General features: G+C 69.0%; 130 protein-coding genes, 1 tRNA gene and 1 pseudogene (1 of these 132 running past the window's edge). 51 read left to right on the top strand and 81 right to left on the bottom strand.

The annotated features are described in order from the left end of the window. Positions 1-311 carry the 5' portion of a TetR/AcrR family transcriptional regulator gene (locus ACFWIW_RS14490; protein WP_378368866.1) on the bottom strand. It extends 262 nt beyond the left edge of the window, so only the first 311 of its 573 coding nucleotides appear in the window; the start codon lies at positions 309-311; the stop codon falls past the left edge of the window. 71 nt (positions 312-382) lie between these two features. Here ACFWIW_RS14490 and ACFWIW_RS14485 point away from each other — a divergent pair, with 71 nt between their 5' ends. Continuing rightward, entirely contained in the window at positions 383-889 is a 507-nt protein-coding gene (locus ACFWIW_RS14485; RefSeq protein ID WP_125799995.1) for a PaaI family thioesterase, read from the top strand. On the opposite strand, the gene ACFWIW_RS14480 is transcribed toward ACFWIW_RS14485, so the two are convergent. The 3 genes from ACFWIW_RS14480 to ACFWIW_RS14470 all read right to left on the bottom strand — a co-directional run bounded on the left by ACFWIW_RS14480 (position 886) and on the right by ACFWIW_RS14470 (position 3,430). Continuing rightward, entirely contained in the window at positions 886-1,239 is a 354-nt protein-coding gene (locus ACFWIW_RS14480) for a nuclear transport factor 2 family protein (protein ID WP_378368865.1), read from the bottom strand. The genes ACFWIW_RS14485 and ACFWIW_RS14480 overlap by 4 nt on opposite strands. A gap of 51 nt (positions 1,240-1,290) precedes the next feature. Then, on the bottom strand, positions 1,291-2,493 hold the full coding sequence (locus ACFWIW_RS14475; RefSeq protein WP_378368864.1) for an ROK family protein: 1,203 nt from the start codon (positions 2,491-2,493) through the stop codon (positions 1,291-1,293). Positions 2,494-2,701: 208 nt separating this feature from the next. Then, positions 2,702-3,430 (bottom strand): zf-HC2 domain-containing protein, encoded by a 729-nt coding sequence (locus tag ACFWIW_RS14470; RefSeq protein ID WP_378368863.1) that lies wholly within the window; start codon positions 3,428-3,430, stop codon positions 2,702-2,704. A gap of 58 nt (positions 3,431-3,488) precedes the next feature. Between ACFWIW_RS14470 and sigC the strand changes: the two genes are divergently transcribed. The 4 genes from sigC (at position 3,489) to ACFWIW_RS14450 (ending at position 8,354) form a co-directional block, all read left to right on the top strand. Then, positions 3,489-4,058: an RNA polymerase sigma factor SigC gene (sigC, locus tag ACFWIW_RS14465; protein ID WP_016335903.1), complete on the top strand. Its 570-nt coding sequence runs from the start codon at positions 3,489-3,491 to the stop codon at positions 4,056-4,058. 179 nt (positions 4,059-4,237) lie between these two features. Further along, positions 4,238-6,490, top strand: a complete 2,253-nt coding sequence (locus tag ACFWIW_RS14460; RefSeq protein ID WP_378368862.1) for a molybdopterin cofactor-binding domain-containing protein — start codon at positions 4,238-4,240, stop codon at positions 6,488-6,490. Positions 6,491-6,516: 26 nt separating this feature from the next. Next, complete coding sequence (locus ACFWIW_RS14455; RefSeq protein WP_007030011.1) at positions 6,517-6,972, top strand: (2Fe-2S)-binding protein; 456 nt, start codon at positions 6,517-6,519, stop codon at positions 6,970-6,972. A 140-nt stretch (positions 6,973-7,112) separates the two neighbouring features. Continuing rightward, complete coding sequence (locus tag ACFWIW_RS14450) at positions 7,113-8,354, top strand: PucR family transcriptional regulator (RefSeq protein WP_378368861.1); 1,242 nt, start codon at positions 7,113-7,115, stop codon at positions 8,352-8,354. A gap of 34 nt (positions 8,355-8,388) precedes the next feature. Here ACFWIW_RS14450 and ACFWIW_RS14445 read toward each other — a convergent pair whose 3' ends face one another. The 3 genes from ACFWIW_RS14445 to ACFWIW_RS14435 are packed head-to-tail and all read right to left on the bottom strand — an operon-like array spanning position 8,389 to position 11,176. Then, entirely contained in the window at positions 8,389-9,141 is a 753-nt protein-coding gene (locus ACFWIW_RS14445; RefSeq protein WP_378368860.1) for a class I SAM-dependent methyltransferase, read from the bottom strand. A gap of 44 nt (positions 9,142-9,185) precedes the next feature. Further along, a complete protein-coding gene (gene mgrA / locus ACFWIW_RS14440; protein ID WP_034324539.1) occupies positions 9,186-10,220 on the bottom strand; it encodes an L-glyceraldehyde 3-phosphate reductase in 1,035 nt (344 codons plus the stop codon). After that, complete coding sequence (locus tag ACFWIW_RS14435) at positions 10,217-11,176, bottom strand: helix-turn-helix transcriptional regulator (RefSeq protein WP_378368859.1); 960 nt, start codon at positions 11,174-11,176, stop codon at positions 10,217-10,219. Before ACFWIW_RS14435 ends, mgrA begins: the two co-directional genes overlap by 4 nt. 62 nt (positions 11,177-11,238) lie before the next feature. On the opposite strand from ACFWIW_RS14435, the gene ACFWIW_RS14430 reads away from it, so the two are divergent. From ACFWIW_RS14430 to ACFWIW_RS14420, 3 genes are read left to right on the top strand one after another with little or no spacing between them, the layout of a single operon-like run. Next, positions 11,239-12,678, top strand: coding sequence for an MFS transporter (locus ACFWIW_RS14430; protein ID WP_378368858.1), 1,440 nt, complete (start codon positions 11,239-11,241; stop codon positions 12,676-12,678). A 21-nt stretch (positions 12,679-12,699) separates the two neighbouring features. Next, complete coding sequence (locus ACFWIW_RS14425; protein WP_005155088.1) at positions 12,700-13,581, top strand: MoxR family ATPase; 882 nt, start codon at positions 12,700-12,702, stop codon at positions 13,579-13,581. Next, the gene (locus ACFWIW_RS14420; RefSeq protein ID WP_378368857.1) at positions 13,578-14,927 is read left to right on the top strand and encodes a VWA domain-containing protein; all 1,350 of its coding nucleotides are present in this window, start codon (positions 13,578-13,580) and stop codon (positions 14,925-14,927) included. The genes ACFWIW_RS14425 and ACFWIW_RS14420 overlap by 4 nt, the downstream gene beginning before the upstream one ends. Here the strand turns inward: ACFWIW_RS14420 and ACFWIW_RS14415 are convergent. Continuing rightward, the gene (locus ACFWIW_RS14415) at positions 14,924-15,745 is read right to left on the bottom strand and encodes a murein transglycosylase (protein ID WP_378368856.1); all 822 of its coding nucleotides are present in this window, start codon (positions 15,743-15,745) and stop codon (positions 14,924-14,926) included. The genes ACFWIW_RS14420 and ACFWIW_RS14415 overlap by 4 nt on opposite strands. Before the next feature lie 274 nt (positions 15,746-16,019). On the opposite strand from ACFWIW_RS14415, the gene ACFWIW_RS14410 reads away from it, so the two are divergent. After that, positions 16,020-17,444, top strand: a complete 1,425-nt coding sequence (locus ACFWIW_RS14410) for a cellulase family glycosylhydrolase (protein WP_378368855.1) — start codon at positions 16,020-16,022, stop codon at positions 17,442-17,444. Positions 17,445-17,508: 64 nt separating this feature from the next. Next, positions 17,509-18,024, top strand: a complete 516-nt coding sequence (locus ACFWIW_RS14405; protein ID WP_378368854.1) for a hypothetical protein — start codon at positions 17,509-17,511, stop codon at positions 18,022-18,024. On the opposite strand, the gene add is transcribed toward ACFWIW_RS14405, so the two are convergent. After that, positions 17,981-18,955, bottom strand: coding sequence for an adenosine deaminase (add, locus tag ACFWIW_RS14400; RefSeq protein ID WP_378368853.1), 975 nt, complete (start codon positions 18,953-18,955; stop codon positions 17,981-17,983). The two genes, ACFWIW_RS14405 and add, sit on opposite strands and share 44 nt — an antisense overlap. 142 nt (positions 18,956-19,097) lie before the next feature. Here add and ACFWIW_RS14395 point away from each other — a divergent pair, with 142 nt between their 5' ends. Continuing rightward, the gene (locus ACFWIW_RS14395) at positions 19,098-19,316 is read left to right on the top strand and encodes an antitoxin (RefSeq protein ID WP_063276581.1); all 219 of its coding nucleotides are present in this window, start codon (positions 19,098-19,100) and stop codon (positions 19,314-19,316) included. Here ACFWIW_RS14395 and recQ read toward each other — a convergent pair. Next, positions 19,313-21,163: a DNA helicase RecQ gene (gene recQ, locus ACFWIW_RS14390; RefSeq protein WP_378368852.1), complete on the bottom strand. Its 1,851-nt coding sequence runs from the start codon at positions 21,161-21,163 to the stop codon at positions 19,313-19,315. The two genes, ACFWIW_RS14395 and recQ, sit on opposite strands and share 4 nt — an antisense overlap. A 41-nt stretch (positions 21,164-21,204) precedes the next feature. Beyond that, positions 21,205-21,546 (bottom strand): helix-turn-helix transcriptional regulator, encoded by a 342-nt coding sequence (locus tag ACFWIW_RS14385; RefSeq protein WP_016335887.1) that lies wholly within the window; start codon positions 21,544-21,546, stop codon positions 21,205-21,207. 99 nt (positions 21,547-21,645) lie between these two features. On the opposite strand from ACFWIW_RS14385, the gene ACFWIW_RS14380 reads away from it, so the two are divergent. Both ACFWIW_RS14380 and ACFWIW_RS14375 read left to right on the top strand, forming a co-directional pair. Beyond that, positions 21,646-22,158 carry a DinB family protein gene (locus tag ACFWIW_RS14380; RefSeq protein WP_378368851.1) on the top strand — a complete coding sequence of 171 codons (513 nt, stop codon included), beginning with the start codon at positions 21,646-21,648 and terminating at the stop codon, positions 22,156-22,158. A 57-nt stretch (positions 22,159-22,215) separates the two neighbouring features. Beyond that, positions 22,216-22,779: a hypothetical protein gene (locus ACFWIW_RS14375; protein WP_378368850.1), complete on the top strand. Its 564-nt coding sequence runs from the start codon at positions 22,216-22,218 to the stop codon at positions 22,777-22,779. Here ACFWIW_RS14375 and ACFWIW_RS14370 read toward each other — a convergent pair. Continuing rightward, positions 22,776-23,645 (bottom strand): hypothetical protein, encoded by an 870-nt coding sequence (locus ACFWIW_RS14370; RefSeq protein WP_378368849.1) that lies wholly within the window; start codon positions 23,643-23,645, stop codon positions 22,776-22,778. The genes ACFWIW_RS14375 and ACFWIW_RS14370 overlap by 4 nt on opposite strands. Before the next feature lie 190 nt (positions 23,646-23,835). On the opposite strand from ACFWIW_RS14370, the gene ACFWIW_RS14365 reads away from it, so the two are divergent. After that, positions 23,836-24,786 carry a hypothetical protein gene (locus tag ACFWIW_RS14365; RefSeq protein ID WP_378368848.1) on the top strand — a complete coding sequence of 317 codons (951 nt, stop codon included), beginning with the start codon at positions 23,836-23,838 and terminating at the stop codon, positions 24,784-24,786. Here ACFWIW_RS14365 and ACFWIW_RS14360 read toward each other — a convergent pair. The 4 genes from ACFWIW_RS14360 to ACFWIW_RS14345 all read right to left on the bottom strand — a co-directional run bounded on the left by ACFWIW_RS14360 (position 24,776) and on the right by ACFWIW_RS14345 (position 27,852). After that, positions 24,776-25,402: a TetR/AcrR family transcriptional regulator gene (locus ACFWIW_RS14360; protein ID WP_378368847.1), complete on the bottom strand. Its 627-nt coding sequence runs from the start codon at positions 25,400-25,402 to the stop codon at positions 24,776-24,778. The two genes, ACFWIW_RS14365 and ACFWIW_RS14360, sit on opposite strands and share 11 nt — an antisense overlap. Positions 25,403-25,494: 92 nt before the next feature. Further along, entirely contained in the window at positions 25,495-25,803 is a 309-nt protein-coding gene (locus ACFWIW_RS14355; RefSeq protein WP_378368846.1) for a cupin domain-containing protein, read from the bottom strand. Between the two features lie 57 nt (positions 25,804-25,860). Next, entirely contained in the window at positions 25,861-26,304 is a 444-nt protein-coding gene (locus ACFWIW_RS14350) for a single-stranded DNA-binding protein (protein WP_016335879.1), read from the bottom strand. Positions 26,305-26,430: 126 nt separating this feature from the next. Next, entirely contained in the window at positions 26,431-27,852 is a 1,422-nt protein-coding gene (locus ACFWIW_RS14345; protein ID WP_378368845.1) for a PLP-dependent aminotransferase family protein, read from the bottom strand. An 80-nt stretch (positions 27,853-27,932) separates the two neighbouring features. On the opposite strand from ACFWIW_RS14345, the gene ACFWIW_RS14340 reads away from it, so the two are divergent. Beyond that, positions 27,933-29,138, top strand: coding sequence for an MFS transporter (locus ACFWIW_RS14340; protein WP_378368844.1), 1,206 nt, complete (start codon positions 27,933-27,935; stop codon positions 29,136-29,138). On the opposite strand, the gene ACFWIW_RS14335 is transcribed toward ACFWIW_RS14340, so the two are convergent. Continuing rightward, positions 29,116-29,508 carry an NUDIX hydrolase gene (locus tag ACFWIW_RS14335; RefSeq protein WP_378368843.1) on the bottom strand — a complete coding sequence of 131 codons (393 nt, stop codon included), beginning with the start codon at positions 29,506-29,508 and terminating at the stop codon, positions 29,116-29,118. The two genes, ACFWIW_RS14340 and ACFWIW_RS14335, sit on opposite strands and share 23 nt — an antisense overlap. Positions 29,509-29,586: 78 nt before the next feature. Between ACFWIW_RS14335 and ACFWIW_RS14330 the strand changes: the two genes are divergently transcribed. Further along, on the top strand, positions 29,587-30,744 hold the full coding sequence (locus ACFWIW_RS14330) for an epoxide hydrolase family protein (protein ID WP_378368842.1): 1,158 nt from the start codon (positions 29,587-29,589) through the stop codon (positions 30,742-30,744). On the opposite strand, the gene ACFWIW_RS14325 is transcribed toward ACFWIW_RS14330, so the two are convergent. Both ACFWIW_RS14325 and ACFWIW_RS14320 read right to left on the bottom strand, forming a co-directional pair. Continuing rightward, positions 30,737-31,783 carry a winged helix DNA-binding domain-containing protein gene (locus ACFWIW_RS14325; RefSeq protein WP_378368841.1) on the bottom strand — a complete coding sequence of 349 codons (1,047 nt, stop codon included), beginning with the start codon at positions 31,781-31,783 and terminating at the stop codon, positions 30,737-30,739. The two genes, ACFWIW_RS14330 and ACFWIW_RS14325, sit on opposite strands and share 8 nt — an antisense overlap. Continuing rightward, positions 31,780-32,766 carry a cation diffusion facilitator family transporter gene (locus tag ACFWIW_RS14320; RefSeq protein WP_378368840.1) on the bottom strand — a complete coding sequence of 329 codons (987 nt, stop codon included), beginning with the start codon at positions 32,764-32,766 and terminating at the stop codon, positions 31,780-31,782. The genes ACFWIW_RS14325 and ACFWIW_RS14320 overlap by 4 nt, the downstream gene beginning before the upstream one ends. Before the next feature lie 75 nt (positions 32,767-32,841). Between ACFWIW_RS14320 and ACFWIW_RS14315 the strand changes: the two genes are divergently transcribed. The 3 genes from ACFWIW_RS14315 to ACFWIW_RS14305 are packed head-to-tail and all read left to right on the top strand — an operon-like array spanning position 32,842 to position 34,239. Continuing rightward, positions 32,842-33,213, top strand: a complete 372-nt coding sequence (locus tag ACFWIW_RS14315) for a metalloregulator ArsR/SmtB family transcription factor (protein ID WP_240593811.1) — start codon at positions 32,842-32,844, stop codon at positions 33,211-33,213. Positions 33,214-33,232: 19 nt separating this feature from the next. Then, on the top strand, positions 33,233-33,604 hold the full coding sequence (locus ACFWIW_RS14310) for a DUF6153 family protein (RefSeq protein ID WP_378368839.1): 372 nt from the start codon (positions 33,233-33,235) through the stop codon (positions 33,602-33,604). Between the two features lie 47 nt (positions 33,605-33,651). Continuing rightward, a complete protein-coding gene (locus ACFWIW_RS14305) occupies positions 33,652-34,239 on the top strand; it encodes a DUF305 domain-containing protein (RefSeq protein WP_378368838.1) in 588 nt (195 codons plus the stop codon). A gap of 25 nt (positions 34,240-34,264) precedes the next feature. Here the strand turns inward: ACFWIW_RS14305 and ACFWIW_RS14300 are convergent, their stop codons facing one another. Continuing rightward, positions 34,265-34,645, bottom strand: a complete 381-nt coding sequence (locus ACFWIW_RS14300) for a MerR family transcriptional regulator (RefSeq protein ID WP_378368837.1) — start codon at positions 34,643-34,645, stop codon at positions 34,265-34,267. 28 nt (positions 34,646-34,673) lie between these two features. On the opposite strand from ACFWIW_RS14300, the gene ACFWIW_RS14295 reads away from it, so the two are divergent. Continuing rightward, positions 34,674-35,369: a methyltransferase domain-containing protein gene (locus ACFWIW_RS14295; protein ID WP_378368836.1), complete on the top strand. Its 696-nt coding sequence runs from the start codon at positions 34,674-34,676 to the stop codon at positions 35,367-35,369. Between the two features lie 125 nt (positions 35,370-35,494). Beyond that, entirely contained in the window at positions 35,495-36,655 is a 1,161-nt protein-coding gene (locus ACFWIW_RS14290; protein ID WP_378368934.1) for a DUF222 domain-containing protein, read from the top strand. Between the two features lie 564 nt (positions 36,656-37,219). Here ACFWIW_RS14290 and ACFWIW_RS14285 read toward each other — a convergent pair. The 3 genes from ACFWIW_RS14285 to ACFWIW_RS14275 all read right to left on the bottom strand — a co-directional run bounded on the left by ACFWIW_RS14285 (position 37,220) and on the right by ACFWIW_RS14275 (position 41,463). Then, entirely contained in the window at positions 37,220-38,083 is an 864-nt protein-coding gene (locus ACFWIW_RS14285) for a SagB/ThcOx family dehydrogenase (RefSeq protein WP_378368835.1), read from the bottom strand. 263 nt (positions 38,084-38,346) lie between these two features. Beyond that, positions 38,347-38,469, bottom strand: coding sequence for a hypothetical protein (locus ACFWIW_RS14280; RefSeq protein ID WP_378368834.1), 123 nt, complete (start codon positions 38,467-38,469; stop codon positions 38,347-38,349). Between the two features lie 81 nt (positions 38,470-38,550). Then, complete coding sequence (locus ACFWIW_RS14275; protein WP_378368833.1) at positions 38,551-41,463, bottom strand: BTAD domain-containing putative transcriptional regulator; 2,913 nt, start codon at positions 41,461-41,463, stop codon at positions 38,551-38,553. A 431-nt stretch (positions 41,464-41,894) separates the two neighbouring features. On the opposite strand from ACFWIW_RS14275, the gene ACFWIW_RS14270 reads away from it, so the two are divergent. Next, on the top strand, positions 41,895-42,173 hold the full coding sequence (locus tag ACFWIW_RS14270) for a YggT family protein (protein WP_378368832.1): 279 nt from the start codon (positions 41,895-41,897) through the stop codon (positions 42,171-42,173). 59 nt (positions 42,174-42,232) lie between these two features. Beyond that, positions 42,233-43,162, top strand: a complete 930-nt coding sequence (locus ACFWIW_RS14265; protein WP_378368831.1) for a Ku protein — start codon at positions 42,233-42,235, stop codon at positions 43,160-43,162. Here ACFWIW_RS14265 and ACFWIW_RS14260 read toward each other — a convergent pair. Together ACFWIW_RS14260 and ACFWIW_RS14255 are read right to left on the bottom strand one after the other, a co-directional pair. Continuing rightward, complete coding sequence (locus ACFWIW_RS14260) at positions 43,149-43,796, bottom strand: B3/4 domain-containing protein (protein WP_378368830.1); 648 nt, start codon at positions 43,794-43,796, stop codon at positions 43,149-43,151. The two genes, ACFWIW_RS14265 and ACFWIW_RS14260, sit on opposite strands and share 14 nt — an antisense overlap. Before the next feature lie 11 nt (positions 43,797-43,807). Then, positions 43,808-44,419, bottom strand: coding sequence for a LysE family translocator (locus tag ACFWIW_RS14255; protein WP_378368829.1), 612 nt, complete (start codon positions 44,417-44,419; stop codon positions 43,808-43,810). A 139-nt stretch (positions 44,420-44,558) separates the two neighbouring features. Here ACFWIW_RS14255 and ACFWIW_RS14250 point away from each other — a divergent pair, with 139 nt between their 5' ends. The 3 genes from ACFWIW_RS14250 (at position 44,559) to ACFWIW_RS14240 (ending at position 46,235) form a co-directional block, all read left to right on the top strand. After that, on the top strand, positions 44,559-45,059 hold the full coding sequence (locus ACFWIW_RS14250; RefSeq protein ID WP_016335860.1) for a hypothetical protein: 501 nt from the start codon (positions 44,559-44,561) through the stop codon (positions 45,057-45,059). Continuing rightward, positions 45,059-45,943 (top strand): alpha/beta fold hydrolase, encoded by an 885-nt coding sequence (locus tag ACFWIW_RS14245; RefSeq protein WP_378368828.1) that lies wholly within the window; start codon positions 45,059-45,061, stop codon positions 45,941-45,943. The genes ACFWIW_RS14250 and ACFWIW_RS14245 overlap by 1 nt, the downstream gene beginning before the upstream one ends. Positions 45,944-46,028: 85 nt before the next feature. Further along, on the top strand, positions 46,029-46,235 hold the full coding sequence (locus tag ACFWIW_RS14240) for a CsbD family protein (RefSeq protein WP_034320799.1): 207 nt from the start codon (positions 46,029-46,031) through the stop codon (positions 46,233-46,235). Between the two features lie 47 nt (positions 46,236-46,282). Here ACFWIW_RS14240 and ACFWIW_RS14235 read toward each other — a convergent pair whose 3' ends face one another. After that, the gene (locus ACFWIW_RS14235) at positions 46,283-47,389 is read right to left on the bottom strand and encodes a cytochrome P450 (RefSeq protein WP_378368827.1); all 1,107 of its coding nucleotides are present in this window, start codon (positions 47,387-47,389) and stop codon (positions 46,283-46,285) included. Positions 47,390-47,475: 86 nt separating this feature from the next. Here ACFWIW_RS14235 and ACFWIW_RS14230 point away from each other — a divergent pair, with 86 nt between their 5' ends. The 3 genes from ACFWIW_RS14230 (at position 47,476) to ACFWIW_RS14220 (ending at position 49,327) form a co-directional block, all read left to right on the top strand. Continuing rightward, on the top strand, positions 47,476-47,943 hold the full coding sequence (locus ACFWIW_RS14230; RefSeq protein ID WP_378368826.1) for a MarR family winged helix-turn-helix transcriptional regulator: 468 nt from the start codon (positions 47,476-47,478) through the stop codon (positions 47,941-47,943). A 95-nt stretch (positions 47,944-48,038) separates the two neighbouring features. Continuing rightward, a complete protein-coding gene (gene sigK / locus ACFWIW_RS14225; protein ID WP_378368825.1) occupies positions 48,039-48,635 on the top strand; it encodes an ECF RNA polymerase sigma factor SigK in 597 nt (198 codons plus the stop codon). After that, complete coding sequence (locus ACFWIW_RS14220) at positions 48,632-49,327, top strand: anti-sigma factor domain-containing protein (RefSeq protein WP_378368824.1); 696 nt, start codon at positions 48,632-48,634, stop codon at positions 49,325-49,327. Before sigK ends, ACFWIW_RS14220 begins: the two co-directional genes overlap by 4 nt. Before the next feature lie 5 nt (positions 49,328-49,332). Here the strand turns inward: ACFWIW_RS14220 and ACFWIW_RS14215 are convergent, their stop codons facing one another. From ACFWIW_RS14215 to ACFWIW_RS14195, 5 genes are read right to left on the bottom strand one after another with little or no spacing between them, the layout of a single operon-like run. Next, a complete protein-coding gene (locus tag ACFWIW_RS14215; RefSeq protein WP_378368823.1) occupies positions 49,333-49,899 on the bottom strand; it encodes an alkaline shock response membrane anchor protein AmaP in 567 nt (188 codons plus the stop codon). Then, on the bottom strand, positions 49,896-50,423 hold the full coding sequence (locus tag ACFWIW_RS14210) for a DUF6286 domain-containing protein (protein ID WP_378368822.1): 528 nt from the start codon (positions 50,421-50,423) through the stop codon (positions 49,896-49,898). Before ACFWIW_RS14210 ends, ACFWIW_RS14215 begins: the two co-directional genes overlap by 4 nt. Next, positions 50,420-50,806 (bottom strand): Asp23/Gls24 family envelope stress response protein, encoded by a 387-nt coding sequence (locus ACFWIW_RS14205; RefSeq protein ID WP_378368821.1) that lies wholly within the window; start codon positions 50,804-50,806, stop codon positions 50,420-50,422. The genes ACFWIW_RS14210 and ACFWIW_RS14205 overlap by 4 nt, the downstream gene beginning before the upstream one ends. A 5-nt stretch (positions 50,807-50,811) precedes the next feature. Continuing rightward, positions 50,812-50,988: a hypothetical protein gene (locus ACFWIW_RS14200; RefSeq protein WP_016335849.1), complete on the bottom strand. Its 177-nt coding sequence runs from the start codon at positions 50,986-50,988 to the stop codon at positions 50,812-50,814. Positions 50,989-51,029: 41 nt separating this feature from the next. Beyond that, the gene (locus ACFWIW_RS14195; protein ID WP_378368820.1) at positions 51,030-51,494 is read right to left on the bottom strand and encodes an Asp23/Gls24 family envelope stress response protein; all 465 of its coding nucleotides are present in this window, start codon (positions 51,492-51,494) and stop codon (positions 51,030-51,032) included. A 245-nt stretch (positions 51,495-51,739) separates the two neighbouring features. Between ACFWIW_RS14195 and ACFWIW_RS14190 the strand changes: the two genes are divergently transcribed. The 4 genes from ACFWIW_RS14190 to ACFWIW_RS14175 are packed head-to-tail and all read left to right on the top strand — an operon-like array spanning position 51,740 to position 56,640. Further along, a complete protein-coding gene (locus tag ACFWIW_RS14190) occupies positions 51,740-53,191 on the top strand; it encodes an alpha/beta hydrolase (protein WP_378368819.1) in 1,452 nt (483 codons plus the stop codon). Between the two features lie 16 nt (positions 53,192-53,207). Then, positions 53,208-54,722, top strand: coding sequence for a histidine kinase (locus ACFWIW_RS14185; RefSeq protein ID WP_378368933.1), 1,515 nt, complete (start codon positions 53,208-53,210; stop codon positions 54,720-54,722). Beyond that, positions 54,719-55,372 (top strand): response regulator, encoded by a 654-nt coding sequence (locus ACFWIW_RS14180; RefSeq protein ID WP_378368818.1) that lies wholly within the window; start codon positions 54,719-54,721, stop codon positions 55,370-55,372. The genes ACFWIW_RS14185 and ACFWIW_RS14180 overlap by 4 nt, the downstream gene beginning before the upstream one ends. Before the next feature lie 50 nt (positions 55,373-55,422). Next, entirely contained in the window at positions 55,423-56,640 is a 1,218-nt protein-coding gene (locus ACFWIW_RS14175) for an alkaline phosphatase (protein ID WP_378368817.1), read from the top strand. A 51-nt stretch (positions 56,641-56,691) separates the two neighbouring features. Here the strand turns inward: ACFWIW_RS14175 and ACFWIW_RS14170 are convergent, their stop codons facing one another. Further along, positions 56,692-57,303: an ANTAR domain-containing response regulator gene (locus ACFWIW_RS14170; RefSeq protein WP_005157321.1), complete on the bottom strand. Its 612-nt coding sequence runs from the start codon at positions 57,301-57,303 to the stop codon at positions 56,692-56,694. 173 nt (positions 57,304-57,476) lie between these two features. On the opposite strand from ACFWIW_RS14170, the gene ACFWIW_RS14165 reads away from it, so the two are divergent. Next, a tRNA-Leu gene (locus ACFWIW_RS14165) sits at positions 57,477-57,550 on the top strand. Between the two features lie 158 nt (positions 57,551-57,708). On the opposite strand, the gene ACFWIW_RS14160 is transcribed toward ACFWIW_RS14165, so the two are convergent. From ACFWIW_RS14160 to ACFWIW_RS14000, 33 genes are all read right to left on the bottom strand, one after another. Continuing rightward, positions 57,709-59,112 (bottom strand): tyrosine-type recombinase/integrase, encoded by a 1,404-nt coding sequence (locus ACFWIW_RS14160; protein WP_378368816.1) that lies wholly within the window; start codon positions 59,110-59,112, stop codon positions 57,709-57,711. Continuing rightward, the gene (locus ACFWIW_RS14155) at positions 59,109-59,321 is read right to left on the bottom strand and encodes a helix-turn-helix transcriptional regulator (RefSeq protein WP_378368815.1); all 213 of its coding nucleotides are present in this window, start codon (positions 59,319-59,321) and stop codon (positions 59,109-59,111) included. The genes ACFWIW_RS14160 and ACFWIW_RS14155 overlap by 4 nt, the downstream gene beginning before the upstream one ends. A 279-nt stretch (positions 59,322-59,600) precedes the next feature. Further along, the gene (locus tag ACFWIW_RS14150) at positions 59,601-61,232 is read right to left on the bottom strand and encodes a hypothetical protein (protein ID WP_378368814.1); all 1,632 of its coding nucleotides are present in this window, start codon (positions 61,230-61,232) and stop codon (positions 59,601-59,603) included. 39 nt (positions 61,233-61,271) lie between these two features. Beyond that, positions 61,272-62,849 (bottom strand): DNA cytosine methyltransferase, encoded by a 1,578-nt coding sequence (locus ACFWIW_RS14145; RefSeq protein ID WP_378368813.1) that lies wholly within the window; start codon positions 62,847-62,849, stop codon positions 61,272-61,274. Continuing rightward, the gene (locus tag ACFWIW_RS14140) at positions 62,846-63,445 is read right to left on the bottom strand and encodes a DUF1643 domain-containing protein (RefSeq protein WP_378368812.1); all 600 of its coding nucleotides are present in this window, start codon (positions 63,443-63,445) and stop codon (positions 62,846-62,848) included. Before ACFWIW_RS14140 ends, ACFWIW_RS14145 begins: the two co-directional genes overlap by 4 nt. Beyond that, positions 63,442-63,738, bottom strand: a complete 297-nt coding sequence (locus ACFWIW_RS14135; RefSeq protein ID WP_378368811.1) for a hypothetical protein — start codon at positions 63,736-63,738, stop codon at positions 63,442-63,444. The genes ACFWIW_RS14140 and ACFWIW_RS14135 overlap by 4 nt, the downstream gene beginning before the upstream one ends. Before the next feature lie 33 nt (positions 63,739-63,771). Continuing rightward, positions 63,772-64,290, bottom strand: a complete 519-nt coding sequence (locus tag ACFWIW_RS14130; RefSeq protein ID WP_378368810.1) for an AAA family ATPase — start codon at positions 64,288-64,290, stop codon at positions 63,772-63,774. 78 nt (positions 64,291-64,368) lie between these two features. After that, entirely contained in the window at positions 64,369-64,596 is a 228-nt protein-coding gene (locus tag ACFWIW_RS14125) for a hypothetical protein (RefSeq protein ID WP_378368809.1), read from the bottom strand. 121 nt (positions 64,597-64,717) lie between these two features. Next, positions 64,718-64,942: a hypothetical protein gene (locus tag ACFWIW_RS14120; RefSeq protein ID WP_378368808.1), complete on the bottom strand. Its 225-nt coding sequence runs from the start codon at positions 64,940-64,942 to the stop codon at positions 64,718-64,720. 80 nt (positions 64,943-65,022) lie between these two features. Beyond that, the gene (locus tag ACFWIW_RS14115; protein ID WP_378368807.1) at positions 65,023-65,241 is read right to left on the bottom strand and encodes a hypothetical protein; all 219 of its coding nucleotides are present in this window, start codon (positions 65,239-65,241) and stop codon (positions 65,023-65,025) included. Positions 65,242-65,300: 59 nt separating this feature from the next. Further along, positions 65,301-66,209, bottom strand: a complete 909-nt coding sequence (locus ACFWIW_RS14110) for a bifunctional DNA primase/polymerase (RefSeq protein WP_378368806.1) — start codon at positions 66,207-66,209, stop codon at positions 65,301-65,303. Positions 66,210-66,331: 122 nt separating this feature from the next. After that, on the bottom strand, positions 66,332-66,637 hold the full coding sequence (locus tag ACFWIW_RS14105; protein ID WP_378368805.1) for a hypothetical protein: 306 nt from the start codon (positions 66,635-66,637) through the stop codon (positions 66,332-66,334). A gap of 165 nt (positions 66,638-66,802) precedes the next feature. After that, positions 66,803-67,111, bottom strand: a complete 309-nt coding sequence (locus ACFWIW_RS14100) for a hypothetical protein (RefSeq protein WP_378368804.1) — start codon at positions 67,109-67,111, stop codon at positions 66,803-66,805. Positions 67,112-67,118: 7 nt separating this feature from the next. Next, the gene (locus tag ACFWIW_RS14095; protein ID WP_378368803.1) at positions 67,119-67,412 is read right to left on the bottom strand and encodes a hypothetical protein; all 294 of its coding nucleotides are present in this window, start codon (positions 67,410-67,412) and stop codon (positions 67,119-67,121) included. A 12-nt stretch (positions 67,413-67,424) separates the two neighbouring features. Beyond that, a complete protein-coding gene (locus tag ACFWIW_RS14090; RefSeq protein ID WP_378368802.1) occupies positions 67,425-68,078 on the bottom strand; it encodes an HNH endonuclease family protein in 654 nt (217 codons plus the stop codon). Further along, entirely contained in the window at positions 68,075-68,446 is a 372-nt protein-coding gene (locus ACFWIW_RS14085; RefSeq protein WP_378368801.1) for a hypothetical protein, read from the bottom strand. Before ACFWIW_RS14085 ends, ACFWIW_RS14090 begins: the two co-directional genes overlap by 4 nt. Positions 68,447-68,568: 122 nt before the next feature. Next, entirely contained in the window at positions 68,569-69,012 is a 444-nt protein-coding gene (locus tag ACFWIW_RS14080) for a hypothetical protein (RefSeq protein ID WP_378368800.1), read from the bottom strand. A gap of 18 nt (positions 69,013-69,030) precedes the next feature. Next, the gene (locus ACFWIW_RS14075; protein WP_378368799.1) at positions 69,031-69,480 is read right to left on the bottom strand and encodes a hypothetical protein; all 450 of its coding nucleotides are present in this window, start codon (positions 69,478-69,480) and stop codon (positions 69,031-69,033) included. Positions 69,481-69,727: 247 nt separating this feature from the next. Next, entirely contained in the window at positions 69,728-72,034 is a 2,307-nt protein-coding gene (locus tag ACFWIW_RS14070; protein WP_378368798.1) for a DUF308 domain-containing protein, read from the bottom strand. A 107-nt stretch (positions 72,035-72,141) separates the two neighbouring features. Continuing rightward, complete coding sequence (locus ACFWIW_RS14065) at positions 72,142-73,311, bottom strand: conjugal transfer protein TraI (RefSeq protein ID WP_378368797.1); 1,170 nt, start codon at positions 73,309-73,311, stop codon at positions 72,142-72,144. After that, on the bottom strand, positions 73,308-73,634 hold the full coding sequence (locus tag ACFWIW_RS14060) for a conjugal transfer protein TraH (protein WP_378368796.1): 327 nt from the start codon (positions 73,632-73,634) through the stop codon (positions 73,308-73,310). The genes ACFWIW_RS14065 and ACFWIW_RS14060 overlap by 4 nt, the downstream gene beginning before the upstream one ends. Further along, positions 73,627-73,932, bottom strand: a complete 306-nt coding sequence (locus tag ACFWIW_RS14055; RefSeq protein WP_378368795.1) for a hypothetical protein — start codon at positions 73,930-73,932, stop codon at positions 73,627-73,629. Before ACFWIW_RS14055 ends, ACFWIW_RS14060 begins: the two co-directional genes overlap by 8 nt. Continuing rightward, positions 73,919-74,239 (bottom strand): hypothetical protein, encoded by a 321-nt coding sequence (locus ACFWIW_RS14050; RefSeq protein ID WP_378368794.1) that lies wholly within the window; start codon positions 74,237-74,239, stop codon positions 73,919-73,921. Before ACFWIW_RS14050 ends, ACFWIW_RS14055 begins: the two co-directional genes overlap by 14 nt. Continuing rightward, entirely contained in the window at positions 74,236-74,457 is a 222-nt protein-coding gene (locus ACFWIW_RS14045) for a hypothetical protein (RefSeq protein ID WP_378368793.1), read from the bottom strand. Before ACFWIW_RS14045 ends, ACFWIW_RS14050 begins: the two co-directional genes overlap by 4 nt. 2 nt (positions 74,458-74,459) lie before the next feature. Beyond that, positions 74,460-74,918, bottom strand: a complete 459-nt coding sequence (locus ACFWIW_RS14040; RefSeq protein WP_378368792.1) for a hypothetical protein — start codon at positions 74,916-74,918, stop codon at positions 74,460-74,462. Between the two features lie 8 nt (positions 74,919-74,926). Next, a complete protein-coding gene (locus ACFWIW_RS14035) occupies positions 74,927-75,742 on the bottom strand; it encodes a DUF4097 family beta strand repeat-containing protein (RefSeq protein ID WP_378368791.1) in 816 nt (271 codons plus the stop codon). A 31-nt stretch (positions 75,743-75,773) separates the two neighbouring features. Beyond that, positions 75,774-75,977, bottom strand: a complete 204-nt coding sequence (locus ACFWIW_RS14030) for a hypothetical protein (protein WP_378368790.1) — start codon at positions 75,975-75,977, stop codon at positions 75,774-75,776. A gap of 96 nt (positions 75,978-76,073) precedes the next feature. After that, positions 76,074-76,280 (bottom strand): hypothetical protein, encoded by a 207-nt coding sequence (locus ACFWIW_RS14025; RefSeq protein ID WP_378368789.1) that lies wholly within the window; start codon positions 76,278-76,280, stop codon positions 76,074-76,076. Then, positions 76,277-76,696, bottom strand: coding sequence for an SsgA family sporulation/cell division regulator (locus ACFWIW_RS14020; protein ID WP_378368788.1), 420 nt, complete (start codon positions 76,694-76,696; stop codon positions 76,277-76,279). The genes ACFWIW_RS14025 and ACFWIW_RS14020 overlap by 4 nt, the downstream gene beginning before the upstream one ends. Before the next feature lie 161 nt (positions 76,697-76,857). Beyond that, complete coding sequence (locus ACFWIW_RS14015) at positions 76,858-77,061, bottom strand: hypothetical protein (protein WP_378368787.1); 204 nt, start codon at positions 77,059-77,061, stop codon at positions 76,858-76,860. A gap of 6 nt (positions 77,062-77,067) precedes the next feature. After that, complete coding sequence (locus tag ACFWIW_RS14010; protein WP_378368786.1) at positions 77,068-77,289, bottom strand: hypothetical protein; 222 nt, start codon at positions 77,287-77,289, stop codon at positions 77,068-77,070. Between the two features lie 116 nt (positions 77,290-77,405). Continuing rightward, a complete protein-coding gene (locus ACFWIW_RS14005) occupies positions 77,406-77,561 on the bottom strand; it encodes a hypothetical protein (RefSeq protein WP_378368785.1) in 156 nt (51 codons plus the stop codon). Between the two features lie 46 nt (positions 77,562-77,607). Then, complete coding sequence (locus ACFWIW_RS14000) at positions 77,608-78,111, bottom strand: NUDIX domain-containing protein (protein ID WP_378368784.1); 504 nt, start codon at positions 78,109-78,111, stop codon at positions 77,608-77,610. A gap of 190 nt (positions 78,112-78,301) precedes the next feature. On the opposite strand from ACFWIW_RS14000, the gene ACFWIW_RS13995 reads away from it, so the two are divergent. Continuing rightward, positions 78,302-78,793, top strand: coding sequence for a hypothetical protein (locus ACFWIW_RS13995; protein ID WP_378368783.1), 492 nt, complete (start codon positions 78,302-78,304; stop codon positions 78,791-78,793). A gap of 43 nt (positions 78,794-78,836) precedes the next feature. Here ACFWIW_RS13995 and ACFWIW_RS13990 read toward each other — a convergent pair whose 3' ends face one another. From ACFWIW_RS13990 to ACFWIW_RS13980, 3 genes are all read right to left on the bottom strand, one after another. Continuing rightward, positions 78,837-79,547, bottom strand: coding sequence for a hypothetical protein (locus ACFWIW_RS13990; RefSeq protein ID WP_378368782.1), 711 nt, complete (start codon positions 79,545-79,547; stop codon positions 78,837-78,839). A 65-nt stretch (positions 79,548-79,612) separates the two neighbouring features. Next, positions 79,613-79,813, bottom strand: coding sequence for a hypothetical protein (locus tag ACFWIW_RS13985; RefSeq protein WP_378368781.1), 201 nt, complete (start codon positions 79,811-79,813; stop codon positions 79,613-79,615). Next, positions 79,813-80,109, bottom strand: a complete 297-nt coding sequence (locus ACFWIW_RS13980; protein ID WP_378368780.1) for a hypothetical protein — start codon at positions 80,107-80,109, stop codon at positions 79,813-79,815. Before ACFWIW_RS13980 ends, ACFWIW_RS13985 begins: the two co-directional genes overlap by 1 nt. A gap of 113 nt (positions 80,110-80,222) precedes the next feature. Between ACFWIW_RS13980 and ACFWIW_RS13975 the strand changes: the two genes are divergently transcribed. Continuing rightward, the gene (locus ACFWIW_RS13975; RefSeq protein ID WP_378368779.1) at positions 80,223-80,570 is read left to right on the top strand and encodes a GntR family transcriptional regulator; all 348 of its coding nucleotides are present in this window, start codon (positions 80,223-80,225) and stop codon (positions 80,568-80,570) included. Here ACFWIW_RS13975 and ACFWIW_RS13970 read toward each other — a convergent pair. Continuing rightward, on the bottom strand, positions 80,567-80,773 hold the full coding sequence (locus tag ACFWIW_RS13970; protein WP_378368778.1) for a hypothetical protein: 207 nt from the start codon (positions 80,771-80,773) through the stop codon (positions 80,567-80,569). The two genes, ACFWIW_RS13975 and ACFWIW_RS13970, sit on opposite strands and share 4 nt — an antisense overlap. 192 nt (positions 80,774-80,965) lie before the next feature. Here ACFWIW_RS13970 and ACFWIW_RS13965 point away from each other — a divergent pair, with 192 nt between their 5' ends. The 4 genes from ACFWIW_RS13965 to ACFWIW_RS13950 all read left to right on the top strand — a co-directional run bounded on the left by ACFWIW_RS13965 (position 80,966) and on the right by ACFWIW_RS13950 (position 84,136). Further along, on the top strand, positions 80,966-82,039 hold the full coding sequence (locus tag ACFWIW_RS13965; protein WP_378368777.1) for an AAA family ATPase: 1,074 nt from the start codon (positions 80,966-80,968) through the stop codon (positions 82,037-82,039). Next, a complete protein-coding gene (locus ACFWIW_RS13960) occupies positions 82,029-82,586 on the top strand; it encodes a kinase (RefSeq protein WP_378368776.1) in 558 nt (185 codons plus the stop codon). The genes ACFWIW_RS13965 and ACFWIW_RS13960 overlap by 11 nt, the downstream gene beginning before the upstream one ends. A 67-nt stretch (positions 82,587-82,653) precedes the next feature. Beyond that, positions 82,654-83,583, top strand: a complete 930-nt coding sequence (locus ACFWIW_RS13955; RefSeq protein WP_378368775.1) for an NAD(P)-dependent oxidoreductase — start codon at positions 82,654-82,656, stop codon at positions 83,581-83,583. A gap of 88 nt (positions 83,584-83,671) precedes the next feature. After that, entirely contained in the window at positions 83,672-84,136 is a 465-nt protein-coding gene (locus ACFWIW_RS13950; protein ID WP_378368774.1) for a hypothetical protein, read from the top strand. Between the two features lie 87 nt (positions 84,137-84,223). On the opposite strand, the gene ACFWIW_RS13945 is transcribed toward ACFWIW_RS13950, so the two are convergent. Beyond that, a complete protein-coding gene (locus ACFWIW_RS13945) occupies positions 84,224-84,514 on the bottom strand; it encodes a hypothetical protein (RefSeq protein ID WP_378368773.1) in 291 nt (96 codons plus the stop codon). Between the two features lie 551 nt (positions 84,515-85,065). Between ACFWIW_RS13945 and ACFWIW_RS13940 the strand changes: the two genes are divergently transcribed. Continuing rightward, complete coding sequence (locus tag ACFWIW_RS13940; RefSeq protein WP_378368772.1) at positions 85,066-85,311, top strand: hypothetical protein; 246 nt, start codon at positions 85,066-85,068, stop codon at positions 85,309-85,311. 25 nt (positions 85,312-85,336) lie between these two features. On the opposite strand, the gene ACFWIW_RS13935 is transcribed toward ACFWIW_RS13940, so the two are convergent. Further along, positions 85,337-85,873 carry a hypothetical protein gene (locus tag ACFWIW_RS13935; RefSeq protein WP_378368771.1) on the bottom strand — a complete coding sequence of 179 codons (537 nt, stop codon included), beginning with the start codon at positions 85,871-85,873 and terminating at the stop codon, positions 85,337-85,339. A gap of 656 nt (positions 85,874-86,529) precedes the next feature. On the opposite strand from ACFWIW_RS13935, the pseudogene ACFWIW_RS13930 reads away from it, so the two are divergent. Continuing rightward, positions 86,530-87,219, top strand: a pseudogene (locus ACFWIW_RS13930) (LysR substrate-binding domain-containing protein); the annotation flags it as partial. Between the two features lie 109 nt (positions 87,220-87,328). Here the strand turns inward: ACFWIW_RS13930 and ACFWIW_RS13925 are convergent. After that, positions 87,329-88,177: an SDR family NAD(P)-dependent oxidoreductase gene (locus ACFWIW_RS13925; RefSeq protein ID WP_378368770.1), complete on the bottom strand. Its 849-nt coding sequence runs from the start codon at positions 88,175-88,177 to the stop codon at positions 87,329-87,331. Between the two features lie 992 nt (positions 88,178-89,169). Here ACFWIW_RS13925 and ACFWIW_RS13920 point away from each other — a divergent pair. Beyond that, positions 89,170-89,748, top strand: a complete 579-nt coding sequence (locus ACFWIW_RS13920) for an SRPBCC family protein (protein ID WP_378368769.1) — start codon at positions 89,170-89,172, stop codon at positions 89,746-89,748. On the opposite strand, the gene ACFWIW_RS13915 is transcribed toward ACFWIW_RS13920, so the two are convergent. From ACFWIW_RS13915 to ACFWIW_RS13905, 3 genes are all read right to left on the bottom strand, one after another. Further along, on the bottom strand, positions 89,733-89,957 hold the full coding sequence (locus ACFWIW_RS13915; protein ID WP_378368768.1) for a hypothetical protein: 225 nt from the start codon (positions 89,955-89,957) through the stop codon (positions 89,733-89,735). The genes ACFWIW_RS13920 and ACFWIW_RS13915 overlap by 16 nt on opposite strands. A gap of 234 nt (positions 89,958-90,191) precedes the next feature. After that, positions 90,192-91,574 (bottom strand): sensor histidine kinase, encoded by a 1,383-nt coding sequence (locus tag ACFWIW_RS13910; protein WP_378368767.1) that lies wholly within the window; start codon positions 91,572-91,574, stop codon positions 90,192-90,194. After that, a complete protein-coding gene (locus tag ACFWIW_RS13905) occupies positions 91,574-92,263 on the bottom strand; it encodes a winged helix-turn-helix domain-containing protein (protein ID WP_378368766.1) in 690 nt (229 codons plus the stop codon). Before ACFWIW_RS13905 ends, ACFWIW_RS13910 begins: the two co-directional genes overlap by 1 nt. A 154-nt stretch (positions 92,264-92,417) precedes the next feature. Here ACFWIW_RS13905 and ACFWIW_RS13900 point away from each other — a divergent pair, with 154 nt between their 5' ends. Continuing rightward, positions 92,418-92,894 (top strand): hypothetical protein, encoded by a 477-nt coding sequence (locus tag ACFWIW_RS13900; protein ID WP_378368765.1) that lies wholly within the window; start codon positions 92,418-92,420, stop codon positions 92,892-92,894. A gap of 489 nt (positions 92,895-93,383) precedes the next feature. Here ACFWIW_RS13900 and ACFWIW_RS13895 read toward each other — a convergent pair whose 3' ends face one another. From ACFWIW_RS13895 to ACFWIW_RS13885, 3 genes are read right to left on the bottom strand one after another with little or no spacing between them, the layout of a single operon-like run. After that, positions 93,384-94,049 carry a winged helix-turn-helix transcriptional regulator gene (locus ACFWIW_RS13895; RefSeq protein WP_378368764.1) on the bottom strand — a complete coding sequence of 222 codons (666 nt, stop codon included), beginning with the start codon at positions 94,047-94,049 and terminating at the stop codon, positions 93,384-93,386. After that, complete coding sequence (locus ACFWIW_RS13890) at positions 94,049-94,264, bottom strand: hypothetical protein (RefSeq protein ID WP_378368763.1); 216 nt, start codon at positions 94,262-94,264, stop codon at positions 94,049-94,051. Before ACFWIW_RS13890 ends, ACFWIW_RS13895 begins: the two co-directional genes overlap by 1 nt. Continuing rightward, entirely contained in the window at positions 94,261-94,617 is a 357-nt protein-coding gene (locus ACFWIW_RS13885) for a hypothetical protein (RefSeq protein WP_378368762.1), read from the bottom strand. Before ACFWIW_RS13885 ends, ACFWIW_RS13890 begins: the two co-directional genes overlap by 4 nt. A gap of 351 nt (positions 94,618-94,968) precedes the next feature. On the opposite strand from ACFWIW_RS13885, the gene ACFWIW_RS13880 reads away from it, so the two are divergent. From ACFWIW_RS13880 to nhaA, 6 genes are all read left to right on the top strand, one after another. Then, entirely contained in the window at positions 94,969-95,868 is a 900-nt protein-coding gene (locus tag ACFWIW_RS13880) for an ATP-binding cassette domain-containing protein (RefSeq protein WP_378368761.1), read from the top strand. Next, positions 95,865-97,511 carry a polyketide antibiotic transporter gene (locus ACFWIW_RS13875; RefSeq protein WP_378368760.1) on the top strand — a complete coding sequence of 549 codons (1,647 nt, stop codon included), beginning with the start codon at positions 95,865-95,867 and terminating at the stop codon, positions 97,509-97,511. Before ACFWIW_RS13880 ends, ACFWIW_RS13875 begins: the two co-directional genes overlap by 4 nt. A gap of 357 nt (positions 97,512-97,868) precedes the next feature. Beyond that, positions 97,869-98,480 (top strand): TetR/AcrR family transcriptional regulator, encoded by a 612-nt coding sequence (locus ACFWIW_RS13870; RefSeq protein ID WP_378368759.1) that lies wholly within the window; start codon positions 97,869-97,871, stop codon positions 98,478-98,480. Beyond that, a complete protein-coding gene (locus ACFWIW_RS13865; protein ID WP_378368758.1) occupies positions 98,477-99,745 on the top strand; it encodes a glycosyltransferase in 1,269 nt (422 codons plus the stop codon). Before ACFWIW_RS13870 ends, ACFWIW_RS13865 begins: the two co-directional genes overlap by 4 nt. Positions 99,746-99,764: 19 nt before the next feature. Beyond that, on the top strand, positions 99,765-100,244 hold the full coding sequence (locus tag ACFWIW_RS13860; RefSeq protein WP_378368757.1) for a DUF6653 family protein: 480 nt from the start codon (positions 99,765-99,767) through the stop codon (positions 100,242-100,244). A 160-nt stretch (positions 100,245-100,404) separates the two neighbouring features. Continuing rightward, complete coding sequence (gene nhaA, locus ACFWIW_RS13855) at positions 100,405-101,709, top strand: Na+/H+ antiporter NhaA (protein ID WP_378368756.1); 1,305 nt, start codon at positions 100,405-100,407, stop codon at positions 101,707-101,709. Positions 101,710-101,843: 134 nt separating this feature from the next. Here the strand turns inward: nhaA and ACFWIW_RS13850 are convergent, their stop codons facing one another. After that, entirely contained in the window at positions 101,844-103,094 is a 1,251-nt protein-coding gene (locus ACFWIW_RS13850) for a hypothetical protein (RefSeq protein ID WP_378368755.1), read from the bottom strand. Beyond that, entirely contained in the window at positions 103,091-103,642 is a 552-nt protein-coding gene (locus ACFWIW_RS13845) for an RNA polymerase sigma factor (RefSeq protein ID WP_378368754.1), read from the bottom strand. Before ACFWIW_RS13845 ends, ACFWIW_RS13850 begins: the two co-directional genes overlap by 4 nt. A 103-nt stretch (positions 103,643-103,745) precedes the next feature. Between ACFWIW_RS13845 and ACFWIW_RS13840 the strand changes: the two genes are divergently transcribed. Continuing rightward, positions 103,746-105,203, top strand: a complete 1,458-nt coding sequence (locus ACFWIW_RS13840; RefSeq protein ID WP_378368753.1) for a hypothetical protein — start codon at positions 103,746-103,748, stop codon at positions 105,201-105,203. Positions 105,204-105,249: 46 nt separating this feature from the next. Here the strand turns inward: ACFWIW_RS13840 and ACFWIW_RS13835 are convergent, their stop codons facing one another. After that, a complete protein-coding gene (locus ACFWIW_RS13835; RefSeq protein WP_378368752.1) occupies positions 105,250-105,570 on the bottom strand; it encodes a hypothetical protein in 321 nt (106 codons plus the stop codon). Positions 105,571-105,735: the final 165 nt, after the last annotated feature.

The raw sequence follows: 105,735 nt of genomic DNA, 5'->3' as shown, positions 1-105,735 counted from the left end.
GGGCAGCCGCCGCGGTAGTCGTCGGCGGCCAGCGCTTCACCCGCCTTGCGATACCACCAGGCCACGGCGTCTTCGACCGTCTCGTTGCGCTCGAAGGCGCGGCGGACCGTCTTCGCCACGACGGCGGTGCCGAGTTCGATCGCGGCGACCGCGAGCTGCTCCTTGCCGCCGGGGAAGTGGTGATACGCCGAACCCCACGGCGTGCCGGCCTGCTCGACGAGCCGCCGCCACGACGTCGCCTGGTAGCCCTCCCGGCGGAAGAGCGTCATGGCGGTCGAGATCATCCGCTCGCGAGTCGTGGTGTCGGACACGTGGCTCAGCATAGTCCTTGACTAGGACGACCGTCTTAGGAAAGCCTAGGACGATCGTCTTAGGAGGAGCCATGACCATCGACGTCACCGGGCAGACCAGGCAGAAGACCGTGACCTGGCAGGATCCGCTGCCCACCGCCCGGCTCGGCCGGGAGCTGTCCGGGCTGGACTACCTGACCGGGATCGCCGAGGGCCGGATCCCGCCGCCGCCGATCTCGGCGCATTTCGGCATGCGCTGGGTGAGCGTGGCCGAGGGTGACGTCGTGCTCGCCGCGACGCCGGACGAGTCGCTCTACAACCCGATCGGCACCGTGCACGGCGGCGTCGCGGCGACACTGCTGGATTCGGCGGTGGCGTGCGCGGTGCACTCGACCCTGCCCGCCGGCGTCGGGTACACCTCGGTGGAGCTGAAGGTGAACTACCTGCGCGCCATCTCCGGTTCGGTGGGGGAGATCCGCGCGCACGGCTGGGTGGTGAAGGCCGGTTCGCGCGTCGCGTTCGCCGAGGGCGACATCCGCGACGGGCAGGGCAAGGTGCTCGCGACCGCGTCGAGCACCTGCCTGATCATCAAGCCCTAGAACATTTCCGCGCCCGGCGGTACCGGCTGCTTGACGTCCCAGTGCTCCACGATGAGCCCGTCCTCCACACGCACGATGTCGACGACGGCCGCGCCGGATTCCTCGCCCGGCCGGACGACGTGGAGGTGCACGACGACGTGCTCGTCGTCGGCGATCACGCGTTTCACAGCGACGTCCGCGTCCGTCATCGGTGAATTCCGCATCGCTTCGACGAAAGCGTCACGGCCGGAGGGGAAACCCGGGCTGTGGGTGACGAAATCCGGGTGCACGTTCGCGCCCGCGGCGGCGAAATCCTTGCGCACGAACAGGTTCTCGAAGCAGTCGAGGACGATCTTCTTCGCTGTGGTCATGGGAACATCGTGCCCCCGCTGTCGATTACCGCGGAGGTAATGCCGCGCGGCTCAGGCCGCACCGACCTTCCGTTCGAAGACCAGGCCCTCGGCGGCGCGCAGGCCGACGCTGATCGCGCCGGTCAGCACCCCGTCGTCGCCCAGCTCGCCCTGGACGACCGCGGGGACCAGGGGGGTGAACGAGCGCAGGGCGCGGTCGATCGGGTCGAGCAGCAGATCGGCAGCGGTGCCGATTCCGCCGCCGAGCACGATCAGTTCGGGGTCGATCACCGCCGCGACCGACGCGACGGTGTACGCGAGCCTGTCCGCCTCCGCCTCGACGGCACGCAGGGCGAGTTCGTCGCCGTCGCGGGCCAGCCGGAAGACCTCGCGGGCCGATTTCGCCGTGCCGAGGCCGAGTTCGCGCGCGCCGCGCACGACGGACTGTGCCGCCGTCGCCTCTTCGAGGTGGCCGCGGACCGGCGGGGCGTCCTCGCCCTCGGCCGCCGCGTGCGACTGGCCGTAGGGCAGGTAGCCGATCTCGCCCGCCGCGCCCGTCGCGCCGCGGAAGACCTGGCCGTCGACCATCACGCCCATCCCGACGCCGGTGCCGATGGTGATGCAGCCGAACACGGACGCGCCACGCGCGGCACCGCGTTCCCATTCGCCGACGGCGGTGAGGTTCGCGTCGTTCTCGACCATGAGATCCGGGCCGAGGACGCCTTCGAGTTCGTCGAGCAGGCCGGCCTTGCCCCAGCCGGGCAGGTTCGGCGCGTGCCGGAAGCAGCGTTTGTCCGGGTCGGCGACGCCGGGGGAGCCGAGGACCCGCACGACGATGTCCGCCTGCGACAGTCCCGCTTCGCGCACCGTCGCCGCCGCCAGTGCGCCCACGGCGCTGACGAGCGCGGTGCCCGAACGCGAGGTGTTCCGCTCGTCACGGCGGGCGACCACGGTGTGGCCGAGATCCGAGACGGCGACGCGGAGATGCTCGCGTCCGATGTCGACACCGAGGACGTAGCCCGCCGTGGGATCCGCTTCGTAGAGGACGGCGGACCGGCCGGTGCCGGTCGAGGTGTGCCCGGTCGCCCTGGCGAGACCGGCCGCTTCGAGCGCCAGTAACGCTTGGCTCACCGTCGGTTTCGAAAGACCGGTGTCCTTGGCGACTTGGGGCCGCGTCGCCGGGCCGCTGCGGCGCAGGAGGTCCAGCACGGCGCGCTGATTGATCTTCCGCATCCCGGCGGGGGTGCCGACGGGTGGGTTTTCTGCGCCAACCACGAGCTTCGCCTCCTGTCGAACCAAGGTGTTCCACCAAAGTTATCCGCCTCCGGCCCGAAATGGGCAAGAAGGTTTACATTCGGTGGTCCCAGGCGACGATAAACGTGTCCGCGCCGCTAATCGCGCACGCCGCGCGCGAAAAACCGTGATTCACCCGGTATCCGGACGCGTGCTCCCAGTGACCGGTAATGGTCTAGACCAACTGGGCTCAGGCGACGTGGCGGCTCGCCGGCCGCCGGAAACCCCTGTGCTGACGGGGCCGTTCGGGGGCTTCGCCGGTTTCGTGGTCCGTTTCCGCGCTGCGGGAATCGGGGTGATCGGCCGTCGTCGCCGGGCTGGGGCGGTTGCGCAGCCGGTGCTGCCGGTTCACCACGTACAGCAAGAACAGCCCGGCGACGACCAACCCGTGGGTGAGCACCCGTCCGGCGGTCACCTGCCCGGTGACGAGGTCGCCCGCCGACAACGCCAGGAGGAGCGCGACGAAACCGGTCAGCGCGGGCAGCTGCCCGGACGCCGCCCTCGTCCGGACGGCCGCCCAGCCGAGACCGACGCCGACGGCGAGGTTCCACGCGCTGCTTTCGTGGGAAAGGTGCCCGATCAGGGATTCCGTGCCGTGCCCGGCGGTGTGGTCTTCGACGCCCAGCAGCTGGGCGAAGGCGAGGCCGAGCTGCGCGATCGCGACCAGGGCGAGCGCGATCCTGGCGGGCCAGCCCTCGGTCGGCGGGGCGGGGGTGCGTTCGAGGATGACGGCGGTGAGGTCCGGGACTCTGGGAGCGGGCCGCAGCAGCATCGCCCGGTGCATGCGCTCGGCGCGCGAAAGCCACGAGCGGCACGCGGGGCAACCCGCCACGTGCCGGTCGACGGCCTCGGGCGGGGCGGGTTCGGTTTCGCCGTCGAGCCGGGCCGACAGGGCCTCGCGGCAGGTCTCGCACTTCACGTCTCACTTGTCGGGCGCGGGCCTGCCCCGGTTCCCGGGACGCTGCTACGTTTCTCGTATGGCCGGGGCGCGCAACCACGACGACGAGCGGGTGACCGAGCTCGCTCTCGCCGCCGCCCGCGGCGACCGGCGGGCGCTCGAAGACTGGGTGCGTGCCACCCAGGCCGACGTCTGGCGCTTCGTCGCGCACCTCGCCGACGTCGGCGCGGCCGACGATCTCACCCAGGAGACGTACCTGCGGGCGTTCGGCAGCCTGCGCCGGTTCGCCGGCCGGTCGTCCTCGCGGACCTGGCTCCTGTCGATCGCGCGCCGCGTGGTCGTCGACCGCATCCGGGCGGCTTCGGCGCGCCCGAAGCTCGCCGACGTCGACTGGGAGGCCACCGCCGAACGCCGCGGCGCCCGCCAGGCCGAGGGCGTCGCCGGGTTCGAAGACCTGGTGGAACTGCGGATGCTGCTCGACGGGCTCGACCCGGAGCGGCGTGAGGTCCTCGTCCTCACCCAGGTGCTCGGCTTGTCCTACGCCGAGGCCGCCGAGATCTGCGGCTGCCCCGTCGGCACCGTGCGTTCGCGCGTCGCGCGCGCCCGCGAAGACCTGCTCGAAGCGGGCCGGGAGCGCGACTCCATCTGACGCCGGCTGTGGCGCGTCACACATTTGAGCCCGTCCGCTGTCACCTCGTCACACAGATGGGGCGACACGACTACTCCGCGTTGACTAGGCCGAATGCCGATGCCTAGCGTGTCGCCATCCAACCCCAGGCCGCGCGAGGGTCCCCGCCTGCTCCGCGCGCTCTCGAAGGGATCTTCCCGATGGCCAGTCCCACCACCGCTGAGGGCCACGGCAGTGAGGCTCCGGACCCCGGAGGCCTCGGCCGCCGCCGGTTCCTGACCTTCCTCGTCGCCGCGCCCACCCTCACGATCGCCACGAAGATCGGTATCGACTCCGTCGCGCCCGAAGAGGCCGAAGCCGTCATCCCGACCCCGCCCGGTCCGGCCGAGATCCTCGACCTCGGCGACGTGCTGATCCTGTCGAACGCCCCCACCGCCAACCTGCTCGTCCTCGAAGTCCGCGAAGACGGCCGGGTGCGGCTGGAACTGCCGCGGACGGAGGTCGGCCAGGGCATCACCACGGCGAACGCGATGCTGGTCGCCGAAGAAATGGACCTCCCGCTCGACCAGGTCGACGTCGTCCTCTCCGACGCCCGCTCGGAGCTGCTGTTCAACCAGCTGACCGGCGGTTCCAACACGATGCGCTCGCTCTACACCCCGGTGCGGACCGCGGCGGCCGCCGCCCGTGCCCGGCTGGTCGCGACCGCCGCCCAGCAGTGGGGCGCCAAGGCCGACCGGCTGTCCACAAGGGACGGTGCGGTGATCGCCCCCGACGGCCGCCGCGCGGACTACGGCGCGCTGGCCAAACCCGCCGCCCGCGCCGACCTCGGCAAGCTCACCGCGACCCCGAAGGCGGAGTCCGCGCACAAGCTGGTCGGCACGCCGCAGTCGCGCAAGGACGCCCGCGCGATGGTCACCGGGCAGCTGAAGTACACCCTCGACCTGGAGGTCCCCGGCGCGAAGCCGGTCATGGTCCGCCGCCCGCCGACGATCAACGGCACGGTCGCGAAGGTCAACAACGAGGCCGCCGTCCGCGCGATGCCGGGCATCATCGACATCGCGGTCATCAAGACCGGGGTCGCGGTGATGGCCGAGACCTTCGGCCAGGCGCTGGACGGCAAGAACGCCCTCGACGTCAGCTGGAACGGCGGCACCGTCGACGGGGAGAACAACGCGACGATCAAGAAGAAGCTGCAGGCCGCGGCGCTCCCGTTCGTCGTGCCGCCGCTGCTGACCCAGTACGTCGACGGCGAGTTCGACTTCGCCTTCGCCAGCCACGCCCCGCTGGAGACCAACTCGGCGGTCGCCGACGTCCGGGAGGACAGCGCGACCATCTGGTCCGGGATGAAGGTGCCGATCCTCGCGAAGCAGAACATCGCGCAGGAGCTCGGGCTGCCCGAGAACAAGGTCACCGTGCACGTCCAGCAGGCGGGCGGATCGTTCGGCCGTCGGCTGTTCTCCGACGGCGCCATCGAGGCCGCGCGCGCCTCCAAGGCGTTCAAACGACCGGTCCGGCTGATGTGGAGCCGTATCGACGACATGCGCCACGGCCGCGCCCGCGCCGCGAGCCACCACAAGATCCGTGCCACCTTCGCGCTGGGCCAGGTGCTCACCTTCGAGCACCGCGTCGCCAGCGTGGAGACCGACTGGAGCCACGGGCTCGGCGAGGTCCTCACGGCGTTCGCCTCCGAGCTGCCGGTCGGCGGCAACCTGAGCTTCGCGCAGACGGTGTTCCTGCTGACGGTGAAGTCGCCGTACAACTTCGGCGTCACCACACAGCTGCTCAACGAGGTCCCGGTGGACTTCCACACCGGAGCCTGGCGGTCGGTGTACTCGGCGAGCACGCGCGGCGCGGAAGAGATCATGGTCGACGAGATCGCCGCGAAACTCGGCAAGGACCCGGTGGAGTTCCGGCGCGAGTTCATCAAGAACGACCGGCAGCGCGCCGTGCTGGACAAGGTCGCGGAACTCGGCGAGTGGGGCAAGAAGATGCCCAAGGGCTTCGCGCAGGGTGTCGCCGTGCACGGCGAGTACAAGTCGTACACCGCCTGCCTCGTCGAGATGGACGCCCGCGACCCGAAGAAGCCGCGCGTCACCAAGGCGACCATCGCGGTCGACGTCGGCAAGCCGATCAACCCGCGCGGGATCGAGGCGCAGATGCTCGGCGGGCTGACCGACGGCATCTCCACCACGCTGACCGCGGGCCTGCACATCGACAAGGGGCTTCCGCTGGAGGGCAGCTACTCGCAGTTCCACTACGCGCGGCAGAAGAACTCTCCGATGGACGTGAAGGTGTTCGTCATGCCGGAGACGGGCGAGATCGGCGGTGCCGGTGAGCTCGGCGTGCCCGCGCCGGTCGGCGCGATCGGGAACGCCTACGCGCGGGCGACCGGGATCAAACCGCGCAGCTTCCCGATCAACTTCCCCGTCGACTTTGAACCGTTCCCTCGCTGACTTTCCTTCCCCGCCAAGGAGTTCCGATGCCCAATTACACCTTCACGGTGAACGGGAAGACCGTCACCGTCGACGCGCCCGCGGATCTGCCCATGCTGTGGGCGCTGCGGGACAAGCTCGGCGTCCGCGGCCCGAAGTACGGCTGCGGGATCAACGTCTGCAAGGCCTGCACCAGTCACCTCGACGGCGAGGCGTTCAACCCGTGCGTGACGCCGGTGTCCGACTGCTCGGGCAAGGAGGTCACCACGATCGAAGGCCTCGCCGACGGTGAGGACCTGCATCCGGTGCAGGAGGCCTGGCTGGAGCAGGACGTCGCGCAATGCGGCTACTGCCAGCCGGGACAGATCATGGCCGCGGTGGCGCTGCTGAAGAAGACGAAGAACCCGACGGACGCCGAGATCGACGCGATCCAGAACGTCTGCCGGTGCGGCACCTACTTCCGGATCCGCGAAGCCATCAAGAGCGCGGCCGCGAAGATGTGAAATACCGCTGGTGCGGCGGGAATCCCGGGTTTCCGCCGCACCAGCGGAGCCTCTACGCTTCGGCAGGCCACCTCCGGGCAAGTCGTGTTAGATGACGGCCCCAGGGACTCGACGAGGAGCCCCTGCCCCGGAGGACGTCCATGCACTACGAAACTGTGCTCCGCGAAGGCTCGGCCGTCATCGTCGCCGAACTGGCCGTCGAGGTCGAAAAGCAGCTGCCCGCGCTCATCGACGGCACCGTCGAGCAGATCCGCGCCGAAATGCCGGTGTACCGCGACGCGCAGTTCGTCTCCCTCGCCGAACTGCGGACGTCGGTGCGGAACAACCTCGAGTTCGTCATGCGGACCCTGCGCGGCACGGAGAAACCCGACCTCGCGCAGGCGCGGGCGACCGGGCGCGCGCGGGCGTTGCAGGGCGCGCCGCTGCCGGAACTCCTGCGGGCCTACCGGATCGGGCTCACCGAGGTGTGGAACCGGTTCGTCGAACTGACCGCTTCGGGCGAGCATCATGACCTTCGCGGCCTCGTCGCCGCGACGTCGGCGATCTGGGCGCTGATCGACGACTACGCCGAGGCGCTGACGACGACCTACCGCGACACCACCGCCGAAGTCATGCTGGCGCACCAAAGCCGTCGATCCGCGTTGGTCGAGGCGCTGTTCGCCGGCGGCGCGGCCACCGAAGGCACGCTGTGGGACATCGCGCGCGTGCTGGAACTCTCGCTCGACGGGACCTACGTGGTCGTCGCGGCGGAAACCCCGCGCGTCGGGCACGAACCGTTGCCACAGATCGAAAACCGGCTTCGCGAACGGCATCACGCGTCCGCCTGGCGGCTCACGCCGGATCTGCAGGTCGGCGTGGTCTCGATGCGGGATCCGGCGGCGTCCCAGGTGATCATCGGGCTGCTGAGGGAAAACCAGACCGGCCGGATCGGCGTCAGCCCGGTGTTCACCGGACTCGGGAACACCTCCCGTGCCCTGCACCTCGCGCGGGTCGCGCTCTCCAGCATGATGCCGGGGACGACCGGAATGGTGCAGTTCAACGAATCCCCGCTCGCGGGTCTCGTCGCCAGCGCGCCGGAGGCGTCGGTCCAGCTCGCGCATCACGTGCTCCGGCCGATCCTCGACCTGCCCGGCGACGACCGGAACGTGCTGCTGCTGACGTTGCGGGCGTGGTTCGAATGTCAGGGCTCCACGAAGCTGACGTCGGAGCGGATGTTCTGTCACCCCAACACGATCCGGCACCGGCTGAAGCGGATCTCCGAAGAACTCGGCCGGTCGCTGACCGACCCGGCCGACATCGCCGAACTCGGCGCGGCCCTGCGCGCGCTCCACATGTTCCCGGACACCTCGCATCTGCCCTCGCCGCGGGACCCGCTGCGCTAGCCCTCGTGAGTGGTAAGGACGGTTCTAACCGTCCTTACCACTCACGAGGCTTGACGGCCTCCACGAGCACCCGCCGCGAGTGCGCGACGAACTTCCCGTCGGTCTCGATCATCCGGTGGAGCTCCGCGAGCTTGTCGCGGTACGTCTCGACCTCGAATCCCGGCACGATCCAGATCACCTTCCGGAGGAAGTGGACGACCGCGGCGAGGTCGAAGAACTCCATCCGCAGTTTCGCCGGTTCGAGCCGGTCCACCCGGAGCCCGACGGCTTCGGCCTCGACGCGCAGCACGTCGGGCGTCCAGCCGCCGTAGTCCTGCGGACCGAGGAAGAACTCCTTCAGCTCCCGCACGGTGCCGGCACCGATCTGTTGCGACAGGAACGTTCCGCCCGGACGCAGCACGCGGGCGATCTCCCGCCACGGATTCTCGATCGGATGACGGCTGGTCACCAGATCGAAGGACTCGTCGGGGAAGGGCAGCGGCGCGTCGTACTCGGCCTCGACCACCTGTCCGCCCAGCGGGGCGAGATTCTTCCGCGCGACCTCGACGTTCGGCGGCCAGCCTTCGGTGGCGGCGAGGACCGGCGGCGGTTTCGGGATGCCCGCGAGCACCTCGCCGCCGCCGGTCTGCAGGTCCAGCCCGGCGGCGGCCGTCGCCATCCGCTCGCCGAGCAACCGCGAATAGCCCCACGGTGGCCGTTCCTCCGTGGCACGGCCTTCGAACCACGAGAAATCCCAGCCTTCGACCGGGACGGCCTCTCCTTCGGCGAGCAGATCTTCGAAAGTCATGTTCGCAGTCTCGGCTCGCGCGCCGGGTGGGGCAACACGATTTGCTAGCCGGCGTCGGTGGAGCGCTTCCAGAGGTTGATGTCGGCCTCGGTGGCGTAGCGGTCGATCTCGGCCAGCTCCTCGTGCGTGAAGTGCAGGTTCTTCAGCGCGCCGACGTTGTCCTCCAGCTGGGCGACACTGCTCGCGCCGATCAGCACCGACGTCATCCGCGGGTCGCGCAGTCCCCACGCCAGTGCTAGCTGCGCCAGCGTCTGCCCGCGCCGCTGAGCGATCTCGTTCAGTGCCCGGATCTTGCCGAGGGTGTTCTCGGTGATCGTGTCCGGGTTGAGCGACTTCCCTTGCGCCGCACGGGAGTTCTCGGGGACGCCGTCGAGGTAGCGGCTGGTCAGCAGCCCTTGGGCCAGCGGCGAGAAGGCGATGCAGCCCGCGCCTTCGGCTTCGAGCGTGTCGAGCAGTTTGTCGCCTTCGAGCCAGCGGTTGAACATCGAGTACGACGGCTGGTGGATCAGCAGCGGGGTGCCCAGCTCACGCAGGAGCCGGGCGGCCTCGGCGGTCTTTTCCGACGAGTACGACGAGATGCCGACGTACAGGGCGCGGCCGGACCGGACGGCGGTGTCGAGCGCGCCGACCGTCTCTTCGAGCGGCGTCTCGGGGTCGAACCGGTGCGAGTAGAAGATGTCGACGTAGTCAAGGCCCATCCGGCCGAGCGATTGGTCCAAAGAGGACAGCAGGTACTTGCGCGAACCCCATTCGCCGTACGGGCCGGGCCACATGTCGTAGCCCGCCTTGGTCGAGATGACCAGTTCGTCCCGGTACGGCTTGAAGTCCGAAGCCAGCAGCCTGCCGAAGTTCTCCTCCGCCGAGCCGTAGGGCGGGCCGTAGTTGTTGGCGAGGTCGAAATGGGTGATGCCGAGGTCGAACGCGCGCCGCGCGATGTCCCGCTGCGTGCCCAGCGGTTTGTCGTTCCCGAAGTTGTGCCACAGGCCGAGCGAGATCGCGGGCAGCTTCAGGCCGCTGCGCCCGGTGCGGCGGTAGGGGATGCTCTCGTATCGGCCCTCGGCCGCGACATAGGTGCTCACGGCCCGATGCTAGCCGCCGTGAAGAGGGCGGCGACGGACGCGAGGTGGTCTTTGAACGCCGAGGGGCTCTCGACCTCGAAAGGCGCGCCGATGGCGGCGAGGATCAGCACGGGCCAGTCGAAGGTGTCGACGTTCATCGTCAGACGGCAGGACGTCTCGTCGATCGCTTCGAGCGCGCCACCGAGGTACCGCACCGCCGACTCGACCTGTCCTTTCGGCGCTTCGACCCGGACCACCAGCGTGTGCGTGGTCGGACGCGCCTTGATCTGGGCCTCGACGAATTTGACCGCGTCGCCGCCGGGGATCTCGCGCGGCCGGTAGCGCGCGCCGGTGGTGCGAGGCTCGCTGAGCCTGTCGACGCGGAACGTGCGCCAATCCACCCTGTCGAGGTCCCACGCCACCAGATACCAGCGCCGTCCGAGTGAGACGAGCCGGTGCGGCTCGACCAGCCGTGCGGACTCCTCGCCGCCGCGTGCCGCGTAGTCGAACTTCAGCCGCTCGTCGTCCCGGCACGCCTGCGCGATCACCGTCAGGGCGGCGGCGTTGACCCGGGGGCCCGTCACGGCCGCCGGCGTCGTGTACGCCTGGAGCGCGTCGACGCGTCTGCGCAGCCGGGGCGGCATCACCTGGACGACCTTCGTCAACGCCCGGACGGAGGTTTCCTCGATGCCCTCGACCGATCCGCTCGCCGCGGTCCGGAGGCCGACCGCGATCGCCACGGCCTCCTCGTCGTCCAGCAGCAGCGGCGGCATGACCGTGCCCGACCGCAGCTGATAGCCGCCCGCGACGCCGCGGCTCGCGTTGACCGGATAGCCCAGCTCGCGCAGCCGCTCGACGTCACGCCGCAGCGTCCGTTCGCTCACTTCGAGCTTGTCGCTCAGCTCGATCCCCGACCAGAAGCGGTGTGTCTGCAGCAGGGAGAGCAACCGCAGCATCCGCGCACTCGTATTCGCCATGAATCCAGGTTCGCTCGCATTCCGGTCAGAAAGTGGCCGGAATTGACTTTAGCGTTGTTCCCATGACGATGACACTGGACACCCCGAGCGGTGTGACCACGGAAAACGTGGAGAAGTCCTACCGCTGGCGCTGGCCCGCGCTGTTCGTGATCCTGACCGGATCGGTGATGGAACTGCTCGACATGACGGTCACGAGCATCGCCGGACCGGTCATGCGTGAGTCGCTCGGCGGCGGGACGGCGATGATCCAGTGGCTCGGCGTGGCCTACACCCTCGCGATGGTGTCCGGCCTGCTCACCGGCGGGCGGCTCGGCGACATCTTCGGCCGCAAACGCATGTTCCTCATCGGCGCGATCGGTTTCGTCGCCGGTTCGCTGCTCTGCGCGATCGCGGTGAACCCCGAGATGATCATCACCGCGCGGGTGGTGCAGGGTCTCTTCGGCGCCGCGATGGTGCCGCAGGGCCTCGGCATGATGAAGGAGATGTTCGCGGGCAAGGAATTGCAGTCCGCGTTCGGTATGTTCGGCCCGGTGATGGGGCTCGCCGCGGTCGGCGGCCCGATCCTCGCGGGCTGGCTGGTCGACGCCGACCTCTTCGGCACCGGCTGGCGGATGATCTTCCTGATCAACCTCCCGATCGGCGCGCTGGCCGTGCTCGCCGCGCTGAAGTACCTGCCCGAGTCCCGTCCCGGCGGCTCGCTCACCCTCGACATCCCCGGCGCGCTGCTCGCGACTACCGGTGCGCTGCTGATCGTCTTCCCGCTGGTGCAGGGCCGCGAGTACGACTGGCCGCTGTGGACGTTCGCGATGATGGCCGCCGCGGTCGTGGTGTTCGGCGTGTTCGCGTGGTTCGAAAGGCGCAAGAGCCGTCGCGGCGGTGACCCGCTGGTCGAGCCGAGCCTGTTCCGCAAGCGCAGCTTCCTCGCCGGGATGGCGACCGGGACGATCTACTTCGCGGCGTTCTCCGGCTTCGGCCTGGTGTTCACGCTGTACCTGCAGCTCGGGCTCGGTTTCTCGCCGCTCAAGGCCGGGCTGACCGGGGTGCCGATGTCGCTGGGGATGATCGTCGGGATGGGGCTGGTGCAGGCGGTGCGCGAACACGGCCGGAAGGTGCTGCACACCGGCGCGCTCATCATGACCGCCGGCGTGGTCGCGTTGCTACTGCTCCTCGGCCCGGAGACCGGCCCGTGGCAGATCGCGCCCGCGTTGCTGGTGGTCGGGATCGGTTCCGGGCTGATCATGGGGCCGTACTTCGAGATCGCGCTGTCCGGGGTGGAACCGTCGGAGGCAGGCTCGGCGTCGGGCGCGCTGACGTCGCTCCAGCAGGTCGGCGGTGCGCTGGGGCTGGCGCTGCTGGGCACGGTGTTCTTCGACGCCGGGACCGCCGATCCGACCGACGCGGCCCAGCGGACGTTCTGGGTGGTCGCGGTGATGGTGATGCTCACCTTCGCGGTCGGGTTCCTCCTGCCGAAGCGGATCCGCGACGTAGAGTCGGCCGGGTAGGCGATCGAGCTGGGAGGCCGCGTGGCTGGGACCGGGTACTTCACTTCCGTCGAAGACGTGACGGCGAAGCTCGCCGACACCGGCTACCTGGCCTCCGCGGCCGTCGCCACCACGGTGTTCCTCGCGGACGCCCTCGGCAAGCCGTTGCTGATCGAGGGCCCCGCGGGGGTCGGCAAGACCGAGCTGGCGAAGGCGGTCGCGCAGGCGAGCGGCTCCCGGCTCGTGCGGTTGCAGTGCTACGAAGGCGTCGACGAGTCCCGCGCGCTGTACGAGTGGAACCACGCGAAGCAGCTTCTCCGGATCACCGCCGGCAAGGACGAGACCTGGGACGAAGCCCGCAACGACATCTTCGGTGAAGAGTTCCTGCTGGCCAGGCCCCTGCTGACGGCGATCAAGGGTGACGAGCCGACCGTCCTGCTCATCGACGAGACCGACAAGGCCGACGTCGAGATCGAGGGGCTGCTGCTTGAGGTGCTCGGCGACTTCCAGATCACTGTCCCGGAACTCGGCACCATCACCGCTGGGCGCAAACCGTTCGTCGTGCTGACCTCCAACGCGACGCGCGAGCTTTCCGAGGCGCTGCGCCGCCGGTGCCTGTTCCTGCACATCGATTTCCCCGACGCGGCGCTGGAGCAGCGCATCGTGCGGCTCAAGGTGCCGGGAGTCGACGACGCGCTCGCCGCGTCCGTGGTCAAGGTGATCACCGCGCTGCGGGCGATGGAACTGCGGAAGGCGCCGTCGGTCGCCGAAACCATCGACTGGGCGCGGACCCTGCTGGCGCTCGGCGCGGACAGCCTCGGCGAGGACGTCGTCCGCGCGAGCCTCGGCGTCATCCTCAAACACCAGGACGACGTCGTGAAGGCGGACGCGCGGCTGGAACTCGGCAAGGTCCTCGACTCGTGAGCGGCGTGCCGGGCAGGCTCGTCGAATTCGTGGAAGCGTTGCGGGAACACGGGATTCCGGCCGGGCCCAGCGAGACGGTCGACGCCGCCGCGGCACTCGAAGTGCTGGGTCTCGCCTCTCGCGAGCAGATGCGGGAAGGGCTCGCGGCGGCGCTGGTCCGGCGCGGCGGCCAGCGTGCCGTGTTCGACGCGACCTTCGACATCTACTTCCCGCTCGGCGTCGGCGCGCCGGCGCAGGACCCCGTCGACGATCTGGCCGCGTTGCGCGACCGCCTCGCCACCGCGCTCGCGGCGAACGACCAGCCGGAGCTGACGCAGCTGGCCGGGCTCGCCGTCGACATGCTGGGGGAGTACGGCGGCACCGCGGGGAGCGGCGGCTGGTCGGCGCACCAGACACTGGAACGGCTTCAGCCGCAGACACTCGTCGTCCGCGTGCTCGAAGCGATCCGCGCGGGCGGTGTGGACGATTTCACCGACCGGCTGGACCGCGACGACGTCCGCCGCCGCGTCGAAGGCTTCCGTGGTCTCGTGCGGACCGAGGCACGGCGGCGCGTGGCGGAAGTCCGTGGCAGGGAACGGGTTTCGCGGCACGCGGTGCCGCCGGCCGCCGATCGCGTCGACTTCCTGCTCGCCAGCCGGGCACAGCTCGCCGAACTCCGCCGCGTCGTCCAGCCGTTGTCGCGCAAACTCGCCACCCGGCTGGCAGCCCGGCGACGGAGGCACGCGCGCGGGCAGATCGACCTGCGGCGGACGCTGCGGCGCTCGCTGTCCACCGGCGGCGTCCCGATGCGACCGTCATACCGGCGGCACCGGCCGGGAAGGCCGGAAATCGTGCTGCTGTGCGACATGTCGGGGTCGGTGGCCGGTTTCGCGAATTTCACCATGCTGCTGGTGCAGGCCCTACGTGACCAGTTCAGCAAGGTGCGCGTGTTCGCGTTCATCGACGCCTGCGACGAGATCACCCACCTCGTCGACACCGGCGCCGCCGATCCCGAAGACCTCGGCGCGCGTATCCTCGCCGACGCGGAACTGACCCGCTGGGACGGGCACAGCGACTACGGGCACGCGCTCGGCGAGTTCGTCGAGCGCTACTCGGATGCCGTGGGGCCCAAGACATCCCTGCTCATCCTCGGGGACGCCAGGACCAACGGCGGTGACCCGAACCTCGAGGCGGTGCGCGGGATCGCTTCCGCGGCAAGGCATACGTACTGGCTCAATCCCGAGCGGACCGCGCTGTGGTCCACCGGAGACTCCGAGGCGCACGCCTACGCGGAGGTCGTCGAGATGTACGAATGCCGGAACGTGCACCAGCTGACCCGGTTGGTGACGCGCCTCTTGCCTGCTTAAGGCTTTAGCGCCGCTTTCCCGTACGCGTCGGCGTTGCTGAACACTTCCTGCCCGTACTGGGTGGAGTTGTTGTAGGTCAGCACCGCGCTCCACCAGCCGGCGGGGTCGCCGAGGTCGCCGCCCCGCGCGCACATGTACCGCGCGGTCGTCAGCGCCGCGTCGTCGATGTTCTGCGGGTCCGGCGCGGCGCCGTCGCCGCTCGCGCGGAGGCCGTACCGCTTCCAGGTGGCGGGCAGGAACTGCATCGGCCCGACCGCGCGGTCCCATTTCGGGTCGCCGTCGAGGGCGCCCTTGTCGGTGTCGACGACCGCCAGTACCCCGGGGGAGCCGTCCAGCGGGATGCCGATGATCGGCGGCGTCACGACACCGTCCTCGCCGGCGCGGGAACCGTCGTGCCGGGCGTGCTGTGACTCGGTCCGGCCGATCCCGGCGATGGTCGCCCAGGTGATTTCGCACCGTGGAGTGGTCTTCGCGGTCTTCTCGGCGGCGTTCACGTACGCCCGCAGCGCGCGTGAGGGGATGTCCGTGTTCTCCGACACCTTCGCGATCCAGGCGTCTTTCGCGGGCTCCGCGGGCAGCGGTCCGGCGTCGCCGGGGATGGCCGAACGCGGGGCGGGCTTGAGCGCGGGGACCTCGAATTGCGGTTTGACCGGCACCGGCTCACGGTCGTTGAGGCTGATCACGACCCAGACGGCACCGGCGACCAAGGCGCCGACGACCAGGAGCGCGAGCATCACGCAGCCACGCGGGCCACGTTTCCTGGGCGGCGGTTGCCACTGGTCCATGAGATCCAGTGTCGAAGGGGACGAAGCGGTCACCGGTTCCACGGTACGTGACGAATGTGGAGAACTTGTGTGGCCCGCCGTCCGGGTGACCCGGCCCACCCCCCGCATTTCGTCCTCTGAATGCGGTCCTTGCGCGTGCAACTACCGCAAGTAGAGGACTGAACGCGGGGTGCGATCGCCCCGTTTGCCCTGTTGACAGCGCTTCATCCGGATGGCGAGACTAGTCCGCGTTAGGAAGGTTTCTTAACAAGGGCTCGCCGCGCCCCTGCTCCACGGAACGCAACGACGCTTCTGAAGGAGGCACAAAGTGGTACGCCCAAGATGGCGGGCGGCGCTGGTCACGGTGCTCGCGGCCGCCTCGGTCCCGATCTCCGCCCAGGCCGTTTCCGCGGCTCCCGTCCGATACGAGTCCGAGGACGCGACGATCTCGCGCGGCGCGGTCGAATCGAATCACACCGGTTTCACCGGATCCGGCTTCGTCAACTACGACAACGTCACCGGTAGTCACGTCGAGTACACCGTCAACGCGGCGCAGGCGGGACAGCACACGCTGACCTTCCGCTACGCCAACGGCACCACCGCCAACCGCCCGCTCGACATCACCGTCAACGGCTCCATCGCCGTCGACGACCTCGGATTCCCCGGCACCGGCGCGTGGACGACCTGGCGCACCGTGACCACCACGGTCAACCTGGCCGCGGGCAGCAACAAGATCCGCACCACCGCCGTCACGTCGAACGGCGGCCCCAACGCGGACTCGCTGTCGGTCGAAGTCGGCGGCGGATCGGGTACCGGGACACCGGTGTCCATCAACGGGAAGCTCCACGTGTGCGGCGTCAAACTGTGCAACCAGTACGGCAAGCCCATCCAGCTGCGGGGCATGAGCACGCACGGGATCCAGTGGTACAGCCAATGCGTGAAAACCGCCTCGCTGGACGCGCTCGCCAACGACTGGAAGGCCGACATCCTGCGTGTCGCCATGTACATCCAGGACGACGGTTACGAGAGCAACCCGCGCAAATTCACCGACATGATGCACAACTACATCGAAGAGGCGACGAAACGTGGGATGTACGTCCTCGTCGACTGGCACCAGCTCGACCCGGGCGACCCGAACGTGAACACCGACCTCGCGAAGACCTTCTTCACCGAGATCGCCCAGCGGCACAAGGACAAGGTCAACATCATCTACGACGTCGCGAACGAACCGAACGGCGTCAGCTGGGCGGACGTCAAGCGGTACGCCGAAGAGGTCATCCCGGTGATCCGGGCCCAGGACCCGGACAGCGTCGTCTTCCTCGGCACGCACGGCTGGTCGACCTTCGGCGTCTCCGATCAGCGCGACGAGACCGACATCCTGAACGACCCCGTCAACGCCACCAACATCATGTACACGTTCCACTTCTACGCCGCGTCGCACCAGGACGAGCACTACGACGCGCTGGCGCGGACGGCCGACAAGCTCCCGGTGTTCGTCACGGAATTCGGCACCCAGACCTACACGGGTGACGGCGGGAACGACTTCACCTACTCGCAGAAGTACCTGGATCTGCTGGCCGCCAAGAAGATCGGCTGGACGAACTGGAACTTCTCCGACGACTTCCGCTCCGGTGCCGTGTTCAAGACCGGAACCTGCGCCGGGAACTCCTTCACCGGCACTTCGATGCTGAAGCCCGCCGGGGTCTGGGTGCGGGACCGCATCCGCACCCCGGACGACTTCCCGACCGGCTGACCCCGGACGCCTCGTGCCCGCTGTCCGGGCACGAGGCGTTCCCCGGCATGGCAGACTCCGCCGGATGAACGCGTGGCTCACCAGCCTCATCGCCGTGGCCGGGACCCTGCTCGGCTCGACGTCGACCTTCTTGTTCCAGCGGCTCAACACCGCTCGCACCGAGCGATTCACCCGAGACGAACGACTCCGCCAGGACCGGACGGAAGCCTGTGTCGACTTCGCGGGCGCGATCACCGGGCTCCGCCGTGGTGCCGTCAGCCTGTGGCTTCTCCGACGGCGTGCCGCCGCCGACGACGAGGATCTGCGCGCCGCGTTCACCGAATCCGACGTTCTCGGCGCCGCGGCGGACCACGCCCGCTTCCGGGTGGCGCTGCTCACCGGCGATCCGGAGCTGGTGGCGCTCGCCGATGTCGCGTTCGAACACTGTGGTGCGATCCGGGATGCGGCGGACCACGCCGAACTGGCGGGGCACGAAGAGCGGTGTCAGCAGGCCCTCGACGCCTTCATCGACGCCGCGGGTGTCCAGGTCCGCGGCGTCAGGCGAGCCAGGCGTCGATCTCGGCGTGGAGGGAACGCTTGATTTCGGCGGGAGCGAAGGACGCGTCGACGGACGCGCGGGCGAGCCCGGCGAGCGCGTGATCGTGGTAGGCGAACGCCTCCCGGGTGCGGAGGAACTCGTCGGTCAGCGTCGTCCCGGTGATCGAAGGGACGTCGGTGCTGAGGGTGACCACGAGCCCGGCGTCGACCAGCCGGGGGAGCGGGTGCTCCTCGAAGGACGGCACGAGACCGAGCGTCACGTTCGACGAGGGGCAGACCTCGAGCGCTATACCGCGTTCCCGCACTTCGGCGACGAGCGCGACGTCCTCCAGGATCCGGATGCCGTGGCCGATCCGTTCGCTGTGCCCGACTTCCAGCGCCTCGCGGATGCTGGCCGGGCCGGCGTCCTCCCCGGCGTGGTGGATCAGGTGCAGCCCCGCCTCCTCGGCCTCGTCGCAGATCCCGGCGAACGGCGCGAGCGGGTACTTCTCCTCCCCGGCGAGACCGATCGCGAACACCCCGTCCGGGGCGTACCGGCGAGCGAGGTCGAGAGTGAGCCGGGCGCGTTCGACCGGACGACGGCGCGAATGGTCCAGGATCACCCGCCAGTGGAGCCCGTACTCGGCGGCACCCGCCGACAGTCCTTTGAGGACGGATGCCAGCGGCATGTCCGGCTCGCCAAGCCGTTCGCCGTGCGAAGCCGCGGTGAAGGTGACCTCGGCGTAGCGGACGCCGTCCGCGACCTGGTCCTCGCAGAACTCACGCGCCACCCGTTCGAAGTCCTCCGGTCTGCGCAGGCAGGACCGCAGCAGCCCGTTGTAGTCACCGAACGCGCGGAATCCGTCGAAGACGGGCTGCTCCGCGGGTACGACGATGCCGTTCGCCTCGCCGATGTCACGGAGCGTGTCCGGCCGGATGGTGCTCTCGAGGTGGACGTGCAGATGGGCCTTGGGCAGCAGCGAAAGATCCCGCATGAGCACGAATTTAGTGGCCGTGGCCCTCGGCGCGCGCCCCGTTTTCCAGCGGAATGAGTGATTCGGCTCGCCGCGGGGAACCCTGGGGCGGTCACCGGTCGTTGAGCAGGACAACCAGACGACCCCGAGGAAAGGGACCACAGTGCCTCTACTGCGGAAGTTGACCGCCCTGGCCGGCACCGCCGGGGCCGTGCGCGCCTACGTGCGGAAGAACCCCGAGAAGGTCTCGAAGGTCGTGAACAAGGCCGCGACCTTCGTCGACCACAAGACCAAGGGCAAGTACCACAGCCAGATCAACGGCGCGGTGCGCAAGGTCGACGGGATGACCGGGCGGCCGCCGCGCCGGCCCTACGAGCACTAAGCCCCGGCGAGCGTCTCGAGGATCTGCTCGCCGTACTTCGCGAGCTTGTTCTCGCCGACGCCGCTGACGGTGCCCAGTTCCTGCAGCGTGGACGGCCGTTTGGTGGCGATCTGGCGCAGGGTGGCGTCGTGGAAGATCACGTACGCGGGCACACCCTGCTCCTTCGCCGCCGCGGCCCGCCACGACCGCAGCAGCTCGAACACCGGCGCCGCCTCGGCTGGCATGTCGGCGGCCGCGGCCTTCTTCGCGCTGGAGCGGGCCGCGGCCTTCGCCGCCCGCTCCGGCTCGCGCCGCAGCTGGACCTTTCGCGTCCCGTTCAGCACCTCCGCGCTGCCCTCGGTCAGCACCAGTGAGCCGTAGTCGCCCTCGACCGCCGCGAGCCCCTGCGCCAGGAGCTGCCGCACGACGGCCCGCCACTCGGGCTCCTTCAGCTCCGTGCCGATCCCGAAGACCTTCAACGAGTCGTGCCGATGCTGGGTCACCTTCGGGGTCGACTTGCCGAGCAGGATGTCGATGATCTGCCCGGCGCCGAACTTCTGCCGCCGCTCGTTCTGCAGCCGGACGATGGTCGAAAGGAGCTTCTGCGCCGGGATCGTGCCGTCCCACGTCTCCGGCGGTGCCAGGCAGGTGTCGCAGTTGCCGCAGGGCTCGCTCCGCTGCCCGAAGTAGCTCAGCACCTGCACACGGCGGCATTCGACGGTCTCGCACAGCGCCAGCATCGCGTTGAGATGGGCGCTCAGCTGCCGCTTGTGCGCGTCGGATCCCTCCGAGGTGTCGATCATCTTGCGCTGCTGCACGACGTCCTGGAGCCCGTACGCCAGCCACGCCGTCGACGGCAGCCCGTCGCGGCCCGCGCGCCCGGTCTCCTGGTAGTAACCCTCGACGGACTTCGGCAGGTCCAGGTGCGCGACGAACCGTACGTCGGGCTTGTCGATGCCCATGCCGAACGCGATCGTCGCGACGACGATCAGTCCGTCCTCGCGCAGGAACCGCGACTGGTGCTTCGCGCGGGTTCGCGCGTCGAGCCCGGCGTGATAGGGCACCGCCGGGATCCCGTTCTCCACCAGGAAGTCCGCGGTCTTCTCGACCGAGTTCCGCGACAGGCAGTAGACGATCCCCGCGTCGCCCTTGTGCTCGGTGCGCAGCAGCTCCAGAAGCTGCCGCTGCGGCGAGTTCTTGCCGACGATCCGGTACTGGATGTTCGGCCGGTCGAAGCTCGCGACGAAATGCCGCGCGTCCTCCAGGTTGAGCCGGGACGCGATTTCGGCGTGCGTCGCCTTGGTGGCAGTGGCGGTGAGCGCGATCCTCGGCACGTCCGGCCAGCGCTCGTGCACCGCGGACAGCATCAGGTAATCGGGCCGGAAATCGTGACCCCACTGGGAGACGCAGTGCGCCTCGTCGATCGCGAACAGCGAGATCTTGCCGCGGTCGAGCAGGCGCACCGTCGATTCGACCGAAAGCCGCTCCGGTGCCAGGTACAGCAGGTCCAGCTCGCCGGAGAGGAACGCGGCCTCGACCCGGTTCCGCTCGGCGTAATCCTGCGTCGAGTTCAGGAACCCCGCGCGCACGCCGAGGTTGCGCAACGCGTCGACCTGGTCCTGCATCAACGCGATCAGCGGCGAGATCACCACGCCGACGCCCGGCCGGACCAGCGCGGGGATCTGGTAGCACAGCGACTTCCCGCCGCCGGTGGGCATGAGGACGAGCGCGTCACCGCCTGCGATGACGTGTTCGACGATGGCGTGCTGGTCGCCGCGGAAGTCGTCGTAGCCGAAGACGCGGTTCAGCGTTTCCAGAGCTTCCGAGACTTCCGAGACTTCCGAAGTACCGATGTCGGGGGCTGCCACCCGGACGATTCTAGGGGCGGGGTCCGACAGTCCCCGCGCGCCTAGTCCTCGGCCGCCTTCCGGCGTTCGCGACGGCCGCGGGCGATCTCGGTGGCGAGCGCGTCGAGCGGACCGGTCCAGAACCGCCGGTACTGCTCCAGCCAGCCGTCGATCTCCTTGAGCGGACCCGGATCGACCGAGTACAGCCGCCGCGCGCCCTCGGCGCGGACCGTGGTGAAGCCGTTTTCGCGCAGGACCCGCAGATGCTGGGACACCGCGGGCTGCGAGATCCCGAATTCGGCGCGGACCACCGTGGTCACGTCGCCGGAACTCTGTTCCCCGCCCGCCAGCAGTTCCAGGATCCGGCGGCGCACCGGATCACCGAGGACGTCGAACGCGTGCATCCGGCAACTATCACGGCCTGGGCTTATATAAGTCAAGGTTGCAAGGCCGGGGTCACCTCGCGGTGGCATCGTGGGCCGGAGACGCCGGAAGGGGAATCGATGAAACTGGCCGAAGTGGTGGCCGACGGGTTCGGCCGCGTCCGGGAGGTCGTGCACGACGCCGTCGAGGGCCTGAACGCCGACCAGCTGATCGCGAGCCCGGCACCGGGCGCGAACACGATCGCGTGGCTGGTCTGGCATCTGGCCCGGGTGCAGGACGATCACGTCGCCGGTCTGATGGGCACCGAGCAGCTCTGGACCGCACAGGACTGGGCCGGCCGCTTCGGGCTGCCCTTCCCGGTGTCGGACATCGGCTACGGGCATCGCCCCGAGGACGTCGAGGCGGTCCGTGTCGGCTCCGCCGACCTGCTGACCGGGTACTACGACGCGGTGCACGAGGCGACGGTGGCTTGGGTCGCCGGACTCGGCGAGGCCGACCTCGACCGTATCGTCGACGAGGCGTGGGACCCGCCCGTCAGCCTCGGGGTTCGCCTGGTCAGCGTGTTGTCCGACGATCTCCAGCACGCCGGGCAGGCGGCGTACGTCCGAGGGCTCGTACTCCGCGATACGTAGCCGAGGTGCCGCTCCACGACGGACGACGGGAGCGCCGCCCGCCGAAACACTGGTCGCATGAGTACTCCCACAGTGCGGCGACCGCCGATGACGCTCACCCCGCGGTGGCGGAAACTCGTCCTCGTCGTCCATGTCGTTTCTTCACTCGGCTGGCTCGGGATCACCATGGTGAACGCGGTCCTGACCTTCACCTCCGTGTTCACCGACGACGCGCGGCGTCAGCACGCCGCCATCCTCATGATGGAGCAGATCGGCGGCTACCTGCTGTTGCCGGTGAGCATGACCGCGCTGGTCAGCGGGATCGTGCTCAGCGTCGGCACGAAATGGGGACTGATCCGGTACAAATGGGTCGCGATCAAACTCGTGCTGACCCTGATCGCCGCCGGGCTGACCCTGTTCTCCCTGCTGCCGGGGATGAGGGAGCTCGCCGCCGCGGCCGAGTCCACTGTGGACGGCGCGTTCGTGGAAATGGGACGCCGCGTGGACGGGTTCTATCCGATCATCGTGTCCACGACGATGTACGTGACCATGACCGTGCTGTCGGTGTACAAGCCGGGCGGCAAGACGCCGTACGGACGCCGGGTGACCGCCACACGGCTTCGTGAACGTCAGCCGGCTTAGAACTGTTCGAGGGCTTCGTCGATACGTCCGGCCTCGGCGCGCAGATCGTCCAAGACGGTCTGCGCGGCCGCGGTCTCACCGTTCGCCGTCTCTTCCTCGAGTTCGGCGTCGGCGAGCCGTCGCCGGAGGTCGTTCGCCTTCTCCGTGGACTTTTCGGCCCGGCGTTCGGCGCGGGAAAGGTCGATCTCGGCCTGTTTGAGGGCCTTCGCGAGATCGGCCGCCTCGCGCCGGAGCCGGTTGAACTCCGCCACCCGCTTCTGTTCGCGTTCGGCTTCTTCGCGGGCCTTGTCGATCCGCTCCTGTTCGGCTTTCTCGGCGGCCGCGCGCTTCGCCTTCCGCCGATCGTCCAAATGCGACACCGTGGCGGGCTTTGCGCGCTCCGGCGCGGATTTCCGTTTCGGTTGCGGGATGAACCCACTGGTCAGCCATTGGTCGCCGGAGCTGTCCGCGCCGCTGCTCAGCCGTCCGGCCAGGGCGAGCGCCGCCACTTCGGGATCGGCCACGACGGCTTCGAGGGTGGCTTCGACTTCGCGGCTGACGGCTTCGCTCATCGACCGTTCGTCCCGCAGGATCCGGTTCACCAGCTCCTGGCGCCGCCGGGCGAGTTTGCGCAGATCTTCACCGGCGAGCGCCGAATGCGCCTTGCGGAGCTCGTCGCCGAGCTTGGCCAGCTCCGCCAGCTCGGGGGACCCGGCGCGGCGGTTGAGGATCGTGGCCGCGAGCGTCGGCTTCCGCAGGGCGCGGATCCGCTCGGCCAAGGCCGCGTCACCCGCCGCCTTGGCCTCTTTCGCCCGCTGGTTGCGCACCGCTACGAACTCGGCCGGATCGCCGGCGTAGAGCTCGTCCGCGACCTCGTCGAAGTCCATCGCCCTCCGCAGGTTCAGTGGCCGTACGTGTCCGACGATGATCCCACGAGACCCGGTGACACTCCACTCGCCGAACGGATTGCCCGGAGCCGGTCGGACCAACGGTAGATCGGCACTTTGGAGGTGGCGCGCCCCCGATGGCGGAACAACGATGAACAGCGGGGGAAGCCAACAGCCGCTGGAGGTACGAATGTCCGTGACCGAACGCGCTCCTGTTTCCCCGCCAGCGCATTTCCTCGGCTCCGGGCCGTATCCGGAACACAGATGGCGCGTGGTCCTCTGGTCCGTGCTCGCCGGCTTCGCGCTGACGGTGATCTGGTCGGCGCCCTTTGTGGACAGTGTGATCGGCGACAGCGTCGCCAACACCCTCCTGGGGCACGACGCCAAGGCGACCCCGATCGGCGGAGTGCTGGCCGGAACGTTCTTCGCGTTCGTCTCGGGCCTCGCCGGAACGTTCACCGCGTGCAACATCGCCGCCTTCGGTGCCGTCGCCCCGCTTGTCGGCGGAGGAGCCACCGGACGGCCGAAGTTCAGCGACACCTTGAAGCCCCTGGGCTGGATCGCGGCGGGGATGCTGACGGTTTCCGTGGTGTACGGCGTCGTCGTCGCGCTCGTGGGCACCCGGATGCCGCAGTTCTCGACCGTTTCCTCGCCGGGCGGGCTCACGCCGCGGAACATCCAGTCGATGATCGTCTACGGCGTGATCGGGATCGTGTTCATCGTCCTGGGCCTGGCTTCCGTCGGCGTCGTCCGCAACCCGATCGCCGGCCTCACCCGCCGGTTCCCGCCCGCGCCGCTGGTGCTGATGGGCGCGCTCATCGGCGGATTCCTGATCGGCAGGCCGTTCCCGCTGTTCCGGATGATGTTCCGCAGCGCGGCCGAAAGCCACAACGTCTTCTATGGCGCGGCCGCGTTCGCCCTCCAATCGGTCGGCAACATCCTGGTGATGGCGCTGTTGTTCCTGTTGCTCACCCACGGCACGGGCGGACGGCCGCAGCGATGGATGCTCGCGAAGCCCACCAGGATCGCCGTGGTGACCGGTGCCGCGTTGCTGGTCGCCGGCACGTTCACGCTGCTGTACTGGGATCTGCGGGTGCTCGGCCGGACGGGCGTCATCTGGTACCCGACCATCAAGTGGTGAAGAGCCGCGCCAGCACCTGCTCGACCGACTCCTGAAGGCACCTCGCCGCGTCCTCCCGGCCGGCGAGGTGTTTCAGCAGGCCTTGCTGGAACAGGCCGTCGAAGAGCGCGTACGTCGTCGATGGCGCGAAATCCGTGGGCTTGCCCAGCAGTTCCGCGTACCGGGACACGACCCGCCAGATCATCAGTTCGAGTGTTTCGTCGATGGCGAGCACATCGGCCTGGAACAGCTTCTCGAACAGGCTCTGGTTGCGCAGGTCGTACCAAAGCCGGTGCAGCCGGGCGTTTTCACGCAGCGTGGCGGCCGTCGCGGCACCGAAGGCCGTCTTCAAGGCTTCTGCCGTTTCCGCGGTCTCGACTATCCGGTCGTACCGGGTGACGCATTCGGCCTTGTACTGCTTGACGCAATACGTGATCAGCTCGGCCTTGTTCCGGAAGTAGTAGTGCAGTACCCCGTGGGAGAACTCGGAGTTCTGCGCGATCTCCCGCAGGCTCGTGCGCGCGTAGCCCAGTTCGGACAACGTGACCAGTGCCGACATCGCCAGCTGCGCGCGCCGTTGGTCGAATCTGTCCACCTGGCGGGTCTTGTCGCCGCTGCGGTCCGCCACGTCGGTCACGGTTCGCGGTTCCCGTCGCCTCGGGTGCCCGCCCGGCCACGAGCACGTCGTCGGATTCTAGCCCGGGAAGGGGTTTCTGGCGTCCGACAGAATTACTCGAGCCATTCGGTGATGAAATGGTCGCTTTCGTGGATGTGGACGGCTTCGTAGACCTCCGGGCCGATCACGGCGAACTTGTGCGGGGTCCGCGCGGGCACGACCAGGACGTCGCCCGCCCCGCCTTCGCGTTCGGAGTCGCCGATGGTGAACCTGGCCCGGCCGCGGACGATGACGAAGGTTTCGCGATACGGGTGCTGGTGCAGCCTCGGCCCGGAACCGTCGACGGCGGTCCGTTCGCGGATGATCGAGACTCCGGAGCCGATGTCGCGGCCTTCGACGTTTTCCAGGGTTTCGGTGGTCATTCCGCCACTGTAACCCTGGTCGCGGGCATGGTGCGCCCCTTCGCCGCGGTGCTCCCGTCAGAAGGGCGGCTCCGGATTTCCGGCGGCCACCGGCGTTCGTTCCCACGCGCCGTCCGACGGCGTGCCCGCCGAGCTCCGGCCCGCCTTGTTCACCTTCGCCGTGGCGTACCGCAGCGACGGGCCGATCTCGTCGACGTCGAGTTCCACCACCGTGCGTTTCTCGCCCTCCTTGGTTTCGAACGATCGCTGTTTCAGCCTGCCCTGCACGATCACCCTGGTGCCCCTGGTGAGCGATTCGGCCAGGTTCTCCGCGGCCTGCTTCCACAACGCGCACCGCAGGAACAGCGGGTCTCCGTCGCGCCATTCCCCGCTCGCGCGGTCCAGGACGCGCGGTGTCGACGCGACCGTGAAGTTCGCGACCGCGGCTCCCGACGGGGTGAACTTCAGCTCCGGGTCGGTCGTCAGGTTGCCGATCACCGTGAGCACCGTTTCTCCGGCCATGGGACTTTCCTCCTCTTGCTTCCGCGCGCGGCCCCGGACGGGTCCGCTGTCGCCTGGGAAGAGGAGACCACCGGGGTACGACAGTTTTCGGCGTCCCGTGGCGATCGGATGTCATGACAGGGCCGTTCAGGGCATTCCGGCACCGGAAAAGCACTCCCCGAGCCGGGCGAGCCCCTCGTCGATGCGGCCGGAACCGACCAGCCCGTAGCCGATCACCACGCCGGCGCGCGTACCTCCGTACTTGGCCAGGCTTTCGACGGCCACCCCGGCCCGAGCCGCTTCGGCGACCGCACCGTCCACAGTGACCGTCGCGTGTGGAGAGACCGGCGCGCACAGATGGAGCCCGGCGCTGGAAGGAACGATCTCCAGCGAGTCTCGCAGCTCGTCGCGCACGAAGGCCAGGATCCGGTCCCGCCGCGCCGAATACTCCCGGGTGGCCTTGCGCACGTGGCGGGCGAGCAGCCCCTCGTCGATGAAACTCGCCAACGCCGATTGCGTGACGAGGTCGCCGTGCCAGTCCATGAGCTGCTTCGCCTGCCGCAACGCCGGGCGCAGCGAGGCGGGCGCGACGAGGAAACCCAGACGCAGCAAGGGAAGCAGGGTCTTCGAGAAGGATCCGACGTAGAGCACCCGCCCGTCGTGGTCCAGGCTCTGGAGCGGTTCGAGCGGCCGATCCGAGAAGCGGTACTCGCTGTCGTAGTCGTCCTCGATGATCACCGCGTCGTTCCGCTCCGCCCACGCCAGCAACGCCGTCCTCCTGGCGAGTGACATCGGCGTGCCGAGCGGGAACTGGTGCGAGGGCGTCGTGTAGATCAAACGGGTGCCCTTCGCCAGGGCGGTGACGTCGAGGCCTTCGGCGTCTACCGGCACTTTCGCGATCCGGGCGCCGTGTGCGGTGAAAAGCCGCTCGGCCGGGGGATAACCGGGGTCTTCGACGGCGACACGCGTGCCTGGTTCGATCAGGACCCGGCCGATCAGGTCGAGGGCCTGTTGCGCGCCTTGGGTGACCAGGACGTCCTCGGCGCCGGTTCGCACGGATCGGGCGGCGCCGATATGCCGGGCGATCGCCACCCGCAGTGCTTCGAGCCCGGCGGGGTCGGCGTACCCCGATGGCGGCAGCAGTGACGGCCGGAGTGCCTGGCTGACCAGCCGTCGCCAGGTCCGCAACGGGAACAGGGCCGGATCCGGGGCGCCGACCCGGAAGTCGAACTCGGGCCGGTCTTCACCGAGGGGGCCCGGCGGCGAACTCCACCGCACGACGGGCCGCACCCCGGTGCCCGCGGGCGCGGCGCGCTTCGCACGCGCCACGAAACCGGGGCTGACGAAGGTCCCGCGTCCGACGTGGCTGTCGAGGAAGCCTTCGGCGGTCAGCCGTTCGTAGGCGACCGCGACGGTGTTGCGCGAGACGTCGAGCTCGCGGGCCAGTTCCCTGGTCGGCGGCAGGCGTTCCCCCGCGCGCAGGCGTCCGTCGAGGATGCCGTCGCGGAGCTGGCGGTAGATCCGCGCGGCCAGGTTGGTGTGCCCGTCGAGGCTGATGTGGAACGGCACGCGCCGAGCCTATATTGGCCCAACCGGATTGACGGATATTGGCGCTGGGATGTGGCCAATCCGGTGCTTAGTTTGAGCGTATGAAGCGACTGACCTCGGCCCAGCTGATCAGCTCCGTCGGCGACGGCGCCTACTACGTCAGCTCGGCCTTGTACTTCACGCTGATCGTCGGGCTTTCGCCCGCGCAGGTGGGACTCGGCCTCACCGTGGGCTGGGCGGTCGGCTCGGTGGCCGGCGTCGCGCTGGGGCAGCTGGCCGACCGCCGCGGGCCGAAGGGCACGGCCGTCCTGCTCGCGCTGGGCACGGCCGCGTCGGTCACGGCGTTCCTCTTCGTGGGCTCGGTCTACGCGTTCGTGATCGCGGCCTGTGTCTACGCCTGTTTCCAATGCGGTCTCGGCGCGGCACGACAGGCGCTGCTCGCCGGGCTGATCGGCCCCGCCGAGCGCACCACGTTCCGCGCCCGGTTGCAGGCGATGTCCAACGCGGGGATCGCGATCGGCGCGGCGTTCGGCGGGATCGCGCTGGCGATCGGGACACGAGAGGCGTTCCTGACGGTATTCGTCGTCGACGCGCTGGCCTTCGTCGCCGCGGCTCTCATGCTCCGCAAAGTGCCTTCGGTCGCTCCGGTGCCCATGCGGGCGGGCGAGCCGTCCGTGGCCGTCCTCCGCGATCGCCCGTACGCGCTTCTGGCGCTGCTCAACATGATCATGTTGCTTTACATGCCGCTGTTCAGCCTGGTCCTCCCGCTGTGGATCTCGACCCGGACCGCGGCGCCGAGCTGGCTGGTCTCGGCGATGCTGGTGCTCAACACGGCGAGTGTGGTGGTGTTCCAGGTACGGGTGGCGCGCGGCGTGACCGGCCTGCGCGGCGCCTCCCGCTACGTCCGGTACGCGGGGCTGCTGCTTTTCGTCTCCTGCCTGATCTTCTCGTTCTCCGCCATGGGCGATTCCGCGTGGGCGGCGGCGCTGGTCCTGCTCGCGGGGGCCGCGCTGCAGGTGGTGGGGGAGATGGCGCAGGCGGCGGGTTCCTGGGAGATCGGTTTCGGTCTCGCGCCCGACGGCAAACAGGGGCAGTACCAAGGGCTTTTCGGTGCGGGGACGGCCATCGCCCGGATGCTCGGCCCGGTACTGCTGACCGGGCTGATCCTGGTCGGCGGGACGGTCGGCTGGGTCGTGCTGGGCGGGTTGTTCCTGCTGGCGGGGACGCTCACCGCGCCCGCCGTCCGCTGGGCGGAGCGGACCAGGCCGAAGCCCGGTCTGGAAGTCAGTCCTCCAGTGCTCGCCTGAAGTGCTCCGCGAGATCGAGCCCCGCGGCCTCGTCCCGGGCGCACCAGACGAAGGCGTCGTGTTCCTCGGGGTCGAGCACGACCTCGCCCGGATCCTTCTCGGCGAGCGTGTACACCGCGGCGTGGATCCGCATCGGCCTGCCGGCGACGTCGTCCCAGCTGTGGGTGCCGCGTTCGCCGGTGACGTGGACGGTCAGCCCGGTCTCCTCGGCGAACTCGCGGACCACGGTCTCGGCCGGTCGCTCGCCGGGCTCGACGGTCCCGCCCGGCAATTCCCAGCGGCCGCCCAGGAACGACGACGGCTGCCGCCGGATGAACAGGATCTTCCCGTCGCGGATGAGCCTGCCGTACGCCAAGTACTTGTCCGTCACGAGTGAATCTTCCCGTACCCGGAATGCCTCCCTTATCGAGGACCGAACCTGTCCGCAATGCCTCGTAACGTGGGCTTTATGGAAAACACCGAGATCCGCCCCTTCCGCATCGACATCCCTCAGGAGCAGTTGGACGAGCTGCACGCGAAGCTCGGCAGCACGCGCTGGCCCGCCCCGCTCCCCGGCGACGGCTGGGACACCGGAGTGCCGGTGGCGTGGCTGCGCGGACTCGCCGAATACTGGCGCGACGGCTACGACTGGCGCGCCGAAGAACGCGAGATCAACCGGCATCCGCAGTTCACCACGGTCATCGACGGGCAACGGATCCACTTCCTGCACGTCCGCTCGCCGGAAGCCGATGCGACGCCGCTGATCCTCACGCACGGCTGGCCGGGTTCGGTGGTGGAGTTCCTCGACGTCATCGGTCCGCTCACGGACCCGAAAGCGTACGGCGGCGACCCGGCGGACGCGTTCCACCTCGTGATCCCGTCGCTTCCGGGCTTCGGTTTTTCGGGCCCTGTCTCGGATTCAGGGTGGACCATGCCGCGGATCGGCCGGGCGTGGGCGGAACTGATGCGACGGCTCGGCTATGAACGCTACGGCGTGCAGGGTGGTGACCTCGGCGCCTCGGTGTCGCCGGAGGTGGCCAGGTCCGCGCCGGACAAGGTGATCGGCGTGCACGTCAACGGCGGGCTGACCCCGATGCCCCCGATGTCGTTGCCGGACGAGGAGTTCGCTTCGCTCACCGACGTCGAACGTGACCGCGTCAAGCGGATCGGCGCTTTCATGCAGGAGGAGTTCGGCTACATCGCGATCCAGTCGACGCGGCCGCAGACCCTCGGCTACGGGCTCGTCGACTCCCCGGTCGCGCAGCTGGCCTGGATCATGGACAAGTTCCGCGAGTGGACGCACCCGCGCCCGACCCTGCCGGAGGAGATCATCGGCAGGGACCGGCTGCTGACCAACGTCATGTTCACCTGGCTGACCGGTACCGCCGCTTCGTCCGCGTACGTCGGCTACGCGCAGGCTGAAACCTGGGGAGCCGTCGAGAAGAACTCAGGCGTGCCGACGGCGGCGCTGATCTTCGCCCACGACGTCGGGATCCGGCGGTATGCCGAGGACGCCCACACGATCGTGCGGTGGACCGACGTCGATCGCGGCGGGCATTTCGCGGCGTTGGAAGAGCCCGAGATCCTGGTCTCGGACGTGCGGGAGTTCTTCCGCTCCCTCAAATGACGAGGACGGCCGTCTCGCCGAGAAAACGGCCGTAATCGTCCACTTCGGACTCCAGGCCGGTGACGGCGGATCGCGGAAGCACGGCGAAGGGCTCCACGACGACCTTCGTCTGCTTCGCGGTCCGCTTGGTGTGCCAGGTTCCGGCGATCCGGCCATCGACCAGTACGGTCGGCGCGATCATCCCGCCGCCGGCGTTGACGCGTTTCGCCTCGGCCGGGTCGAGGAGCAGATCGCGGTCGCGGTAGCCCAGCAGGTACGTGTCGAAGGCGCCGAGCAGACGCGGTGGACATGGGGGAGCGGTCAGCTCGGTCTGAGAAAGGGCGAAGCCGCCACCGGCGGGCACGAGCTCCAGCGCGGCGAAAGCCTTGCGGCAGAGGCCGAGCGGGAGCCCGGACCAGGCGCCGAAGTCCTCGACGGTCGCGATGCCGTACGCGGTCAGGTACCGGTGGGCGAGTTCGGTATGCGGTTCCGCCGGGGCATGGTCCTCGGTGGCCCATTCGTCGAGGAGTACGTACGTCGGCTCCGTCCCGGCGTCGTGGCCTCGGCACAGCAGTCCACGATTGGCCGCGTAGGCCAGGAGATGGGCGGGGGCTTGAGACTTCGCGTCGAGCGCTATGCCGTCGGCGGCCAAACCGCCGAGGATCTCTTGGCGGGTGAGCGCCTTGCCGCGCAAGAGATCCTGGAGCTTGCCGAGCGCTCGCTCGCAGATCTCGCCGGTGAGTCCCAGCTGTCGGCGGCGTCCCTGACCCGCTTGGACGTTTCGCGGCCCGAACAGCCGGTTCAGCCAGCGGAGATCCACCGTCGGGACCATGTGGAGCGTCTTGCGCATCAGCCAGGTGCGCGTCACCTCGCGGGACGCGTCGACGTCCTGCCCGGTCAGGCCCCGGCTTCGGGCGCGGAAGGCGAGCCGCGCGGCGGGCGTCGACTGCGCCTGGACGGCGGCGACGGAACCGGCGACGGTGAGTACGTCCGTGGCCGGAGCGGTCAGCAGTTGCGCGCGGGCTCGGACGGCGCGGATGTCGTTGTCGGACGGCGTCACCCGCTGACGATCTCATGGGCGTTCACCGGTTCGGTGTGCACGACCGCCTCCGCGAGCCGAGGGAGGACCTCACGCAGCCGCGCCTCGACGCGGTGGGCAAGGCGGTGCGCCTCGGTGACCGTCAGCCCCGCCTCGACCGACACCGCCAGCTCCGCGCGCAGACTGTGCCCGATCCAGCGCATCCGCAGGTCCCGCGTGCCGAGCACGCCGGGGACCTCGGCGGCCGCGTGTTCGGCACGATCGACGTCGGCCGGGTCGACGGCGTCCATCAGGCGGCGGAAGACCTCCTTGGCCGCGTCGCGCAGGACGAACAGGATCGCGACGGTGATGGCGAGACCGATGATCGGGTCGGCCATCGGGAACCCCAGCCCCACCCCGACGGCGCCGAGCACGACGGCGAGCGACGTGAACCCGTCGGTGCGGGCATGCAGGCCGTCCGCGACCAGTGCGGCCGAGCCGATCTCGCGGCCGACGGTGATCCGGTACCGGGCCACGAGTTCGTTGCCCGCGAAGCCGATGACCCCCGCCGCCGCGACCACCCACAGATGCTGGACCGGCCGCGGATCGAGCAGCCGCTGCACGGATTCGTACCCGGCGAGGAAGGCCGAAGCGGCGATGAGCAGCACGACGAGCACACCGGCCAGGTCTTCGGCGCGGCCGAGCCCATAGGTGTAGCGGCGGGTGGCGGCGCGGCGGCCGAGCAGGAAGGCGATGCCGAGCGGGAGCGCGGTCAGCGCGTCGGCGAAGTTGTGGATCGTGTCGCCGAGCAGGGCCACCGATCCGGTGATCAGCACGAGCGCGAGCTGGACGACGGCGGTGACGAACAGGGCGGCGAACGACCAGATCAGCGTCCGGACGCCGCGTTTGCTGGTCTCCAACGCGCTGTCGACGCGGTCTGCGCTGTCGTGGCTGTGCGGGGTCAGAAGGTGCCGGAGACGGCTCTTCGCAGGCTGGTGGCCATGACTGTGTCCATGCCCGGGCATCTTCCACCTCACTGTTCTGATACCTGCGCAGTCATGCAGGTACGCAGCCAGAAGGATAGCGGCTATCCTCCTGGTATGCACGAGTCGGTTCCGGATTTCGAGATGCCCACCGAGGAACAGGTCCACCTGGCCGCGGAGACGTTCCGGCTGCTCGCGGATCCGACGAGGGTGAAGGTCCTCTGGGCGCTCCTGCAGGGCGAGTCCTCGGTCGCCTGTCTCGCGGAGCTGGCGGGCGCGGCGCCGACGGCGGTCAGCCAGCACCTCGCGAAACTGCGGCTCGCGGGCGTGGTGAAAGGCCGCCGTGAGGGGACGTTCGTCTATTACTCGGCGGCCAACGATCACGTCCGTGGCCTGCTCGCGCAGGCGTTGTTCCACGCCGACCACATCGATCGCGACATCCCGGCACTGCATTCGGCGGCGAAACCCCACCGTCCGGCGGCGCGCTGAATCCGGCTACGGTGGAGCCGTGACCCAGTCCTCGCGCCCGGCCCTCCTGCGGTGGCTGCTGCTGTGCGTGGTGGCGCTGGGGCTCGTCGGCATGCACCACGTCGTCGCCGAGTCCGGCCACGACGCGGGGCACTCCGCCGTCGCGATGGCGGATCCCTGTTGCGCGGACACGCCTTCGCACGACGACGGTGGACACAGTGGACTGCACCTGTGCCTCGCGGTGCTCGCCGCGGGTGTGCTGCTGATCGTCACCTGGCTGCTCGTCCGCGATGGACGGACGGCGGCGACGTGGAAGTCACGGCGGGCGGGCGGTTCGGCGTCGGGCCGTGATCCGCCCCGCTGGAGACCGGTACCGGAGAAGTTGTCCCTCCTCTGCGTGTTGCGGGTGTGACAGGCGGGTTCGTCCCGCCCTGCCCGAAACCGATTCGAGGAAGAACCATGACCAGCAGGAAACTGGTCGGAGCGGCACTCGCCGCCCTGGCCTCCTTCGCCGTGCTCACCGGATGCGCCAGCTCCGACACCGCTTCCACCGGGCACGACATGTCCACCGTGAAGGCGCCGGACCCCCAGCAGGCCGGCCACAACCAGGCCGACGTCACGTTCGCGCAAGGGATGATCCCGCATCACGAACAGGCGCTCGCGATGGCGAAACTCGTCGACGGCCGCACCCGGAACGCGAAGGTCGTCGACCTCGCCGCCCGGATCCAGAAGGCACAAGATCCGGAGATCCAGCAGCTGAACGGATTGTTGAAGGGCTGGGGAGTGGCGCCGTCGGGCGAGCACTCCGGACACGGCTCGGCGTCCGGCATGATGACCGAGGACGATCTCGCGAAACTCGGCAAGGCCAAGGACGCCGCCTTCGACAAGCAGTGGCTGGAGATGATGGTCAAGCATCACGAAGGCGCGCTCGAAATGGCGAAGACCGCGCTGCAGCAGGGAAGTAACGCCGAGGTGAAAGCCTTGGCGCAGAAGGTGATCGACGGTCAGCAGGCCGAGATCACCGAAATGCGCGCGCTGCTCGGCTGAGCGGGACGGTGGCACGGGCCCGGGATCAACCGGCCCGTGCCACCGCCTCCCGGAAATGCGCACACTGGGTGAAGTCGTCGTGCTCGCATCCGAGAGCACAGTCGATGATCGCCAGCGAGGCCTGCGCGGTCGCGATACGTCGCTCGAGTTCTTGCTTGTGGTGCTTGAGGATCGCTTCGCGCTCGCTGGGCTTCTGGAACATCTCGCGGATGCCGCCGAGACTCAGCCCCGCTTCCTTCGCGCGCAGGATGATCGCGATCCGGTAGAGGTCGTTGTCGTCGTACCGCCGCCGATCGCCCGTCCGCGCCGGCTTGAGCAGGCCCACGGATTCCCAATGGCGCAGGACGTGCGTCGCCAGGCCGAAGCGCTCCGCGACCTCGCCGACGCTCAAGGTGCTTGACTTCATGTCGTCATTAAGTCGGACGATCCGGGGTATGTCCATGTTGCAGCGGCTCGACGCCGCCGATGCCCTGCCGGGAGCCGCCGAACTGCGGGCCCGGACCTACGAACTGCTCCGGCTCGAACCGGGTGACGCGGTGATCGACGTCGGCTGTGGTGCTGGGCTCGCCGTCTCGGAGTTGTCGTCGCGGGGTTTCCGCGCTGTCGGCGTCGACCTCTCGGCCGAGATGATCGACGAAGCGCGTCGACGGTCGCCTGAGGGGGATTTCCTGCTCGGCGACGCCTGCGCGCTGCCAGTGGAGGGCGGGTTCGCGGGCTACCGGGCGGACAAGGTGTTCCATGAACTGGCGGAGCCGGAGCTCGCTCTCGCGGAGGCGCGGCGGGTTCTGGTCCCAGGTGGACGGATCGTCTTGTCCGGGCCCGATTGGGAAGGCCTGATGATCGACTCCTCCTATCCGGCGCTGACGCGGGAGATCGTGCGTGCCCGGGCTTCGGTGATCGCCGCGCCCCGGATCGCGCGCGGGTTTCGGCGGCTGCTCACCGGATGCGGGTTCCGTGACGTCTCAGTGGAGGCGGTCGTCGGGTTTCTCGGTGGGGAGCCGTTTGCTCGCGGGCTGGCGGAGGTCGCGGTCCGGGTGGGGGCGATTTCCGTTGAGGAGGGGGAGGTTTGGCTGGCGGAACAGGTTGATTACGTTGCTGTGCCACAGTTCTTGGCATCGGGCGTGGTTTGAGCCGCTTGTCGCCGGAAACTGTCGGTGGTCGGTTGTACGTTCTGGGTGTGGACACTCTCAACGCCACTGTGGCGCTATTGAAGGAAATCACGTCGTCGGATGCTTTTCGGGAGGTCAATGCTTTACTGGATTCGTTGGGGGATGACGATGCCGTGGATGTCGCGGTGGCGGCGTCGGAGGGGATCGCGCGGTTGGAGGCGGTTCGGTTTCGTGCGTTGGGGCGGTTGAGCCGTCATCGTGATGGTGCCGCCAGTGTGGTGCAGGAGGTGGCGTTGGCTCTGTCTGTTGTGGACGGTCATGCTGCTGGGCTGGTGTCGACGGCTGAGGCGTTGACGACCCGGTTGCCGCGCACGCTGGGGTTGCTGGATCAGGGGAAGGTGGGCGGGTTCGGGGCGATGAAGGTCGCCGCGGCCACGGCGTGGTTGTCCGACGAGGACGCGCGTGCGGTGGACGCGGTGTTGGAGGATCGGTTGCCGGGCCGGAACTCGGAGCAGATCCGGAAGGCGGCTGGTCATGCGGCGATGATGGCCGACCGTGACGGTGCCGCTCGGCGTGCCGAGCGGAATCGTGGCGGGCGCCGGTTGACTGTGCGACACGGCGAAACCGGAGTGGCGTCGATCGAGGTCGAGGACGGGCCTGTGGAGAAGGTGGCTGCCGCGTATACGCGGATCGATCGTGAGGCGCGTGCGTTGAGGGCCGGTGGGGAGACACGCACGCTGGATCAGTTGCGGGCGGATGTCGCTCTTGACCTTCTGCTGGGCGGTCAGGGCGGGAAGAGTGAGCGGTCTGAGGTGTTCCTCTATATGGATCTGAACACCTATCTGGGGTTGAACGATGATCCTGCGGAGTTGGCCGGGCATGGGCATATTCCGGCGTCGTTGGCCCGGCATATCGCGAGTGGGCCGAATACGGTGTTGCGGCGGATCATCACCGACCCGCTTTCTGGGCAGGTTCTGGATCTTGGTCGGAACCGGTATCGGCCGACGGCGGGGCTGGACGAGTTCGTGCGGGTGCGGGATCGTGAGTGCCGAAGACCTGGCTGCCACCGTGTGGCCCAAGCCTGCGACCTGGACCACTCACTGCCCTGGCAGCACGGTGGGCATACCGCCGACACCGAACTCATCGATCTGTGCCGCCGCGACCACAGGTTGAAAGACGAACCCGGCTGGAACTACCAACTGAGCTCGGACGGCACCCTCACCATCACCACACCCACCGGACAGAGGTACGACAGCTCACCACCGCCACTGCACGAACCCCGCACCGACGAACCACCGCCGTTCTGAGCTGTCGCCGGAAAACGACGACGGTGTTGTCGGGAAGTGGCGATGGGTCAGGGGGCGTGGATGCTGTCGCTGCCGGGCTGTGTAGTCGTTTCTCGGAGTAAACGATAATCCCGCGAGCTTTTCGCTGGCCCGGCTGCCACCGCGTCGCCCGATCACCACACCCACTGGGCAGAGGTACGACAGCTCACCTCCGTCGTTGCACGAACCCCGCGCTGACGAACCACCGCCGTTCTGAGCCGTCGCCGGAAAACGACGACAGCGTTGTGCGTTGCGATCGCTATCGGCCGCAGGGCGGGACCTACGTTTCCGCCCGTGACGTGGCATCGGTGACTGACACCGGCTCGTGTGCGGCGCCACCGTGACCCGGTTGCCGGAAAACGGCCAAGCGATCAGCTGAGAACCCGGCCCGATACCGACCCGGACCCTGAAGGCGGGGCAAGGAGCTGCGGCAGCTCGCCTCCCTCGCTGCACGAACCCCGCCTCGAGGAGCCTGGCGGCTCGAACGAACCTCACGGTTCAGGCCTCGTCGCCGAAATACGGCGACGGGTTGATCGAGGACCACCGTCACAACCGATTGCCGACCACCGACATACCGAGCACCAGCTCGTTCGCCGGATCGCAGCCGAGGAGGTCCTCGACCAGTTCGTCGCGGAGCGCGGCGGTGAACGTGACGTTCAGTCCGAGCGCGGTCGCCAGCAGGTACACGGTTTGGCTGAGGTGGCCGACGTCCATCAGCAGCACGCGGTACGTGCGGCTCACCGGGTACTTCCATTGGTTCCGCTCGATGACGCTGGTGTAGATCAGCAGCGCGCCGGCGTTCCCGGTCCAGTGCTGGTCGCCGGCGAGCGCGATCAGCTGGTCGTCGTCGATCTTGCCGTCCAGCGGGGTGAGGCCGTGCCGGAAGCCGTCGTAGTGGTAGACGCCCCGGGCCAGGCCCTCGACGTTCCTCGCGTAGACGTACACCTCTGTCGGATGCCGCGCCCCGCCCGACGGGCTCGTCTTGAACACGTTCCCCGTCGCGGGGATGTCGGGATGCGTTTCCGGCCTCGTCGCCCTTGCCGCCGTGAGAAGCGCGCTCAAATCGCACAGCCGCACGGGTTCTTCACCGAACTCGCGGACACTTCTGCGCCGGCTCAGTGCTTCGCCGAGCCCGATCGTGTTCAGTGGTTCCGGTGACGGTTCGGGAAGCACGATCGTGTGGTGCTCGCCCGAAGGCCTCACCGGAGAAGGCGGAGGGCTGACCTTCGCCTTCTCCAGCAAGGTTTTCGCCGTCGTTTCGCTGGTGGTGAACTCGGTCTCGCGCAACGAACGCGTGCCGAAGTGAAACGCCCGTGCGGACGTTCCCCAAGGGCCCCAATCGCGGAGGATCTCTTCTTCGCGTCGTTGCCGATGAGAACCTTTGACCACCAGTACTTCGTACCGGATCATCGCTCGCGCGATACGGACGAGTCTTTCCCCGATCTCGGGATTTTCATCCGCGTCGCGGACCGATTCCGGTTCTCGCCAAGAACTGAACCATCGCAGGACGCGTTCGGTTCCTTCGGCGAGTTTCAGCTGGCGATGTCCGAGGTGATCGTCCCAGACGACGTCACCATCGGACCAATAGAGCGTTCCGCATGAGGAAACCCTGACCAGCATCGAATGTCTTGTGCCCCAGTCCCCAGTAATACTTTCCGAATACGTAAGGTCATTCAGCGTCGCGAGCGGAAAGGAGGTCCGCCGTGCGGCGGCGGCTCGAACCCGCCCCAGGTGCTCTGCGCCTTGTACTCCGCTTCGAGCTCGTACAAGAACTCCTCGTCGTCCTCATCGTGCATGCCGTTGATCCTCTCCGTGAACGGTTACTCCGGTCAAGCGAATATACCTACGCCAACAGAGTACCGGAGCAGAACGGCTAATTACGCCGAGTAATCGTTCAGGCGCTGTTTGAGTTCACGAACCTCGGGCGACTCCGAAATGCCGAGATCGGTGTAGAGGCGCAATGCGAACCGGCGATGACGGTCCGCATTCAGTCGATCACCGAGAATGTCGAACGCGAACGCCATCTCCTTGTGGGCGATGGGCAGCATGCTGCGATTCCCGGTCGATTCGAGCACTTCCACCGCGGTCCTCAACTGGCTGACCGCGAGCGCGCCGTCGCCGAGTCCGCGCGAATTGATACCGAGGGCGATAAAGCATTCCGCCTCGAGATCGGGTGATTCGTTCTCCCGCGCCAGCCGCAGCGCCTGGTCGAGTTCCTCGGCGGCTTCGGGATACCGCCTGCTCTCGGTGTGGATCAGCCCGATCCGGTGCCTGGCGCGGGCCTCGATGAGCACGCTGCCGTTGGCGTGGGCGGTCTCGCGGACCCAGCCGAGGTGTTCGATCGCCTCGTCCGGCTCGCCCTTGAGCCAGTGGGTGACCCCCGAGTTGCCCCTGGCCCGGCACTGCATCCGGATGTCGCCGGTGGTCGCGGCCAGTTCGAACACCTCGTTGAACAGGCGGTTCGCCTCGGTGAACTCGTTGAGCCGCCAGAGGGTCAGCGCGTACATGTGCAGGGCCTGGTACTCGAGGACCACGTTCCCGGTGACCCGCGCGGCGGACAGGGCGAGGGTCTCCAGCTCCCTGGCCTGCCGGTAGTAGCCGCGGTTGTCGAAGTAGCGCCACACGGCCGAACAGAAGGGCACGAGATCCGAGTACTGCTGATGGTTGTTCATCGCGACGGCCACCGGCAGCACGTTCTGCCATTGCGCGTCCATCCAGTGCGCGGCCTGGTCGTAGTCCGCGAAGGACTGTCCGAACTCGCTCTTCGGGACCTCCAGGCCGCCCGGCTCCTCCTCGGAATCCGGGTCGATGAAGTCCATCGCGGCCGCGACGGTGCTGCGGTAGTAGTCGAACAGCCGCCGCATCATCGCTTCGCGCTGGTGCTCCGGCTCCTCGGCGAGCAGGAGCTCGCGACCGTAGCTGCGGAGGAGGTCGTGCATTTCGTAGCGGTCCATCGACGGCTGGCGCAAGAGGTTCACGTCGACGAGGCGTTCGGCGAGCCGCCGGGCCTCGGCGAGGTCCACTTCGGCCAGGGCCGCCGTCGAGTGGAGATCGAACGCGGCACCGGGATGGTGGCTCAACCGGCGGAACACCCGGCGTTCGGTCTCCGTCAAGTTCAGATAGGACACCCGGAACGCGCCCGCGACGTCGCGTTCGCCGGCGGTGAGCTCGCCGAACCGGTTCCGTTCGTCGCGCAGCTGCCTGGCGACGAAGTCGAGCGTCCACGACGCCCGCGCGCGCAGCCTGCTCGCCGTGACGGCCAGCGCGAGCGGGAGATCCCCGCACAGGCTCGCGACCTGGTCGGCCGCGTCCGGGGACTCCCGCTTCAACCGGGACGGCCCGACGATCCGGCCGAGCAGGTCCACCGCGTCGGCCCGGCTGAACGGTTCCAGCGAGAGCAGTTCGGCGCCGTCGAGGTCCACGAGCCGGGTGCGGCTGGTGATCAGCACGCAGCAGCTCGCCGCACCGGGCAGCAGCGGGCTCACCTGCGCCGCCCCGATGGCGTTGTCCAGCACCAGGAGCACGCGTTTGCCGGCGAGGCAGCTGCGGAACAGCGCCGCGCGCTGCTCGGTCCCGGCGGGGATGTCCGAACCCTGGATGCCGAGCGACCGCAGCAGCGCCTCGAGCGCGGTCCCCGGGTCGACCGGATCTCCGGCGGGCGAGAACCCTTCGAGGTTCACGAACAGCTGCCCGTCCGGGAACAGCGGGGCGAGCCGGTGCGCGGCGTGGACGGCCAGCGCGGTCTTCCCGACCCCGGGCATACCGTCGATCGCGATCAGCCGCGGCCCCGCCGAGGAGTGGTCCTGGCCGATTTCGAGGACGGTCCGCAGTTCCGCGGCGCGGCCGCCGAACGCGGGGAGGTCCGCGGGCAGCTGAGCGGGACGGGGGAAGAGCGCCTTCTGCGCGTCCGCGTCCTCGCGCCGCCCGCCGGTGTCCATCCCGGCCCGGAGCCCGCCGACGCCGTACCGGACGAGGGCGCCGTCCTCCGTCAATTCGGCGTCGGCGCGCAGGATCTGCTGGTGGAGCGCGCTCAGCTCGGCGCTCGGGTCGACACCGAGTTCCTCGGCGAGCGCGATCCTGGTCCGGTCGAACGTCCGGAGCGCGTCGGCGCCGCGGCCAGCCCGGTACAGCGCGAGCATGGTGAGGCACTGCAGGGTTTCGCGGGTGGGATGCCAGGCGGCGAGGTCGAAAGCCTCGCGAGCCGCCGCCTCGGTCTCGCCGAGCCGGAGCCTCGCGCCGATGAGGAGCTCGCTGGCGGCGAGCCGTTCTTCGTCGAGGCGCCGCGCCGTCTGCTCGATGGCGTCGCCTTCGAGACCGTCGAACGCCGGGCCGCGCCAGAGCGAGAGCGCGCCGGCCAGTTTGGCGGCCGCCTGGGAGATCAGCCCGGCCGCCAGGAGTTCGGCGCCCTGGTTGTAGTCGGCTTCGAACCGGGCGGAGTCGAGCGAGGCGCTGCTGATGACGACGCGGTACGCCGAACCGGTGGTGACCACGGCGGACCGGGCCACCCCGAGGTCGTGCCGTAGCCGCGCGATCGCGTTGCTGACCTGGCGGACCGCGGTCTTCGGCGGATCTTCGGGCCACATCGTGCCGATCAGGTACGACACCGGGACCAAGCGGCCCGCGTTGATCAGCAGGGCCGCGAGGAGACGCTGTTCACGGCGTCCGCCCAGCCGGACGGGGACGCCGTCGACCACGGCTTCGAGCGGGCCGAGAACGGAGAAGCCGAGCTGGGAACTCTGGACGGCGGTTCGAGGCGATCCCGCCGAATCGGGTAGACGATCAGCGGTCATATGCGACTATGTCGTCCGAGGCCGTGAGCGTGCTCACGCACTACCTCCAGTCCGTTCGCCGGCTGATCGGCACCCTAGCCCACCGCTTCGGCCTCCAGCCAGATCGGCGCGGGGTGCGCCGTACTGCATTCGGCCTAACGGGCGCGCGCGGGCCTGCCCTGAAACCTTCCCGATTCTACGCCCCATGGCCCCTGATCTGCGCGGATGTCCGGCGGTGGAGAGCCGATGTAATTCCGATGCAGGCCCTTGGAAAGCTGGAGGCACAGCTGGCGGGTCGGAGCGACGGGGCAGCGCGCCGAACCGTGTGTAGGGGCTCCGCGGCGGTTGGCCTTCGTACTGGGGGTGGCCAACCGCCCTGGTAGCCCTTTTTTCCTGTCACAGGCTGCTCCCAGCAAAGCGCGGCACACTGGACCGAAGAGGAGTGTGCCGTCATGAGTGCTCTTGGTGATCTCGCAGGTGTCCTGCTCACCCTGTTCCTGGTCGTGCTCATCGTCCGGATGGTGCTGGACTGGGCCGTCAACCTCGCCACGCGGCTGCCCTCCTGGGCGTTCCGGGTCCGCGACTTCGCCCATCGGCTGACCGAACCCGTGCTGGCGCCGGTCCGCCGGGTGGTCCGCCCGGTGCGGGCCGGTGGCGTGGCGTTCGACCTCGCCTTCACCCTCGTGTTCCTCGGCGTCGTCCTCCTGCAGTCCCTCGCCTTCAGCCTCTGACCAGGTGTGATCCGCCGCGATCGCGGGTACCAGTCGCTGGAGGAGAGGAGTGTGTGCCCATGCGCCCGGTCTGGAGCGGTTCGCTTTCGCTCGGTCTGGTGACCGTGCCGGTCCGTCTGTACAGCGCGGTCGAAGACCATACGGTGCACTTCCGCCAGTTCCAGCGCGGTACCGAGGACCGCATCCGGTACCGGCGGGTGAACGAGCGCACCGGTAAGGAAGTCGGTTACGAGGACATCGTCAAGGGTTACGAACTCGACAGCGGCGAGTACGTCGTCGTCGAGCCGGAGGAACTGGACGAGATCGCGCCCGGCCGGTCGAAGTCGCTCGACATCGAGAGCTTCGTCGAGCTGGACGCCATCGATCCGATGTTCTTCGACAAGACCTATTGGCTCGCGCCCGCGAAGGACGAGTTCGAGCGTCCGTACGCGCTGCTTCTCGAGGCGATGGACTCGTCGGGCAAGGCTGGGATCGCGAAGTTCGTCATGCGCGGCCGCGAGTACCTGGCGCTGGTCCGCTCCGGGGACGGCGTGATGGTGCTCAACACCCTCCATTTCGCGGCCGACCTGCGGGATCCCGCCGAGCAGCTGCCGGACCTCCCCGGCAAGGCGAAGGCGCGCGGCAAGGAACTCGACATGGCCGTCAACCTGATCGACGCGATGAGCGACGACTGGCGGCCCGAGGAGTACCGCGACACCTACACCGACCGTGTCCGGGAGCTGATCAAGGCCAAGAAGAAGGGCGACACCATCACGCCGGCCACCGAGCCCGGTGAGCCGACGAAGGTCGTCGACCTGTTCGAGGCGCTTTCGAAGAGTGTGGAGAGCGGAAAGGCCAAGAAGAAGTCCGGGGCGAAGAAACCCGCGCCGAAGAAGGACCTGTCCTCGTTGTCGAAGGCGGAGCTGGAGAAGCTGGCGAGGGAACGGGACATCAAGGGACGCTCGAAGATGACCCGCGCGAGTCTGGAGAAGGCGCTCAAGGCCTCGTGACGACGCCTGCCGCCGCGAGCTCGTCCGCGATGGCCTGGATCAGCAGCCGGACGTCCTCCGCCGCCGTCGCGTGCAGTCCTTCGGAAACGATCAGCACGTCGGACGTCGTGGCGGAGACCGCGGAGTGCCCGCTCTGCCGGTTCGTCCAGCGCCGCGCGTGGGCCTGGCCGTCCTCGTCGGCGAAGATCACCTCGCCGGGGTTCGGCTGCTCGACCGTGCCGGCGAAGGTCACGTACTTCTCGTCGCCTCGCGCGTGGCGGACCTCCAGCGAGCCGCTGATCTTCGCGATGTCGAGCACCGCGACCGGGATGGCGTAGGCGACCGAAACCGCGTTGCAGAGGTCGATCACCGGATGGATGCGGGGGAGCGTGCCTTCTTTCCGCAGCCTGCGCAGCAACGACTCCGACGCGCAGCGGTACTGCGTCGGCTTCAGGCCCATTTTGGCGAACGCCCGCCGCCACGCCTGGATCTCGGGGAACTCGGACTCCGGGCCGTCCGCGAGCCGCCGCGTCGCCCGCGCGACGAACTTCCCGAGATCGACCGGCAGTTCCGGGGCGATCCCGGTGGCTTGGAGTGTGCCGACGGCGAGGCCGGGGTGGGCGGAACGGATTTCCGGGTGGTGCTCGAGTCGCATGCCTGGCCTGTCTACTGGGTGGTGAACGCGAGTTTGGCGCCGAGCGCGGCGAAGGAACCGGCGAAGACCCGCCGGAGCCAGGCGAGTACGCGCGGCCGGGAAAGAACGTGGTGCCGCACGCCGGCGGCGAGGACGCCGTACACGCTGAACACCACGAACGTCGCCAGCATGAACACCCCGCTCAGCAGCAGCATCCTGGGGAGCGAACCAGGCTCGCCCGCCGGGACGAACTGGGGCAGGAACGCGAAGAAGAACAGCGTCAGCTTCGGGTTCAGCACGTTGATCAGCACACCGGAGGTGATCGTCCGCAGCGCGGACGCGGGTTCGGGATCGCCTTCCACGACGATGGCTTCCTTGTCCTTCAGCGTCGCCCACGCCATGTAGAGCAGGTACGCCACACCGAGGTACTTCAGGATCTCGAACGCCACCGCGCTCGCGTGCAGCAGCGCGGCGAGGCCGGTGATCGCGGCGATCATATGGGGGACGATGCCGAGGGTGCAGGCGGTCGCGGCGAGGACGCTCGCGCGTCTCCCGCGGGCCAGCCCGGCGGAAAGGGTGTAGACCACGCCGGTGCCGGGCGTGGCGACCACGACCAGCGTGGTGATCAGGAAGGCGATGCTCACGCCGACCACTGTGCGCGCTGTTTGGTCCCACGGACAGAGCCAAACCTGCGCCGGTTCACTGGACCAAAGGGTTGATCGACGGGTTCACCGGATGGAGTGGCATGATGCACGCTCGCACGTCGACGAGGAAGGCCTTGGTTTGAGCGCGCGCACTTCCCAGATGGACGACCTCCGGCTGGTGGCACAACCGAACGCCGTGTTGTGTTCCGAGCTCTTCGTCCGTCTCATCTTGTCGGATTGGTCCTTGCGGCCGTTGCTCGATCAGGCGAAGACCGCCGCCGCCAGACTGGTGGGCACGCTGGTCGACGCGGCCGATCCGAAGGAGCCGCCGTTCCTGACGCTGAGATTGCGCCTGCGGTCGGACGTGCTGGTCATCGAGGTCGACCACGAGCTCGACGGGCTTCCGGTGCCGACGCCCGCGCCCGGCGAGCGGACCGGGGTGGCGCCGAGCGCGACCGGCGGCGTGACCGTCTGGTGCGAGCTGCCGCTGCCCGGTGGCCTGTCCGCCGGACAGGTCCGGCTGCCGAGGCGGGGCGACCGGCGCACGCTGGTCGACGAACCCGTCTCCGGTGAGCCCGTCGGCGCCGATCCCGAGGTCCTGGAACGGCTTTTGACGAGGTTGAGCGGCTGGTCCGGCTGATGGCCACGAAGCGCGTCGCCATCCCGGTCCTGGAGATCGCATACGAACACCTCGGCGACGCGGGCGGGGCGCCGGTGGTCCTGCTGCACGGCTTCCCGTACGACGTCCGTGCCTACGACGAGGTCGCCGCGGTCCTCGCGGCGGGCGGCGCCTCGGTGTTCGTCCCGTATCTCCGCGGCTTCGGCGGGACGCGGTTCCTCGACGACGCCACGCCCCGCTCCGGGCAGCAGGCCGCGCTCGCGCAGGACCTGATCGACTTCATGGACGCGGTGGGACTGGAAGACGCCGTCGTCGCCGGTTACGACTGGGGCGGCCGCGCGGCGTGCATCGTGGCCGCGCTCCGGCCCGAGCGCGTGCGCGGACTGGTGTCGGTGGACGGCTACAACGTCCAGAACCTCGCTTACGCCGGGGAACCGGCGCCGCCGGAATGGGAACGCACCTACTGGTATCAGTACTACTTCCATTCCGAGCGCGGCCGCCGCGGACTGACGGAGAATCGCGACGAGCTGTGCGCGCTGTTGTGGCGCACCTGGTCGCCGACCTGGGCCGGTGCCGCCGCGGCGTTCCCGGCGAGCGCCCCCAGCCTCCACAACCCGGACTTCGTCGACGTCGTCGTCCATTCGTACCGGTACCGGTTCGGTCTGGCGGAGGGTGATCCGCGGTATCGGGCGCTCGAAGACCTGATCGCGGGGGAACCGGCGATCACGGTGCCGACGGTCGTGCTGGAGAGCGGGGACGACGGCATCGGCGGGCCCAGCGCCGAGGGCGACCGCGAGTACTTCACCGGGCCGTACGAGCACCGGGTGCTGCCAGGGGTGGGGCACAACGTTCCCCAGGAGGCACCGGAAGTGTTCGCCGACGCGGTGACGTCTCTGCTCCGGTGAGGGCGATCACCCGTCCGTGCGCGTGACGAATCCCGATCTTCGCTTGTCCTTCGGACGTAAGGCGCACGATCCGGAGGAGGACACGATGTCGTTGGGCGACAAGATCAGCAACAAGGCCGAGGAGTTCGGCGGTAAGGCCAAGGAGGCCGCCGGCGACGCCACCGGCAACGACGAACTGCGCGCGGAAGGTCAGGCGGACCAGGCGAAGGCCGGTCTCAAGGGCGCCGTCGAGAACGTGAAGGACGCGGTCGGCGACGCGGCGGACAAACTCCGCGACACGTTCAAGAAGTAGCGTTTCCTTCCGGGCCGGGGCGGCGGTTTCCCGCGCCCCGGCCCGGTTCAGCCGTGCAGCCGCACCGGCAGGCTCGTGATCCGCGTGCCTTGGATGCCGCCGAGGAACGTCTGCCGGAGTTCGCGGTACGGCACGGCGAGCCGGGCTCCGGGGAAGTCCGTGCGCAGCACCGTCGCCACCGCCCGCAATTCGAGCTGCGCGAGCTGGGCGCCGACGCAGAAATGCGGCCCCGCGCCGAAAGTCAGGTCCGGACCCGGTTTCCTCGCCGGGTCCGTGTTGATGCCCTGGATGTCGACGAGCACCGGTGCCCCGGCGGGGAGCCGGATCCCGGCGAGGTCGAGTTCCTCGGTGGTGAACCGCCACAACGTGAACGGCGCGGGCGGATGGTCCTTGAGCGTTTCGCGGACGAGGTCGTTCACGGCTGCCTTGTCCCCGTTCAGCAGCCGCGAGATCAGGAAGCCGATCGAGGCGTCGGTGGTCAGCTGCCCGGCGAAGATCAACGCGAACAGGTGATACCGCAGGTCCTTTTCGGACGTCCCGGGCGGGAGGCTGTCGCGCAGTTCCGTCGCGAGTCCCTGCCGGTTCGGGCTCAGCCCCGCGGCGGCGAGGTCCGCGATCGCGGCGATCGCCTTGCCCTGGGCACCCGGCTCGGGGTCCGACATGCGACGGCACGCGTCGACGGCGGCGTCGAGCAGATCGAGCGGGATGCCGAGCAGGTCGAGCAGCACGGTGAGCGGGAACCGGGTGGAGAAGCCGTCCATGAGGTCGACGGTCCCGCCGCCGAGTTCCGTCAGCAGGGCGTGCGCGATCCGGTGGACCCGGTCCGCTTGCGCCTGGATCCGTTTGGCGCTCAGCAGCGGGGCATGTGCTCGCCGCAAACGCGTGTGTTCAGGCCCGTCCAGCGTGGTCAGGGACGGCTGTTCGGCGGCGGTCTGTTCGAGCCCCCTCCAGCCCGCCGGGGCCAGCGCCGGATCCTTGGCGACGCGGGGGTCGGAGAGGACTTCGCGGGCCAGCGCCTCTTCGGTGACGATCCACGCGCTTCCGCCCTCGGGGGCGGCCACTTCGACGAGGGGACCGGTGGTCCGCAGCGCGGGACGGACCGGGTCGGGTTCGGTGATGCCACGGGCCGACGCGGCGAACGGATCGGGGAGCACAAGAACTCCTTCATGAGAAAGTAGCTTCACCATGAAGGTATATTTGTGGCCGGTAGGTTGTCAAAGCACGGAACCGAGGAGGGGTGATGGCGGACGATGTCGCGGCGCGGAGCGCGTCGCTCCTGGACGGCCTCCGGAGCTTCGGGGCGAACTACACCGAGTTCACCCGCCGGTTCGCGGACTGGCTCGGGCTGCACGCCACCGACGCCGCCGCGCTGGTGGAGATCCTCTACGCCGAAGACACCGGCTCGCCGTTGTCGCCTGCCCGGCTCGGCGAACGCATCGCCCTGACCTCCGGCGCGACCACGAACCTGCTGAACCGGCTGGAGAACCTCGGTTACGTGGTGCGGACCAGGGAGAACGCCGACCGCCGGGTGGTGACCCTGCGCAGCGGCACCGACATCCAGGCGCCCGCGCGGGAGTTCTTCGGCCCGTTCAGCGCCGGGCTCGCGGCGCTCGTGGCGGAGTATCCGCCGGAGGAGATCGAACGCTTCGAGGGCTTCCTGCGGCAGCTGAAGTCCACAATGGACAACGTGCTCGAAGAACAGGCTTAGCTCCGGGACCAGTCCGATCCGCTCCCGGCACCGAATCCCTCCCGGACGCCCTGGCAACCGCGTAGCCGGGCGTCGGGTGAGGTGGAGGCGGCTTGATGGTCGAGGGTGTGCGGACGAGTCCGCGCGGAAGTGGCGGCACCGGAACGGTGCCCGCCGAGACGAGCTTGATGCAACGGGTCGCGGCAGGCGACGAACAGGCGTTCGCCGAGCTGTACGACGTCGTGGCGGGGCCGGTGTGGGGAGTGGTGAACAGGGTCGTGCGCAACGGCACGTTCGCCGAGGAGGTCACCCAAGAGGTCCTGGTGGAGGTGTGGCGGACGGCCGCGCGGTTCAAACCGGGCAAGGGGAGCACGCTGTCCTGGGTGCTCACCATCGCGCACCGGCGGGCGGTGGACAGGGTGCGGTCGCATCAGGCCGCGCTCGACCGGGACGACCGCGCGGGCAGGCTCGATTTCCGGCGCCCCTTCGACGAGGTCGCCGAGTCGACGATCAGCAACCTGGAACAGCAGCGGGTGCGCCAGTGCCTGTCCGCGCTGACCGACCTGCAGCGTGAATCGGTGGTGCTGGCCTACTACAACGGCTACACGTACCCGGAGGTCGCGGAGGTGCTCGACACCGCGCCCGGCACGGTGAAGACCCGCATCCGCGACGGCCTGATCCGGCTGCGCGACTGCCTGGGGGTGGGGCAATGACGGCGGAGCTGCACACGTTGACCGGGGCTTACGCCGTGGACGCCGTCCCGGCGGAAGAGGCCGCGGCGTTCGAACGGCACCTGCGGGGTTGTCCCGCATGCGGCCAGGAGGTCCGGGAATTCAGGGAGACCGCCGCGCGGCTGGGAAGGGCGCTGGCCAGCGCGCCTCCGGGGAGGCTGCGGGAAGCGACGCTCACGCGGGTTTCCCGCACCCGTCAGTGGCCGCCCGCGGTCGCGCGTCGCGGCGGGGCCGTGAAGACACGGATCACTCTGTGGGGCGCCGCGGCTGCCGCCGTCGGAGCGCTGGTGTTCGGTCTGGTCACCACGGACACCGACCCCGGGCGACAGCAGCCGACCGCCGTCGACGCCGTGCTCGCCGCGCCCGACGCCTCGACGGCCAAGAGCGCCGAACGCGGGACGACCACGGTCGTGACCTCGCGGAGCCAGGGCAAGATCGTCGTATTGGCCGGTGAACTCCCGCCCTTGGCGGCGGGCAAGGCGTACCAGGTGTGGCTCATCGGGGCGAGCGGGGTGCGTTCCGCCGGTCTGCTGGCGCCGGACGGTCCACATCGGACTCACCCGGTCCTCGCGGATCTGCCGGACGGGATCGACCGGGTCGGCATCACCGCGGAACCCGCCGGCGGCTCGGCCGCGCCGACGGTTCCGGCGGTCGTGATGGTGAACCTGGCCTAGGTGCTCTATCGAGCCCGGGGCCCGGCCTTCGCGGAGAAGCGGAACTCGATGGTCATCGGAAGCTCGCCGAGATCCAGCGCCTGGCGCAAGCGCGGCAGGCCTTCTTCGGTGATCCGCTCGCGGATCGCGGCCAGATCACCGTCCTGTTCGGCGCTCAGCACCACGGCCAGCACCGGTGCGTCCTGGCTGCCGCCGAGGGTGGCGTGCGCGGCGTGGACGCCGGGATAGGTCGCGACCTCCGCCGTGAAGGGTTCCACCGCGGTGCTCGCGGCCAGCGCGGTCCGGCCGGTGTCGTGCTCGAAGCGCCAGGTGTGCGACTTGGGTTTGCGGACCGGCTGCGCGATCAGCCAGCGCAGGGCCAGCAGGCCGAGGACCACCGCGCCCCCGGCGACGGCGTACCAGACCCAGCCGGGTGGCATGGCGGTGCCGGGGACGAGCGTGGCGCCGGGATCGAGCGGCGGGACGCGGCCGAAATGGGTGCCGACGGCGAACCCGCCACCGGCGATCAGCACGAGCCCGGTCAGCACCAGCAGGGTGCGGTTCAGCCGGGCGGGACGGTTGAGATCGGTCATGACGCGCTCCTGGTGGCCTTGACCCGCACCCGCACGGCGGGAACGGTGGCGGGGCGGATCTGGGCGAGGCGGTGCTCGATGGCGGCGCGGACGGCGTCGGCGAGCCCCGCCGTGTTCGTCCGCCCGGTGGTCACCACCGAAACGATCCCGCGCCGCTTCACCTTCAGCTTCGCCGTCGAGACACCGTCCACAGTGGACGCCGCGGTGCGCAGGGTCGATCGGTAGCTGCGCCGGGAAGCACCCGAGTCCGTGCCGCCTTCGAGCGGCAGCACGGTCGGCTTTCCCGGGACGATCGCGCTCACGAGGAGCAGCAGACCGAGCAGGGCGACCACGCCGCCGGCGATCGCCGGAAGCGGATCACTCCACCGGATACCGTGCAACGCGGACGCGACGGCGTCGTAGCCGATCCACGGTTTCTTCCCGAGGATCGTCTGGACCGCGACCGTGGCGGCCAGGACACTTCCGGCGAGCACCACGAGGGCGACCAGTACGGCCGGGACGCTGCGGCGGGGACGCCGTTTCATCGGACCCTCCTCGTTTCGGTCTCGGCGGAGTGCAGGGCCGTGACGGTGATGTCGACCCGTGTGACGGTCAGGCCGGAGAGCCCGCCCACGCGGCGGATCAGATGCTCTCGCACGGTCTCGGTGGTGGCGCGCACCGAAAGCGGGTACTTCACCGAGAGCCGGACGTCCAAAGTGGTCGTCGAACCGGTGACGTGCGCGCTCACCTTGGCGCCCTGGTCGAGGTCTTCGCCGCCGACCGCGATCCCGAGCACCCGCGAGGCCGCGCCGCCGACGCCTTCGAGTTCGGTGATGGCCCGCGCGGCGATCCGTTCGACGGCGCCGTCGGCCACGGTCAGCCCGCCGCGCCCGTCCGTTCCGGGCGCGGCGGCGGTCATGGTCGTCATGGCGATCAGCCCCTGTCGCGGCCCGCCAGGGCCGAAAGGTCGAGCTTGCCGTCGAGGAACCGGCCGACCAGCAGGCCGAGCGCGGCGAGCACGAGCACGACGAGGAAGGCGCCGAAGCCGCCGAACGCGCCGGCCACGCCGAGCACGAGACCGGTCAACAGGCCGAGTTGGGTGGCGTTCATGAACGTTCTCCTTGCTGTCTGGCGCGGACCGGCGCCGATGGTCACTGGACGCGGCCGGATTCGGCGTTGTCGTCGGCCTCGTCGTCGCCGGGGATGTGCACGTCGGACACGTTGATGTTGACCTCGACGACCTCGAGCCCGGTCATCTGCTCGACCGCGCCGATCACGTTGCGGCGCACCGATTTCGCGAGGTCCGCGATCGCGACGCCGTATTCGACGACGATCTGCAGGTCGACCGCGGCCTGGCGCTCGCCGACCTCGACGGAGACGCCCTGCCCGGCGGACGCGGTGGCGCCCGGGATGCGCTCGCGCAACGCGTTGAACGCCCGCACGGCGCCGCCGCCCAGCGCGTGGACACCGGTGATCTCACGGGTCGCGAGGCCGGCGACCTTCTGCACGACGGTGTCGGCGATCGTGGTCACGCCCTGCGTGGAGACGAGCGCGCTGTTCTCGGCGGGAGCGGCGGAGTTCGAGCTCGGCTTGGCGGTGGTGGCGGTGTTCGTCATCGCGATCTCCTCGGTTCGGATTCCGTTGCCTGCGGTGGAAGTTCTTCGCTTCCACACTCCATAGACCCAGCCGCGCGGTGATCGTCACGACCCGATCGTGTGGTCTGGATCTCATCGCTCGTGGGTATGTCTTTCGGCCTAGTCCCCGTGGCCGACGACGGCACCCTTTTCCATCCCGTCGAGGGTCGTGCGCGCGGCGGGCGCCGGGGTTGGATCGTCCGGTGTCCCGAAGGCAGGAGTTACGAGTGAGCTGGAAATACGTGGTGCTGTCGATCGCGCTGGTCGCCGGATGTGCTGGATGTACCGCGTCGCAAGGAAGTCCGGCGCCGGTGACCGAAGTGGACCAACCGGAGAACGACGCCGCGCTGGCGTCGTTCTACCGCCAGACCTTGGACTGGCGTCCCTGCGAAACCCTCCAGTGCGCGAAGCTGACCGTGCCCGTGGACTACCGGCGGCCGGACGGGCCGAAGTTCACGCTGCCGGTGATCAAGGCCGTGGCGACCCGGCCGGGGGAGCGGCTCGGCACGCTCGTCGCGGGTGCGGGTGGCCCAGGGCAATCCGGGGTCGCCATGGTGAAGGACATCGCGGGCAGTTGGCCCGCCGCGGTCCGGGCCCGGTTCGACCTGGTCGGCTTCGATCCCCGGGGGATCGGCGGCAGCGAGCCGCGGCTCCGCTGCGACCCCGAGGGCGAACCCGCTTCGAAGGCTCCCGAGGGCCTGCCGCTGATCGGCGCGGCGGTGCCGGGAGTCCGGCAGTACGCCGAGGCCTGCTTGAAGAACACGGGTGAAAACGTCCTGCGGCATCTGGGCACCGACGACGTCGTCAGCGATCTCGACGTCCTGCGCGTGGTCACCGGCCAGGAGAAACTGAACTATCTCGGCTACTCCTACGGCACGCGGATCGGGCAGCTGTACGCCGACCGGTTCCCGAAGAAGATCCGCGCCATGGTGCTCGACGGCGTCGACAACACCTATCTCGATTGGCGGGCCGACACCGTCGAGCAGACGAAGAGTGTGGAAGACACCCTGCTCACCTACGCGAAACAGTGCGCCGCCAGGACGGGTAAGCCGTGCCCTGGCCGGGACGCGACCGAAATCCTCGCCACCGTGGACCGGGTGCTGGCCAAAACCGACAAAGCGGGCGAGGGAGCCGACGCCCGCCAGGAAATCGCCGCGAAACTCACTTTTCCGGCCGACTGGGCGGATCTGTCCGAACTCATCCTGAACCTGGACGCTCCGGAGGCTGAGCCGGCCGACGCGCCGGCCGACGAGCCGGAGTCGGCCGACACGACCGACGCGCTCACCGTCGTCAACTGCCTCGACCGTGCCCATCCCACCGACCTGGCCGCTTACGAGGACGCCGCGCGGGAGCTCCGCCGCACTTCCCGGCTCTCGTCCGGAACGGAAGCGCTCGGCTGCGCCTTCCTGCCCACCGGGCCGGCTCCTTCACGGACGGTCCGGGCCGAGGGCGCGCCGCCCATCCTGCTCGTCGGCACCACGAAGGACGCCGCGACGCCATACGGCTGGGCACAGCGGCTTCCGGAGACCCTCAAATCCGCGGTGCTTCTGTCCAATGAGGACGTCGGGCACGCCGTCTTCGGCGGAACGTCGTCCTGTGTGGACGATGCCGTCAGCCGGTATCTGGTCGACTTGACGATTCCCGCCGCCCCGGCCCGCTGCATCAGCGGTCCCGTGTGATGCTGGACGCGTGAAGATGCTCGACCGGCGGCTCGGCGCGGTGCTCGCCGAGGTACTCCTGGCCGGATTCGTCGCGGGCGTGACGGTCTTCCTCGCCGATCTGCTGCCGGTGTGGGGCTGGCCGGACGTGTTCTCGCCGTCGGCGGCGGTGCTGGCCGCGGTGATCGCCTGCGCCGTCTTCCTGGTGCTGCTGCGCCGCCGGTTCACGGTGTCCGCGCTGCTCGCCGCGACCGTGCTGTTCGGGCTGTTCCCCGCGACCGGCGTCGCGCTCGCGGTCGTCGCGCATACGGCGGGGACCCGGGGGCGGAGGTGGCCGCTGTTCGGCCTCATGGCGCTGCTGCCCGCCGCGGTCGTGCTGCTCACCCAGCCCGCTTTCCGCTGGCAGTACGTCCTCGTGGTGATCGCCGTTTCGACGGTCTCGTGTCTCGTCCTGCCCGCGCTGGCCGGTGCGATGCAGGCGCAGCAGGCGGCGCTGGTGGTGGCGTTGCGCGACCGCGCCCGGCTGGAGGAACGCTCGCGGCTCGCCGAGGAGATGCACGACCAGCTCGGGCACCGGCTCAGCCTCATCACGATGTTCTCCGGCGCGCTGGAAGTCGCCGCCGAGGGCAAGGATCCCGAGTTGCGCCAGGCCGCCGGGCACGTCCGGTCGACGGCCAAACTCGCGCTCGGAGAACTGCGGGAGTCGCTCGGCATCCTGCGGCCGGGCAGGGAACCGGCCGACCCCGCCGAGGCCACCGACGCCGCCGGTACCAAGGCGGACATCGCCGGTCTGGTGGCGTCGTCGCGCGATGCCGGCCTCGACGTGACGTTCGACTGGCGAGGCGCCGACCTCGACGGCGTCCGGCCACCGGTGCGCCGGGCCGTGCACCGGTTGGTGCGCGAGGCGCTGACCAACGTGCACAAGCACGCCGCCGGAGCACCGGTCACCGTCGTCGTCGACCACGGTCCCGGCCGGGTGAAGGTCGTGGTGCGCAACAGTGCCGAGCAAGTGGCGGCGGAGCGGCTACCCGGTACCGGGCGCGGGCTGAGCGGACTGCGCGAACGGGTCCGTCTCCTCGGCGGGACGTTCGCGGCCGGGCCGGATCCGGAAGGCGGCTTCGCCGTCACGGCCGAGCTGCCGCCGCGGGCGAACGCGCCCCTCGCCGAAGAGCCGGGCGAGGAGCGGCCGGTCCGGATCCAGGCCGGTCTGCTGCTGACGACCGGTCTGGCCGCCGTCGCCGCGTTGCTGCTCACGACGCTGGCCTTCGTCCCGCCACTCACCCCCGCGGACCGCGAGGATCCGCTCGCCAGCGTGAAGATCGGGATGACGCCGGAGGAGGTCGAGGCGTGGTTCGGCCCGAACGAGCCGTCCGCGCACGTCGCGGCGGAGGGGTACGAGCCGCCGATACCCGCCGACAGCTACTGCGTCTACGTCTCGGCCGCCGATCCGCCCGACGCGGAGACCGCGGCGATCTTCCGGTTCTGCTTCGGTGACCTGGGGCTGGTGGAGAAGACCTGGTTCGAGGTCCCCGTGCCGGAGGAGACGCCATGATCCGGGTACTGCTCGCCGACGACGAACCGCTGCTCCGTGCCGGGGCGCGGCTCCTGCTGGACCAGGCGGGTGACATCGAGGTCGTGGCCGAGGCCTCGGACGGCGCGGAGGCGATCGACGTGGTCCGACGGATGCCCGTCGACGTCGCGCTGATGGACATCAGGATGCCCGGCACGGACGGGCTCGCCGCTGTCGAGGAGATCGCCCGTGACGTGCGGGTCATCATGCTCACCACGTTCGGGGACGAGGACTACGTGGCCCGCGCCCTCCGTGCCGGCGCGGCCGGTTTCCTGCTGAAGGACACCGATCCGGCGCAGCTCATCCAGGCGGTGCGGTCCGCGGCCGACGGCGAGGCGGTGCTGTCACCGCGGATCGCGAAGCAGGTCATCGACCGGTTTCGCGACACCGACGCCGCGGACGCCGACAACGCCGCACGGGCCAGGCGGAGGATCGAGGCGCTGACCGCCAGGGAGCTCGACGTCCTGGTGCGGGTGGGGCGAGGGCTTGGCAACGCGGAGATCGCGGGGGAGCTGCGGCTGTCGAACGGCACGGTGAAGATCCACGTCAGCCGCATCCTCGCCAAACTGGGCTGCGCGAACCGCGTCCAGGCCGCGATCCTGGCGCACGACGCGGGCATTCTGCGAGGTTGAACGAGCCGCCCCTCTCTGTTAGGAAAGGTTCCTAACTAATAGGAGGCGATGTGCGCGGACGTGGTCTTGCGGCGGCGACGGTTCTGGTGGTCCTGTGCGGCGGCTCGGCCGCCGTCGCGGACACGACGACGGCGGGGTCCGGCGCGCGGCCGGCGCGCAACATCATCTACATCCAGGGCGACGGCCTCGGCCTAGGTCAGCGGGATCTGCTCCGGCTGGCGCTCAAGGGCAAGAACGGCAGGCTCGCGATGGACGGGCTCACGGCCACCGGTCTCGTACGGACGGCTTCGGACGACCCCGACGAGATCGTCACCGACTCCGCCGCGGCGGCCACCGCGCTCGCGACCGGGCACAAGACGCGCAACGGCGCGGTCGGGGTCGACGGCCACGGGCGCCCGCTGGAGACGATTCTCGAACGGGCGAAACGGGCGGGGAAGTCGACCGGCCTGGTCACCACCGCGCAGGTGACGGGCGCGTCGCCGGCGGCCTTCGCGGCGCACGTGCCCAGCCGGGACTCGCAGAGCGACATCGCGAAGCAGTACATCGAGAACAGCCGCCCGGACGTCCTGCTCGGCGGCGGTGAGGACTGGTGGTATCCCAAGGGGGACCCCGGGCTCTGGCCGGACAAGCCGGGGGAGGAGAGCCGCAGCCCCTACGGCAACCTGGTCGAACGCGCACGGCGGACGGGCTACACCTACGTGCGCGACGGCGACGAACTGCGGACCACGCGGGCGAACCGGATCCTCGGCCTGTTCGCGAACGAGGACATGGTCGACTACGGCCCCGACGGCGTCGGGAAGTACGCGCCGCGCGTGCCGCTCCAGCAGATGGCGCGCAAGGCGCTCGACACCCTTTCGAAGAACCCGCGCGGCTTCTTCCTGTTCCTGGAGGAAGAGGGGACCGACGGGATGTCGCACGAGAACAACGCGCACGGCGTGATCGACGCGGGCCGCGCACTCGACGCCACCGTCGCCGAGGTCCTGCGGTTCGTCCGCACGCACCCCGACACGCTGGTGATCATCGGCGGCGACCACGAGACGGGCGGATTGAGCATCGAGAACCACGACGCCTCCGACACCGATCCCGACCAGGACGGTCCTTTCGACGTACCGGGTTCGAAGCTTCGGTTCACGGTGGACTGGACGACGCACGACCACACCGGCGCCGACACCCCGGTCACCGCCGAAGGCCCCGGTGCCACCCGGCTGGGTGGCACCGTCGAGAACACCGACGTCTACTGGGTGATGCGGCTGGCGAGCGGTCTCTGAACACGGAAAAGGCCACCTCCGCCGACGGAGGTGGCCTTCTTCGCGGGTTCGTCAGCCGATGCTCTCGACGACGGCCTCGGCGACCGCCTTCATCGTGGTACGGCGATCCATCGCGGTGCGCTGTATCCACCGGAACGCGTCCGGCTCGGTAAGCCCCTGACGGCTCATCAGCAGCCCCTTGGCGCGGTCGATGACCTTGCGCGTCTCGAGCCGGTCCGTGAGGCCCGCGACCTCGGATTCCAGCGCCTGCAGCTCGGCGAACCGGCTCACGGCCAGCTCGATGGCAGGCACCAGGTCACGCTTGGCGAACGGCTTGACCAGATACGCCATCGTGCCCGCGTCCCTGGCCCGCTCGACGAGATCGCGCTGGCTGAACGCGGTCAGGATGACGACCGGCGCGATCCGGTCGCCCGTGATCTTGGAAGCAGCCTCGATACCGTCGAGCTTCGGCATCTTGACGTCGAGAATCACCAGGTCGGGCTTCAACTCGGTGGCCAGGTTGATGGCCTGCTCGCCATCACCGGCCTCACCGACCACCTCGTAGCCCTCTTCGCGGAGCATCTCGACGAGGTCCAGACGGATGAGGGCCTCGTCTTCGGCCACGAGCACCCGCCGCTGGGGTGCGGCGACGGCACCATTGGCCTCGGCAGCCTGCTCGGTCACCGGGGTCCTCCTGAAGGTCGTCGGGCAGTTCGGCTCGCGGTCTGTCCGCGAACCTGAAGCCTACCGGGAACGATCCAGACGGCTAGATGGCGTTCACCACGTCAGACGGTCGTCACACTCCCGGGCCCGGCGAACGGCACGCTCCCGTGATCCCGTAAAGTTCACCGGGCACCGCCCCCGTAGCCCAACTGGCAGAGGCAACGGATTCAAAACCCGTCCAGTGTGAGTTCGAATCTCACCGGGGGCACGCAGAATGACCAGCGAAAACCGGCCCCTCACCAGGCAAAATCAGGTGAGGGGCCGGTGTCGTGTTGTCCGGCTGCGACCGGTTGAAACCGGTGTCCTACGGGTGGCCACCCCCAATACGCCCCCAAATTTCGCGGCACGCGGCATCAGGCGGCGTCACTAGTCCTCGTCCATGCCCTCCGTCCAGCCCAGGGCTTTCTCGATCCGTTGGTGGGCGGCGGATTCCAGTCCGGCGATCACCTTGGCGTAGATCTGATGCAGCACCGCCACGGAGTGCCCGGCCCATTCGGCGCACTGGGTGGACGGGACGCCGCCCGCCAGCCACGTGGAGACGCAGGCGTGCCGAAGGTCGTACGGCCGCCTGCCCAGAGGCGAGCTGTACTCGGCATCGGTGAGCACCGCCCGCCGCGCGTTGTCCCAGACCCTCGCGATCGTCGACTCGGCGAGCTCACCGCCGACAAGGTTCCGGAACAGCCGTCCGTCCCCCGCCACGCCGTGCTCCGCCAGGTGTGCGTGCAGGATCGCGGTGAGCGGCGGAGGAGACGGCACGGTGCGAACCTCGCCTCGACCACGTTGCTTGAGCTGACGACGGTCACGCCGGCCACCGGAGTCGGTCCACGCGGCACCCGCGATCGGCGCCGTCTCGGACAGGAGCAGTTCACCCCATCCGCGCTCTGGTAACTGGAGATCCGGTTTGGACAGCATGGCGGCCTCTTCCGGCCGGAGCGCCGCGTAGTACATCACCGCGAAGAACGCCTTGAGCATCGGGCCGGACGAACGACGCGGTGCCGTGTCGACCTTCTGTGCCCCGACCGCCGCTAGCAGCTTGCGCGCCTGGCTGGGATTGATGACCACGCGCTTGTCGATCGCCCGCACAGTCTTCGGGGCCGTCCATTTCACCTCGGACAGACGGTTCGCCATCACCAGCTTCAACTCCTCCGCGTACTCCAGCATGTTGTGGATGACCGCGCGTTTCCGGCCGACGGTCTTGGCCGCGGCCTGCTTCCCGTCGAGCTTCAACGAAATTTGGTCCAGGACTTCGCGCAGCTTCGCCAGATCGCTCAGCCGTGACGTCGGCAGCGTGTTCACGGCCACCCACTTGAGCGCGTCCTCAATCTCCGGCGGCTTGGCGTCATCACGCCTTTTCGCGTTGAACGCCCATCCGGTGAGCGCGCGGCGGAGCACCTTGTCATCGGGCTTTCCCCGTGTGGTCCGGAGCATGGCGGGTAATGCCGACGCCAGCGCATCGGCATTACCCGCACGTGATTTCGCTGCCGCGCGCGGCCACTTCATGTCGATGTACTTGCATGCGAACGCGAAGAACGGCATGTCCGCCTCGTTGCGCAGCATCGACACGGGCAGCCCTCGCGTGCAATGGAACGCTTCGCCGCGTCGAGCGGCGGCCACGAGATCCGAGCGGACGCTTTCGGCGTGCGCGTAGGTGTCCAGCTTCTCGTCGAAGCGTTGCCCGGCGACGAACCACACCACGCGATACGAGGTCTTCCTTTTCCCGCGCCGCGTCTCGATATTCCAGATCTTGACGTCGTAGCTGGTTTCGCTCATGCGGCCTCCTCGGTGCGATCCTCAAGCCAGCTCTCGAAATCGGAGCGCCGAATGCGGATCTGGTTGTTGGGGAGCTTGATGCAGCGGGGCGCCACCTTCTTCGCCCGCCATTCGTTGAAAGTGGAACGGGCCAGACCGCCGCCAAGCTCGGCGAGCACTTCGGCGATGGTGAGCCACTCGGCGCGTTTCGGATCGTGTGTGCGGGACATCGAAAGAGCCCTTCCGTTCGGGCACGGCGAACTGGCCGCCGGTTACGGTCCGGCGGCCAGTTCGCAGTGACGGTGTGTAGCTGACTTGTCCTCAGGTGTGGGGATCGCTCCAGAGCCCTAGGGGCGTGGGGGCTGAAACCAAACCCGCAAACCCGCAAACCCGCAAAGTGGCACTTGACCTGCGTATATGCCTGCGGGTTTACATGCGGGCGTGAGACCTCCAAACCCGCAAACCCGCCATCCCGCGCGAGCGGGATGGCGGGTTCCTGCTGGTCAGGGTTAGTTGTCGCGGTTTTCGGTCGTGTCGTCGTTCCCGGCGGGCTGGAACGGTTCGGTCCAGTAGGTGCGGCAGTTGTGGTGACTGTCGATCACGCTGCGTAGAACGATGTCGGTGTGCCAGCGGTCTATATGACCTGCCAGCCTCTTGCCCAGCGACCGGGCGGAGAGCGGCTTCCCGGACCGGTCGGCGGGAAAGGTCCCGGCCCAGGGGTCGGTGCCCGCGGTGGGTTCGCCGGACTGGCGGAGTTCTTGCGCGGTGAGGCGCCGGTTGCCGTGCAGTTCGTGCCAGGTGTGCAGGAAGTTCATCCATTCCGCGTTGTCCTCGTCGAGGCCGCGCACGGATTCGGCGTTGGCCAGGAAATGGCCGATTCCATGGTGTTCGAGGAATCCTCCGAGGTGTTTGGCCCAGGCGGTGAATTGCCGCATCTGCGGGATGGTGCCGGACGCTTCCGGTGCGCCGTGGTTGGTCCAATCCAGGATGAGCACTAGGAGGTGGCGGAGCACGATCGCCCGGTTTTTCGGTTCCAGGATCCAGGAATCGAGGTTCGGGATGGTGAACCCGCTGCGCGCCTCGGGACGCGGGCAGTCCGGGTCGAGCCGCACCCACACCGTCCGGCTCGCCATGTCGCCGCCGGTGCGGAGGTTGTTCCCGGTGGCCAGCCAGAGCCGGTCGTTGGTGTAGGTCGGCGCGGTGTTGGTGCCCAGTTTCCGGTCCGACCACGACCGTTCGGTCATCAACCGGGCGAGGGTGGCGGAATCGAGCGCGGTTCCCTCCTTGATGTTGTCGAACACGATGACCCCGGACGGTTCGGCCAGCACGCTGGTGATGGTCTTGCGCAGTTCGTCCTCCGATTCGGTCCAGTTCTGCACGGTCTGCCCCACCAGCAGCCCGACGCAGCCGGTGAGGATCGTTTTCCCTGACCCGGGCATGGACGCCTCGACCAGACCGAATGGCGACAGCGCGCGGGTGTAGGGCCGGATCAGCGGGGTGGCCAGCAGGGCCATGTAGTTGGCCTTGTCGGCTGGTGTGCGCCACGGGAAGTCCCGGAGGAAGGTGTCGAGCAGGAACTCCCGCGCGGCCGCGACCTGGTCGGCGCTCGGCTTGTCCGGGACCGGCGCGAGGTGGGTGTTGCTGGCGAGATAGAACTTGGTGTCCGGGTCGTATCCGGGCCGCTGCAACAGCGTCCCGTCGGGACGGAGTACCGGGGTGGAGATGATCCCGTTCAGTACCGGAAGACCCGGCCAGGAACGGCGGGCGAGCACCGCGGACAGCACCGGCCCGGCTGGGGTGACCTCTGCCGGTTTCCCGTTCTTCGTCCCCAGCACGGTGGCGTGTTCGGCCAGCAGTGCCGCGAACAGCGACGGTTTGAGCGTCGAGGCGGTGATGGGCAGGGCGGCGTCGTCGTCGGCGGCGACGGGCCCGGCCGCGCCGGAGATCTCCTCCAGCACGACCGGTGCACCGTCGGCCACGTAGCTGCCGGGGATGATCCGCCCGTCCAGCGCGCGGGTGAGGACCCGGATCATCTCCGGGTCCTCTTCACCGACTCGCAGGACCGGGCGGCCGTCGTCCCCGATGACCCACAACGGCGTGCCCCCGCTGGATGGCGTGCTGCTGGGTTCGGATGTGGACATCAAGCCTCCTTCGGTCGTGCGGGTGGTGCGCCCGCCGGGTCACGCGGCGGGTTCCAGGTGTTCCCCGGAGAAGGTCTCCACCAGCGCGGAGACGATCACTTCGGACATGGCGGGCGGGACGGCGTTGCCGTAGCCGCGGACCTCGTCGCGTTTGCTGATGCCGTCCTTGACGCGGTAGTCGGGCCGGAACCCCATGCCGCGCCCGACTTCCTTCGCGGACAGCATCCGGAACGTGCACTGGTCGACGGGCGGGGTGTCGCCGCCGACGACGGCGTATCGGTCGCGGGTGGTGAGCGTCCCGACCGGTTCGGACACCGGGGATAGTCCGCGGTTGCTGTAGTAGGCGAGCAGCATCGACGGATCGGCCGGCGGGCCGACCAGGCCGTGGTGGTTGCCTTGCGCGGACACGGTTGGGATCGGTCCGGTGACCGGGTAGGCGGTCTGCTTTGACCCGCCGCCGCGCATCAGGGAGATGAACGGCGGCATCACCATGGCGACCTCGCGGCGGGTGGTCTGCGTCCGCATCGGCTCCTCCACGGTGGAGGCCATGTTGACCCCGGCGCGTTTGGCGACCGGGACCAGCAGCGGCGGCACCACCAGCCCGTCGGTCTCGCGGGTGGTGCGGGTGGGCATCGGCACGTCGAGCGGGGTGGCGTGTTCGCGCCAGGTGCCCCCGGCCGGGGCCAGCATCGGCCGGGCGTGCCGCTCCAGCCCGGCCTCGATCCGCGCGATGGTCGCGGGTTCGAGCGGGTCCTTGCCGTGGTCGGCGCGTTCGCCGATCTTCGGCCCGGGGTCGAGCGACCAGTCGATGATCGTCTCCGCGCCGATCACCGGCGGCTCGATGATCCGGTGACGGCAGGTCGAGCGCGGGCAGCGGTAGACGTACTGGCCGTTGCGGATGCCGTAGACGCCCATGTACGCCTTGGGTTTCTTGAACACCTGCAACGCCGACACCCACTCGTCACAGTCCGGGCAGTACGCCTTCGGGCGCAGCCACTTGTCCCAGTCGGGGGCCCGGCCGAACTCCTCCAGCCAGTAGGCCAGGAAGCCGCGGTTGCGGGACTGCGCGACCTTTCCCAGCACCGGGCCGGTGACGTGCATGGCGTTGAGCGCGATCCACCGCGTCCGGTAGCCGTGAGACTCGATCTCCTTGCGCCACCGGCCGATCTGGTCCCACTTGGTCACCTGCACCACGTTCTCCACCACGCCACCGAGGACAGGCTTGCCCTTGAGCCACATGGCCTTGATGTAGCGCGGGATCTCCTCCATCAGCGCCCGCGCCCGTACCGTCGCCGGGTCGGTCGCCACCGCCCCGACCTCCGGGTCGAACAGGACACCCTGGGTCGAGCGGTCGAAGTCGCGTTTCTTCCCGCGCGCGTCCGACCACGGCGGGCACGACGGCGACGCCCAGAACAGATCCACCCGCGGCCAGCTCTTGATGTCGGCCTTGGCGATGTCTCCGCAATAGTGTTCAGCGTCCGGGAAGTTGGCGGAGTGCACCTCGACCGCGAGCGGCAGGTGGTTGGCCGCCATCGACAGCTCCGTCCCGGGCACCGCGGTGATCCCCTGCGAGCTGCCGCCGAACCCGGCGAAGTCGTCCAGCACGGTGTAGGTCATCGCGTCACCTCCGGAACGGTCGTGGTCGAGGAGCCGGGCGGCAGCCACCACGGGCCCAGGGGCGCGGTGGCGGGCAGGTACAGCGGGTGCCGGGGGTGCCCGGCGGCGGTGCGGCCCAGGCACCACAGCGGCACGCCCCGCCCGGTGAGGTCGTCGACGACGGCGGCGACGCGGGCTCGGTGCCTGGGCTGGTAGGCGATCCCGCCCCACGCGACCAGGACGGGCCGGGTGGTGTCCCAGGTGCATCCGGCGATCATCGTGTCGTTGTCCGGCCCGACCGGATCGCCGGCGCGGGCCAGTTCGACGGGGTCGGTGGCGCGCAGCCCGTACAGGTTGAGCACCACCAGCCCGCCGTAGCCGTCGCGGCGGGCGAACCGGGTGATCCGGGTGATGGTCGGGTCGTCGGCGAACGCGTCCGCCGTCGAGGGGTTGAGCATGATCACCGTGAGCGAGTCGCCCGCTCCCCACCGGCGGGTGAGCAGGTAGCGGTGCGTGCCGGTGGAGTTGAACACGGCGACCGAATCCGACAGCAGATCCGGCCGGACCTGCACGTCGAGCCGCTCGGAGAATGGGCTGGTGTCGGGCAGCGGGTTCACGCGCTCACCCCCGCCGGTGCGGTTTCGGCGCGGTAGAGGCCCTGGCAGTCGTCGCAGTCACACGCCCGCCCGAACCCGGCTTCCTTGCCGGGCGGGACGATGTCCGGGTTCGGCAGCGCGGTCCCGAACGGTGTGGTTCCGGTCGACCAGGTGGGGATGATCTCCGGGGCGCCGGGCTGGGAGTCGACGCAGCGGCATCCGGCCATGTGGCAGCGGCGGTTGCCGTCCTTGTCGGGAAAGGCGTGGACGTTGTCGAGGTGCCCGCAGGCACAGCGGTGGACGATGACGGCCATGACAGGTCTCCTTCGCTTGTGGTGCAACGGGTTTCAGCGGGTGCGCAGGTAGGGCGGCAGGTCGAGGAACCGGAGTTCGTGCCAGCCCTCGCCGGGCAGGCGTGGCAGGGCGGTGGTGATGGCGTGGTGCATGCGCCAGACGACCGGGTCGGGGACGCGGCGGGCGTATCCGCAGTGCGGGCACACGGTGGGGTCCCGGCGGGCGTTGCGGGCCAGGGCGGTCAGCAGCGGCGGCAGCACCACCAGCCCGACCGTGCGGGCCCCGGCCTCGTCGGCGAGGTCGAGCAGATGGGCCCGGAACCGCGGCTGGTAGGCGGTCGTGTCCCAGACGACGGTGCCGCCGGCCGCCAGCACCTCGCGGGTGGTTGCGGTGGCGGCCTCGACGGCGGCGGCGTTGACGGCCTGGTTCGCCGAACAGCCGCACGCCGACAGCGCCGCCCGGGTTTCGTCGAGCGACACCACCACCGCGGCGGCGGGTGCGTGACGGCGGCGCCAGGTGGTCTTCCCGGCCCCGCACGGGCCGATCGTGGCGATCAGGGTCGCGCGTGGCACGCGGCCCCTCCTTTCGGTCGAACGCGGCGAGGGCCCGCGCAGCCGGTGCTGCGTGGGCCCTCGCGTCGTGCTGGGTGGCTACTTGCTGGCGGCGGTGATGCGTTCGCGGACCACGCTGTGGAGCGTGGCCTTGGTGACCGAGGTGGTGAGGCCGTTGACGGTGAGCGCGACCATGTCCCCGACGCCCTTGAGGCGCGGGTCGGCGTAGTCGCGTGCGGCGGTCCACGCGGCCTTGGCGGTGGGCTTGCTGCCGGTCTTGACGAAGGTGTTGCCCGTGACGGACCAGGCGAAGGCGGTGTTCGGCATGGCGGGTTTCCTTCCGGTGCGGTGAAAGACCGGCCGCCGGTCGACGGCCGGGGTGTGCGTGGGTTGGTGGTGCGATGCCGTGGCGAGCTGGCGGGAGGCTCAGGCGGAGAACGGCGAAGGACTACTTGCTGGCCCTGACCTTGGCGGCGATCTCCCGGGCGAGCGTGGCCTTGGTGACGGCGATCGTCTCGTCGCCGACGGTCACCGTCGCCGAGTCGATGCTGGTCTTGAGGTGCGCGGCGGCGCGCTTGCCCGCAACGGTCCACGCTTCGGCGGCGGTGCGCTTGAAGCCGCCCTGCACGATCTCGTCGCCCTTGACGGTCCACTCGAAACGGTCGTTCGACATGAGGGTGTTTCCTTTCGGTGCGGTGAAACCCGGCCGTCGGTCGACGGCCGGGCGTGGGGAGGCTCAGGCGGGCAACGGGGTCAGCGCTTGCCGACCCACTTGATGCGGCCACCGGTTCCGAAGCGGACCTTGCCGTTCTGCGACATGCGGTTGAGGTGCTCCTCCTGCACGGCGCGGCTGGTGCCTCGCAGGTCGAGTTTCTGGCGGAGGTCGGCCATCGGTACCCAGTCGCCCTTGCCGCGTTCCAGGCTGATGATCGCGTCGCGAACGGTGTCTTCCCAGCGGCTGTTCACAGACATGACAGTGCTTCCTTCCTTCGACGGGATACTGCGGTTCGGTGATACGTGCGGCCCGGTGTTCAGGCCGCTTTTCCGGTGATACGGCGGGGGTTGCGGGCCCCGGCCGCCAGCGAGGTCTCGATGACCCCGTGGTCTTTCACCCGCGACTCCGGGGTGCCCCAGGCGGCGACGGCCGCGTGGAGTTCGGCGCGGGCCAGGTGTTCGTCGAGCACCCGGGCGCCGACCAGCTGCCCGAGCGCGTAGGCCGCGGTGCACAGGACCTTGTTCCGCTGCCCCAGCGGCTCCCGGCGGACACGGTCGGTCTCGGCCCGCAACGCGGCCGCCACGTAGGCGTCCGGCGCTTTCACGGGCTTCTCACCGCTCCCGGAGAGGGCGGTGGAGGCGTGCTCGACGTTGGCCTGGATCAGCCAGCCGGGGAGCTCGGCTTCGCTGGTGTCGTCGAACAGTTCGTAGGCGCCGCCCTCGAACACCGACCCGGGCGCCAGGGCGTAGGTGCCCCAGCACCTCGTGTCCACATGGGACGCGATGTGCTTGACCGTGCCGCGCAGGCGGCACCCGGGCGGCACCCGGAACCACAAGTGCCGCCCACCCGACGGGGTGGTGACGGTCCAGGTGTCGGGCAGCGGCCCGCCACGGTCGGCGGCGAGCTCTTGCAACTGTTCCCAGCCGTCCGGGCCTCCGCCGGTCTTGGGTTGGTCGCAGTCGACGACGATCCGGCCGGCGGGCCCGGGGAAGACTCCGACGTTCCACGGCCGGTCCGACCAGCGCCAGCGGATCCGGTCCGGGTCGAGGGTAGCCAGGTCTTCGGGGTTGGCGTGCCCGTCGGCGCACGCCCCGGTGCCGGGGCAGCGGGCCGGGCGGTGCCAGGCGGCGATCTTCGTTCCGGGCCAGAGCGGGAAGACCGGTATCCCTCTGCCAGCCATCTCCAGCGCCGCCCGCGTCAGGGCGTCGCGGTGGGTGTCACTCATCCACGGATCTCCTTTGTGCGAACGGGACATGGCGCGGTAGCGCGGCCGGGCGCTGCCCGGTTGACGGACTCGCCCCGGTCGAGGTCGGCCGGAGCGAGTCCGTGGATGTGTGTGCGTGCCGGTTACCGGCGGCGTTTTTCCCATGCCGCGTTGGTGTCGGCGATCCAGCGCGCGAGGTCACGCGGGTTCGGGTGACACGGTGCGTCCCGGTTGATGTTGGTGCCGTCCTGCAGCTGGCAGGATCCGGGGCAGCAGAAGTGGTCTTCGGTCTGCTTTCTGCCGTCGGCGGTGCACCACCCGGTGAGGTGGCCGTAGCCGCCGCCGGTGGCGTGACCACAGCGGCCACAGAACTCGACGTATTCGGCCGGGTGGATGCTCTGCTGGTGTCGCAGGCATTCCTGAGCGGGGGTCTCCTGATTGCCGTGCACAGGTAGCTTCCTTTCGTCGGTGTCATCTGGACAACTCGATGGTTGCGGGCCGCCGTTGCGGAACCCGTTGCGAAAACCGTTGCGACGATCGACTCGTGGCCTGCCAGAGCGGGAAGATCGGCGTCTCCCCGGCAGTCCTCATCGGCGCGTCGCGGTGGGCGTCAGTCATCCACGGATCTCTTTCCGCCACAGGGGTTTCGGGTCCCACGCCGGGCATTCGTGCAGGTGCACCGCGAACCGGCGCGCGAGCCGGGACAGCAGCGCGTCCAGCGGCCCGGTCATCTCCGGCGAGGCGCGCAGGCACCGCGCGATCGGCAGCGCGGTGGCGGAGGCGTAGAACTCGCGGTCGTTCCACGCCCGCGCCACCGCGCGGCCCGACTGCCTGGCGGCGTCGGGGTCGGCGTACTCGATGTCACGCAGCCACTCGATGACGTCGGTGGCCGCGTAGCGCGTCGCGGGTTTGCCGCCAGCCATGCCACGGTCACCACGAACGCCACGACGTGAACAGCACGGCGCCGGGAGTGCCCGCGGCGACGCGTTCGTAGACGGGGTCGTCCTCGTCGCCGACCGATGCGGATGGGACGTACCACCCGGTGGTCAGGGTGTCGGTGGCGTCGGCGGCCGGGCCTGGGTCGCCCTCGGCGGCGGTGAAGCGGCGGATCGCGGCCAGCGCTTGGGCCGGGGTGGCGTCGCCGATGACGTGGATGGTGCCGTCTTCGTCCTCGCCCACCGTGAACCGGTCCCCGGCGGTTGCTGTGGTTTCGGAGATCGTCATGGGTTCGTCCTTTCAGCAGCGGCGGAGCACGGCGGCGATCGCGTCACGCTCCGTCTGGTCGACGGTCATGCGGTAGTCGTGCTTGGTCTTGACCCAGCGGGAGAGGTAGCCGCACTTGTCCTTGGCGGGCAGCCATTTGGCGGGGTCGGAGTCGCCCTTGCTGCGATTGGATTTCGCGGTGACCGCGACCAGGACGTGCGGGTCGTTGGCGTAGCGCTGGCGGTCGGCGCGGGACCAGGTCCGGGTGCCGGAGCGGGCGGCCTCGGCGAGCGGGACGACGTGGTCGACGTCGAGGGTTTTCGCGTCGGTGACGGTGATCCCGTCGTACGGCGAGACCCAGCGGCCGCCGGTGATCTTGCAGCCGGGGCCGGTGGACACCCCGGTGCCCTGGATGGTGAGGACGTGTTCGCGGGCGTCGCAGGCACCGGACACGGTCTCCCAGTGCGGCCACTCCGCGCGCCGGTAGGGGTTGCCGGTGTCTTCGGCGGCGACCCGCAACCGTGCCAGCTGTGCCTGGACGGCGGCGGCGTCGATCCGCGTGGTGCCGTGGTCGGCGGCGGCCGGCGTCGGCTTCGGAGCCGACGGGGTTTTCGAATCCCGGCATCCGGCCGGCGTGGCCGCGACCGCGGCGGCGACGGCGAGCGCGCCGATCGTGCGGGCGATCACGCCGCCACCGCCAGACCGCCGACACCGGCGTGCAGGGCGCGGGCGGTGTCGATGTCGACCGCGCGCCAGACGATGACCGGGAACGCGCCGTCCTCGCCCGGGACGGCGCGGCGCATCACCGGGTCGCCGGAACGCAGGGCGTGGGTGTAGGCGAACCAGGCCAGCCGAAACTGTGCCGAGTCGTCGCGGGTCGGGGGCGGCACTCCGAGGTCGAGCGCGGCCGCGCCGATGGCGTCGCGAGCGGCGTCGGGCCGGGTGAACCCGACCGCGAACACGCTGCCGTCGAGCACCAGCGCGGCGGGATGCCGCACTCCGAGGCAGGCGTAGGCGTCGGTGTCGGCCAGATCGGGGGGCATGGGCAGGAACATGAAGGAGCCTCCTTGCGGTGATGGGTGCCGCCGGACCGGCAGGGTGGTGGAGCGCCTGCCGCCGGTCCGGCGAACGTGTGTGGTGAAGGGCCCGCGGACCCCGTGATCGGGGACAGCCGGGGTCAGATCGAGATGTGGCCGTCGCGGACCAGGACCGGGGCCTGGCGCAGGATCTGCGACCAGCGCGCCGCGATGCGTTTTCGGGCCAGGGAGCGCGCTTTGCCCTCCGAGAGAGATGGGCTGAGCCCCTTGGTGACGTTCTTGAAGTTCTTGATGTCGAACGCGGCGGGCCCGCGGCGAGCCCGCCCGGCCCGGTGTGCCTGGCGCCAGCGGTCTTCGGCCTCGAACCCGGCCCAGCAGCCGATCGCGTACTCCCGCCGGGCCTGGTGATCCCAGTCCGATTCCCGGACCTTCGCGAGGGTGACCGAGCCTTCGTCGCCGGTGAAGCGGATCTCGGTGACCGTGAACCCGGCGTCCTTCCACGCCCACGCGTGCCCGAGTTCGTGCACCGCGGTCGCCAGCTGCTCCGGGTCGTCCGGATCGCGGGCAGGGCTGAACAACCCCATGACGGACTCCTTCCGTGGTCAGTTGAATTGGCCGACCGGCAGGCGCCCGGAGTCGGCGAGCTGGCGGGACAGCCGATCGATCCGCCCCCACTGCCGGGCGACCAGCGACCGGGCGCGGGACTCCAGCCGGGACGGCGACACCGACGCGGTCCGTTTCGCCCGGCGGAACAGCGCCAGATCGCTGGCGGAGCAGCCGCGGGACCAGCGCAGCGCGTCCCCGCGCCACATCCCGTGGTGTTTCTGGGCCCAGCGGGCCCCGGCCTCTCGCCCGGCCAGCAGTGTCACCAGCTCGCCGTCGACCTGGTCCTGGTCGCCGGGGTCAGCCGCCTTGTGCGTGACCCAGCCGCGGTCGGGCAGCAGCCGCACTTCGGCGACCCGCAACCCGGCGGCCTGGCAGGCGACGGCGTGCCCGACCTCGTGCGCGGCCAGCGCCAGCAGCGCCGCGTCCTCCGGGCTGTATCTGGGCATGACAGAGCCTCCCCAAAATGTGACGGTAAGTAATATCTGTGGTGGTGTGTGGTCAGTGGATCGCCAGTGGATGGCCCAGTGGATCGGCTCGACGTCAGTGGATCCCCACTTCGGTGCCCACTGAGTCGCTCCACTGGGTGTGATCAGCGATGATGTTCATGCAGTGGACCAGTGGATTCAGTGGGAAACCCGCCCCAGTTGGCGTCTGGGGCGGGTTTCCGGTGCTGATGTGGGGTCCACTCACTGCCTAGCGGGCAGCCGCCACAGCGTGCACGCTGTGTGACTGAACCCAGTGGTAGCCGTCGCGCAGTTTGACCTCGACACCGAGGTCGTCGAGCTGTGCGCGCAGGCCGGAGCCGGTGAGCCGTTTGCCGTAGGGCTGGTAGCTGGGTCCGGCGAGTTTGCGCAGCCGGACGACCAGGTCGGTGTCCTTCGCGCGGTCTTCGTCGGCCTCGAACACGGCGATCAGGTCGTCGAGCAGGTCCCGCTCGGTGGGGGCGATGGCGCGGTGCGCGATGCCCGCACGGAGCTGTTTTGCCCGGTCAGCGATGGTGTGGCCCTGTTCGGTGCTGATGAAGTGGGTGCGCACCGTGGTGTGGGTGGCACCGTTGGGCAGGTCCATCGACTCGCCCGGGGCGAGCACGACGGTGCCGCGGTCGAGCCCTGCCCGGAGGGCGTGCGGGGCCGCGCCGGTGTCGACGGCGGCTTCACCGAGGGCCATCTTCGCGATGGACTCGGTGCCGACGAACAGCGACGCCCTGATCATGGCGCCTTCTCGCACGATCGCGGGGAAGTTCGCGTTCGTCGGGTTCTGGGAGAACTGCATCAGGTGGACGTTGACCGCGCGGCCCTGGTCGTGCAGGGCTTGCGCGGCCCGCGCGGCGCGGGATTTCTTGCCGTTGCCGCCGACGTCGCCGCCGTCGGGGTGCTCGACGGTGCAGCCGTAGAGCTTCTGCACCTCGTCCACCACGATGAACAGCGGCTCGAAACCGCTCCCGGGCTGGGAATCGGCCCGGCCGACGTCGCCCTTGCGGCCCATGGCCCGCCACCGCTCGTAGCGGGACTGCATCTCGGCTTCGCCGCCTTCGAGCATGTCGCAGGTGGCGATGAAGTTCTCCGCCCCGGCACCCTCGATCAGCTCTTCTGCCAGGCCGTCGAACATGGACCAGTCGCCGAACCCCTTCAAATCGGCAAGCCGGATCCGGGTGGACGGGTCCAGCGCGATCCACAGCAGCAGGGCCCGCGCGGCGGCGGTCTTGCCCTGCTTGGACAGGCCGGCCAGCAGGAGGTGCTGCTGGAGCAGGTTCAGCTCCACCGCGTCGCCCTTGACGTCCACACCCCACGGCATCCGGTCGCGGTAGAGGTCCACCGGTCCGAATTCCGGGTCCAGCATGGGCGAGTCCGGCAGTTTCCGGTCCAGCGCCCCGGAGTGCGCCACCCACAGCGTGATCTGCCGTTCGGAGTCCGCGCTGCGCTCGAAGTGCAGCTCGTGGGCCTTGCGGTCCAGGTTCCCGGCCAGGGTTTCGCGCAGGTTCATCACCTGCGTGCCGGTGACCTGCGGAGGCAGGGTGATCTCGACCTGCGCGCCCGGCCCGTAGCGGGTGATCGGTCCGAGCATCCGCGCGCCGTAGTCCGGATCGGCCTTGATCGCGTCACGCAGCGCCTTGATGCCCAGATCACGCAGGGCGGCCACCATGATCGACGGAGTCAGGTTCACCATCTCCGTCTTCGGCGCCGGCGGGGCGAACCAGCCCGGCGTCTCGGTGCGGGTCCGGCCCAGGTTCCACAGGTAGGTCAGCACCCCGACGGTGCCTCCGACCAGCAGAAACACCCCGTAGGTGATGGTGAACCAGACCAGGAACGCGATCGCGTCGATGACGGCCTCGATCGGTCCGAGGACGCTGCCCTTGCCCGCGACCGCGAGGATCACCCCGAGCGTCAGCAGCAGCACCGCGGCCGCCACGATCGTGACTCCGGCGGCTTTCGCCAGCTCCAGCGGGGATTTCACCCAGTCCATGGCGCGGTCGTGGCGACGCTGCTTTTCCGCCACGTCCCGGGCCTCCCATTCCAGCAACCGGTCGTGGTTGCCGTCCTGTTCGGCCTGGCGCATCATCCGCTCGTACCGGCTGGCGCCGTGGGTGTCCTGCCACCGCCGGATCACCACGCCCGCACCCGCGACCGGGTATGCCAGCGCGTTACGGCACGCGAACTTGACCGACCGCACCGTTCGGTCGTGGGTGACCACCGTCTTCGTGGTCCGGGCGAGCCACGCGGCCTGTTTGCGGTACTCGGCGTAGCGCCACTCGCGCTGTGCTTTCTCGTCGGTCAGCAGCCGGTACTCGTACTCGGAGATGATGCGTCCCTCGACCACCTGAGGCGCGGACTCGTCACCGACCGGGTCGGTGGACTCGTGCTGGTCGGGGCTGGTGCGCAGCGGGTGCACGGTCGCCAGCTCGCCGACGGTCGGGGCGGACTCCCGCGTGGACTCGGAGCCGGTCTCGACGACGGTTTCGGGCATGGACTCGGGGGTGTCGTTGTGGTCGGTGGGGTTCATCGCGAAGGGTCCCTTTCGGTGCGGACTCGTGCAGCACCGGGCAGGGCCGGACCGCGCACCGGGACGGTGGGGTCAGGCCCTGCCCGGTGACTGTGCGGGAGGGTGGGTTAGGCATCACCGCCGGACTGGCGGTTCAGGTACTCGTCACGCAGCTGGTTGGCGTACTTCTTCGCGCACTTGAGGGTGCGCATGATCGCCGCGCCGTTGGCCGGGTCGAACCCCTCCGGCCGCGACTCCAGCGCCTGCTGGAACTCGGCGCGCAGCGCCGTGATGTCCCGGCGCTTGGGCTCCGGGATCGTCGACCGCACGGACCGCTTCGCCGGAGCGGTCCGCCGGGCCGGTGCCGTGCGCGCGGGCGCCGGCTCCTTCGAGCCGGTGGCCGTCGACGCGGTCGGGTTCGCGGCGGCGGTGCCGGGGGCCGGTGCCGCCGCGGGTTCGGCGGGACCGGGTTCCGGGTCGTCGAGGTCGATGGACAGTTCGCGGAACGCGGCCATCAGCCGGGGCAGTGCGCGGACCACGGCCATCGCGACGATGGGTCCGAGGATGTGCAGCACCAGCGCCGACACCACGAACTCGTCCGCGATGCCGGGCAGGTGCGGCCAGGCGTTCATCCCGAGGGTGAGGGACAGGAACACCCATTCCGCGCGGTCGAGGCCCTTGTCGGCCACCTTGTGGCCCCGGGTGGCGAGGTAGGCCTTGCCGCCCACGACCATCAGCAGCGCCAGGGAGCAGAACGGTTCGACCAGCCACGCGAACCACCACGACGGCGACCACTTCGGCGCGCCTTCGGCTGCGAAGGCCTGGACCCCGGCGGTGGACCAGGCCAGCGCGAGCACCAGCGACACCAGCGCCAGCCTGGTGATCAGCGTGAGCATCCGCGCGTCGCGGTAGGCCAGCACGCGCGGATCGCGGTCCAGCTTCCACAGCCGCGCGGCCTCCACGACCGCCTTGCGGCGGGCGCGGACCTTGTCGGAGGTGACCTCGAACGGCGCGTCGTCGTGCTCCAGCGTCAGCAACTGGTGCGCTTCGGCGTGTTCGGCGATCCGCCGCTGCACCCGCCGCGTCCGGACCTGCCGACGAACCGGCCCCGCCACCTCGGGGGTGGCGGGGCCGGTGCCGGGGGCCTCGTCCTGCGCGGGCGGATCCGGCGGCGGAGGCGGGTCGGTGGGGTGTGCGGCGACGTCGGCGAGGTGCTTCTCCAGCGCGGCGAGCCCGGCGGAGAACTCCGGGTCCCCGCTGTCCCCGCCGTCGCTGTGATCGAGATTGGTTGTGGTCATCGGTGTGCCTCCTTCCGCTCAGGACTCCCGGCCATGTCGGCCTGGTCGCCGGTGCTCTGGTGGTGTTCCGCCGGTGCTGTGGGCAGTGCGGGTTTCCCGGCGCTGGTGAGCGAGGTGCGGGCGGTGCGGGTCGTGCGACGCAACCGCAACTCGCTGACCACCCACGCCGCGGTGCCCGGGACCGCCAGCAGACACAGCCACGGCGACCACACCGCCCCGCCGATCAGCGGAGCACCGACGCCGGCCAGCTCCCCGGCGTGCGTGGCCGCCCACGCCACCGCCTTCTCCTGCCCGGTCCGGGCAGGCTGTTCCTGCTCAGCCATGGCGCCACCCCCTTCCTTCCTCCGGCCCGCCGAACGGCGAGCGCGGTTGTTCCGGCGGGAAGATCAGGCCCCGCCGTACCCGGGACCGGAACCTCAGCCAGCCGTAGGTGTTCCACCCGAGGTACAGCAGGACGGCGCGGACCGGCCAGGCCAGCCACGACCCGTCCAGCACCAGCAGATCGATCCCCACCAGCGTCGCCACGACGATGATGTTGCGGCGGATCGCGTAGCCCGCGTCCCCCAGCGCCGTCGCGCGCCACGCCTCCACATAGGACAGATACCGGTTACGTCCGAACACGCGCGTGCTCCCAGCTCCCCGCCATCGTGGTGGCGGGGTCGTAGTAGTGGTTGATCGGCCCGGCCGGCGCGGTGGTGATCTGCCGGGTGGTGTAGCCGTCGACCCGGGCGACCACCCCGGCCAGGATCCGCACCAGCAGCACCAGCGGAACCCGCGCCAGATGCAGCGCCAGGAACAACGCGAACGCCCCGAAAACCTTGAGCAGGGCCCAGGTTCCGTTGCGCTCCAGCAGCATCCGCAGCAGCCCCGCCGTCGTGGCCAGCGCGAGCGCGTCCGGTGCGGACGGTCGCGTGCCGCCGGGGGTCACGACTCCTCACCCGTCACGGTGTCCCACGCGCGTTCGGTGGTGAGGTTCATGCCGGTGATGTGACCCCGGCCCGCCGCCACGGTGGCGGCAGCCAAAGCCAACATCGCGTGGACCTGCGCGCTGGCGAGGTTGTAGCGCTCCTCGTCCGAACCAAGCGTGGTCTCAACGGCCCTTTGCAGCTTGCTTTCGGCTTCTGCGTAGTGCTCGGGTCCGGTCATGGTCAGCACTCCTCGGTGGTCGGGTCGGTCATGGGGGCGGTGGTGCCGCCGTCGGCTTCGGCGTGTTCGCGCAGCCGCGCCAGCCGGTCGGCGGCCTCGCGGACGAACGCCAGGAGTTCGGTGGCTTCGGCCGGGCGGAGCACGCCGACGGTGGAGGGGTTGAACGTGTCGTCGACCGCGGCCAGGACCGCGTCGACCAGGCGGAGCGCGTCCACGCGGGTCAGCCGCACCGGGTAGGGACCGGTGCGGTCGGGCTTGTAGTGGGTGTCGATCTCCACCAGGTACCGGTGCGCGCCGTGGTCGGCGTACACGGTGTCGTCCGGGTCGATCCCGCTGATGGGCTGGGCCTGGTAGTCCTCGACCGTCTCGATCCGGACGGTGTTGGGCCACCGGGCCAGGTCGTCGGGGTCGGGGGTCCAGCCCTCGATGCTGTCGGTGAACGGCCGCTGGTAGTCGGTCATGGCCGGGTTCACCGGCCGTTCGTGCGGTCGATGACCCGGCCGGACAGGCTGCGCAGGTTCGAGCGCACCGTGGCATCGGAGTCGGCGGCGACCCGGATGTCGCCGGACACCGATTCCGCGTGCACCGACGCGTCGCCGATGGCGTGGACCCGGATGTCTCCCGAGACCGTGCCCAGCCAGGCCCTGGCGGCCAGGCTGATCACGCTGACGTCGCCGGAGACGGTGTGGACCGTGGCCTCCGGGGTGCTGGCGATAACGACGTCCCCGGACGTGGTGTTCACGTGCGCGGTCTCGGTCGCCGTGCCGATGGACACGTCACCGGAGAGGCTGCGCGCCGCGACGGTGCGCAGCACCCCGGAGACGGCCACGTCTGCGCTGACGGTTTCGACGCTCACCGCGGCGCAGGTGCGCGGAAGCCGGACCGTGACCTGGATCCCGCCGCCGGTGACGACATTGCCGTTGACGGCCCTGCCGTTGACGATGTTCCCGCCGACGACGACGTTGCCGTTGCCGGTGATCGTGACGCCGGTCATCGAGCCGGTCACCGTCGTGGCGGTCATCCGCACGTGGGTGCCGTGCGCGTTCTGCACGACCGTGGTGTTGCCGCCGGGATCACCAGGAACGGTGACCCGCAGCTCATCACCAGTCGTGACCGCGGTGGCACCCGCGATCAGCCGCGCGGCGACCGTGTCGATGGGGGCGAGCGGTTCGAGCGTGACCGACGCCGTGGCGTAGTCGCCGACCTCGATATCGACCGCGCCGATCGCGTCGCATTTCAGGACCAGCCGGGCAAGTCCGCGGCCGTCGTGGGTCAGGGTGCGCATGAGTTGTCCTCCTTGGACAGTGAAGAGAGAGTCAGTGGTCGCGTTCGGGCGAGGTGTGCGCGCAGCGGGTGCAGCCGTAGAGGCCGGTGGCCGCGGTGAACGTGCGTTCCGGCCCGCCGCACGCCGGGCAGTCGGCGTCGATCGCCAGCACCAGCCCGGCCGGGTCGGCGACCAGGTCCTGGTCGTGATTCGCGGCCGTGTCGGTGCGCCGGGCGGGAGTCACTTCGTGCAGCACGGGCAGCCTCCACAATGGACGGTGTTGCCCTCACCGGCGCGGTAGCAGGCGAGACAGGTTTCCATCGCGATTCCCCTTCCGCAGCAGGGATGTCGGTCAGCGGCGACGCCGGGGCGGGCGGTTGATGGTGGCGACCTTCGCGCGGCCACGCTCGACGTCCTGGCGACCGGTGTAGCGGCCCAGGTGGTCGACGGTGGTGGTGTGGCTGACACCGGTCGGGGTGCCGTCCGGGCGGACCATGACGACGTTGATCGTGTCGCCGGGCTGGACGATGCCGGACATGTCGCCGATCGTGCGGGTCATGCGCCCTCACCCACCAGCAACGTGATCTCGCGGTCCCAGTCGAGGACTTCGTCGCCTTCGGGCACGAGCTGTTCGGCCTTGTCCAGCAACCGCTCGACGTCGGCGCGCGGCAGGCGCAGGACCGCGTGTCCGGTCGGGGAGTTCAGTTCCAGCAGCACGTGCGCCCCGGGTGCGGAGATCCGGACGTCTCCCTGACCGATCTGGTCGAAGGTCGACCCGTCGGCCAGCACCGCGTCGGCGAGCAGAGACCGGGCGAACACCCACGACACCCAGCCCGCGGCGGTGCGCACGGTCAGCTCGACCGCCCACGGGTCGGCGGCCTTGTAGATCAGGTTCGCCGGGGCGGTGGCGGTGACCTTCTCCAGGTCCGGGGCCATCACCTCGGCCCGCGTCGCTCGTGCTGTACTCGGTAGCATGGGAAACCCTTCCTGTTGATGGCCGCCCCGATGGGCGGCGTGGGTTGGTGGGAAGGCCCGGCCCGGTGGCGCGTTCTTGGCGGGATGAACCACCGGGCCGGGACCCCTTTAGCGGGCGGAGACGTCGCCCGGTATGCCGTTCGCGTCGCGCTGTAACGGGTTCACAAGAACCGCGGGCGGCGCAGGACTTCCGCGTTGCCGGACACCTTGATCGTGGTATCGGTGCGGGCGTCGAGGTCGTGCACCGCGATCGAGACCTTGAGGCTCCACGTGGCCGGGACCGGGCGGGCCAGCACGCGGTAGTCGCGGTTCTTGTGCGTGATCGTGTCGCCGACGGTGAGCTGGTGGTAGAGCACCTTCGCCATCGCGGGTCAGCCGTAGATCTTCGCGGTGATCTTCTGCTGGCACGCCCACTTACCGCAGTAGGGGTGGCCGCTGAACTTCTTCTTCGCGCGCTTGCCGCACCCGCCGCAGTGGGTCGTGGGAATGCCGTTCCCGGTGTGCATGACGACCTGCGAGCGGTTCTTGCCGACGAACTCGGCGGTCTTGTCGACGGCCTTCGCGGCGGTCTTGGCGGCACTGACAATGCCCATGACGTCCTCCTGTGATCGATATGGGTTGGTGGTGCTTCTCCCGGTGCGCGGCGCGTTCGTGGCGGGATGAACCGCGGGCCGGGAGGTTCTGGGTGGTGAGCTGAAAATGGTTGGTGCTACCGGGCTTTCGGTGGGGTGACCGTGACGACCCGGACGTTGGAGGAGGTGAACGGCAGGTTCTCGTAGTAGGCGGCGTCGGACGCGCTCACCCACTTCTCCTCGCTCCGGCCGTCGGTGGTGTGGATGACGACCTTGTGGTCCTTTTTCGCCATGTCGGCGCTCCTTCCTGTTGGTGGTGCCGGGACATTTCGGGGTGGGTCAGCGGCCGACGCCGGTGACGCGCAGGGCGTCGGCGAGGATGTCGGCGTGGTCGAACGCGAACCCGCCAGCGCGCGCCATCCGGATGGCGACGGCGAGCGGGACCCATGACGCGGCCGCCGCGTCGTCGGCGGCGATCGGGGCGGGCATCGTCGGCAGCACCGCGGTGCGGGCGATACCGACGTAGCGGCCGCGCGGGTCCCGGCCCGAGGTGTCGTAGACGCCGACCAGCCGGAGCGGGATCCGGTCGAGGTCGAGCCCGGTTTCCTCGACCGCTTCCCGTTTCGCGGCCTCCAGCGAGGTTTCCCCGGCATCGACGTGCCCGCCGGGGAACGCGGCCTTGCCCTGGTGCGGGTCCCAGCCGCGTTCGATCAGCAGCACGTGCGGCACACCGTCGCGGTGGGCGAACAGCACCACATCGGCGGCGTAGAACACCGGCGCCCGGCGATCCAGCCGGGTCGCGACCCGGCCCGCGACAGCGGCGATCCTGTACTTCAACGACATCGGAAATCCTTTCAGTAAAGGGAAACCATCTGACAGAAATTGGGGCTCGACGCAGGTGCCGCCCGGCTACTCCGCAGAAATACCTTTTCGCTCCAGCGAAAAGGTGTTGCGAGGGCCTTCGCCGTTACCAATCCTGAGTCGGCACGCCACAGCGGCGTCGCCAGGTAGTAGCTGACCGAAGGGAACAGCGATGAAACGAAGTCGGACGATGCTTGCTGCAGGCGCGGCGGTAGCGGCAAGCCTGGTGCTCACCCAACCCGCGTTGGCTGCTGGAGTCCCCACTCAGAGTGTGGCCATCGAGGCGTCAGCGATGAGCATCGCGGATGCCAAAGCTCGCCTGCAATACGACTGCTTCGTGGGGAACATCAACAACGGTGAGCACTGGGATATCGAGCGCTCCGACGGGAAGGGGTACGCCCGCTGGCGCGAGCACGAGGACACACTGTCGGTCTACGACACCGACAGCGACGGCTACCGAACAATAGCCATCCTCGATGTTTGCATCGGCGGAACCTACGAAAGAATTGGACGCTTCGATTCAGGGCCCAACGTTGGTGACATCGACATCGAATACTACGAATTCAACTACAAAGAGGGTAGGAAGGTTGCGTTTATAGCCTGCCGGATGATCACTGAACTCAAGGTCGACAAGTGCTCAGGGACTCAAATGGCCAACGCATAACCTGGCGAGCTCCCATTAGCCCGCTCGGTTCGGGGTTAGTCCGTCATGCGGCGACGATCCCGACCGGGCGGGCCGTGGTGGCACTGGCCAACAGGTAGGTCACGTAGGAAACGAAGGACTTCTGAGCACACGGGTGGATCGCGTCGGTCTGCGGATCACGCAGCACGGTCCGCAGCCACAGCGTCAACCTGGCGACCGACCAGCCCTGACGGCGCCGCTTCGCGATCGCGTCCACCAGCTTCTCGACGAACACGGCCCGAACCCGCGGGGCGCGGGCCGCCGCCTGCCTGGCGACCTGCGACGGCAGCAGCGCCTCCGCTGGCGGCCGCTGGGCCTGGATCCGGCGGGCCGTGGCCTCGTCGGCCTCGTGCCGGGCCAGCATCCGCACCTGCGACGCGACGTCGCGGTAGACCTGGGCGCGCCGTCGCATCACCGGCTCCGACGTGGCGTGCACGAGAGTGCGGGCGTTGGCGGTCAGCTGGTCGGCCAGCCGCTCGAACCGGCGCACCACCACCGTCTCGACGTCCTCGCTGTGCAGGGGCACCACCAGCGGGTTGCCCGCGGCCTGGTCCACCTCGACCTCGACCAGCAGCGCGAGCTGAGCGGCGACATCGCGGTAGACCGTCGACCGCACCGCGGTGACCTCGACCGGCAGCCCGGACACCTCCAGCACCGTGGCGTTGCGGGTCAGCAGGGCGGCCAGGGCGCGGAACCGGGTGGTGATCGCGGTGGCCGGGTCGGCGTATCCAGGCATGGCGGTACCTCCACAACAATGCGAGAAATGCGGGAAATAGCGGGAAACGTGAGCGGAAAGTCAGCTCAGAAACTGGTGTGACGAACGGTCACCAGCAGCGGGATCAGCCGCATGGCCTGCACACCATGCGGGCCGGAAATCTGGGAGCGGAGCGCGGTTTCCGTGGCCTCCAGCCACTCCCGGCACCGCGACGCCGGGGCGGTCTTCGGCGGCATCGACGCGAACAGATCGGCGAACGCGGCCGGGACGAACAGGCGGCGGCCCATCACGCCACCTCGCCGACGTCGTGCAGCTGCGCGAGCAAGCGGGCCGACGACTTGCCCGAACCCGACACTCCTCCGTGCGGCCAGGAGAACAGCTCGAACACCGGGGACGGGGTGATCGCCTGTTCGAACTCCTCCAGCGACAGCGCCGCCAGGTCCTCTTCCGGCAGGTCGAACACCGGGTAGCCAGCCTCAGCAGCGGCCAGCGCCTCATCGGCCATCTCCAGCTCGACGCCACTGGCATCGGAGCCGATGGCGACGGGGCCTGACTCGCTCTGGGTCGGTCGTGCAGTCCTCATTGGAAGGTTCCTTTCATCTGCGAACAAGTCCAGACTAATCCGGATCAGTTTGGAAAGGCATCGGCCATCCGAGTGAACTAGTTCGGCGGGATTCGGTTGGGTAGGGTTGCGCTATGACGAACGAAGTGGATCGCGCGGGTAAGGCGACGTTCGAGTGGATTGCCGAGCAGCTTCGACGCGATATCAAGTCAGGCGAGCTGCGACCGGGCGATCAGTTGCCGAATCAGCGCGAGATCGCCGCGAGATTCGAAGTCGCTGTTGGCACAGCCCAGCGCGCATTGGGTCAGCTCCAAGAAGATGGCTGGATCGTTTCCCGGCCAGGCGTCGGACGCGTAGTCAGTGCTTCTCCGGGCCGAGAGCCCCTGACTTTGGAACTGCTGTCGTCGCAGGTTGTAGAGCTAAAGGCCCAGGTAGACACGCTGCAGGAGACGGTTGACCGTCTCAAGGCCGGTCAGTCCTAGTCCTTAGCGAGCCCCCGAAAGAAGGTGATCAGGCTGTCGATGACGCCTTCGCCGTTGTCGCGGGCGTCGGTGACGAGTTCCGCAGACTCCCCGGGAGACTTGAGCACCATCACGATGATCGCAACGACGACCAGTGTGATTACCAGCTTCTTGAGGATCCCGCTGCTGGTCTTGAAATTGAAGGGGTTGTTCTTGCTCGACATGTCCGTCTCCTGGCGTCTCGGTTGGAGCTCGTTGCTTGCTGTCTGGAACCGAGCTTCGCGGACCGCCGTGCGTGTCGGTGACCTCCGACACATGTCAGTGACACTGAGCCGACAACGCCAGCCGACAACGCCGACAAGTACCGACAACGCCGACAAGCCGTGCTACATGCCAGGGTCGAGGAGTGAGGATCAATGACTCAGCAACGGGAAACCGTGCTGGTTGCGCAGCAAGAACTGGGCCGCGTGCTGGCGCACTGGCGCGGCTCCGCCGGCCACGGCCAGCATGGGCTAGTCGATCTGCTGAAGCAGGCCGTCCACAACGGCAAGGCGCCGGGCGTGCACCCCTACACGCGATCCTCACTGGCCAATTTCGAAGCAGGGCGACAGCGGCCGGACCGACTCTTCTGCGAGTGGGCCGACGCGACGCTCCAGGCAGGAGGACAGATCGTGCTGGCATATGAAGCGATGGAACGAGCAGTGACGACGCTGCACGAACGATCCCGGCCGGCCGTGGCGACCACCGCTGTCGGCTGGCGACGCGCGGATCACCACGCGGCTCACGCGCCGATCGCATCACCACTGGACGACGTCATTCACAACGCGTTCGCAGGATCAGAAGCGACCGGACCGGACATGCTGGAGGATCGCGTGCTAGCCGCTCATCACTCCGCTGCCGAACAGGGCAACGGTCTGTCTGTCGTGGTCGTCGGTGGTTTCGCGGGCTCTGGAAAGTCGGAATTCGCGAAGTTCCTGGCGGCGACGGCCCGGTGGGCGCGGCTGAACAAAGACACGATCACGCGGCCGGTGGTCGAGCAGCTTCTCATCGCGCTCGGCAGCGACCGCCACGACCGGCATTCTGACCTGTACCTGCAGAAAGTTCGGCCGTGCGAGTACCGCGCGCTCATGGATGCCGCGATGGAGAACCTTGACGCGGGTGTCTCGGTGGTGCTGGACGCGCCGTTCATCCGCGAGCTGTCCGACGACGCATGGATGACCCGGCTGCAGAACAATTGCCGCGCGCGGGGCGCCACACTGTCGGTGGTCTGGGTGCGGTGCGACGTCGAGTCGATGTACGACTACCTGTCCTATCGAGGCGCCGCGCGCGACGACTGGAAGTTGTCGAACTGGCAGGACTACATCGCCACGATTGACCCCGACTTCCGACCGGCGGTCCCGCACTACCTGGTCGACAACCGGTTGAACGCGGCCACCACGCTGGTCGAGCAGGCCGACCGGATCGTGAAGGCCATGCGCCATGCCGAATAGCCGCGGTGTCCTACTTTATGGCCCGCCGGCCGCGGGGAAGGACACCATCACTTCGCAGCTGGTCACGCTCGGTCCGTACTCGCATTTCCAGCGGCTCAAAGTCGGGCCGGGGCGGACCAGCGGCTACCGCATGGGCACGGTCGAGCAGCTGGCGACGCTGCGCGAGCACGGACAGGTCATCTACGAGAACCGGCGCTACGACTCGACCTACGTCGTCGACCGGAGCGAACTGGACGCCATTCTTCACGAGCAGGAGCGGGTTCCGGTGCTGCACGTCGGCCAGGTCGACGCCATCCGCGCGATCTGCCGCGGCTATCCGCTGACCTGGACGGTCGTGATGGTGTTCTGCCCGCGGGAAGAAGCAGCGAAGCGGCTCATCGGGCGACATGACGCGCGTGTCGATGAACGCCTGGCCGTGTGGGACGAAACGCTCACCGAAGCGCGCAGTGCAGACCCCGCACTGTTCGACCTGGTCCTGAACACCGGCGCGTTCGAGCCGACACACACCGCCGCAGCGATTGATTGGTGCCAACGCCACCACCTGTAGTCCACGCTCGACAGAGCGGGCTCCATCACCGTTTTCCCTTACGCACCAGGGAAGGGATCTGTTTCGCATGCCGAAAATCCTTGTCAGTTGCGAACCCGACGACCAGACAGGCGTCGACCTCCTGAGCCGGTTCGAGGACGTCGAAGTGCTGCCCTACGACCCGAACAAGCTCGAACTCACTGCGGACCAGCAGCGAGCCGAGATACTCGTTGTGTCCTTCCGGGGCAGCCACCGCCCGATCCCGCTGATTCCCCAGCTTCCCCACCTGCAGATGGTTCAGCTTCTGTCTGCCGGAACCGACGAATGGGCGCCGCACGTGCCCGCCGACGTGGTCCTCGCGAGCGCTCGCGGCGGTCACGCGCACTCCGTTTCCGAATGGGTCCTGTCCGCGGTGCTCTGCCTGTACCGAGGATGGCCCGCGCTACTGGACTACCAGCGTGAAGGTATCTGGGCGCACCGCAAGGTCACCCCGGACACGGTCAGCGGAAAACGGGCCCTCATCATCGGCGCCGGCCACATCGGCACCGCCTCTGCCGAGCGTCTCCGCAAGATGGGCGCCACCACCACGCTGGTCGCGAGCACAGCGCGGGACGGCGTGCACGACGCCGGTGAGATCCCGAACCTGATCGCCGGACACGACCTCGTGGTGATCGCGGCGCCGATCACCCCCGAGACACGGCGCCTGGTCGACCAGAAATTCCTGGCGTCGATGCCAGACGGGGCGCTGCTCATCAACGCGGGCCGGGGCGAGATCGTCGACACCGACGCGCTGATCGCCGAACTGCGGACCGGCCGCCTACGTGCGGCGCTTGACGTCACCGACCCCGAGCCCTTGCCGCCTGGTCATCCACTCTTCGCCTGCCCCGGCGTCATCATCAGCCCGCACATGTCGAAGAACATCCCCGACACCGCACAACGCTGCTATGGGGTCGCCGTGCAGCAGATCAAGACTTTCCTCGAAGGTGGCGTCCCGTCGAACATCGAACGGCGGCGCTGATCCCTATTTGTGCTGGTACTGCCGTTTTTCGATTTCAGAAGCTAGCCTCGCAAGACTGCCGATGATTACAGGGGAGAGGGGACGCGGCATGAGTGGACGACCAGAAGCAGGCGGCGACGCCTGGAACGCCAGCGGATCCGACCTCCCCGACGACTGGGAGCCCTGGCGACCGGGCGACCCGAGCACGATCAAAGAAGCCCCGGCCAGCTATGCGGCCAGCACGTTCGCCACAGACGGCATCTACCGCCCATCGGCCAGCGACACGGCGGACGAAATCGGTCGAGGGACAAGCCCTCGCTCCAAGCCTGATCGCGAACCACGCAAGCGCTGGTGGACCGAGGGTAATCCCCGCAAGTACGGCGAAGGCGACAAGGTCAAGAGCCGTGAAGCAATCGGCGGCCCGTTCATGTGTCACGTTGAACCCGGAACCCGCGGGGAAGTGGTGGGCAAGCGAAGCGGACTCTTTGGCGACGAATACCTCAAGGTCAAGTTCGCCAATGGCTATACCGAAGAAGTCAAACCCGACGCCATTCAGCGCGACACCTGGTTCTGAAAGACAGGTTGCCTATAAACGACGAAGGTCGCCAACGGAGAGTCGCTGGCGGCCTTCGTCCAGAATGACAAACGTCCCTGGTTCGAGCTACCTCTCGTCATCCTGGCCGGCCGCCTCAAGCAGGGTGACGATCTGCTGCAGTGACGTGTTGACGGTGGCGAAGCTGCGGCGCATCTCGTCACGGAGGTCGTTCTGGTCCTCGCGCAAAGCGTTGAGGGTTCCCGTGTGGGCGCGCAGTTCCGCTCGGACTTCCGTGACGTCCCGGTCCGCACCGGCCGCGAGCACGCGCGCCGCTGCTGCGTCGGCAGAGCGCTCGGACAGGTCAGCGACCTGACGTTCAAGGCGGGCTACGCGCGCCGCCAGCTCCTCTTCGGGCATGGTGCGATCGTATCCTTCCGTTCGCGCGTGTCGCCCGGCCGCGGACCACAGTCCGGCAGGTCGTTGACGTAACGGTCCGTGTCGGTCAGGCGAACTTGCTGGCAGGTGATTGGGGGGCGGGTTTGGGAACCTCGACATCGGTGAGCGGCCGATGTCCACAGGTCACGAAAGTGTCAAAAGTGGCCGTTGAGCTGCATAAACACTCGTAATTCTACGTTGGTAGATTTGCGGGTTTGCGGGTTTGGGATTTTGGGATCGTATGTAAACCCGCAGGCATATAAGCAGGTCAGAGTAGGTTTTGCGGGTTTGCGGGTTTGCGGGTTTGGTTTCCCGGGTTTCCTACGAGGCTCGTCGTCAGCACGTGCTGGCGGTCTGTCTCAGTTCGCGCGTTGGTGACGCTCCGTAGAACACCCTTCCTGTCAGCGTTTGCAAGGGATGTCGTCCTTAGGGGAGGGCGGGCTGGAGGTCCTCGCCGGGGCGAAGGATGCATAATCGAACACATGTCCGACTCGGCAAGGCCTGGTGACGACGGTGCACCATACGTGCGCGCGGTGGAGCCACCCAAGCTCGTGTGGGTCGACCTTCGTCGCGTCTTCCCGGTCGATGCCCCGCGGGGGTCGCTCCCCGACGGCCTCGACCTGACCGGGACCGTGCCCGGGACGCTGAGCACCTTGGCGGCCACGGTCACCGGGCACTGGGTCGGATGGGTCACCTTCCCCCTCGGCACACCCGGCGAGGGAGCCACCTGGCACCGTCAATGGGTCCTGGCGGACGCGCTGAGGCCGCGTTCCAGTTGACCTCCAGGGAGTGTCAGGTTGCTGGTTACATGAAGTTGGGGATTGCCTGCAAGACTGTGCCGAATCCGAGAAAGAACAGGCTGGCAATCTGGAGTCTGACCGTATCCGCAGCTACGGAGCGGATCAGCTCCCGGTGGCTTGCCTCTACCTCGCGAAGCTGGCTTCTGACTGCCCCGATCGAGGTCTTTAGCTCCCGTGTGTCCTGCTGCTGCCTGGCTCGGTCTTCGGCGGCCTGGGCTTCGTTCAGCGCAACCCTCCGCTCGATCCAACGGACCTGCTTGTAGAGGGGGATATCCGTTGGCGCTGGACCGCGCGACACGACCCCCATCGCCGTTGCTGTCGTCGCGGCAATGACAGCGGCGCCGAGTCCGACGATATTCGGCGGCGGTTTGCGTCGAAGGAGGCGACGGACCGTCGACTTGATGCGGTTTCCGAGGCGATTGAACGCGGGCCATAGTGGCCCCTGGCCGTGTTCTTCGTGCGTAGAGCGGTAGGCCTTGAAGGCCAACCAGATTCCGACGAAGGACAGTACGAGGCCAGCGGTCGTGAACAGGATCTTCATGCTGGTATGTCGGGCTGACCGAGCAAGGCGTTGCGACGTCGACGGTTACGTTTCGTGGTTGACGGCGGCTCAAGGGTCTGGCAGGTGGGGGGTGCTGCCGTCGCGTGTGGCATGCCCAGGAGGTCGTTGGGGGAGTGGTCACCCCCGCCTCGCCCCCAAATCGCCGGTAGTTTCGCGGTTGTCGCAGGTAGAGGCGTAGTTCCTGGCTGGATTCAAAACCCGTCCAGTGTGAGTTCGAATCTCACCGGGGGCACCAACAGCGTCTACACGGATATCGGCCGAGTTCTGAGTGGGCACGTTCGGTGTAGGCGATGGCATCGGTGAATCTTTCCGCCGAGATGGCGACTTCGGGCAGCTGGTCGGCGGGCGGCCAGATGGTGATGGTCGCCGCTGTGGTTCAGTTCCGCCCTGAGCTGGGTGATGCCGAACAGTGTGCCGACTGGCCGCCTTGGGGCTTTGGCCAAGTTGAACGCAATGCGTCGCTCTTGCTCCCTTCCAGGTCGTTGTAGCTTCCGCGGAGAGCCTTGGCGAAGGGGTCGTTCGGGTCGCCTTGCTGGGCTTTCGCCAGTGGGGACTTCTGGTGCTGAGCGATGTCGCCGAGCTGTCGTTGGGGCCGTTCTTCTCGTACGTACAAGGCTTTCTGGTGATCGGCGTACGTGTCCGCTGGAGGAGCGCAACGTCACCAAGACGGGGCGACGCATTTCGGCGACGACCTGCTCTCCCGGGCCGGCGGGCACTACGAACTGACCGCCCTCGGTCTGGCTCTCCTCGGCCGTACCGCCACCGCCTGCGACCTGCTGGAGCGCGTCTTCACCAGCCAGGCCGACTTCGACCCCGCCCACGAGGAACACGAGTTCACCCTGGTCGCCTCCGACTACGCGGTGGCCGTCTTCGGCGCCGAACTCGCCCGCACGATCCATGCCGAGGCACCAGGCGTCCGGCTCCGGTTCAAGCAGGCGTCGACGGAACTCATCGAGGACACCACGGCACTGCTGAGTACCGTCGACGGGTTGCTGATGCCACACGGCATCATTCGCGGTTTCCCCGCGGTCGACCTCTACCGGGACAGCTGGGCCTACCTCGTCGCCGACGACAACCCCGAGGTCGGCGAGCAGCTCACCCTCGACGACCTGGCGCGGCTACCGTGGGTGACGTACCAGCGCACCTACGACGCGCCCGCCGCGCGCCAGATCGGCTTGCTCGGCATCGAGCCGCGGGTGGAGGTCTCCGTCGACAGCTTCGGGTTGATGCCTCAGCTGGTCGTGGGTACCCGCCGGGTCGCCCTCGTCCAGCGGCGTCTCGCCGAGCGGTTGGGCGGGCTCGTCCCAGTCCGCGTGATGGAACCGCCCTACGACGCCGTGCCGCTCCAGGAAGCCCTGTGGTGGCACCCGGTGCACACACACGACGCGGGCGCAGTGTGCGCTTTTGAACGAGAAGGACATGAGCCCCTCCTCTTTAGAAGGCCTTTTTCCGGGCATTGGCAAACTCTTTCCCGGCCTTGGTTCCCCCGTCTACCAGGATGTCGATCCCGGTCAGATAGCCGGGTGCTTCGCCGGCGCAGAACGCGAGAACAGCCGCGACCTCCTCGGGCTTGCCGAATCGTTTGATCGCCGCCGATTTCACCAGCTCGCCGGCGCCGTGGTTCTCCTCCAGACGCCCCATCGCGGTATCGAAACTCCCTGGAGAGACAGAAACGACCCGCGCTCCCCGCGCACCGAACTCGGCCGCAAGGAAACGGCTGTACCACTGGACGAAGTTCTTGCTGATCGCGTAGGCCAGTCCGGGCTTCAGCTTCCGGCCGACGAACTTCGCGCGACTGACGATCGCCTTCTCGAAATCGTCGGGTCGTCGCTCGGCGAGGCGGAAAGCACGGAGCGGGACGAAGATCTCGGGAACGCTGTGTCCGGCGGTGGATGCCACATTGACGAGTGCGTCACCGTCGGCGGCCCGCGCGAGGAAGGCCCGCGCGATGTTGACGGTGCCGGTCGCGTTGATGCGCGCGATGCGTTCAGCCGTACCCATGTGCGGACTGACTCCGGCAGCGTGGACCACCGCGCGAACGTGACTTCCTTCGGACTCCGCGCGGTGAAACAGTTGCTCAACGGATGCCTTGTCGGTGATGTCGCACACCACGCCGATCGCATCCATTCCGGCCAAGGCCAGCTCGCGCACCGCGTCGTCGAGGCGCGCCTGGTCGAGGTCCGCCAGCACGATCCGGTGGTCGCGGCCCATGAGCCCCGCCGTCGCCAATCCCATGCCGCCGGTCCCGCCGGTGATGACCGCGGTGGGATGTGTAGTCGACATGGTTGATCCTCGTCGTCGAGAGCGGAGTTTCGAGATCACGTGCATCCTTGCCCAGCCCTGCCATCGCCGACCAGCCGGCCGGGGGGAACTACCCGATCGGGCCCCGCGCCGAGAATCGCGATGCTGGGTCGTCCGTACGGGCGACCCGGCTCAGTGACACGATGTCCGCGGGCCATGCTTCCCGTGGCCACTCGTTCGCTAGCCGCTCGTTGCTCGTTCGCGCCGGACACGTCGCGGGAAGCGTGACAGGCGTCGTGTGGCTGCTCCGCCTTGTGGTGGGCCGGCGCGCCGAGGGGGAGGGAGCGCGCCGGACCCGGTGGACACCCTGCCAGATCGTGAGCAAACGCGTCGCATGGCAGCACTTGTTCTGCGGATTTCGCAGGCGCGTCGGTGCAGTTGCCACGTCGGTGATCGAGCATGCGTTGTGGTGCCCCGGTGTGCCATGGATCGCAAGCTGATTGTCAGGTGCGGCCGCTGCTGGATAGGGGAGGCTTGAGGACAGTCTGGCGTCAGCTGGACGAAGGCCGTCCGCAACGTACGGGAGCACTGTGAGAGATGAACACGTGGTCCTCCTCGGCCCGAACCACTGCAAGTGAAGTGGCCCCATATCGCAGTGTGGCTTCCGGCCTGGTCGACGCTCTGGTCTTTCTGGCAGGCCTGTGGTTGCTTTTGTCTCCATTCGCGCTGGACGATCCCGTCGGTGTCCTTGATCCGGTGGCGGGCGCGGTCACCGGAGCTGCTCTCGCTATGGCGGCGGCGGGGTCGCTCGTCGAGCCCGCCGCCGCGCGGGCGTGGAGACCTGTTCAGCCGGTGAGTGCCGCCTGGCTCCTCTTGGCCCCGTTCCTGCTCGGACGCGCCGACCTGCCCGAAATCGATGCCGCTCTGACCGGGACGATTCTGTTCGCCTTGTGGTCTGCCGGAGGGGCCTTCGCCCGGCGTGTCGACCGCTCTCATCGCCGTGAAGTACGCAGGAGCGTCCAAAGTGGACTTTGGTGGTCGAACCCGATTTCAGTGCGATCCTTCCCGTTTCAGCTGATTTTCTGCCGAGAAGAGCCGATCAGAGTTCCTGGATGGGTATGTATCTCCGGGCGGGCACGGCCACGGACGATGTGAGGAGCTCCGCAGTGCGGTCATACGACGTACTGGCCGAAACGGCGGCGTCACCAGCGGTCGTGTGGAGGTTGTTGCTTGATTCGAGGAGCTGGCCCGCCTGGTCGCATATCGATGAACTGGACGTCGGCCGCTCGAGCGGTCTTTCCTCCGACGGGCGTGACGTGGTCGGCGCCATTCGAGCATTCCGAGTCGGCAAAACCGTCATCACGGAGCGGGTGAGCGGGCTTGAGCCTGGACGGCACTTCGCGTACGAGGGTGTGGAAAGCCCGCACATGGCGGACCACCAGGCCGCGATCGATCTTCACGAGACCCCCGGTGGTGGAACACGGATCCGTTGGCACGGAACATATCGCGCGCGTGGGATCGAACGATGGTCCTCCGGGCGGCGCGTCGAGCGAGTGATGCGGACCATGGTGACCGGGCTCGCGAATCACGCCGCCGGTCAGATCGGCCGTTGAGCTCGCAGCGTCCGGAGAACGCGGAATCGCGCGAGCCTGTGCAACATCTCGCCCATGGCGTCGGGCCTGATCTGGCCGTCGAGGTCCGCGTGCGCGGTCCTCACGATGTCGTCGACGGCCGATTCCGGGAGAGAGGACGCGAATTCACGGCAAAGCCACTGTCGGACTTCGTCGGTGATGTCGTCGGTCTGGTGGTCGTGGACGGTCATATCCCTCCTCCGTACGACGACTTCATTGTGTCGGTGGTGTCGGGGACCGCACCTGACGACTGCCTGACGATTCCGGCGCGGCCGGACACGGTGTCGGCGGAACCGAGCGGCTGGAGACCGTCGGAGTGGCGGTCGGCGCGAGGGTGGCGATCGGTTCGGGCTTGTCTTGTGCGGTCACACCGCAGCCAGCGAGACCTAGTGCGATGGTCGCCAGGAGCACGATCGGACCGGGTTTCATGCGGTCGCCTCCGGGAGTTCGACGACGAAGCGGGCACCGCCGCCGGGCCGATCCTCGACCCAGACGCTGCCGCCATGCCGGTGCACGTGGTCGGCGACGATGGCCAGCCCGAGTCCGCTTCCGGTCTCCCGGTCGCGGCGTCCGGCGTGCAGGCCGCGGGCGAACCGTTCGAAGATGCGTTCTCGCAGGGCGGGCGGGACGCCGCTGCCGGCGTCGTCCACCTCGATCCTCGCGCGGTCGCCATTCCGCCGCACGGTCACGGCGACTGTGCCACCGCCGTATCGGTCGGCGTTGTCGAGGAGGTTCGAGACGACCCGGTCGATCCGGCGGCGGTCGGCGGAGACGAGCGGGGCTTCCTGGTCGATTTCCGCGCGCAGACCGGAGTTCCCCCGGCTGTCGAGCACGTTCCGCACGAGGGCGCCGAGATCCACGAGTTCGGCAGGCTCCTGGTCTTCGTGGTCGGCGCGGGAGATCTCGAGCAGGTCGACGACCATTCGCTGGAACCGGTTCAGCTCCGAGCCCAGCAGGCCCAGCGCCTGGCGTGCGGTCGGGTGCATGGTGTCCTGACGGCGGACCATCACCTGGGTGACATTGACCATCGTGGTGAGTGGTGAGCGGAGTTCGTGGCTGACGTCGGCGGCGAAGCGCTTGTCCCGGCGGACTCGTTGTTCGAGCTGTTCGGTGGTGGTGTTGAAGCTCGTGGCGAGCGGGGCGAGGTCGGGGTCGTTCTGGTGGGGGAGCCGCGTCGTCAGGTCTCCGCGCGCGACACGGGAAGCGGCGCCGCGGAGCGCGGCGAGCGGGCGGAGGGCGCGTTTGCTGGTCCAGGCGCCGAGGGCGACTCCGAACAGCGCGGCGACGACCGTGCCGGTGATGAGCAGGAAGCTGAGGTACCGGAAGGTCCGATCCAGTTCGAGAAGCGGATACAGCTCGACGTAGATGCTGTCCCCATTGCCGACCGGAGTGGCGATGGCCATCACGGGGACGCCGTCGGCGAGAAACCGTTGCCGGGCCGCGACGCCGTCCCGTGCGCTGTCGAGGAGGGCGATGGGGATCGTGGTGGGCTCGATCTGCCGTCCGCTGGTGAGCCAGCCGTCCGGTCGCGACAGCAGGATCGAGGAGTCCGGGCCGCTGGCGAGGCCGGTCAGCAGGTCGTCGAGAGTGTCGGAGTGCTCCGCGAGTGCCTTGTCGACCAGGCCGACGTTGACCTCGGACTGCCGGGTGGTGCTCTGCTCGCGTTGGTCGAGCATGTAGCCGGTGGTCAGATTCCAGGTCGCGATGCCCAGCACGGACATCACCAGTGCCAGGCCGAGACCGAACGCGGCGGCCACCCGCCAGCGAAGCGAAAGCCGTTGCACGGTCACTCGAACCGTCGGGAGCATCACGGATCCGGGTCGGTCCGGTAGCCGCGTCCTCGCACGGTCAAGATCAGGGTCGGATTGTCGGGATCGTTTTCGACCTTGCGGCGCAACCGTCTGATGTGGACGTCGAGCAACCTCGTGTCGCCGAAGTAGTCGTGTTCCCACACTCGCTTCAGCAGCTGCTCGCGGGTTACGACCTGTCCTTCCGCCGTGACCAGTTCGGTGAGGAGGCGGAACTCGGTGCGAGTCAGGTGTACCGGTTCGCCGTCGCGCCGGACGGTCTCCTCGTCCGGCCGGACTTCGAGACTTCCGATGGTGAACCGGGTCGGCGGAGGCGGTGCGGTGCGGCGGAGAAGAGCCCGGATCCTCGCCGCGAGTTCTCCCGCGACCAAGGGTTTGGTGACGTAGTCGTCCGCACCCGCCTCGAGACCCGCGATGACGTCTTGTGTGTCCGCGCGGGCGGTGATCACGATGATCGGCAACGCGCCCTGGTCACGGATGGACCGGCATACGGTGAGCCCGTCGATGCCAGGCAGCATGAGATCGAGCAGGACTACGTCGACTTGGACCTGCTCGAGTAATTCGAGGCCGTCTTCGCCGGTCGCGGCACAGTCGATGTCGAAACCTTCATCGGCGAGCGCCAGGCTGAGCGCTTCGCTGATCATCGCGTCGTCTTCGACGAGAAGGACACGAGTCGGCACAGCCGGCATCTCCTTCCCGCTTACGAACCTTCGACACGGCTGCGGCGACTTTAACAGCTCACATCGGACGTCGCGGCCGATCGTAAGGCAGTTGTCAGTTGTGCGACGGCGTCTCCGTGCCAGGGTCGAATACGCGGTCATCGAACCGGAGGAGGATCACGACGTGACAACAGAGGTAGCCGCGGTAGCGGTTGTCGGCGCGGCGACCGCGTCCAGGACGCGGCGGCTACGGGACGAGGCGGATCGCCTGTGGTCGGTCGCGGCGGGGCATCGAACGCTGGCGGACGAACTCGAGGCGAGTGAGGAGCCGGACTCCTTCCATCGCGCAAAATCGCAGCGCATGCTCGGTGAAGTGGCCGCGCATCACGGATTCGCGTACCACGAACTCGCCAACGCGGCGGAGGCCCGGGCCGCCGCACAGGAACACCGGCGCGAGTCTCCACAATGGACGATCCTGATCGACAGGTCGTTCGCGGCGATCCGGCGTGCGGAGGCGCATCATGAACGCGCAGCCGCGTATACGGCCAGGACCGTGGGTGATGAGGCGGTCGCGCGCAGGCACGAGGAGGCCGCGCGGGAAGCCGACGGTCGCGCCATGGCCTTTGCCGTGGACACTTCTTCGACCCGGCGGCTGGGTTGATCGTAAGGATTTCGTTAGGTCGCCTTTTCCGGTTCCGTGACAGGCTCGGGTGTGCGGTCGGGTGCTCGCCGGGAACGGGGAGAAGAGATGGCTTCCAGTGTCGGTCTCCGCGGCAGGGCGCCGGCCGAACTGGCGTATGTGGATGCCGGGAAGCGATCGATGGCGACGAGTGGACTACCGGGGTCGGAAGGTGCCGTCGACGGCTACGTCCGGCGCGTGAGGCACCTCCGTGAGGAAGCATCGCGAGTCCGGCGATCGGCGGGCGGGTATTTGGAGCTGGCGGCCGAAGCGCTCGCCGCGGACGATCCCGAATCCGCCGTCCGGTTGCGAACTCTCGCCGAGATGGCCTCCTGTCGTTACGTGGCCTACGACGAGCTCGTGACGGCAGCGGAGCATCGAGGACAGGCCGGATTGTTCGTTGTGACAGGCAGGAACAGCGGCGACCGCTCCTTGGCAGGCCAACAGGAATGTGAACAGTGCGGGAAAGTCCTATGAGGACAGTGTCGGCGCATCGGTAGCGGAATACGGGCCCGCGCCGATCCAGACGATGGCTTGGCGCACGGCGGTGCGGGGTCCGCTGATCACAATCGACCTGTCCCGCAAGGCGTCCAGCCAATCCGTGTACCCCAGCCAGACCCCGGCCAGCGCGCCGAGCGTGCAGTCGATGCGCATCGCTTGAGGCAGCTTGGGGTCATGGAAGGTCGGCGCGGCCAGCTCTCGGGAGAGCACCAGCCACCACCACCGTGGTCCACGTGATTCGCTGAACCGGAAATGGATCGCGACAGGCTGCGCGGGCAGCGTGGCGCGGTCGATGCCCCTGGAGATGTCGCGCAGGAGCAGAGCGGGGTCGAGGTCACCGTGCCTCGGCGGTGGCAGCCACCGCGCTCCCCACCGGCCGAGTGGTTCGATGACCGAGGCCAGCTCGCGGCCGGCTTCGGTCAAATCGGCCTCGCGTCGGCGAAGCACGACCAGGCCGGCGGTCTCCAGTTTGCGGAGCCTTCTGGTGAGCAATCCGGTCGACACGCCCGGCACCCCGGCCGCGATGTCGGCGATCGAGGTACTTCCGTGCAGCAGCTCACGGATGATCAGCAAGGTCCACGGTTCCGCGACCACCTCGGCCGCCAGTGCGACGGGGCAATGCTGCGCGTAGCGCATCAAAGAACCCGCACCAGCCGGACGATCCGATCGCGAGCGAGGCGATGCAGCATCTCGCCGAGCGCTTCGGCGACGATCTGGCCTTGAAGGTCGCGATGGGTGGCGCGGACGATCGCACCGACGGCCACGGGTGACAGCTTCGACGAAAACTCGTTCGCCAGCCAGACGGTCACGTCCTCGACGGCGTCCTCCGGCTTATGCGTCCCTACGCTCATCGCTCTCCTGGAATACCTCGGTTCCCGGAACATTCTTCCGGCTGGGTACCCTGGCGAACCTGACGACTGCCTGACAATTGCGGCGGAGTGCGCTGAGACCGGTGGGTTGGTCGTCGCCCTTCGCTCTTGCCGGTGCGACCATGCCCGGCGGTCATGAAAGGCCACAACAGAGCGAAGGCCGTGATGGCAACGCCCAGCGTATCGGTCCAGTGACCGGTGAGAACGCCGTCGATCCAGACGACGATCCAGCCGATGACAGCCGGAAGCCGCAAGTACCGGTAACGCCGCGGGATGGCGCCGAGCAGGACCATGAACAGCAACGCGAACACAGGCGCGGGGGTGACGTTGCCCATGGGGCTTTCCTTGTCGAGGTTGGTTGTGCGGTGACGGCGCAGTGGCGTGCCGCATGAACGCGGGTCGCGGAATGCCGCGTGATCGGCGAGGGTGTACCGGACTGGCCTTCGGCTGTTCCCCGAGCCGATGCGCGACTGTGCGGCCGGACAGCTGTCGCCAGACCGGCTGAGCGGGGGAGTTCGGAAGGTTGCCGACCCGTGGACAACATCAGGCCGCAAATCGCGCCTATTCCCACGGCGTCGCGTCGATGGCGTCTGGCGCCGACGCTGCGGCAGGAGTACCTTTTTCTCCAGGAGCGCCGGGAAGCCTGGTCGGCAGTCGTCAACTGTCGCCTGCGAAAGGGCCCGGCCATGTCCAGCTCTGCCTCTGTCGCTGTCCGCCTCGATGGGCTCACCAAGCGGTTCGGCCGCACGCTCGCCGTCGATGACCTGTCCTTGTCGGTGCCGTCCGGTGAGGTTTTCGGCTTTCTCGGGCCGAACGGGGCGGGGAAGTCCACGACCATCCGGCTGTTGCTCGGGTTGATCCGGCCGTCCGCCGGGACGGCCGGTGTGTTCGGCGTCCCGGCGTCCGATGTCCGGCGCGCACATGGGCTGCTGAGTTATGTGCCGGGTGAGGTGGCGTTGTGGCCGGACCTGACCGGAGCCGAGATTCTCGAGTTGCTGGCCTGCGTCGGCCCGAAGGCCGACCTGAGCTACCGCGCCGAGCTGGTGGAGCGGTTCGCCTTGGATCTGGACAGGCGGGCGAAGACGTATTCGACCGGAAATCGGCAGAAGGTGGCCTTGATCGCCGCGTTCGCGAGCCGTGCCGAGCTGCTGGTGCTGGACGAGCCGACGAGTGGGCTGGATCCGTTGATGGAGCAGGTGTTCCGGTCGTGCGTCGCCGAGGCACGACAAAGGGGGCAGACGGTCTTCCTCTCGTCCCATCAGCTCGCCGAGGTGGAAGCCGTCTGCGACCGGGTCGGCATCCTGCGCGCCGGACGGCTCGTCGAGATCGCGGGCATCGCCGCACTCCGGCTTCTCCACCGCAGCACGGTGGAAGTCGGATACGACGGCACAGAACCCGTACTCGGCGACATTCCCGGGGTGGTGGATGTCGAGCGGCTGGAGGCCAATCGCCTGCGCTTCACCTTGTCCGGGCCGCCGGGGCCGGCGCTTCGGGCGATCGCCTCCGCGGACGTCACTTCGATCGCGTTGCGTGAACCGACGCTCGAAGAGATCTTCCTGGACTACTACGGCGAGAACGCGCGATGACCACGACGGTCGCCAAAGCGATCACACCGCGGGGTAAATCGACGCGTTCGCCGCGTACGGGTGCCGGAAGGGCCGTCTTCCGTCGCGCCGCCAGGCGGATCCGACGGGGCGCGCTGATCGTCGCGCTGGTCACGGCCGGCATGTCCGCGGTCGTGGCAGGCCAGTACCAGTCCACCTTCGCCGGTGCTCTCGACGGCGCGGCTTTGCGGGCGCTGGCGGAGAACCCGGCCATCCGGATCCTGTTCGGGCCACCGGTCGCGCTCGACGACCCCGGCGGATTCACCGTGTGGCGCACCGGCACGCCTGTCCAAGTCCTGGTCGCCGTCTGGGCCTTGCTGGTCGCCACCAGGCTCACTCGCGGCGAAGAGGACACCGGCCGCACCGACCTGCTGCTGGCGGGGCGTCTCCGCGCGGTCGACGTGCTGGCCAAGTACCTGATCGCACTGGCTTCGGCGGCGGTCGTGATCGCGGGCGCCGTGGCGCTGGCCCTTGTCGCTACCGGCACTCGGTCCAGCGGCGCGCTCGTTCACGCCGGCGGAATCCTCGGCATGACCCTGACCTTCGCCGCGACGGGTGTGTTCGCCGCGCAGCTGATGCCCACCCGTGCCGCCGCGACGGGCCTCGCCGTGGCAGTGCTCGGGGCCGGTCTGCTGCTGCGCATGCTCGCCGACGGCATCGGTGCCTTGGCCTGGGCAGGATGGATCACCCCGTTCGGTCTCACCTCCCGCAGCCTGCCGTACGCGGGCGACAAGGTCGGACCGTTGCTGGTCCTGGCCGTGTTCCCGGTCGTGCTCACGGGCATGGCGCTGATCGCGTGCTCCCGTCGTGACGTCGGCAGGGCGCTGGTGAATCCGGCCGGGCGTCGCCGCCCGCGGACCCGGCTGTTGAAGACGATCACCGGATTCGCCGTCCGTCGTGCGTTGCGTTCCACGATCGGCTGGGCGGCCGGGCTCGGTGCCTATTTCTTCCTCATCGGTGCTCTCGTCGTCTCGGTAGTCCGGTTCCTGGGGGAGAATGCGCGGTTCGCCGAGCTCGCCGCGGGAGCGGGGTTCGGTGGTTTGGAAACCATCGAGGGATTCGCGGCCGCGATGTTCAGCCTGCTCGCGATCCCAGCAGGTCTCTACGCGGCAACCCGGGTCGCGGCCTTCGCCGCGGATGAATCGGGCCGCAGGTTGACGTCGCTGCTGGCGCTGCCTCTGTCCCGCCATCGGCTCGCGGTGACCGAGGTCGTGGTCACGGCGGTGGGAGTGCTCGTTCTGCTCACCGCCGCGGCGTTCGCGTTCTGGTCGGGGACGGTGGCCGGGAGCGCTGAGCTCGGACTGGGGGCTGCGCTCACGGGAGCCTGGAACGTCGCACCGGTCGCGTCGCTGTCGCTCGGTGCCGCGATGTTCGCGCTCGGCTGGGCACCGCGGGCTGTCGCCGCGCTCGGCGCGCTCCCGGTCGCCGGCGGCTTCCTCCTCAAAGTGATCCTGCAGAGCGTGCAGGCGCCACGGTGGCTGAGTGATCTATCGCCGTTCACCCATCTCGCCGCTGTACCGCGAGCTTCTCCGGACTGGACGGCGACGCTCGGCCTCCTCGCGATCGCCGCGGCATTGGCGGGGCTCGGCTTCCTCGGCTACCACCGCCGCGACCTGAGTACGTGAGGTGAGGCCGGTGGTCATTCCGACCCGCTTCTGACGACACTCTTCCGCTTCTCGAGTTGTTCGTCGTTCGCCAGCGCGGTCAGCTTCTGCTCGAGGTGCCGAGGCGGGCTCGAACTGCTCTGAGCAGTCCTTGCCTGGCACGACCGCTTCACCGGGAACTCCGCCGGCCGGAATCGGAAGGGGCGGAGCAGCTGCGATAAGTCGTGGGATCCGAGGTTTCTCTGCCGCGAAGTGCAGCCCGGCGGACGGCCGGATCAACCCTCGGTCAGCCGGCGACGCGGAACTGGGTTCGAAGGCCGGGTGGTCCGACCGTAATTCACCTTGACCTAGACTGAACAACTGTTCAATACTCTGATCATGCGTTCAGCTTCTGATCTGACCGCCCGGGCGCGGATCCGGGACGCGGCCTTGGCGAGGTTCGGCGCCGACGGCGTGGCTGGCACGTCGGTGCGGGCCGTCGCCGCCGACGTCGGCGTGTCGCCGGGGCTGGTGCTGCATCACTTCGGCTCGAAGGAGGGATTGCGGCAGGCATGTGACGATCACGTGCTCGAAGCCATCCGTTCCGGAGGTGACGACGGCACCGCCGCACTGGCGGAGGCGTTGCAGGCCGCCACCCCGGTGCGGCGCTATCTCGCGCGGGCGTTCCTGGACGGTTCGAGTGCCGCGTCGGCCCTGTTCGACGAGATCGTGGAGCACACCGAGGAGTGGCTCGCTGAAGGCGAGCGTGAGGGCTGGGTGCACGCCGCGGCGGACACGCGGGCGCGCGCGGTGGTCTATGTGTCGTGGCTGCTGGCGCCCCTGGTGCTCGGGGATCACGTGGGGCGATTGCTCGACGGCGATGCGGCGGAAACCGCGACGGCGGTCCGGGGCGCCCGGGCCGGTTTGGAGATGCTCACGAACGGTCTGTTCGCCGACGACCGCTGGCTGAAGGCCTACTCGGCCATCGGAGAGCGGGAGGCCGGCCGATGAGGGCGTTGCTGGTCACCCATGGCACGCGCGGTGATGTCCAGCCGATGCTGGCGCTCGCGGTGGCCCTGCGGCAGCGAGGGCATGAAGCGGTGCTGGCCGCGCCAGGATCGTTCGCGGACGCCGCGGCGGAGCACGGGATCGAGTTCGCGCCGCTGGACGAGGGGCCGAACCGGTTGATGGACGATCCGGTGGTGCAGGAGGCGATGGAGAACGGCTATCGGGGTCTCCGCGGCAAGATCACCGCCGTGCGTACGGCGCAACGCCTCAAGCCGTGGATGGTGGCGGTCCTGCACGATGTCGGCGTGGCGGCGAAGGCCTCCCGCGCGGACGTCATCGTGCACACGACCGGGGTGGCGGCCCAGCATGCCGCCGAGCTGCTCGGCGTCCCGTCGGTCGTCGTCGCGCTGCAACCCGGCTGGGTTCCGACCGCCGAATTCCCTTGCCCGATGGTGCCGTTGCCCCGGCTGCCGAAGGTCCTCAACCGCACCAGCTACCTCGCGGTGTCGGCGATCTTGCGCACGTACGCGGGGATCACCACCACTTGGCGCACCACCGAACTCGGGCTTCCGCGCCGCCGGGGAAGCCATGACCTGTTCCACGACAAGGACGGCAATGACCGGCTCGTGCTGCAGGCATTCAGCCGGCAGGTGACAGTCGCCGCGGGCGATTGGCCGGATTCGGTGCGTACCACCGGCTTCTGGTACCTCCCCGCCGCATCGACGTGGTCACCACCCGCGCGGTTGAAGGAATTCCTCGACGCGGGGCAGGCTCCCGTCTACATCGGATTCGGCAGCATGGCGGGCCGAGACGCGCGACGCACCCGCGAAGTGGTCGAGAACGCTGTCCGGCAGGCCGGGGTGCGCGCGGTGGTCGCGACCGGCTGGGGCGGGATCGACGGAGACGTCGGCGGCGATCGTGTCCTGGTGATCGAGCACGCGCCGCACGATTGGCTGTTCCCGCGGGTGAGCGCGGTCGTGCATCACGGAGGTGGTGGCACCACCGGTGCCGCGCTCGCGGCGGGCAGGCCGCAGGTGGTGTGCCCGTTCGTCGCCGACCAGCCGTACTGGGCGCGCCGCATGCACGCGGCCGGCGTCGCGCCGCCCCCGATCCGGCAGCAGCACCTCACCGCCGATCGGCTCGCCGAGGCGCTGCGGCAGGCCACCCGCGACGCCGGGATGCGAGAGCGAGCCGGACACCTGGGCCGGGAAGTACGCGAGGAGAACGGTTTGGACGCCGCGGTCAGCGCCATCGAGCGCGTTGTCTGACGCACAGGAAGGAAAGTCCATGGAACTCACCGACAAAATCGCACAGGCCTTCCGCATGGATGACGACGCGTGGCGCCGGCATGCGAATCCCTGGAGCGTATGGACCCGGTTCGCGGCGATCCCGTTGATGCTGCTCGCGATCTGGAGCCGGACTTGGATCGGTTGGTGGTGTCTCCTGCCGATCGCGGCCGTCGTCCTGTGGTTGTTCGTGAATCCCTCGATATTCCCGCCGGTCGAACCACGAAGCTGGGCGGCGCGGGGAATCTACGGCGAACGGGCCTGGGTGAAGAACAAGTCCCTCGTGCCGCCGGATCACCGTCAGGTGCTGCGTGTCCTTGTTGCGCTGGGCCTCGCCGGGTTCGGGCTGGTGGCGTGGGGACTGGTATGGCTCGAGCCCTGGCCGACGATCTTCGGGGCGACGATTGTCGTCATGGCTCAGCTGTGGCGCATCGACAGGTTCGGCCGGCTCTGGGAGCGGGCTGGGCAAGGGCACGGGTAGCGTTCAGTTCGTCAAGATCGCGTAAACGTGGGTATGGTGTCCGCGTCGAGGCGCAGCCTCGTGGTGTGCCGGGAAGCCTGGTCGGCGAGCCGAGCCGAACCACACCAGGAGTAGCCCATGAGCACTGTTTCCACCATCGGATCGCGCGTCTCGGCGTTGCATGTCTGAGAGCGCCACACCTCGCGTCCGCCTTTTCGATCGCGGCTCCTGGCCGGAGGCCCAGCGCGTAGCGGAGATCCTGCGCAAGGAGACCGTGGGCGGTGTTCTGCTCCTGATCGGAGCCGTCATCGCCTTGGTGTGGGCGAACACCCCTTGGTCAGGCGCCTACGAGGCGTTGCGTGAGGTCCGGGTAGGACCGGCGGCGCTGCATCTGGACCTCAGCTTGGCGACCTGGGCCGCGGACGGTCTCCTCGCGATCTTCTTCTTCGTCGCGGGACTGGAGGTCAAACGCGAGTTCGTCGCCGGGGATCTGCGCGATCCCCGGCGGGCCGCCGTCCCGGTCGCCGCCGCCGTCGGAGGCGTCGTCATACCAGCCCTGCTCTACATCGCGATCAACCTCGGCGACTCGGCCGCGCTGAGCGGCTGGGCGATCCCGACCGCGACCGACATCGCGTTCGCCTTGGCCGTCCTGGCGGTGATCGGGCACCATCTGCCGTCCGCGCTGCGCACCTTTTTGCTCACGCTGGCTGTCGTCGACGATCTGATCGCCATCGTGATCATCGCCGTTTTCTACACCCGTGAGCTCCTCCTCGGCCCGCTACTGTTGGCACTTCTGCCACTGGCCGCGTTCACCGTGCTGGTTCAGCGCCGGGTGCGATCCTGGTGGCTGCTGCTTCCGCTCGCGGCGACGACCTGGGCGCTGGTGCATGCTTCGGGAATCCACGCCACGGTCGCCGGTGTGCTGCTGGGGTTCGCGGTACCGGTGATCCGCAAACACGGCGAAGGGCCAGGGCTCGCCGAACATTTCGAGCACCGGTTCCGGCCGATCTCGGCCGCCGTGGTGGTCCCGGTGTTCGCCTTCTTCGCCGCCGGTGTCACCGTGGGAGGTCTCGGCGGCCTCGCCGATTCACTCCTCGACCCGGTGGCGCTGGGGATCGTCCTCGCGCTCCTGCTCGGCAAGACCGTCGGCATCACCGGGGCCACGTACCTCGTGTCCCGGTTCACCCGTGCCGAACTCCACGACGACCTTGCCTGGACCGACGTGATCGGGCTGGCCGCGCTGGGCGGCATCGGCTTCACCGTGTCCCTGCTCATCGGTGACCTCGCCTTCGGCGCGGGCAGCGAGAGCGACGAAAAGGCCAAGATCGCGATCTTGGTGGGCTCCCTGTTCGCCGGCCTCGTCGCCACGATCATCCTGCGCATCCGCAACCGGGTGCACCGCAGAATCTGTGCCGAAGAGTCGGTCGACTCCGACCACGACGGCATCCCGGACGTGCACCAGCACGAAGGCGAAACGCGTGGCTAGACGGCTTCCCGTCTGATCCTCCGTCGAGCACGATCAAGGCCGTTGGCCACGAGGCATCGCGTGGCACGGTCGCCGAGGGGACGACGATCCTGCGCGTCACCCGCGATCCGGCTGTCGCGGGCCGGTGGCCCCGGCTACAGAGTCCTGTCGAATACGACGGTGCCGTCGGCATCACGCGCTTGAACGCGAACCCCTTGCGGGAACGGATCGTTCACCTCTTTCGGGACGAAGACCACGAAGGTCCCGTCGACCACGTCGGAGGTCGAGGTCAGTCCGGCGCCGAAGTCACAGGTCACCGTCACCGCCGTCGCCGGTAGGCGCGTCCCGGCGTACGGCGTCCGGGCGTTGCCCCGGTCACCACCGTCTTCCACGCCGCCGAGGGGCTGCATCGGGATCGTCCGGGGCTGCTCCGGCGGGATCTCGAAATGGTCTTGGTAGACCCGCATCTTCAGCCGGCCGGGACGCCGCGGGTCCGGAACGGTCGTGCACGCCAGGCTCCGGTCGCCCAAACGTCCGAGAACGACCCGATAGCCGTCCTTCTCCAGCAGCGCGCCCGGCCGGTATCCCGCCGCGTCGGAGACGGCGTCCGCGGCGCCGGACAGACAATCACCCAGCGCACGTCCCGCGGGCGAGGTCCGGTCGGCCGGGGGGATCGGGCGGTCGACGGCCGAAAGCAGTGGCGCCGGAGCCGGCGGCAGGCTCGTGGTCGTCGCTCCGACGGGTTCGTAGGCGGACAGTCGTGTCTTCTCGGGGGCGGTCCAGGTGAACGAAACGAACTGATGTGTCAGAGGCGAGGCTTCCACGCTGTCCCCGCCGCCGGAATCCTCGGCCTGGAAGGCGAGACCCGCACCCGGCCAGGCCGGATCGAGGACCCCGCCGATCAGTCCGGTCGAGCTTTGCAGGAGCAGTCCGGTGCGGGTGCCGGACGCGTAGGCGGGGGCGGCGTTCGGGTCGGACAAGGTCACGGTGGTCAGCGTCGTCTCGCAGAACATCGGTTTGCCCGCCGCCGTCGCGGCGACGACCGAAACGTCCAGCATGACGTCCGTGAAGTGGGGAACCCACTCCTCGCGCGGGGCCACCCGGTCCGTCTTGCCCGCGGCCCGCACCGCGGCCCAGCAGCGGTCGAGCGACGACTTCGCCAGCCCGACGTCCAGGGTGAGCCCGCCGGCGGCCGGTTCGGGGCCGGGGTCCGTGCCCTGCTGACGAAGTGACTGGGTCGCGGCGGCGACACCGGACGCGACGAGAACGACCGCCGCGGCGGCGGCGTACCAGATGCGTGCGGACCGCCGCGGCTTCGCGATCCCCTCGCGGACGGTCGATCGCATCCGGGCGCGGACCTCGTCCGGCATCGCATGGCGAGGCGGGTACACGGGTTCGCCGCTCATTTCTCCTCCAGCAAGGTACGAAGCCGGGCTCGTCCCCGGGAAAGATGGGCGCGGACGGTGACTTCGGCGATGCCCAGCAATTCCGCGGCGTCGGCGATGCTCACCTCGGCGGCCAGGCAGAGTTCGACGACTTCGCGTTGCGATTTCGGCAGCGACCGGACGGCTTCGGCGACCCGGCCCAGCCGGCGCTGGCCGTCGATCTTCTCGGCCACCGAATCGGCGTGGTCGGAGACAGGGGGCTGGGCGGGGATCTTCCCGAGCAGCCGCAGCCGGCGACGAGCACCGCGGTGCTCGTCACGGGCGACATTGGCCGCGACCGTGTAGAGCCACGGCAGGGCGCTGTCCCGCACCAGGGTCACCTCGGCCCGCCGCCGCCAGGCGATGAGGAACGTCGTGGACGCCAGGTCCTCGGCGCTGCTCCACGAGCCGGTCAGGCGATACGTGTAGTTCCACAGGGCCTCGGCGTGCCGCTCGAACAGTTCACTGAACGCCCCTTCGTCGCCGTCGGCCGCACGGGCCCACAGTTCCCGGTCACCGGTCTGCTCCACCGGTACCCCCACCCTGATCGCAAGACTGCTCACACCCCGGTTGTGGCCGGCACCGGCCGAACGTTGCGCGCAACTTTCCGGGTCGGAGAAGCCACATCAAGCCATGATCATGGAACAGGTCCGGACGACGGACAACCAGGCGACGTCCTGGCGGATGCCCCTGTCCGTGGCGGTGCTCTCGGCGGTGGTGTTCCTGCTCGCCCGCCCGCATTTGATCGACGACACGTTCATCACGCTGGCGTACGCGCGCAACGTCGCCTTCCACGGCCACTGGGGCCTGCTCGCCGACGCGACTTCGAACACCGCGACGTCGCCGGCGAACGTGCTCATCCTGGCGGCCCTGACCTTCTTCGTCCGCGACGCCGTCTTCGCCGCCGGAGTGCTGTTCGTGCTGTGCCAGGTCTTTCTCGCCCTGGGGTTGCGCAGGCTCGGCGCGGCGGCCGGGTTGCCGCGCCGGTTCCCCGCGCTGACCCTCGCGGCGCTGACCGCGAACCCGCTTCTGCTCTCGTCGATCGGGCTCGAGGTCGCCCTCGGCGCGGCGGTCCTGGGCTGGCTCACCGTGTTCGCCGTCGAAAAGAACCCCTTCGCCTTCGGTCTGACAGCCGGCCTGCTCGCCCTGGTCCGGCTGGATCTGATCGTGTTCGCGGTGGTGCTCTTCGTCTTCCTCCGTCCCGGCACGAGACGCGCGCTGCTCGGCGCCGGGATGATCACGCTGCCGTGGTTCGGCTTCAGCTGGGTTGTGCTCGGCGCGGCGGTACCGGACACCGTGGTGATCAAGACTCTCCAGGGCGCGCAACACGCTTGGGGCGCCTGGAACTTCGGCAACGGTCCGCTGTTCTACGCGCGGAGTTCACCGGTGATGGCCGCGCTGGCGTTCCTGCCCGCGGCCCTAGCCGTCCTCGCCGTGGTGACCCTGGCCGTCCGGCGGCGCGGGATCCCCGCCGGGCTGCGGCCGTTCGTGGTGCTCGCCCTCGGCGGCCTGCTTTACCACCTCGGCTACGTGCTGCTGGCGGTTCCGCCCTACCACTGGTACTACGGCCCCGGCCTCACCGCGGCGACCGTTGTCGTCTGTGCCGTGGCGGTTTCTCACCGGATCACGGCGTGTGGAGTGCTCGCGCTGGTTGTCGCCGGTCTGATCGCGTACGCGGCCGCCGGACTTCCCCGCACGTACGCGCCGTTCACGTCGAACTACACCTCGAGCGCGCAGTACGCACGTATCGGAGCGGAACTGGGTGCGCTCACCGGAGGCAGGGTCGTCGGCAGCGCGGGCGAGATCGGCGTCCTCGCCTACAGCTGCGGCTGCCCGGTCGTCGACGTGTTCTCCGACCGTGGCCTGCTGCCGGCCGCGATCGAGGCACGCGGTAGGGAGAACCGCTGGATCCGCGCGACACTCCGCGTGAACTACGCCTTCTTCGACTTCGACGTCCGGCCACGCCGTCCCGAACTCGTGCTGCGCAGGCTGGCGGCCCCACCGCCGGACGCGCTCGCGCACTGGACACTCGACGCGCCGACTCTCGGGAAGCAGGAGCTGTACCTGGTGCCGTCTTCGGCTGCCCGGTGATCGCGCTGGTCGCTGTCTCCTCGTGTGATCACGGCGGGCGATCGGGTCATTTGTGGCCGTTGCGGAAAGACATCCGCAACCCTCGCAGCGTGAGCTGTTCGCCGTCGGGGAACCGCACGTCGTAGACCGCGGCCTCCCGCTCCTGGATCTCCGGGCCGAAGTCCGGCCGCACGGTGACCACGGCTCTGCGCCAGCCCGCCGCCACCGCGGCGTGGTATCGCGAAGACCAGGTGTACTTCGCGGCCGCTGTGAACACGACGGCGACCGTGCCGATGACGAACGACAACGCGGCCACGCCCTCGTAATTCTCGGCCTGGGATCCGCTGACGACGGCGACGATTCCGCTCACCGTCAGGGCGAGCGACAAGAGGTGGTAGACGCCGTTCGCCCGAGATCATCCGCGAGCTGCCGGTCGAGAGGATCCGTGACGACATGCCGTACTTCATGATGGAGCGGTTCGGGGCGCAGTGGCCGGACACGCCGCCGCGCGGGGGTCGTGAGTGGCAAATGTCGTTCTAACGCTCTTTGCCAC

Origin of the sequence: Amycolatopsis sp. NPDC058340, assembly GCF_042723975.1 — a bacterium.
GTDB lineage: Bacteria > Actinomycetota > Actinomycetes > Mycobacteriales > Pseudonocardiaceae > Amycolatopsis.
Note: the sequence above shows the minus strand (reverse complement) of the source record. Positions and strands in the feature narration are given on the sequence as shown.

Excerpts from the sequence above, each read along its gene's own strand:
- ACFWIW_RS14455 (WP_007030011.1), top strand. The coding sequence starts at position 6,517 with ATGCCCAATTACACCTTCACGGTGAACGGGAAGACCGTCACCGTCGAC.
- ACFWIW_RS14185 (WP_378368933.1), top strand. The coding sequence starts at position 53,208 with ATGCTCGACCGGCGGCTCGGCGCGGTGCTCGCCGAGGTACTCCTGGCC.
- ACFWIW_RS14020 (WP_378368788.1), bottom strand. The coding sequence starts at position 76,696 with ATGCTACCGAGTACAGCACGAGCGACGCGGGCCGAGGTGATGGCCCCG.
- ACFWIW_RS14025 (WP_378368789.1), bottom strand. The coding sequence starts at position 76,280 with ATGACCCGCACGATCGGCGACATGTCCGGCATCGTCCAGCCCGGCGAC.
- ACFWIW_RS14160 (WP_378368816.1), bottom strand. The coding sequence starts at position 59,112 with ATGAGCGAAACCAGCTACGACGTCAAGATCTGGAATATCGAGACGCGG.
- ACFWIW_RS14015 (WP_378368787.1), bottom strand. The coding sequence starts at position 77,061 with ATGGCGAAGGTGCTCTACCACCAGCTCACCGTCGGCGACACGATCACG.
- ACFWIW_RS14110 (WP_378368806.1), bottom strand. The coding sequence starts at position 66,209 with ATGAGTGACACCCACCGCGACGCCCTGACGCGGGCGGCGCTGGAGATG.
- ACFWIW_RS13960 (WP_378368776.1), top strand. The coding sequence starts at position 82,029 with ATGCCGAATAGCCGCGGTGTCCTACTTTATGGCCCGCCGGCCGCGGGG.
- ACFWIW_RS14115 (WP_378368807.1), bottom strand. The coding sequence starts at position 65,241 with ATGTCTGTGAACAGCCGCTGGGAAGACACCGTTCGCGACGCGATCATC.
- ACFWIW_RS13955 (WP_378368775.1), top strand. The coding sequence starts at position 82,654 with ATGCCGAAAATCCTTGTCAGTTGCGAACCCGACGACCAGACAGGCGTC.
- ACFWIW_RS14085 (WP_378368801.1), bottom strand. The coding sequence starts at position 68,446 with ATGTTCCTGCCCATGCCCCCCGATCTGGCCGACACCGACGCCTACGCC.
- ACFWIW_RS13950 (WP_378368774.1), top strand. The coding sequence starts at position 83,672 with ATGAGTGGACGACCAGAAGCAGGCGGCGACGCCTGGAACGCCAGCGGA.
- ACFWIW_RS14200 (WP_016335849.1), bottom strand. The coding sequence starts at position 50,988 with ATGAACGCCACCCAACTCGGCCTGTTGACCGGTCTCGTGCTCGGCGTG.
- ACFWIW_RS14095 (WP_378368803.1), bottom strand. The coding sequence starts at position 67,412 with ATGACGATCTCCGAAACCACAGCAACCGCCGGGGACCGGTTCACGGTG.
- ACFWIW_RS14295 (WP_378368836.1), top strand. The coding sequence starts at position 34,674 with ATGTCCATGTTGCAGCGGCTCGACGCCGCCGATGCCCTGCCGGGAGCC.
- ACFWIW_RS14205 (WP_378368821.1), bottom strand. The coding sequence starts at position 50,806 with ATGACGACCATGACCGCCGCCGCGCCCGGAACGGACGGGCGCGGCGGG.
- ACFWIW_RS14210 (WP_378368822.1), bottom strand. The coding sequence starts at position 50,423 with ATGAAACGGCGTCCCCGCCGCAGCGTCCCGGCCGTACTGGTCGCCCTC.
- ACFWIW_RS13915 (WP_378368768.1), bottom strand. The coding sequence starts at position 89,957 with ATGACCGTCCACGACCACCAGACCGACGACATCACCGACGAAGTCCGA.
- ACFWIW_RS14060 (WP_378368796.1), bottom strand. The coding sequence starts at position 73,634 with ATGGCTGAGCAGGAACAGCCTGCCCGGACCGGGCAGGAGAAGGCGGTG.
- ACFWIW_RS14330 (WP_378368842.1), top strand. The coding sequence starts at position 29,587 with ATGGAAAACACCGAGATCCGCCCCTTCCGCATCGACATCCCTCAGGAG.
- ACFWIW_RS14435 (WP_378368859.1), bottom strand. The coding sequence starts at position 11,176 with ATGGCGAATACGAGTGCGCGGATGCTGCGGTTGCTCTCCCTGCTGCAG.
- ACFWIW_RS14075 (WP_378368799.1), bottom strand. The coding sequence starts at position 69,480 with ATGCCCAGATACAGCCCGGAGGACGCGGCGCTGCTGGCGCTGGCCGCG.
- ACFWIW_RS14280 (WP_378368834.1), bottom strand. The coding sequence starts at position 38,469 with ATGCACGATGAGGACGACGAGGAGTTCTTGTACGAGCTCGAAGCGGAG.
- ACFWIW_RS14220 (WP_378368824.1), top strand. The coding sequence starts at position 48,632 with ATGACGGCGGAGCTGCACACGTTGACCGGGGCTTACGCCGTGGACGCC.
- ACFWIW_RS14215 (WP_378368823.1), bottom strand. The coding sequence starts at position 49,899 with ATGACCGATCTCAACCGTCCCGCCCGGCTGAACCGCACCCTGCTGGTG.
- ACFWIW_RS14430 (WP_378368858.1), top strand. The coding sequence starts at position 11,239 with ATGACGATGACACTGGACACCCCGAGCGGTGTGACCACGGAAAACGTG.
- ACFWIW_RS14260 (WP_378368830.1), bottom strand. The coding sequence starts at position 43,796 with ATGCGACTCGAGCACCACCCGGAAATCCGTTCCGCCCACCCCGGCCTC.
- ACFWIW_RS13850 (WP_378368755.1), bottom strand. The coding sequence starts at position 103,094 with ATGAGCGGCGAACCCGTGTACCCGCCTCGCCATGCGATGCCGGACGAG.
- ACFWIW_RS14460 (WP_378368862.1), top strand. The coding sequence starts at position 4,238 with ATGGCCAGTCCCACCACCGCTGAGGGCCACGGCAGTGAGGCTCCGGAC.
- ACFWIW_RS14080 (WP_378368800.1), bottom strand. The coding sequence starts at position 69,012 with ATGGGGTTGTTCAGCCCTGCCCGCGATCCGGACGACCCGGAGCAGCTG.
- ACFWIW_RS14340 (WP_378368844.1), top strand. The coding sequence starts at position 27,933 with ATGAAGCGACTGACCTCGGCCCAGCTGATCAGCTCCGTCGGCGACGGC.
- ACFWIW_RS13975 (WP_378368779.1), top strand. The coding sequence starts at position 80,223 with ATGACGAACGAAGTGGATCGCGCGGGTAAGGCGACGTTCGAGTGGATT.
- ACFWIW_RS14365 (WP_378368848.1), top strand. The coding sequence starts at position 23,836 with ATGTCCGTGACCGAACGCGCTCCTGTTTCCCCGCCAGCGCATTTCCTC.
- ACFWIW_RS14045 (WP_378368793.1), bottom strand. The coding sequence starts at position 74,457 with ATGACCGGACCCGAGCACTACGCAGAAGCCGAAAGCAAGCTGCAAAGG.
- ACFWIW_RS13890 (WP_378368763.1), bottom strand. The coding sequence starts at position 94,264 with ATGAGCGTAGGGACGCATAAGCCGGAGGACGCCGTCGAGGACGTGACC.
- ACFWIW_RS13910 (WP_378368767.1), bottom strand. The coding sequence starts at position 91,574 with ATGCTCCCGACGGTTCGAGTGACCGTGCAACGGCTTTCGCTTCGCTGG.
- ACFWIW_RS14485 (WP_125799995.1), top strand. The coding sequence starts at position 383 with ATGACCATCGACGTCACCGGGCAGACCAGGCAGAAGACCGTGACCTGG.
- ACFWIW_RS14385 (WP_016335887.1), bottom strand. The coding sequence starts at position 21,546 with ATGCACGCGTTCGACGTCCTCGGTGATCCGGTGCGCCGCCGGATCCTG.
- ACFWIW_RS13925 (WP_378368770.1), bottom strand. The coding sequence starts at position 88,177 with ATGTCGACTACACATCCCACCGCGGTCATCACCGGCGGGACCGGCGGC.
- ACFWIW_RS14355 (WP_378368846.1), bottom strand. The coding sequence starts at position 25,803 with ATGACCACCGAAACCCTGGAAAACGTCGAAGGCCGCGACATCGGCTCC.
- ACFWIW_RS14300 (WP_378368837.1), bottom strand. The coding sequence starts at position 34,645 with ATGAAGTCAAGCACCTTGAGCGTCGGCGAGGTCGCGGAGCGCTTCGGC.
- ACFWIW_RS13865 (WP_378368758.1), top strand. The coding sequence starts at position 98,477 with ATGAGGGCGTTGCTGGTCACCCATGGCACGCGCGGTGATGTCCAGCCG.
- ACFWIW_RS14305 (WP_378368838.1), top strand. The coding sequence starts at position 33,652 with ATGACCAGCAGGAAACTGGTCGGAGCGGCACTCGCCGCCCTGGCCTCC.
- ACFWIW_RS14265 (WP_378368831.1), top strand. The coding sequence starts at position 42,233 with ATGCGCCCGGTCTGGAGCGGTTCGCTTTCGCTCGGTCTGGTGACCGTG.
- ACFWIW_RS14070 (WP_378368798.1), bottom strand. The coding sequence starts at position 72,034 with ATGAACCCCACCGACCACAACGACACCCCCGAGTCCATGCCCGAAACC.
- ACFWIW_RS14480 (WP_378368865.1), bottom strand. The coding sequence starts at position 1,239 with ATGACCACAGCGAAGAAGATCGTCCTCGACTGCTTCGAGAACCTGTTC.
- ACFWIW_RS14380 (WP_378368851.1), top strand. The coding sequence starts at position 21,646 with ATGAAACTGGCCGAAGTGGTGGCCGACGGGTTCGGCCGCGTCCGGGAG.
- ACFWIW_RS14245 (WP_378368828.1), top strand. The coding sequence starts at position 45,059 with ATGGCCACGAAGCGCGTCGCCATCCCGGTCCTGGAGATCGCATACGAA.
- ACFWIW_RS13895 (WP_378368764.1), bottom strand. The coding sequence starts at position 94,049 with ATGCGCTACGCGCAGCATTGCCCCGTCGCACTGGCGGCCGAGGTGGTC.
- ACFWIW_RS14270 (WP_378368832.1), top strand. The coding sequence starts at position 41,895 with ATGAGTGCTCTTGGTGATCTCGCAGGTGTCCTGCTCACCCTGTTCCTG.
- ACFWIW_RS14100 (WP_378368804.1), bottom strand. The coding sequence starts at position 67,111 with ATGGCTGGCGGCAAACCCGCGACGCGCTACGCGGCCACCGACGTCATC.
- nhaA (WP_378368756.1), top strand. The coding sequence starts at position 100,405 with ATGTCTGAGAGCGCCACACCTCGCGTCCGCCTTTTCGATCGCGGCTCC.
- ACFWIW_RS14040 (WP_378368792.1), bottom strand. The coding sequence starts at position 74,918 with ATGACCGACTACCAGCGGCCGTTCACCGACAGCATCGAGGGCTGGACC.
- ACFWIW_RS13935 (WP_378368771.1), bottom strand. The coding sequence starts at position 85,873 with ATGAAGATCCTGTTCACGACCGCTGGCCTCGTACTGTCCTTCGTCGGA.
- add (WP_378368853.1), bottom strand. The coding sequence starts at position 18,955 with ATGCGGGATCTTTCGCTGCTGCCCAAGGCCCATCTGCACGTCCACCTC.
- ACFWIW_RS14315 (WP_240593811.1), top strand. The coding sequence starts at position 32,842 with ATGCACGAGTCGGTTCCGGATTTCGAGATGCCCACCGAGGAACAGGTC.
- ACFWIW_RS14120 (WP_378368808.1), bottom strand. The coding sequence starts at position 64,942 with ATGTCGAACGACCGTTTCGAGTGGACCGTCAAGGGCGACGAGATCGTG.
- ACFWIW_RS13980 (WP_378368780.1), bottom strand. The coding sequence starts at position 80,109 with ATGAGGACTGCACGACCGACCCAGAGCGAGTCAGGCCCCGTCGCCATC.
- ACFWIW_RS13885 (WP_378368762.1), bottom strand. The coding sequence starts at position 94,617 with ATGGGCAACGTCACCCCCGCGCCTGTGTTCGCGTTGCTGTTCATGGTC.
- ACFWIW_RS14320 (WP_378368840.1), bottom strand. The coding sequence starts at position 32,766 with ATGCCCGGGCATGGACACAGTCATGGCCACCAGCCTGCGAAGAGCCGT.
- ACFWIW_RS13875 (WP_378368760.1), top strand. The coding sequence starts at position 95,865 with ATGACCACGACGGTCGCCAAAGCGATCACACCGCGGGGTAAATCGACG.
- ACFWIW_RS14375 (WP_378368850.1), top strand. The coding sequence starts at position 22,216 with ATGAGTACTCCCACAGTGCGGCGACCGCCGATGACGCTCACCCCGCGG.
- sigK (WP_378368825.1), top strand. The coding sequence starts at position 48,039 with ATGGTCGAGGGTGTGCGGACGAGTCCGCGCGGAAGTGGCGGCACCGGA.
- ACFWIW_RS14370 (WP_378368849.1), bottom strand. The coding sequence starts at position 23,645 with ATGGACTTCGACGAGGTCGCGGACGAGCTCTACGCCGGCGATCCGGCC.
- ACFWIW_RS14065 (WP_378368797.1), bottom strand. The coding sequence starts at position 73,311 with ATGACCACAACCAATCTCGATCACAGCGACGGCGGGGACAGCGGGGAC.
- ACFWIW_RS13965 (WP_378368777.1), top strand. The coding sequence starts at position 80,966 with ATGACTCAGCAACGGGAAACCGTGCTGGTTGCGCAGCAAGAACTGGGC.
- ACFWIW_RS14275 (WP_378368833.1), bottom strand. The coding sequence starts at position 41,463 with ATGACCGCTGATCGTCTACCCGATTCGGCGGGATCGCCTCGAACCGCC.
- ACFWIW_RS14230 (WP_378368826.1), top strand. The coding sequence starts at position 47,476 with ATGGCGGACGATGTCGCGGCGCGGAGCGCGTCGCTCCTGGACGGCCTC.
- ACFWIW_RS13995 (WP_378368783.1), top strand. The coding sequence starts at position 78,302 with ATGAAACGAAGTCGGACGATGCTTGCTGCAGGCGCGGCGGTAGCGGCA.
- ACFWIW_RS14405 (WP_378368854.1), top strand. The coding sequence starts at position 17,509 with ATGAACGCGTGGCTCACCAGCCTCATCGCCGTGGCCGGGACCCTGCTC.
- ACFWIW_RS14240 (WP_034320799.1), top strand. The coding sequence starts at position 46,029 with ATGTCGTTGGGCGACAAGATCAGCAACAAGGCCGAGGAGTTCGGCGGT.
- ACFWIW_RS14445 (WP_378368860.1), bottom strand. The coding sequence starts at position 9,141 with ATGACTTTCGAAGATCTGCTCGCCGAAGGAGAGGCCGTCCCGGTCGAA.
- ACFWIW_RS14285 (WP_378368835.1), bottom strand. The coding sequence starts at position 38,083 with ATGATCCGGTACGAAGTACTGGTGGTCAAAGGTTCTCATCGGCAACGA.
- ACFWIW_RS13945 (WP_378368773.1), bottom strand. The coding sequence starts at position 84,514 with ATGCCCGAAGAGGAGCTGGCGGCGCGCGTAGCCCGCCTTGAACGTCAG.
- ACFWIW_RS14150 (WP_378368814.1), bottom strand. The coding sequence starts at position 61,232 with ATGTCCACATCCGAACCCAGCAGCACGCCATCCAGCGGGGGCACGCCG.
- ACFWIW_RS14155 (WP_378368815.1), bottom strand. The coding sequence starts at position 59,321 with ATGTCCCGCACACACGATCCGAAACGCGCCGAGTGGCTCACCATCGCC.
- ACFWIW_RS14145 (WP_378368813.1), bottom strand. The coding sequence starts at position 62,849 with ATGACCTACACCGTGCTGGACGACTTCGCCGGGTTCGGCGGCAGCTCG.
- ACFWIW_RS13880 (WP_378368761.1), top strand. The coding sequence starts at position 94,969 with ATGTCCAGCTCTGCCTCTGTCGCTGTCCGCCTCGATGGGCTCACCAAG.
- ACFWIW_RS14035 (WP_378368791.1), bottom strand. The coding sequence starts at position 75,742 with ATGCGCACCCTGACCCACGACGGCCGCGGACTTGCCCGGCTGGTCCTG.
- ACFWIW_RS13840 (WP_378368753.1), top strand. The coding sequence starts at position 103,746 with ATGATCATGGAACAGGTCCGGACGACGGACAACCAGGCGACGTCCTGG.
- ACFWIW_RS14005 (WP_378368785.1), bottom strand. The coding sequence starts at position 77,561 with ATGGCGAAAAAGGACCACAAGGTCGTCATCCACACCACCGACGGCCGG.
- ACFWIW_RS14195 (WP_378368820.1), bottom strand. The coding sequence starts at position 51,494 with ATGACGAACACCGCCACCACCGCCAAGCCGAGCTCGAACTCCGCCGCT.
- ACFWIW_RS13985 (WP_378368781.1), bottom strand. The coding sequence starts at position 79,813 with ATGGGCCGCCGCCTGTTCGTCCCGGCCGCGTTCGCCGATCTGTTCGCG.
- ACFWIW_RS13860 (WP_378368757.1), top strand. The coding sequence starts at position 99,765 with ATGGAACTCACCGACAAAATCGCACAGGCCTTCCGCATGGATGACGAC.
- ACFWIW_RS14000 (WP_378368784.1), bottom strand. The coding sequence starts at position 78,111 with ATGTCGTTGAAGTACAGGATCGCCGCTGTCGCGGGCCGGGTCGCGACC.
- ACFWIW_RS14350 (WP_016335879.1), bottom strand. The coding sequence starts at position 26,304 with ATGGCCGGAGAAACGGTGCTCACGGTGATCGGCAACCTGACGACCGAC.
- ACFWIW_RS13990 (WP_378368782.1), bottom strand. The coding sequence starts at position 79,547 with ATGCCTGGATACGCCGACCCGGCCACCGCGATCACCACCCGGTTCCGC.
- sigC (WP_016335903.1), top strand. The coding sequence starts at position 3,489 with ATGGCCGGGGCGCGCAACCACGACGACGAGCGGGTGACCGAGCTCGCT.
- ACFWIW_RS13870 (WP_378368759.1), top strand. The coding sequence starts at position 97,869 with ATGCGTTCAGCTTCTGATCTGACCGCCCGGGCGCGGATCCGGGACGCG.
- ACFWIW_RS13970 (WP_378368778.1), bottom strand. The coding sequence starts at position 80,773 with ATGTCGAGCAAGAACAACCCCTTCAATTTCAAGACCAGCAGCGGGATC.
- ACFWIW_RS14135 (WP_378368811.1), bottom strand. The coding sequence starts at position 63,738 with ATGGCCGTCATCGTCCACCGCTGTGCCTGCGGGCACCTCGACAACGTC.
- ACFWIW_RS14010 (WP_378368786.1), bottom strand. The coding sequence starts at position 77,289 with ATGGGCATTGTCAGTGCCGCCAAGACCGCCGCGAAGGCCGTCGACAAG.
- ACFWIW_RS14180 (WP_378368818.1), top strand. The coding sequence starts at position 54,719 with ATGATCCGGGTACTGCTCGCCGACGACGAACCGCTGCTCCGTGCCGGG.
- ACFWIW_RS14450 (WP_378368861.1), top strand. The coding sequence starts at position 7,113 with ATGCACTACGAAACTGTGCTCCGCGAAGGCTCGGCCGTCATCGTCGCC.
- ACFWIW_RS13905 (WP_378368766.1), bottom strand. The coding sequence starts at position 92,263 with ATGCCGGCTGTGCCGACTCGTGTCCTTCTCGTCGAAGACGACGCGATG.
- ACFWIW_RS14125 (WP_378368809.1), bottom strand. The coding sequence starts at position 64,596 with ATGCCGAACACCGCCTTCGCCTGGTCCGTCACGGGCAACACCTTCGTC.